Consider the following 83,505-nt stretch of genomic DNA (forward strand, 5'->3'; position numbering starts at 1 on the left):
CGATGGGTCCGGCAGGAGCAGTGGGAGCGACAGGTGCGATGGGTCCACAGGGGCCAACCGGTCCGACAGGTCCCGCAGGGACAGTGACAGCGGCCGCTCCGGTGGCAAATGCCACAGACTCGGAGAACGTGGTGAATCAGTTTAATGAATTACTTGCAAATCTGAGAACGGCTGGACTTCTGGCACCCAATCCCTAACGAAGGATAGATTAAAAGAGGAGACCGCAGATGCGGTCTCCCTCAGGATCGAAAGAGATTTGTAACGGTTCAGCCCGGGAGCGGTATCGTTCCAGAATGTGTATCGGATGTGGACTAAATCGCATCGGGGGGGATCAAATCGCACCGGGGGTCTTGCATGAAAATTTCCGGTATGGTAAAATCCTGTCTGAAAATATACAGTGCTTGTAACAGTTCAGTACCTTTGCAGTTGCGGGCAAAAATCTATTCCGGACCGGCTGTGCGATGGGATTATTGACACTGCCGGAACGCAGAAGGAGGAAAAAGTCATGAAAGAAACATGGAACGTCCTCGACCCGGACGAGTATGTAAAACACAATCCATTTATGGGATATACCAATATGAAGATTGAAAAGATCTCCCCGGAATGCAGTGAGATCAGTATGAAGATCACTCACGGCGTGACAAACCTGATGGGCATGGTCCATGGCGGAATGCTCTATGCTCTGGCAGATGTGGTAACAGGCCTCACGGCCAGAGCCGACGGAAGAAAATATGTGACCCAGAGTGCCCATATAAACTTTATCCGGAACGTATCGGAGGGAACGGTCTATGCAAAAGGCATCTTGATCCGCCGCGGCAGATCCATCACAATCGTCCGCAGTGAAGTGACAGATGAAAAGGGAGATCTTCTCGCTGATGTGACCGTGGACATGTTCTGTCTTGGAGAGTAGTCTCCTGGCAGGAGAAAAACAGGCCAAACCTGTCAAGATCACAAGAGATAAATTTGAGACAACTCATCCAGGCGTGTCATGATCGAAAAACGCCGTATTTTCAAAGAAAATTTAAGGTTTCTCCTTGACATGCAGAAAAACTCTGTATATAATAATGGGGCGTGCATCGGGTACGTCCCGTTTTTTGTGCGCATAAAGGCTGAAAGCAGCAACCAACAGTCAATATCACAGGAGGTGAAAAGAATGCCAACATTTAACCAGTTAGTAAGAAAAGGTAGAGAGACTACTGTAAAGAAATCTACAGCTCCGGCACTCCAGAAAGGATACAATTCCCTTCATAAGAAAGCCACAGATACATCTGCTCCGCAGAAGAGAGGTGTATGCACAGCTGTTAAGACTGCAACTCCTAAGAAGCCGAACTCCGCTCTTAGAAAGATTGCCAGAGTACGTCTTTCCAACGGTATTGAAGTAACAAGCTATATCCCGGGTGAGGGACATAACCTTCAGGAGCACTCCGTTGTTCTGATCCGTGGTGGTCGTGTTAAGGACCTTCCGGGTACCAGATACCACATCATCAGAGGTACTCTTGATACTGCAGGCGTTGCCAACAGAAGACAGGCTCGCTCCAAGTACGGCGCAAAGAGACCGAAAGATAAAAAATAATTGCGAAGCAATTATTGCTACTCAAACGTAGCGAAGCGGAGTTCGAGTTTCCCGTCTTAAGTGGCGGTCGATAGAAACTTGAACAACCGCATAGGGATCACTAACAGGAATAAAGTGAATGCGTACAACGCATATTAGTGCCGGTGGTATTTGACCTGTGGTTGCAGGAGATAGATAGAAAACCGCGCGCGAACACATTTTATGGAAACATGTGAGTACCGATGATATAATTTTTATAATTAAGGAGGGAAGTAACGTGCCACGTAAAGGACATACTCAGAAAAGAGACGTATTAGCAGACCCGCTTTACAGCAACAAAGTTGTAACCAAGCTGATCAACAACATCATGCTTGATGGTAAGAGGGGCGTTGCTCAGAAAATTGTTTACGGCGCTTTCGAAGAGGTCGCTGAGAAGACCGGTAAGGACGCTGTAGAAGTATTCGAAGAGGCTATGAACAACATCATGCCGGTTCTCGAGGTTAAGGCAAAACGTATCGGTGGTGCAACATACCAGGTACCGATCGAGGTTAAGCCGGAGAGAAGACAGGCATTAGGCCTTCGCTGGATCACTCTCTATTCCCGTAAGAGAAGCGAGAAGACCCAGGTAGAGAGACTTGCAAACGAGATTATGGATGCAGCTAACAACACTGGCGCATCTGTAAAGAAGAAAGAGGAAATGCATAAGATGGCTGAGGCTAACAAGGCATTTGCTCACTACAGATTCTAATAGGAGGAAAGATCCTTGGCTGGAAGAGAATATCCGTTAGAGAGAACCAGAAATATCGGAATCATGGCTCATATCGATGCTGGTAAGACAACAACGACAGAGCGTATCCTTTATTATACTGGTATTAACTATAAGATCGGTGATACTCACGAAGGTACAGCTACCATGGACTGGATGGAGCAGGAGCAGGAGAGAGGTATCACGATCACATCCGCAGCTACGACTTGTCACTGGACTCTTCAGGAAAAGACAAAGCCGAAGGCTGGCGCACTTGAGCACCGTATCAACATCATCGATACACCAGGCCACGTAGACTTCACTGTTGAGGTTGAGCGTTCCCTCCGTGTACTTGATGGCGCTGTTGGCGTTTTCTGTGCAAAGGGTGGTGTAGAGCCGCAGTCCGAGAACGTATGGCGTCAGGCTGATACCTACAACGTACCGAGAATGGCATTCATCAACAAGATGGATATCCTTGGGGCAAACTTCTACGGCTGTGTAGATCAGATCCGTACAAGACTTGGCAAGAACGCGATCTGCATCCAGCTCCCGATCGGTAAGGAAGACGAGTTCAAGGGAATCATCGACCTCTTCGAGATGAAGGCTTACATCTACAATGATGATAAGGGCGATGATATCTCCGTAACAGACATTCCGGAAGATATGGCAGATGATGCAGAGCTTTACCACAGCGAACTCGTTGAGAAGATCTGCGAGCTCGATGATGACCTCATGATGCAGTATCTTGAGGGTGAGGAGCCGACCGTTGATGAGATGAAGAAGGTTCTTCGTAAAGCAACCTGCGAGTGTCAGGCAATTCCGGTATGCTGCGGTACAGCATACAGAAACAAAGGCGTACAGAAGCTCCTTGATGCGATCATCGAGTACATGCCGTCTCCGCTTGACATCCCGCCGATCAAGGGCGTTGACCTTGAGGGCAACGAAGTAGTTCGTCATTCTTCCGATGATGAGCCGTTCTCCGCACTTGCATTCAAGATCATGACAGACCCGTTCGTAGGTAAGCTTGCATTCTTCCGTGTTTACTCCGGAACAATGAACTCCGGTTCCTACGTATTAAACGCAACAAAAGATAAAAAAGAGCGTGTTGGCCGTATCCTTCAGATGCATGCAAACAAGAGACACGAGCTTGACAAGGTTTACTCCGGTGATATCGCCGCTGCAGTTGGATTCAAGTCCACAACAACTGGTGATACAATTTGTGACGAGCAGCATCCGGTAATCCTTGAGTCCATGGTATTCCCGGAGCCGGTTATCGATATCGCAATCGAGCCGAAGACAAAAGCCGGACAGGATAAGATGGGCGAGGCTCTTGCAAAGCTTGCTGAAGAGGACCCGACATTCCGTGTTCATACTGATACAGAAACAGGCCAGACCATCATCTCCGGTATGGGTGAGCTGCATCTGGAAATCATCGTTGACCGTCTCCTTCGTGAATTCAAGGTAGAGGCTAACGTTGGTGCTCCGCAGGTTGCTTATAAAGAGACAATGACTAAGGCTGTTGACGTAGACAGCAAGTACGCGAAGCAGTCTGGTGGTCGTGGACAGTACGGTCACTGTAAAGTACACTTCACACCGATGGATCCGAACGGCGAAGAGACATTCAAGTTCACTTCTTCCGTTGTCGGCGGTGCTATTCCGAAGGAATACATTCCGGCTGTCGGCGAAGGTATCGAAGAGGCTACAAAGGCCGGTATCCTTGGCGGATTCCCGGTACTCGGCGTAGCTGCAGATGTATATGATGGATCTTACCATGAGGTCGACTCTTCCGAGATGGCATTCCACATCGCTGGTTCCATGGCATTCAAGGATGCTATGGCGAAAGGTAACCCGGTACTTCTTGAGCCGATCATGAAGGTAGAGGTTACAATGCCTGAGGAGTACATGGGCGACGTTATCGGTGACGTTAACGCACGTCGTGGACGTATCGAGGGTATGGAAGATATCGGCGGCGGCAAGATGGTTAAGGCATATGTTCCGCTTGCTGAGATGTTCGGCTACTCCACAGACCTTCGTTCCAGAACACAGGGTCGTGGTAACTACTCCATGTTCTTCGAGAAGTACGAGCAGGTACCGAAGAGCGTTCAGGAGAAGATCATCGCTGAGAGAAAGGGCGCTGCGAAATAATCCCACGGGATTATTTCCGGTTTCCTCTTGCATATAGCAAGAATAGGCTTGAAAAACTTTTTCGAATGGAATATAATAGTATTCAGCCTAAGTTAAATATGATAGCCCAATGGGCGCAAAATTAAGGAGGACGTTTTAAAATGGCAAAAGCTAAGTTTGAAAGAACCAAACCGCATTGTAACATTGGTACCATTGGACACGTTGACCATGGTAAAACAACATTAACAGCAGCAATCACAAAAGTTCTTGCAGCAAGAGTTGCAGGTAACACAGCTGAGAACTTTGAAGATATCGATAAAGCTCCGGAAGAGAGAGAACGTGGTATCACAATCTCCACAGCTCACGTTGAGTATCAGACAGAGAAGAGACACTATGCACACGTTGACTGCCCAGGCCATGCTGACTATGTAAAGAACATGATCACTGGTGCTGCTCAGATGGATGGTGCTATCCTCGTTGTAGCTGCTACTGATGGTGTTATGGCTCAGACAAGAGAGCACATCCTGCTTTCCCGTCAGGTAGGCGTACCGTACATCGTAGTATTCATGAACAAGTGCGATATGGTTGACGATCCGGAGCTTCTTGAGCTCGTAGAGATGGAGATCAGAGATCTTCTTAACGAGTACGAGTTCCCGGGCGATGACACTCCGATCATCCAGGGTTCCGCTCTTAAGGCTCTTGAGGATCCGAACGGTGAGTGGGGCGACAAGATCATGGAACTTATGGACGCTGTAGATAGCTACATTCCGGATCCGGTTCGTGACACAGATAAGCCGTTCCTTATGCCGATCGAGGATGTATTCACAATCACAGGTCGTGGTACAGTTGCTACAGGCCGTGTAGAGCGTGGTACTCTTAAACTCAACGATGAGGTTGAGATCGTTGGTATTCACGAGGAGACTCGTAAGACAGTTGTAACTGGTATCGAGATGTTCCGTAAGCTCCTTGACCAGGCTCAGGCTGGTGATAACATCGGTGCTCTTCTTCGTGGTGTTCAGAGAACAGAGATCCAGAGAGGTCAGTGTCTTGTTAAACCGGGTTCCGTAACCTGCCACAAGAAATTCACAGCTCAGGTTTACGTTCTTACTAAAGACGAGGGTGGCCGTCATACACCGTTCTTCAACAACTATCGTCCGCAGTTCTACTTCAGAACAACAGACGTTACAGGCGTTTGCGAGCTTCCGGAAGGTACAGAGATGTGCATGCCGGGCGACAACGTTGAGATGACAATCGAGCTTATCCATCCGGTAGCTATGGAGCAGGGTCTTCGTTTCGCTATCCGTGAGGGCGGCAGAACTGTTGGTTCCGGTAGAGTTGCTACAATCATCGAGTAATCAACGAATCTAATACCGAGGTGCTTTGCACCGAAAAAATAAATATAGTATCTCCGTGAGATATTTGTGTCCAAGCGCAAGATGCCCGCAGAACTTTGTTCTGCGGGTTTTTCTGTTACAAAAACAATATATGCTATGTTAGCAGTACCGAATTTGTGATTTTGCCGTAAACGAAAAGATTACATGCACCTAACTGATTTTACGCTTGACTAACCAATAGTTTGAGGAGTATTCTATAAAAAGAAGATACAAAATGAATAAATTCATATAAATTTACAGACAATATCCGATAAAACAATTGTAAAGCATAGGATCAGGGGGCGTTATTATGCAGGCTTTATCAACGGCAAAATCAGGGGAACGTTATACAATTAAGTGGATGCTCGGAAACCAGAAGGTGATGGATTTTCTTCATCGCCACGATTTCTGCGAGGGAAACCCGATCGATGTGATCCTGCGGAACAATGACTGGATGATCATTGGAAATGACATGTGCAGAGTCGCGATCGGATGTGAAGTTGCGGATAGAATCCAGGTTTAAGGTTTTTGAAAGATAAATAAAGAATGGGATCTTCGATAAAAGAAGGTGTGGCGGACAGAGAAAAAAGGTCTGGCGCACCTTTTATATTGCCATGCATCTGGAAAAAGCTGCCGGTGGCAGGTTCTGTAGCCAGGAAAGTCGGGAAAAGTTCTTCCCGCCGGGAAACTGGATGACAATCCCGCCGCCTTATGATATGCTTGAGGAAGAATAAGGATCAGGAGGACGTTTAGATGGTGAATATATACGGAACGCTGGGACCGGCGTGCGCAAGCGAGAAGGTGCTGGCGGAGATGTTTTCACTGGGAATGACAGGAATGCGGCTGAACCTGTCCCATGTTACGCTCGCAGAGTCAGGGGATCTGATTGGAAAGATGAAGCGCGCAGCAGAAAAATGCGGGGTAAAACCGCAGCTTCTCGTGGACCTTCAGGGACCGGAACTGCGAACCGGAACCATCTCTGAGCCTGTTTCGTTGAAGAATGGGGATATTGTAGAGATATGCGGAATCCCAGAAAAAGTGAAGGATTCCTCAGTAAGTGGGGCAGATAGAAAAGAAATCGCACAGAAATCTGAAAATAAAGATATCGAGAAAATACCAGCTGAGAAAAATACATTTGGAAAAGGTTCTGGAAACGCTGATCGGTCCCAAAATAAACGTGACCATGTGAAAGCACCTGGAGAGTATGCGAAGATCATGCTGCCGGAACTCACCTTCCCATACCTGATTCCGGGTCAGGAAGTTCTTCTGGACGATGGGAAGATCCATTTAAAAATTGTGGAAAAAGCGGAAAATGTGACCGAGAATGGTGGAGAAAACACTCAGGAAAAGCGTTATTTCGCAAAGGTCCTCTGGGGCGGTCTCCTAAAGAGCAGAAAGAGCGCGGCTCTTCCGGGCGCGAAGATCTATCCGCCGACGCTGACAAATTCTGACCTTGCAAACATTAAGATCGCAAAAGAGATGGGCGTGACCGGTGTCATGCAGCCATTTGTGAGAGATCACAGTGACTTGGAGTGCGTAAAAGAGGCGCTTCGGGAGGCGGGAGCGGAGGATATCAGGCTCTTCGCGAAGATCGAAAACATGGATGGCGTCCGGAAACTGGAGAAACTTCTTCCGGCGGCGGATGAGATCGTGATCGCCAGGGGTGACCTTGGAAATGCCGTTCATCTCTGGGACCTTCCGGGTGTCCAGCGCCAGATCTCCGAGAAGTGCCGGGCGGCGGGAAAGCCGTTCATGGTAGTGACCCAGATGCTGGCCTCCATGGAGCGCAGCCCTGTCCCGACCCGTGCGGAGGTAAATGATATCTTCCATGCTGTGATGGATGGCGCTGCTTCAATCATGGTGACAGGGGAGACTGCGGTCGGAGATTACCCGGTGGAAGTCATCCGGTATATGGTGAATACGGTGAGAAGCGCGGAGAAGAAAAAAATAGATAAATAATTGCAATTGTTTAACAAATTGATGCACTTGACGTGCGAAAAATCCAGAAAGAAAAAATAAGTAGAACGACTAGAAAGCGAAAAAATACGTTCCATCTACGGCAGGTACGATTCTTTCATCCAGAGCTTAGAAAGAACCGCTGGCACACCGGGATGGAACGTATTTTTAAATGGGTGATGTAAGGGCGGAGCGTGCGGAAGACGAACTGGCTGGTCTCATGGGTGACCGGGATGTGGGAGAGATCTACGAGAAGACCGAAATTGTTGTGGGTCATCCGCATCTCGGCGCCGAATTTTGCCGCGTATGGAGCCGGTTCCATGAGGGAGGCTTTGTCGGGAAAACTCATCCATTGGAGCGCACCGACGCGGAAATATTTGTGGATCGATTCATTCATAATTTTAAATGTAGTTCAGTATCGTAAGGAACGGAACATTTCCTTTCTCCTGGATAGCAAATGACGACAGGAATTTTTGAAATGAAATGTCACAGGAAATTCCAGATAATTTCCTGTGACACAGTGGCGCTAAAAAGCCTGATATGCCCAGTCAAAATTATTTCATGTTCACTACATGAACCGGTTTTCCGTTTAAGAACGCCCGGATATTCTCCACAGTGCAGTCCATGATCCGCCTGCGGCTTTCCTTCGGAGCCCATGAAATATGCGGGGTGATGATGCAGTTTGGAGCTTTTAAGAGCGGGTTGTCAGCCTTGATCGGCTCAGTGGAAACGACATCGAGACCGGCGGCAGCGACTTTGCCGGAAGCAAGCGCTTCTACGAGGTCCACCTCGTTGACAAGCTGCCCGCGGGCATTGTTCAGAAGAATCACGCCGTCCTTCATTTTCGCGATATTTTCCCGGTTGATGAGTCCTGCGTTTTCCGGTGTCAGATTGCAGTGCAGGGAGATCACGTCAGCCTTCGCGAAAAGCTCATCCTGGGTAACGTAATCCGCGATCGCGCGGCCGGATTCATTCGGGTAGAGGTCATAGGCGATGACGTTCATGCCGAGAGCTTTCGCGATGCGTCCCTCAGCCTGACCGATGCGCCCGAAGCCGATGATGCCCATGGTCTTTCCCTCCAGCTCGATCAGCGGATAGTCCCAGTAGCACCAGTCAATGCTTTCAGCCCATTTTCCTTCATGGACAGTCTTGTCATGGTGGCCGATGTGATGGCAGACCTCAAGGAGAAGAGCGATGGAGAACTGACTGACAGAGGCGGTTCCGTATGTCGGAACATTCACAACAGGAATTCCCTTTTCAGCGGCGTAGTTATAGTCGATGACATTGTAGCCGGTGGCGAGAGCCGCGATCAGCTTGATACGCGGACACTTGTCGATGGTCTCACGGGAGATCGGGGTCTTATTTGTGATGATAATCTCGGCATCACCGATACGTTCAGTGATCAGAGGTGATTCTGTGAAGGAAGTTCTGTCATAGACGGTGAGGTCACCGAATTCTTTTAACGCGTCCCAGCTTAAATCGCCCGGGTTTTCTGTATATCCATCTAAAACTACAAGCTTCATATATAATCGTCTCCTTTTTTGAAAAAATTGTGGGCAGATAAAACACAGAAGCAGATAAAACACAGAAGAGTATCCGCCAAAAGGCTCAGAAAGTGAAAATATAAGTTTCATGCACCTGATTTGAGGCTGATAAAAATTTTGAGTCCCCAATTCCCGGTAGTCTTTCTCGGTCATGAAGTGCCTACAGGTTATAAAAACCATCGAAAGAAATCAAAGACCGCTATATTTATCTTAAATTTCCAATTTGAAACAGTCTAAGCACATTCTCAGCAGTATTCAGCAGATTCTCCTCCGCATGACTCATCACATCCTCCAACGACATGACGCCCGGAACCGTGTCGAAGATCGCATCGATCCCGAAATTATAAAGCGTTTCGCATCCGTCGCCTTTCGCCCCGGCGATGGCAACCACCGGCACATTCCGGACTTTTTTGGCGCGTTCAGCGACACCGACAGGAACTTTTCCCAGCGCGGACTGGAAGTCAATCCGTCCTTCGCCCGTAATTACAAGGTCCGCCTGCTTCACATGCTCATCGAAATCCGTGAGATCCAGAACCAGGTCGATTCCCGAGCAGATCGTCACCGGGAAATACGGGAGAATTCCGCAGAGCAGGCCGCCTGCCGCTCCGCTCCCGTCGGTGTCGGCGGCAGCGCAGTGGAGTTTATCCTTCAAAACTGCGGCATAGTGAGCGAGCGCCGCGTCAAGAATCTTCACCTGCTCCTCATCAGCCCCTTTCTGAGGTCCGAACACGGCAGCTGCTCCGAGGGCTCCGCAAAGGTGATTTTTTACATCGCAGGCAACCAAAAACTTGCATCCGGCGGCTTCCCTCAAAAGCCCATCCGTGGAGATCGAGGCAAGTTCCCTTAAGTGGACACCGCCTGGTTCCAGTTCCTTCCCATCCTTATCGAGAAACGAGATTCCAAGGGCGCCTGCCAGCCCGGCGCCGCCGTCGGTGGTGGCGCTTCCGCCGAGACCTAAGATGATCTTTTTAACTCTATGTTCCAGGGCGTGACGGATCAGCTCGCCCGTTCCAAAGGTGGACGCGTGCAGGGCATCCCGCTCCTCAGGTTTTAATAAGGTAAGTCCGGACGCCGCAGCGGTCTCGATCACGGCGCTGCCGTCCGGGAGAAGTCCATACTCGGCGGTTATTGGGCGCCCCAAAGGATCATGGGCAGGAACGCTGACTTTTGTTCCTCTCATGGCAGCAACCAAGGCATCAACGGTTCCCTCTCCGCCGTCAGCGACAGGAATCTTTGTGATGGTCACATCCGGGATTACATTTTTTGCGGCACGTTCAATGGTATCGGTCACTTGTCTGGCAGAGCAGCTTCCCTTAAAGGAATCTGCGGCGATCAGTATGTTCATGTTCCGTTCCTCCCTTGTATACACAGTAGAACCACTGTATTGAGTGGCTGATAAAGCATGGATTTTAAGTCGAGAGCTTATACTTTCCGGTTAGTTCCGTATAGGAACAGGCTATTGAAATATTATCATTATAACAGAAAATCAGAGTACGAACATGTACCCTGATCAACTTACTGAAAAATATCGTTACAGTTCAGCCATTACATCTTCTTGTTTTCATATTCATGAAAACAAGAAGCTTGGTGGTTCCACCATATGCTGATTTGGATGAAAAAGTGCTTATGCAAGCAAGCTTGCAACACACTTTCTCATTCAAACCAGCGCATGGCTGAACTGTAACAAAATATCCGTTTTTTGTATGAAAGACTGAACTCACGCAGACAAGATTTTACAGATAAAGCAGTTTCAAATTGTGAAAGATGGAGTCTGCGGAGAACCGTGAATCGACGGTTTAGTATGTATCTAACGGCGGCTCAACAGAATCCGGCAGCGGGCAGGTATAGTGTCCACCGTTTCTCTTGTGGAGTTCTTTCTTTGCGGCTTCGATCACATCCGGGCGGTCCATGGTGCGGATGCAGGAGAGAGCCAGGACTTTTGCTGCGGTCAGGAGTCCCTTGTGGGCTAACGGGCTGCAGGACTGGGCAACCATCTGCCAGGAGTGTCCGACATTTCCGATACATGCGGTGGCAATATTGATATTTAAGGTAGGGGCGGCGTATCCGACATCACCCACATCTGTAGAGCCGGCGGTCAGCTTGATCTTATCCGGGTTGAACGGGTGGATCTCGGAATCCAGCGGCCTTTCAAGAATCTCCTCTAAGCGGTCTTCCCCGTAAGTCTCAATGATCTGGGATTTGATGTTTTCCAGGGTGGTCGCCGGGTAGGTATTTAAGAATTCCTTTGCCATCCTGTAATCCGCGTCATCCCATTTCGGAGCGCCGACTTCCTGTAAACACTCGTCCGCAACCGCCGCCAGGGCGTTGTTTGGAAGATATTCGGTGAACGCCATGGAAAGCTCGCACTCAAAGGTGGTATCGGTCATGATGGATGCGCCGCGGGCAACATTTTTTACGCGCTCGAAGAGCTCTTTTACCTGGTAGACCCACGGAGAGCGGACCTCATAGCGGATCGTCGCGTGATCCTGTACGACGTTCGGGGCGGTTCCGCCGGCATCGATGTAAGCGTAGTGGATTCTCGCTTCCGGGATCATGTGCTCTCTCAGGTAGTTGCAGCCCACGTTCATGAGTTCAACGGCGTCCAGGGCACTTCTTCCGAGGTATGGGGTTGCGCCTGCGTGGGACGCAACACCCTTAAAATAGAAGTTTGCGCCCATGATGGCGTTGCTGTGATTGCACTCGACGGCGTTCTTTGTTGCCGGGTGCCAGGAGTATACGAAATCGACATCGTCGAACATGCCTGCGCGGGCCATGAACTGCTTGGAACCTGCGCCTTCTTCAGCCGGGCAGCCGAAGTAGATGATGGTTCCGTCCTTCTTGTTGGCGATCAGGTATTCCCTGACAGCCAGGGCAGCGGCGAGAGCGCCGGTACCGAGCGCGCAGTGGCCGCAGCCATGTCCCGGAGCGCCTTCCTTTAAAGGTTCCTTGTGCGGGTCAGCGGCCTTCTGGCTTAAGGAAGACAGGGCATCATACTCGCCGAGGATTCCCATGACAGGTTTTCCTGTTCCGTAGGAAAAGGTTCCGGTAAAGCAGGTCGGGATTCCGGCATCGCCTTCCGTCAAGGCAAAGCCCTCTTCTTTTAAGATTGATTTTAACAGGGCAGCCGATTTTGTCTCATGGAACGCCAGCTCGGCATACTCCCAGATCTTATCGTTGGCATCCAGGATCTTCGCGGATTTTTCGTCGATCACGCGGGTGAGAAATTCCAGGTCTTTATTCATGTGAGATTCCGTCCTTTCTGAAAATGTTGGATGGCGAGTGGGAAAAACATTTCTTTCGCACTGCGCTGTGATATAGAGTTAGTTTACAACAGTTTGCTGAAAAGTACAATGGAAAAAGGAGTTTTGCGGAAAATTTTCTGCGAAGTTTTGTCCTCTGTTCCCGGCTGCAGGAGCAGAAATTGAAAATATTCAGTAACTGTTCAGTAGGTCTGCGCATTTGCTGCGCTGACCGTAATAAAACATAGGCTTAAAGGCAAAAATCCCATCGGCGAAGCCGATTTGGAATGAATTTTTGCCCGTAACTATGAGGCACTGAACAGTTACAATATTCAGATGATCAGAATGAGACGCGGGTCCGGGCGGTCGTGCGGCAATTCTGCGGCAGGTATTTACCATGCAAGGAAAGGCATGGTATAATGGGCGTTAACAAAGAAGCTAAAGCTCGGGAACGCAGACTGCCGAAAGGCGGCGGAATGGGCTGCGCATCCTGGCAGATAATAGAAATACAGGAGGGAAAATTATGCCAAAGCTGATCTATGTGGCGGATGATGAAAAAAACATCTGTTTTCTGATAGAAAATTTCCTGGAAAAAGAGGGATATGAGGTGGAGTGCTTCGGGGATGGCGAGTCCCTTCTTGACGCGTTCCAGAAAAAAGCGCCGGATCTCTGCATCCTCGATATCATGATGCCGGGGATGGATGGCCTCACGGTCTGCACCCAGATCCGGAAGACGAGCCATGTTCCGATCATCATTGTCTCTGCAAAGGATTCCCCATTAGACCGGATCACCGGAATCACTCTCGGAAGTGACGATTACATGGTAAAACCGTTCCTGCCGCTGGAACTTGTGACGAGAGTCAAGGCGTTATTCCGCCGCGTGGACACATTCTCCGGACAGGAGGAAGAGGCGAAGGAGTCCTATGAGATCGGGGATATCAAGCTCTACCCGAAGCGCCGTGCCGCGAAGTTAAAGGACGAAGATTTTGCCCTGACACCGCTGGAATTCGACTTCCTGTGCCATATGCTGGAGCGCCAGGAACATGCGGCGAGCCGTGATGACCTGTTAAAATCTCTCTGGAAGGTGGACAGCAGGGAAGTTGACACCCGAGCTGTGGATGACATGGTGAAGCGTCTCAGAAAGAAGCTGAAGGACCAGAAGAGCACCGTGAAGATCGAGACCGTATGGGGCTACGGATTCCGCCTGACGAGTGGAGGAGAGGCATGAAATTAAGTATCCGGATGAAGATATTCCTTCCGGTGATGTTTCTTCTGATCGCGTTCCCGGTTGCGGCGTGGTTCGTGTTCAGCTATGCGCTGGACGGACATATGAACTACAACGCGAAGCGTGACCTGGGGCAGATGGTGAAGACCGTGGAGGAACTGGCGGACGAATACAGCAACCTGGACGTGCCGGACGAAACTAATGCGCCGGATGCCGGGAAGAGTCTCTTGAGTGCCCTGCGGAACGCGGCTCAGACAGAGTCCGGGGAGTCGAAAATGCTGGTCATTGGAAATAATTACCGGGTGCTGTACCCGAAAAACTATGATGACCAGCCGGAGATGACCCAGATGTACTCGGAATTTCTGACGAGAATGACCGGAAATGATTCGGCGTTCGAGAGCGGGGAGATCACGGAGGAGACCATCGGTGACACAAAATATATGCTCTATTTTCTGGATGTGGGTCAGAACCGGCCCAGTCATGTCCAGAATGTGCTCTTATACTGTCCGATCCACGATACCAGCGTGATCTTAAATGAGGTGTCGAGACTGGTGCTCATGATTATGGGAGCGATGGCGGGCGTGTCCATTGTGCTGTTCTGGTTCGTTGCGGGAAGTATTTCGACTCCGGTGAGCCGTCTCTGCGAAGCAGCCCGGGGAATCGGTGAGAAGAAGTTTAAGAAAGTCGAGACTGGGACCAACGTAAAGGAGCTCTACGAGCTGGAGAACGAGATCAACCAGATGCAGGACAATCTCTTAAAGGCAGACGAGGCGGAGCGTGTGTTTTTCCAGAACGCGTCCCATGAGCTCAGAACGCCGCTTATGTCCATCAGCGGTTATGCCCAGGGAATCCAGAGAGGCGTCTTTGAGGATGTCTCCCAGGCAGCAGGCGTGATCCTGGACGAGAGCAGCCGCCTGACGGAAGTTGTTGACGGGATCCTGACGTTGACGAGAATGGACCAGATGCGGTACCAGGTCGTGCCGGTGGAGTTGGGGATCCGGGAGTACATCGAGGACCAGATCGAGCGCCTTGAGGGACTTGCGTATCGGAAAAAAATAAAATTGGAATTTTTGCCGGGGGATGAGCATAAAATTATCTCGGATGTGATGCTTTTAGGCCGGGCGTTCTCGAATGTGACATCAAACTGTATCCGATACGCAAAGGAGATGGTCTGGATCTCCGTGGAGGAGAACGGGGAGCAGCTAAAGATCACGATCCGGGACGACGGGCCGGGAATCCTGGAAGACGATCTTCCTCATCTGTTCGATCGCTTTTATAAAGGGAAGAACGGAAATCACGGGCTGGGGCTTTCCATCGCAAAACGCTCCATGGAGTACATGGGAGGCGATATTGCGGCAAAAGCCTCGCCGGAAGGTGCCATATTTACGATCATACTGCCGCAGGATTGCCGCAGCTTTGCCGTAGAAGAATGGACAGAAGTGTGATAAGATGATAACAGTTCAGAGAGTGGACTTGTAAGTGTGATAAGCAGACATTTGCAGATATTCTTTGAATGAACGGAACATGGAAAATATCCACCTATTGAATAAAAAGTAAAATCGGGTGGGTTTCAGATGTTTTAGTATCTCGGGAGCACGAAAGTGTCAAGAGATTGATTATCAGCTTGCAATGAGGAGGACACGAAGATGAAGAGGATTTTATTTTTATTCGGTCTTCTGGTATGTCTTGCGGGAATGCCGTTGACAGCTTTTGCGGATAATAAGACTGCGAAGCAGACGTATGAGACGGCGATCTCGGACAACTGGAAAACGATGTTAAAGAACAGTATTGCACTGGATACGATCAACGCGGAGAACAACACCCACCTTTTAAACTGGCAGGATGTAAAGAACCCGTCGGACGAGGCGGTAAAGCTTGTGGAGAAGATCCGGAAGCTCCAGGCAGAGCAGGAAGAGGATCAGGAGAGCATGGACCCGTACACAAAGGCGAAGAAGACCTGTGACGAGAAGTTAAATGCGGACGGCGCGAATGCGGCGCTGGAGAATATTATCCGGATCCAGAAAGACCGTCTGAGCGATCAGAAGGAACTGCAGGCACTGTGGGCGAAGGTCGACAAACTGCTGAAGTAATTCTGGAATGATTTTTACGAAAGAGGAAACGGCTGTGAAGTGAAATAAAACTTCGCAGCCGTTTTTTGTGCTGTCAGACAGCTGAAATATGCTGCCAGCAGTAAAGGCAAGCCCCCTTTTATCAGATGATTCAACCCTGGAAGTCAGCTAAATCCGGAATATATTCCTTCAGGATCTCCGGATGATAGTTTGCGATCAGTTCCTCCGGAAAGTTTAACTCCTTTAAGAGGGCCTCCGCCCGTCCATGTTCCCCGACAGCCGTCGTAAAGTGGGCATCGCTGTTCATGATAACCGGAACCTTGTATTTCGCACAGAGCGGAAGAATGATCCGGTCATTTTCGTATGCGTGGATGCGGGATCCGCCCGGGGTCAGGGATGTGTTGTTGAGCTCGATCATCCGGTGGTGCTCCTTTGCGGTCTTCACTACCGCCTCGTAGTCCAGCGGGAATTTTCCGTCATCCGGGTGTCCGAGGATCGTGACATATGGATTTTTTAATGCTGTGACGACAGCGAAGGTGTTTTCTTCCCTTGTTCCCGGCTTTAAGCAGAGGTCATGGAGACTGGCAACGGTGTAGGATAACCGCTTTAACATCTTTTCCGACAGGTCGATGGTTCCTTTATAATCTACGATATTTAACTCACAGCCGAATAAAAGGCGGACGCCCTCCAAGACCGGCGGGATCACATTGAAGTTACAAAACTGCATCTCCCCACAGCTTCCAGGCATGGACGGGGCGTGCTCGGTGATGCCGAGGATCGGCAGGTCCTTTAAAGCGGCGGCATGGACCATCTCCGTGATGGTTCCATAGGCATGTCCGCTGGCGATGGTATGGGTATGCAGGTCAGCATAATCTTTCATGGTGAGTGCCTCCAAAATATATACTATGCGTTACTGCTCACGCTTTGCGCAAACAGTAACTGATTTTGCCGATGCTTCGCATTCCAGATCGGCAAAATCCACTACCACCACTGTATTGTACGGAATTTTCAGCTCAGAAAACTCCTACCCGTGTACAGTAATTACTATGCACATTTTAGCATGATTTTTTTGTGAAAACTATGGCAAATATTCACAGAATATGGTTAAATAGAGAAAGGAATTACTATTCATAATTACGCCGTCCAACGGCGTAAGGGCAGATGGTGAGAAAAGGAGAGATGACATATGGAATCCATGGACGATTACAAAGAGGAGCTGGAAGCCTCCCTTAAAAAAATTAGAGTTGGCGATGTTGTGACAGGTACCGTGATCGATGTGACAGATGACGCGGTGATCGTGGACTTGAAGGCTTACGCGGACGGCGTGATCCGCAAGGACGACCTGAGCGAAGATCCTGATTTCAATATGGCAGAGATGATCCATCCGGGCGACGAGATCACAGCCACCGTGATGGCGACAAACGACGGCGAGGGAAATATGGTCCTCTCAAAGAAGGAAGCAAATCAGGTCCTCGCGTGGGATAAGCTGAAAAATATGATGGAAGAGCGCACTGTTGTCCCGGTAAAGATCGCTGAGATCGTAAACGCCGGCGCTGTTGCGTACCTGGAAGGGATCCGCGGATTTATTCCGGCTTCCCGTCTGAGCGACGAGTATGTGGAAGACTTAAAGGAATTCGACGGAAAGACCATCGAGGTAACCGTTATCACCGCCGACGAGGAGACACACCGCCTCGTATTATCCGGCCGCGAGGCAGCGAGAGAGAAGAAACAGGAAGAGACAAACAAAAAAATAGCAAAATGCGAAGTCGGCGCTGTCATGAAGGGTACCGTCGAGACCTTAAAGGACTACGGCGCATTTGTAGAGCTTGAGAACGGACTTACCGGTCTCCTTCATATCTCCCAGATCAGCACAAAGAGGATCAAACATCCGGGCGCTGTTCTGAAAGAGGGACAGGAAGTACGTGTAAAAATTATCTCCACCGCAAACAACAAGATCAGTCTGTCTATGAAGGAGCTGATCGAGGAGGAAGAGGAGAGAGAAGCTGAGGACACCTACGGATATAAGGAAGAAGGTCAGGCAAGCACAGGTCTTGCGGATCTCTTAAAGGGTCTGAAGCTGTAGCAGAGAACGCGTGAAGACATGGTCGCATGGACGGAACGTTCCCGGCTGCAAAGAAAGGGGGCGTCAGCATGACGAAAGAGTCTGGAGGCTTTGATCAGATCGATCAGTGGAAATCAACAATGTTTTTATACAGCTCCGCGTTAAAATCCATCAACACGAAGATCGAGATCTTAAACAATGAATTTATCCAGTTATACAATTACAATCCGATCGAACATATCACTTCCCGGTTGAAGACACCGGAGAGCATCGTGAAAAAGCTGAAGAACGATGGATGTGAAGTCACGATTGAAAACATGGTGGAGCACTTAAATGATATCGCGGGAATCAGGATCATCTGTTCCTTTATGTCCGATATTTATCCGATTGCGGATATGATCGCAAGACAGGCGGATATCACGGTCCTGCATGTTAAGGACTACATTAAATATCCGAAGACGAACGGATATAAGAGCTACCATATGGTAGTGACGATCCCGGTCTATCTGTCGGAAGGAAAGCGGGACACGAAGGTCGAGATCCAGATCCGGACTATCGCCATGGACTTCTGGGCATCCCTAGAGCACAAGATCGCTTATAAATTTGAGGGAAAAGCGCCGGATTATCTGGAGCGGGAGTTGAAGTCCTGTGCCGATATGGTGGATATGCTGGACATGAAGATGTTCTCCTTAAACCAGGCGATCATGGCGGTCGAGGAGGAAGAGCGGCGTGTTGAGGAAGAAAAGCGCCGCGAGCGGGAAAAGGCAGAAAAAAGACAGGAAGAACTTGCAGGAAACGGTCCAACGTAGGCCGTTTCCGCTCTTGTTAAGACAGGGAATTCCAGCAGCGAAAATATAAAATTTGTGGGCGGATCTGCCGGTACGGAAAATGGAGTGCAGGCAGAGCGCCGGAGGAAACATGAGAGTCGTATTACAGAGAGTAAAACACGCGTCGGTCCATGTGGACGGACAGGAGACGGGATCCATCGGACAGGGATTCCTGATCCTTCTCGGCGTCTCCGACACGGATGACGAGAGCATTGCGGACAAGATGGCGGACAAGATCTGCAAGCTCCGCATTTTTGAGGATGAGAACGGAAAGACGAACCGCTCGCTCCAGGATGTGGACGGCGAGATCCTTGTTGTGAGCCAGTTTACGCTGTACGCGGACTGCAGAAAGGGCAATCGCCCAAGCTTTACTGACGCTGGAGCGCCGGATCATGCGAACCGCCTCTATGAATATTTTATGGAGCGGTGCAGGATGCATGTGGAGAAGGTGGCACATGGGGAGTTCGGGGCAGATATGAAGGTGGACCTGCTAAATGATGGTCCATTTACACTGATGCTCGACAGTAAAGATCTGCTTACAAAGTAAGAGATAAGACACGACAGCTGCATGCAGGAATTGGAACATGTGTCCAGGTCGAAAATGGTTTCCATAAAACAGACTGATTCGGACCAGGCAGCGTGAGTGAGTTGTTATAATTCATAAAATACACATACGGAGGTTTTTAGCATGAACGGCAAAGATCTGGAAAAAGCACTTCTCTGGGAAGCTCCGCATATCGGAGAAAAAGCGCCGGAACAGATTCCGGAGGCGCAGGATTTCTGCGAGGGATACAAGACATTTTTAAATGAGGGAAAGACCGAGAGAGAATGTGTGAAAAAGGCGGTATCGCTCTTAACGAACGCCGGATACAAGGAATTTGACCCGGAGGTGTCCTACAAGCCGGGCGACAAGATCTACTGGGTAAACCGAAAGAAAGCGATCATCGCTTCCACCATCGGCACAAAGGATCTGAACGAGGGATTGCGCATGAACGGCGCCCATATCGATTCCCCGCGCCTGGACTTAAAGCCGAACCCATTATTTGAAAAGGACGAGATCGCCTACTTAAAGCCGCACTACTACGGCGGAATCCGCAAATATCAGTGGGGCACCGTGCCGTTATCCATGCACGGCGTTGTTATGAAGGCGGACGGAGAGACTGTTGAGGTCTCCATCGGCGAGAAAGAGGGCGATCCGCAGTTCTGCGTGACAGACCTTCTCCCGCACCTTGCGGCAGAGCAGAACGGAAGAAAGCTCGGCGAGGGCTTAAAGGGCGAGGAGCTGAACATCATCATCGGCTCCATCCCGTACCATGACGAGGAGAACGAGAAGATCAAGAATCCGGCGAAGCTCCTTGCGATGAAGTTATTGAATGACCGCTACGGAATCACGGAGAAGGATTTCACCCGTGCGGAGATCGAGATGGTTCCGGCATACAAGGCCGTTGATATCGGACTGGACCGCGGCCTCATCGGTTCCTATGGACAGGATGACCGTGTGTGCGCGTATACAGCGCTGATGGCGGAGATTGCTGCGGAGAACCCGGAACACACCACATTCACGATCCTTACAGATAAGGAAGAGATCGGCTCCGTCGGAAATACGGGACTTCACTCTGACTACGTCCACCATGCGGTTGAGGATCTTGCGGAGAGCTTTGGGGCGGACACAAAGACCGTTCTGCGCCATTCCATCTGCCTCTCCTCCGATGTAAACGCGGCATATGATCCGACATTCGCAAGCGTTTACGAGAACAGAAACTCCAGCTATGTAAACAAAGGCTGTGTGCTCACAAAGTACACAGGCGCGAGAGGAAAATCCGGCAGCAGTGATGCCAGCGCGGAGACCATGGCGAAGGTCATCGGTATCATGGAAGAGAATGGCGTTTACTGGCAGACTGGCGAACTCGGCGCCGTTGACGCGGGTGGCGGCGGAACCATCGCCCAGTTTGTGGCGATGATGGATGTGGATGTCGTGGATCTCGGTGTTCCGATCCTTTCCATGCATGCGCCGTTTGAGCTGGCTTCGAAGCTTGATGTGTACAATACATATAAGGCGTTTTGTGCGTTCTACAAATAAGAGATAGTAAAAAGCATCCTGGCGGGATCATGATGATATGATCCTTACAGGATGCTTTTTGATTTTCTCTTAAAATGATGTTGAGGTCAAAAAGTCTTTTGACCTCTCTGATACCAAGATCCAAAATCCTCCTGCAAGCAAGCTTGCGGCGGACTTCAGACCTTTGGACACTAATATCTTAAAATTCTGTGAACACCCTTTTTTTTCGCGTGGCGGTATGTTAGAATAAATATCACGCGCGGGTGACCCGGAAAATGGGCGGTGCGCGGGGAAATTGAGACAGAATGGAAGGAAACAAGAATATGAAAAAAATTATAAAAGCAGGTATCTGCGTTGCTGTAGCTGCAGTGATTGCAACAGGATGCGGAAATAAGAATCAGAATACTGAGAGCAGCTCCGCGGCTGTAGAGGAGACGGTATCCGCGACAACTGAGACAGAGACAAAATCCGAGGAAGAGCTTCACGACGAGGAGAGCGTCACTCTCGGAGATTACAAGAACCTGACCTTCTCCGCAAAGGAAGAGGAAGTTACTGACGCCAAGATCGAGACAAGATTAAAAGAACTCTGCGCGGAGTACCCGGTAACCATCGAGGGACGCCCGGCCCAGGAAGGTGACACCGCAAATATCGACTATTCCGGCACAAAGGATGGCGAGGCATTTGCAGGCGGAACCGCAGAGGGCTATGACCTGAAGCTTGGCAGCGGCACATTTATCGACGGCTTTGAGGACGGCGTCATCGGCATGAATGTCGGCGATGAGAAAGACTTAAACTTAAAATTCCCGGACAACTACAGCAGCGCTGACCTCGCAGGCCAGGAAGTCGTCTTCCATGTAAAATTAAACCAGTTAAAATCTGAGGCCGACAGCAAGGTGGACGATGATCTCGCAAAACGTTACTACAACGACGATACAGTGACTCTTGACCAGTTAAAAGAGGAAGTACGTGCGGAGCTTCAGGCAGAGGCTGACAGCCAGTTCTTCAACGCGGCAGGAAGTGAGCTCTTAAACGAGGTCATCAACAACTCCGAGGTTACAGCTGACCCGGATGCCGTTGATGATATGTTCAACCAGTTAAAGAACACATATTCCAGCTATGCAAGCAGCTATGGACTTGAGTTCGATCAGTTCCTCAGCATGTTCCTGGGAACGGACGAGGACGGACTCCGCGACACAGCAGAGAACCTTGTAAAACAGCAGATCATTTTAAACGCGATCCAGGCAGAGGAGAACCTTTCTGCGACAGATGAACAGAAAGATAAGCTCGCTGTTATGAACTACTTCAAGAACGCGGCGCAGATGATCACGACCTACGGCGAGGATTCCGCAAAGCAGATTTTCGACATGGGCGCTGTTTACTACTACCTGATCGATAACTCCACATATGTAGAGGCACCGGAGACAGAAGCCGAGACAACAGAGGCTGAGAATATTCTTGAAGAGAAAGAGACTGCTGCCGAGGAGAGCGAGAGCAGTTCCGCAGCAAACTAATACGGAGATCATGAAGAGAAAAGCATTATTTTTTGATATCGATGGGACGCTCCTGGTGGATGCGTCGAAGGAGCTCCCGAAGAGTGCGGCGCTTGCTTTAACAGAGGCGCGCCGCGCCGGACACCTGGTTTTCATCAACTCCGGGAGGACGAGATGTCTGATGAAGGATGTTGAGGGGAAAGTACCGGTGGACGGCTACCTCTGCGGCTGTGGAACCTACATAGAGGCGGAGGGAAAAGCCCTGCTCCACAGAAAAATCTCCGCAAAACGCCGTTGGGAGCTCCAAAAGGCGATCCTCGAGTGTAAACTTGACGGAATCTTAGAGGGACCGAAGGCATGTACGGTGCAGACCGGTGTCTCCCACATGGATGAGATCGAGCATGTGAAAAATGTGGTCTACAAGAACCAGGGCTTGGCCAGCGCGGACTGGAATACGGAGCTGGTGGATTTTGATAAGTTCTGTGTTCTTGCGGACGAGAACAGTGACGAGGAAGGTTTTTTAAAGATCCTGGCACCGGACGTGACCGCCATCGACCGGGGACACGGACTCTACGAGTGCGTGCCGACGGGGTACGATAAGGCGACGGCGATGGAAGTGATCTTAAAGAGATATGGGATCGCGAGGGAAGATTCCTATGCCTTTGGGGACAGCATGAACGATCTGGCGATGATCCGGTATGCCGGAAACAGCATTATTATGGAGAAACATGCGAAGGGGCTTGAGCCCTACGCAACTTTCATCACCAAAGATGTCGAAGACGACGGGATCGCCTGGGCGTTTGAGCAGCTTCATATCATATAAGAGAAAATCTGGCGGCAGTCTTGCTTTTTTTGGTGGGACTGCCGCTTTTTTATGTAACAGGAAATTCCGAGGAATTCCCTGTTACATAAAAAGGCACTAACGTGCCAAAGATGCGCACTCGCGCGAAGATGTAGATTGTCGCAAGCGACCGCGCGAGGCGCGAGAATGTGCCAAGGCACATTCTTTTTTATATTGATTTCGCTGTTGCACGAGGTCTGCCGTTTGTGGGCAGCAGGAGTCTTGCGGCGCAGAACTTTGTCCATGCATATCGTGTGTCCTTCGAACCGTGTCGAAACTTGCGTTCAAAAACCACTTTTCAATTACCGGAAAATGTATTATATATTTAAGTAAAAGGAAGTGGACGCAGGAAAGGGCGGCTGCTGACGAGGCGTAAGGGGGACGAAAACAATGAGCATGGAGAGACATTGCAAAAATGCTCTGGAAGAAGAAAACCAAAGGCTTCGCGAAGAGAACGACAGGCTGATGGACATTGTGGTACAGATGAAATGCACACTGAACCGCCTGGTGAAAGAGTATATTACGGAAAGTAAATAGTGAGGAAAGGCAGCGCAGGCGAGTATCACTGGGAGAAGATCAGCGGAAGATGGCAGTTCATCGATGGAAGGTGGTATTATCTGAATCCTGTCTCCGACGGAACCAGAGGAATTATGTGCGCAAGGAAGAGAACTCCGGACGGCTGGCTTGTAAAAGAGGACGGCAGTTGGGATGAAGAAGCAGGAAGATAAAAGGATAATTACAGTATAGAGATAAAAGGTGCCGGACTCTGAGCGAGAGAGTCCGGCACCTTTGCAATTATGCATTTTGTAAGAGTCCCAGAGGACTCAAACTTTATCTATGGTGTGGATGGTCAGCGTTACTGCACGATTCCGGTCGTATCCACGGTCCAGATTTTGCCGTTCGCGTCTTTGATGTCCTTATATCCGCGCCCTAACGCCGGCTTCTCGGAGGAAGTGGAGGAAGCGGATGCTTTCTGCACGTTTCCGGCGGTCCCTACGAGGTAGGTCACACCGTTTAAGACGGCCGGTGCATATCTCTGGTCGGCGGTGGCGTCCTGTCTTTTTCCGTAGACGTAGAGGATGCCGTCGCGGAGCCCGTGGTAGCCCTGTCCTTTCTTGTCACCGTCGGTGTGGAAGAACCAGTTCTCGGTCTCACCGGTTTCCTCGTTGTAGATCGCCTGTTTTCCGGTCTTTACGATACCGTCCTCACCGAAGTAAAAGTTTGCGATCTCATCGTTCGCCACATTCGCGATCTGTCTGCCTGTCTGCATGATTCCCAGGTCACTGAACGCATACTTTTTCGCGTTGATGGTGAACAGGGAATTTCCCTTTTTATCGGAAACATACGGCTTTCCGGCCTTAAAGTAGAAGGTGTAGACCTCATCTGCAGCGTGGATCCCGGAAATGCCCTCGATGGAGCGGAAACCTTCGGCGCGCTTTCCGTCCCCGGCTGCTCCGTAGTACTGGTAGTCGGTGATCTTCGGGGATGCGGCGTTGCTGTCTGTCACGTCAGACTTGGACGGCATCAGGACCCAGCCCGTCTGCATCTTTCCGTCGATGAAGGTGTAGTAGCTTCCGTCGATCTTCTTATCGTACTGGGTGGTCACCATCTTGCCGTCGGAATTGAAGTAGTACCAGCTCTCGGAAGCGCCCGGTGCGTGGCTGTTTTCCTCTAAACGGATCCAGCCGGTCCGCATGAAACCGTCTTTTTCTGTTCCGAGGTAGTAGGTCGCCCCGTCAATCTCCGTCTTTCCTGTTGCCATATGGCCGGATTCATCGAAATAGTACCATTTGGAGTCGAATTTCACCCACTTGGAGACAGCGGACTTCCCGTCCTTCTCAAAGTAGTACCAGAAGGTATCCGGTGTCTCCGGGGAGTCCGGATCTTCCTCATTCTTTAACTCCACCCATGCGTTTGTGACCATCTTTCCTTCGTCATCCACATAGTACTCGTCGATCTTTGCGCTTTTTACGATCTGTCCATCTTCACCGAGATAGAACCAGTCTTCTCCGCGCTTTCTCCAGGCATCGGTGGTGAGGTACCCGTCCTCATCGTAGTAGACCTTTGCGTCGCCTTCTGTCACCCAGCCGTAGGATGCCGCATAGACCGGCAGGCCGGAGACCATCATCATAAATGCTGCCGCGGACAAGACCGCAGCAATCTTTGTCTGTTTTTTCATAATCGTTTTCTCTCCTTTTTGATATGAAAATTGAAATGTTTTGTCGTGGTGTTTTCGTTTACGGGCTGATTATAACAGGCTGTGGAGGCCGGATTCCAGTGTAGGTTCCTGGCATATCTGGAACGCCGTGGAAAGCATTTCATGGGATGGAAAATGCGGAAAATTAAGGCGGAGAGTGCCGCCGGGGAAGACCTGCGAAAACCGTAACTGTTCAGTACCTTCACAGTTACATGCAAAAATCCATTCCAAATCGGCTACGCCGATGGGATTTTTGCCTTTTAGCCTAGGTTTTCTTACGGTCAGCGCAGCAAGTGCGCAGACCTACTGAACAGTTACTGAAAACCTTACAAAAATATGATCTACTGGACGGTATGCGGTCCGCATGGTATAATCTAGAAAGGTATATTTGGTACAAATTCAGCCATGCACCCAGGTAAATGAAAACGAGAAGAGTTGTAGGGTTGAATTTGTCGATTTGAGAGAGGAGAAGGTTTCACTTATGAGAATGAAGGTTTCTGATTATATTGCCCAGAAGCTGGTAGACGAGGGCATCACCGACGCGTTTATGGTGACGGGTGGAGGCGCGATGCACCTGGATGACGGGCTTGGACACCAGCCGGGACTGCATTGCTATTTTAACCATCACGAGCAGGCCTGTGCCATCGCAGCCGAGGCCTACGCGAGAATCCATAACAAGATCGCGGCTCTCTGCGTGACAACAGGTCCTGGCGGAACAAACGCGATCACCGGAGTAGTCGGCGGATGGCTCGACTCGATCCCGATGCTCGTCTTATCCGGACAGGTCCGCTATGACACGACCGCCCACAGCACAGGACTGGGGATCCGTGCGATGGGGGATCAGGAATTCGAGATTACAAAAGCGATCGACTGCATGACAAAGTACAGCGAGATGGTGCTGGATCCGATGCGGATCCGTTTCTGTCTGGAGAAATCGCTTTATCTGGCGCAGACAGGAAGACCGGGCCCGTGCTGGCTCGATATTCCGTTGAATGTTCAGGGGGCTTACATTGAGACGGAAGCGCTTCTCGGATTTGATAAGGACGATTACGAAGCAGGCGGAACCGGCTGGTCCGGTCACGGAACCGGATGTTCCGGATGTACGATCTGCATGATGAATAAAGTTGAAGGAAAACCGGCAATGATCCCGTCCGATGTGAGCGGACAGGGCGAAAAACGTGTGAAACTGCCGGATCCTGTGACAGTAGAGCAGGCGAGAGAAATCTTAAAGAAGGTCCGCGAGGCGAAGCGCCCGGTGATCAATGCCGGAAACGGAATCCGGATCGGAAAGGCGTTCGATGTATTCGCGAGAGTCGTAAAGAAGCTTGGAATCCCGGTTGTCACTGGCTGGAACAGCATCGACTGCATGTATGACACAGACCCGCTCTATGTGGGACGTGCCGGACATATGGGTGACCGTGCCGGAAACTTTGCAGTACAGAACAGCGATCTCTTATTGTCGTTGGGAAGCCGTCTCTCGATCCGTCAGGTGGGCTATAACTACCCGACCTGGGCGAGAGAGGCCTATGTGATCTACAATGATATCGACGCCGAGGAGTTAAAGAAACCGACGGTCCATGTTGACATGCCGGTCCATGCGGATGTCAGGGACCTTCTCGAGAAGCTGGAGCTCGTCCTCGACGAGGAAGAGTTCGATCCGAACGGCGGAGCAAAGGATAAAGAAGCCGTAGACTGGTGGATCAGACGATGTCAGGAATGGAAAGAAAAATACCCGGTCGTTCTTCCGAAACACTATGAGGCCGGAAATGACGAGCCTGCAAATGTTTACGCGGCGATCAAGGAGATCAGCAGGCGCGGAGAGGAAGATCAGATCACCGTTGTGGGAAATGGCTCCGCGTGCGTAGTAGGCGGACATGCCTACGAGATGAAGAAAGGACAGCGGTTCATCAGCAACTCTGCCATCGCGTCCATGGGCTACGATCTTCCGGCAGCCATCGGTGCCTGGGTCGCAGACCATACAAAGGACATCATCCTTGTGACAGGTGACGGAAGTATCCAGATGAATCTTCAGGAGCTCCAGACCATCGTTCACCATCATATGGGAATCAAGATCTTCCTGATCAACAACGGTGGTTACCACTCCATCCGCCAGACCCAGAAGACCCACTTCCATGAGCCGCTAGTGGGAATCGGCGTGGACAGCCACGACTTAAGCTTCCCGAGCATGGAGAAGCTTGCGTGGGCATACGGTTATCCGTATGTGGCAGCCCACCACAACAGCGAGCTCGGCGAGGCGGTGGAGAAGACACTTGCCATGGACGGTCCGGTGATCTGTGAGATCTTCGTAGATATGAAACAGGGCTTCGAGCCGAAGGCAGCCGCAAAGATGCTGCCGGACGGAACTATGGTATCCGTGCCGCTGGAGGATCTGGCTCCGTTCCTTCCGGAGGAAGAGCTGAAGGAAAATATGATTATTCCGTTAGTAGAGAATAAATAAGAAGGTTCAGTGTGCCTGGGACATGGAACTTAGAAGAAAATGCAAGATGGTTCAGAAAATTCCTACCCGTATACAGTAACATCATGTACAATATACTGGCAATCGGGAATAAGATGGATGATTGATCAGCGTTAAATGAGGAAAGGGGCAGCAGAATATGAATATCATCATGACAGGTTCGACGAGCTTTGTCGGCGCGGCAACGGTGCGGGAACTCTTACGGAGAGGGCACACGGTGACCGCCATTGTGCGCCCCAAATCCTCAAAACTTGATACGATCCTTGAGGGAAATGAGGAGGCACTTTTATCCGGGCGTCTTCTCGTGACGGAAAATGATCTTTCCGAGCCGGAAAAACTTTTAGAAAAAGTGACAAAACCGCAGGACGTGTTCTGCCATTTCGGCTGGGGAGGATCCGGGAGCGTGTCAAGAACGGACAAGGCGCTTCAGGAGAAGAATATGGAGATCTCTCTGGAGACGATTCGGACGGCGAAAGCCCTAGGCTGTAAAAAGTTCCTGTTCTCCGGCTCCCAGGCGGAGTACGGAATGCACCAGGATCTGATCACGGAGGACGCGGTCTGCGAGCCGAAATCCCTGTATGGAGAGGCGAAGCTTGCCATGCGGGAAAAGGGAGAAAAACTCTGTGATGAACTGGGACTGCGGTACATTCACGCCAGGATCTTCAGCGCCTACGGCCCCGGGGACCACCCGTGGACGTTAGTGGAGTCCTGTTTGGACATATTCTTAAGTAATAAGGAAATGTCTCTGGGGGCATGTACCCAGAAGTGGAATTTCCTCTATATCGACGATCTGGCTAGAGGGATGGCGGCACTCTGCGAAGCCCCGGAAAGTGCGTTTGAGGGACTTGAAAATCCTGTATTTAACTTCGGCGGTGCTGAGACAAAGGTATTAAAGGAATTTGTGGAGGAGATCCACGAACTCTGCGGCGGACAGGGCGAGAGCCAATACAACACCCGCGGGGAGAACGCCGAAGGTCTGATCAATCTGATGCCGTCCATCGAAAAGCTGGAGACGGTGACGGGATGGAAGCCAGAGGTCGATTTCAAGACCGGAATTACAAGGATGATCGCGCTCAGAAAGAGAACCATTTAACTGAACGAGAAAGCAATTCTGGGGCGGCAGAGAGGGCAGCAATCAGTTGAAAATGCAGACCGATCACAGATTGGGAAAAAATGCCGCGAAATACGTCGAGTATTGACAAAACAGAAAAAATGGTTACAATGATAAAAGTTAAAGACTAGGCAACAATTTAGAAAAAAAGTTCAGCAGATCGGCGCCCGCCGCACTGCTGAAAGAAACTGACAAAGGTGCCCGAAGGTACCGGTCAGGTAAAATTTAAGGAAGAAGAAAATATAACATGAAAAAAATCAGCGTTTTGATTCCATGCTATAACGAGGAGGAGAATGTCGTTCCGATCAGCGAAGCGGTCATCGGCATTATCACAAAAGAACTGCCTCAGTACGACTATGAGCTGGTCTTCATCGACAACGACTCCACCGATAAGACGAGAGAACTGCTCCGCATGCTCTGCGCGAAGAATCCGAAGATCAAGGCGATCTTCAACGCGAGAAACTTTGGACAGTTCAATTCTCCATATTATGGAATCCTTCAGGTAACCGGTGACTGCGTGATCTCCATGGTGGCGGATTTCCAGGATCCGGTGGAACTGATTCCGAAGTATGTCCACGAGTGGGAGAATGGCTATAAGATCGTCATCGGAATCAAGACGAGCAGCAAAGAGAACCCGGTGATGTACTGGCTCAGAAGCTGCTACTACAAACTGATCCGGAAATTATCCGACGTGGAGCAGATCGAGCACTTTACAGGCTCCGGACTCTACGACAGACAGTTTATCGAGGTCTTAAGAAACTTAAACGATCCGACCCCGTTCCTTCGCGGGATTGTTGCGGAGTTGGGCTTTAAGAGAAAAGAGATCCCGTACGAGCAGCCGAAGCGCCGCGCGGGGAAGACCCACAATAACTTCTATAAATTATATGACGCGGCGATGCTCAGCTTTACGTCCTACACAAAAGCGGGCCTGCGCCTGGCAACCTTTTTCGGCGCCTTCTGCGGTGGCGTGAGCTTTATCGTAGCAGTCATATATCTGATCATGAAACTCTTATATTGGGACCGCTTTATGGCAGGTATGGCGCCGCTTCTCATCGGAATGTGTTTTCTTGGATCTGTCCAGATCTTCTTTATCGGCCTGCTTGGCGAGTATATCATGAGCATCAATACCCGTGTGATGCACCGCCCGCTCGTTGTGGAGGAGGAGCGCATCAATTTTGATACACCGGCCGGTGCACAGGAGGAAGTATGAAGTACAGTGTTGAAGTGATGAGAGTCCGGGAGCAGACGATCCAGTTAAATGGCTGGGCTGTTGAGAGCAACCCGGATTCCGTGATCACCTACCGGGTCGAGGATGAAGCGGGACAGCCGGTGAAGGCAAAGATCGTTCCGACGAGAAGAGATGACGTGAGCCAGATCTATTATAAGAAGATCATCGACCGTGATCTCGGCTTTGATATCCGTTTTCCGTATGAACATGGAAAGAATTATTATCTTGTGATCTGCGGCGAGAAGAAGACGACCCGTGTGAAATACAGCGATATGACGATCCGCAGAAAAACCGGCGCGGCAAACCGCAAGGTACAGAAGCTCATGAACCTTATGAACATGGAGACAGTCCATGTTGCCTGGGACTTCTTAAAGGAAAATGGCCTGAAAGCCCTGATCTTAAAATCCAAGCACAAGATCCAGGGGATTGATGACGATTACGACTACGCAGAGTGGTGGAATCTCACGAAACCGTCAGAGGAAGAGCTGGAAGAGCAGAAGAAAAAGAAGTTCGATTATATGCCGAAATTTTCGATCGTGATCCCGGTCTATAAGACTCCGGAGAAATTCCTGAAGGAAATGCTGGACTCCATCGTGGAGCAGACCTACGCGAACTGGGAACTCTGCATCGCGGACGGCAGCCCGGCGGGTGAGAGTGTCGAGAATGTTTTAAAGAAATATGCGGAGAAAGACGCGAGGATCCGCTATCAGGTACTGGGGGAAAACCGCGGTATCTCCGGAAATACGAACGTCGCCCTTGAGATGGCAGAAGGTGATTTCATTGTTCTTGCGGATCATGATGACCGTCTGACACCGAACGCGCTCTTTGAGTGCGCGAAAAAACTGAATGAGAATGAAAACTGCGATGTCCTCTATTCCGATGAGGACAAGCTTGACATGGATGGGGATGAACTGTTCGACCCGCATTTCAAGCCGGATTTCAATCCGGACCTGTTGACGAGCGTCAACTATATCTGCCATCTGTTTGTGGTGAAAAAAGAACTGCTCGATAAAGTCGGCGGTTTTCGGGCGGAATATGACGGAGCCCAGGATTACGACTTTATTTTCCGCTGTACAGAGAATGCAAAGCAGATCTGCCATATCCCGAAGGTGCTCTATCACTGGCGCTGCCACCCAAATTCCACGGCGAGCAACCCCGAGAGCAAGCTTTATGCCTTCACAGCCGGTTCCCGTGCCATCATGGACCACTATAAGAGAGTGGGCATTGAGGCAGAAAAGGTGGAAAAGGGTGTGGATTACGGGATCTATCACACGACGTTTGAGATCAAGGATGACCCGCTGGTCTCTGTAATTATCCCGAACAAGGACCACACCGTGGATCTCGACAACTGCATCCGCCCGATGCTGACGGAGGGAACCTATAAGAACCTGGAGTTCGTCATCGTGGAGAACAACAGTACGGAACAGGCGACCTGGGATTACTACGAGAAAATCCAGAAGGAGTTCCCGAACGTGCACGTTGTCCGCTGGGAGAGAGAGTTCAACTACTCTGCGATCAACAATTTCGGCGTACAGCACGCAAAGGGCGAGTACCTTCTGTTCATGAACAACGATATCGAGCTGATTGCAAAGAATTTCGTGGAAGAGATGCTTGGCTTTGTCCAGAGAGAGGACGTGGGGATCGCCGGAGCGAGATTGCTCTATGAGGATGACACGATCCAGCATGCCGGTGTTGTTATCGGTTTCGGCGGTATCGCCGGTCATACGTTTATCGGACTTCATAAATCCGAGAACAGCTATTTCAACCGCGCGATGTGTGCCCAGGATTACAGCGCGGTCACAGCGGCCTGCATGATGAGCAAGCGTTCCGTATTTGACGCTGTGGGGGGATTTACAGAAGAGCTCGCGGTGGCTTTCAATGATATTGATTACTGCATGAAGGTGAGAAAGCTCGGAAAACTTGTAGTATACGCGCCTTATGCGGTGCTTCACCACTATGAATCCAAGTCTCGCGGACTTGAGGACACACCGGAGAAGGTGGAGCGATTTAACCGTGAGATCGCCACCTTCGCGAAGCGCTGGCCGGAGATCCTGAGAGACGGAGATCCGTACTACAATCCGAACCTGACACTGAGAAAATCAAATTTTGCGCTGCGTGACCTGAAAAAGGAAAAAATCGGGGAACCATATAAACTGGAGGTACCGTTAGACGAATGAAGACAACGATCATAATTCCGAATTACAACGGACTTTCGTTTATGGAACCGTGCTTTGAGGCTCTTGAAGCGCAGACGATGAAGGATTTCAAGATCCTGGTGGTGGACAACGGATCCACGGACGGAAGTGTTGAATGGCTGAAGGAGCGGGAGATCCCGTCGATCTTTCTTCCGGAAAACACTGGCTTTTCCGGTGCGGTAAACGTGGGGATCAGGGCGGCAGATACGCCGTATGTGATCTTATTAAATAATGATACAAAAGTGGCTCCCCACTACGTCGAAGCGTTGGAGCGGGCCATGGACCGGTCGGAGAAGATCTTTTCCGTCAGCAGCAAGATGATCCAGATGTACCACCCGGATCTTATGGACGATGCCGGAGACATGTACAGCGTCCTCGGCTGGGCGTTCCAGCGGGGCGTCGGGCGTCCGGAAAAGCTTTATAAAAAGAGCTGCCGCGTCTTTACGGCGTGTGCCGGTGCGGCAATCTACCGCCGGGAAGTGTTCGAGACCATCGGATACTTCGATGAGATGCACTTTGCCTACCTCGAGGATATCGATGTGGGATACCGGGCGAAGCTTTACGGATATGACAACGTATTCTGCCCGGAAGCTGTGGTGTACCATGTAGGCAGCGGGACAAGCGGATCGAAGTATAATTCCTTTAAGGTGAAGCTTGCCGCGAGGAATAATGTGTATCTGAATTACAAAAATATGCGCGCATGGCAGTTGCTTTTAAATTCTCCGTGTCTTCTCGCGGGAACATTTGTAAAGTTCCTGTTTTTTAAAAAGATGGGGTTCGGAAAAGACTATGTGTCCGGATTCCTTGAGGGGATCAGAACATTAAAGGACTGTAAACGCGTCCCTTCCTTTAAAGGAAGAATACAGCGGGAGATCGGGATCCAGCTTGAGCTGATCGCCGGAACCGCAGTCTATGTTTATGAGTTTTCCAGGAGACAGGCGGCGAAGCTTGGAGCGAAATCCTGAGATTCTTCGCCGGACGCTGTGCGGCCGGCTCAGTGCGGATAGGCTGAACGGCTGCTTTTATGCAAAATAAACGAATAATTTACGGAAATCTCAGATTTTCTTAAGAAATCGTTTATATGCAAATGGGTAAATTTTATGTATACTATGTATGCATATTTTTTATGATGGCGGTACTATGTCCGGGGGAGTGACTTGAGAAAGGCAGTCTGCCGGGGCATGGTATAGTTGAAAATACCTGCCGTGGGGAATTGGCTGGCGCAGCTGTGCATGCGCTGACCACGGAAAGAATTCTGACCGGCATGTTCCTTGGAAAACAGGGTGAAAATTATATGATCAAAGATAATCAGAAGAGCCTCAACCGTTTTCACGTTGTGCTTGACGCCTTCGTGACCGCATTCTCTTATCTGCTTGCATGGTTTATCGTAATCGGAAGCGGATGGGCGAACCTGCTCGGAAAACGGACACTTGAGGTCGGTTTTTATTTTGGCGCGCTCCTTGTCATTATTCCGGCGTATCTGCTTTTGTACTCCTTTTTTGGACTGTACACGCCGAAGCGTGTACTCGGACGCAGAAATGAATTCGGAAAGATATTCAAGGCAAACACGATCGGACTCCTTATTTTTGGTCTGATCCTGTACTTTGGAAGAAAAGAGCCGCATCTCTACAACTTCTCCCAGAGACTGGTCGTATATTTCTATGTGCTGAACGTGGCGTTTATGACCATTGAGCGGAATGGAATCCGGATCGTGCTTCGTTCCATGCGCTCAAAAGGATACAATCAGAAACATATCCTGTTAGTTGGTTACTCTTCCGCAGCGGAAGGGTTTATCGACCGGGTAAACAAGAATCCGGAATGGGGGTACACGATCCGCGGGATCATTGATGATACGAAGGAACGCGGAAGTGAGTATAAGGGAGTAAAGGTCATCGGCTGCATCGAGGACCTCGACTATATTTTAGAGCAGAACAGTCTCGATGAGATCGCCGTCACACTGAGCCTGAGCGAGTATGAAAAACTCCGCCATATCGTTGCTCTCTGTGAAAAATCCGGCGTGCACACGAAGTTTATCCCGGATTACGGGAACATTATCCCGACGATCCCGTATATGGAAGATCTCCAGGGCCTGCCGGTGATCCATATCCGCCGCGTTCCGTTGAATGATCCGATGAACGCGATGGTAAAGAGAGCCGTCGATATCGTGGGTGCGATCGTGGGGATCGTACTTTTCTCCCCGATCATGCTGATCGTGGCAGTGCTCATAAAGCTGACATCTCCGGGACCGATCATTTTTTGTCAGGAACGAGTCGGCCTTCACAACCGGCCGTTTAAAATGTATAAATTCCGTTCCATGACGGTTCAGGATCCAGGCAAGGAGAAGAGCCGCTGGACAACAAAGGGAGATGCCCGTGTAACTCTCATCGGAAAAATTATCCGCCGTACAAGCATCGACGAGGTGCCGCAGTTCTTTAATATCCTGATTGGTGATATGAGTCTTGTGGGTCCGAGACCGGAACGGCCATTTTTCGTTGAAAAATTTAAGGAAGAAATCCCGCGATATATGATCAAGCATCAGGTCCGTCCGGGCCTTACCGGCTGGGCGCAGGTGAATGGTTACCGTGGAGACACTTCGATCATTAAACGGATCGAGCATGATCTCTATTATATCGAGAACTGGACACTTGGTCTTGATTTCAAGATCATGTTCCTGACGGTTTTCAAGGGATTCATCAATAAAAACGCTTACTAAGACGAGGACAAATGACATGAATTATGAAGACGAATTAGACCGTTCCCGCGCCAGAAAGAGCAGACGGCGTGAGAGCGAGAGTGAGACGTCCGCAAAACGCCGCACTCACAGGACGGAAGATCTGTATTCTATGAGTGCTGACCCGGGAAGCCGTGCAGGCCGTGCCGCAGCAAAGAGCCATGGGGCAGCTTCCCACAATCACAGAAGACGGAAAAACGGAAACAAGAAGAAAAAGATCATCATCGGTGTTCTGATCGCCCTGATCGTTCTGGTCCTGGGTTTTGCCGCAGCGGTATACGGCTATATCCAGCACAACTTCGGAAAGATGAACGGACAGAATAATTTTGATATTGCGGACGTTCGGAATGAGAACATCTCTCTGGAAATGAGAGATAAGATGGAAAAAGGCTACTGGACCATTGCGGTATTTGGCCTGGACTCCCGTGACAATTCCACAGGAAAAGGCAACCAGTCCGATGTTATCATGATCGTGAACTTAAATCGTGAGACCGGAGAGATCAAGCTGGCATCCGTATTCCGCGACACTTACCTGAATGTGAGCGACAAGAACACATACAATAAGATCAACGCGGCATATGCGATGGGTGGTCCGGAACAGGCCGTAAAAGCCCTGAATAAGAATCTGGATCTCAACATCACCCACTATGTAGCGTTCAACTGGAAGGCAGTCGCAACAGCGATCAACATCCTCGGCGGTGTCGACATCGATATCAGTAAGTCCGAGTTCTACTACATCAACGCGTTCATCACAGAGACGGTAAAAGGTACCGGAATTGGTTCTGTACAGTTAAAGAAAGCAGGTGTGAACCATCTGGATGGCGTACAGGCCGTTGCCTATGGACGTCTTCGTCTGATGGACAGTGACTATGCGCGTACAGAGCGCCAGAGACTTGTAATCCAGAAGGCATTCGAGAAGGCGAAAAAGGCAGACTTTGCGACATTAAACAGCCTGATCGGCAATATGTCCGCGATGTGCGCGACAAATATCAATATGAATGATATCCTTCCGATGGCGAAGAATGTCACGAAATACCATCTCGGTGAGACGACCGGATTCCCGGCAGCCCGCGGAGAGCAGAAGATGAAGATCGGCAAGCTGAAATTGTCCTGTGTTATCCCGCAGACACTCGTGAGCAATGTTACAAGCCTTCACAAGTTCCTCTATGGTGAAGAGGACTACAAGCCATCCAGCACGGTCCAGACGATCAGCAATAAGATCGCTGAACTTACTGGACTGAATAAGGCTGGCAAGGAAATCGATCATGTAGCGACGGATCAGGGATATATCCCGAAGGGCGAGACGGAGGCCACGACACTTTCCGCTGAAGAGGAGAGTAAGAAGGAGAGTCAGGAAGAATCCCAGATGGAGTCCATGCTCGAAGAATCCAAGAAGGAATCTGAGAGCACGGGTGAAACTGAGACAGGACCGGACGGCAAGCCGATCGAAACTTCTTCCGGAAGCCATGAGACCAGCGCCGCTTATGAGACGGATGAGCATGGAAATATCTATGTGAAGCCGACAGAGAGTCACGCAGTGAGCCCGACAGATGAGGCGGAGACTTCCACGGAGGAGTTCCGTCCGTCAAATCCGCAGGAGACCACAGCGGAGAATCCGGTGGGACCGGGATATGAAAAGTCCACCGCTGTTCCGGAGGCGACCACAAGCGCCGGCCCGGCAGCCCAGACAGAAGGACCGAGTTCTGTGACTGTTCCAGGCGGAACAGTTGCACCGGAAGGTCCGGCTGCTGGAGTTTAGGAACAAGGGCCAGGCAAAAAGGTTATAAAGGAAATATAGGATCTTAAGGATCAAGACGCATCGTCTGATTGATTTGGAAGAAATATTCCAGACTACCAGATGGTGCGTCTTTTTTTGCGTGCAGCGGGCCATATCCATACCTGTGCGATAACGGTACTACTGTGAAAAATCTCGACAAATGGCTGATTTTTTTGAATTCGCGGTAGTCCGGCACAGTGGAAAGGTTTTACCCGGCTATATTTTCAAACGAAAATCTGAATTTACAATTTACATAGATTATACAAAGTAGTTACCGAACCATGGTTTTTGGTTTCGGGGATTCGTGATAAAAATAATACTGTACAGAGAAAGAAAAAACGTAACTATTCAGTACCTTCATAGTTACGTGCAAAAATCCATTCCAGATCAGCTTCGCTGATGGGATTTTTGCCTTCCAGCCTATGTTTTCTTACGGTCAGCGCAGCAAGTGCGCAGACCTACTGAACAGTTACGAAAAAACAAAAACAAAGATCTTTGAGGAGGAGAAAAGAATTATGAAAACAAGAAAAGTAATGGCACTTGCAGGTGCAGGAGTATTAGCAGTCAGCATGATGACAGGATGCGGAAGCAGCAGTAGTACAGCATCCACGACAGCAGCAGCGACAACAACTGCGGCAGCAGCAGAGACAGCAAAAGAAGCAGCGACAACAGCAGCAGAGAAAAAAGCAGATCTTACAGGATCGATCACAGCGGCAGGTTCTTCCGCATTAAAACCGCTGGTTGACGATGCAGCAGACATGTTTATCGAGAAATACCCGGACGTTTCCATCACGATCGACGCAGGAGGATCCGGAGAGGGCTTAAAGCAGGTTTCCGAGGGAACCGTAAATATCGGTAACTCCGATGTTGAGGCCTCCGCAAAGCTTGACGAGACACAGGCAAAAGAGCTTGTTGATCATCAGGTATGCGTAGTCACAATGGCTCCGATCGTAAACAACGATGTAAAAGAAGGCGGCGTTGAGGATCTTACAAAACAGCAGCTCATCGACATCTTCACAGGAAAGACAACAAACTGGAAAGAGGTTGGCGGACCGGATGAGAGCATTGTCCTTGTAACAAGACCGACATCCTCCGGTACAAGAGCAACCTTCCAGAAATACGCTCTTGACGGAAACGAGGAAGCTTCCAACACTTCCATGGAAACAGATGATTCCGGTGTTCTTCTTCAGAATGTAAAAGATACAAAGGGTGCGATCGGATATGTAGCACTTTCCTATCTGACCGGTGATGCAGGAGTTGCAACCGTAGCAGTCGATGGCGTAGAGCCGACACTTGAAAATACATACGCTGGAAAATATCCGGTATGGACATTTGAGCATATGTATACAAAGGGTGAGCCGGACGAAGTTGTAAGCGCATTCCTTGACTACATCATGTCCGATGAGTACGGCGCAAAGATGGAATCCTTAGGATACGGCGTATCTTCCAAGATGACAAATACTGAGCATTAATTGAGACAAAACTTAAGACCGGGCAGTGAGCCATGATCCGACCGGATGAAAGAAAAAAGAGGACATGGACAAGAGAGCTGCGAAACAGGGGCGGGGCAGACGAATCTGGCCCGCCCCGATATGATTTATGATAGAATTTGCTTCGAATATAGGAAGCAGGAGGACTTATGAAGAATGGTAAAGAAAAAAGCATGTTCGTCAGAGAATATCTGTGGCGGGATCTGATGACCGTCTGTGGACTGTTCGTAATTCTTCTGACGATCGTGATCGGCGCGTTCCTTGTATACAAGGGATCATCCACATTCCTGGTTTACAGACATTCCTTCCTGGAATTCTTAGGATCTGCAGACTGGGCACCGGAAGATAATATGGCAGGCGGCGGCAGCATCGGTGCGCTGATCTTCATCGCTGGGTCGCTCTGCACCTGCGGCCTGGCACTTCTTATCGCGACTCCGTTTTCCCTGGGATCAGCGATCTTCATCACGGAGATCTCCCCGAAGTTCGGAGAGAAATTCTACCGCCCGGTAGTCGAGATCTTTGCCGGAATCCCATCGGTTGTCTACGGATGGGTGGGACTCACAGTGCTTGTACCGGCGATCAAGACCGTGTTTGACCGTCAGGTGGGACATTCTATCCTGGCAGCGGGGCTGGTCCTCGCGGTCATGATCTTCCCGACGATCACAAGTGTTGCGGCGGATGCCCTTCACTCCGTACCGAAGGAATGCAGAATGGCGGCGTACGGACTTGGCTCCACCCGCTGGCAGACCATATACCGGATCGTAGTTCCGGCGGCAGCGCCTGGAATCATTTCCGGCGTGATCTTAGGTCTCGCGAGAGCCTTCGGTGAGGCCCTGGCGGTTGCCATGGTCATCGGTCAGACAACAGCGCTTCCCACAAGCATTTTTTCAACGACAAAGACTCTGACCACCGAGATCGCGGCCCAGATGGGCAACGCCATGGAGGGCGGCGAGATGAAATCCGCACTCTGGACCATGGCACTACTGTTATTCGCAATCTCCCTGTTCTTCATCTTCCTGATCCATCATGTGACAGCGGTGAAGCCGGAGAAAGAAGAAAAAACAAGCACTTCCGTGAAAATAAGCACGACCGCGGTGCCGGTAAAGCAGTTCGCAGCAAAGGGGGAAAATTAGACCATGGAAAGTAAGATCAGACGTTCACGCGATGTGGACCGTGTTATGACAGTCATTTTCTACCTGGTTGCGATCTTCTTCTTCGCTCTTCTGATCGGCTTTGCGGGTAAGGTCATCATCGGCGGTCTCATGGGGGCAAAGCCGGAGATGTTCCGCTTCGCGAGAAAAGGAAGCATCGGAAACCAGTTGTTCAACACGATCTATCTCGTATTTATCTCCCTGCTGGTATCCATCCCCCTCGGTGTCTGCGCCGGAATTTATCTGGCCATGTATGCGAAACAGGGAAAAATGACAAAGTTTCTGAGAATGTGTATCGAGACACTTTCTTCCCTTCCGTCCATCGTTGTGGGCCTGTTCGGATACCTGGTATTCCTCGTATTCTTCGGAATGGGAAAGAGCCTGATGGCGGGTGCCCTCTCCGTATCGATCCTGACACTTCCGCTTATCACGACGACCACCGAGGATGCCATCAAGGGACTCCCGGCGGGATATTTTCAGGCGAGTTTAGGTCTTGGAGCGACAAAATGGCAGTCCATCTTCCATGTACTTCTCCCGGCATGTCTCCCGCGCATCATGACAGGCGTCATCCTGGCGGCGGGACGTGGATTCGGTGAGGCGGCAGCGCTCCTCTACACCACAGGATCCGGAAGCGACCTGCGCTGGGGCAAATGGAACCTGGCAGCCCCGACCTGCCCCTTCAACCCGTTCCGCCCGGCAGAGACATTGTCGATCCAGATCTGGAACCTTCAGGTAAACGGTCAGGATAAGGCACTGGCGAACACCGCCTCCGCGGTTCTTATGATCCTGGTCCTGGCATTCAGCATCGGCGCGAACGTGTGGAGCCATCATCTGAAGAAAAAGAGCTCCGGCGAGGCAGCATAAGAAACATTCGGAAGAGGACCTCGATGACGATTCTTAAGGGAGAAGTAATGAAACCCTGAGGATGGCATATGAGAGTTTTAGAGAGGAAAACATATATGACTGATATGAAACCGAAATTTGATATCGAAAAGCTGAATCTGCATTACGGCGCGTTCCATGCGCTTAAGGACATCAACATGCAGATCAGCGCCCATGAGATCACCGCGTTCATCGGACCGTCCGGCTGCGGAAAATCGACATTTTTAAAGACATTGAACCGGATGAACGATCTTGTGGAGAATGTAAAGATCGACGGAAAAGTGGAGCTTGACGGACAGAACATCTTTAAGGATATGGACGCCATCACGCTGCGCCACAAGGTCGGCATGGTATTCCAGCAGCCAAACCCGTTCCCGAAGAGTATTTACGACAACATCGCCTATGGCCCGAGGATCTTCGGGATCACGAGAAAGGCGGATCTCGACGAGATCGTTGAGAAAAGCCTGCGTCAGGCGGCGATCTGGGATGAGCTTAAGGACCGCTTAAATAAGAGTGCCCTGGGACTTTCCGGCGGACAGCAGCAGAGACTCTGCATCGCGAGAACCCTGGCGGTGGAGCCGGAGGTGATCTTGATGGATGAGCCGACCTCCGCCCTGGACCCGATCTCCACATCGAAGATCGAGGACCTGGCGATGGAATTAAAGGATAAATACACCATCGTGATCGTCACCCACAACATGCAGCAGGCGGCGCGTATCTCTGACAAGACAGCGTTCTTTCTGTTAGGTGAGGTCGTCGAGTACAATAATACAGGTGATCTGTTTGCGAACCCGAGGGACGAACGGACAGAAAGCTACATCACAGGGAGGTTTGGCTGATTATGAGAGACGCGTTTTTAAAGCAATTGGAAGAGCTGCATAAGATGCTGGCGGAGATGGGACTGCTCTGCGAGAAAATGATCGACGGGACTTACGAGGCACTGATGCACATGGACCGGGAGCAGGCGGCGAAGATCCTGCAAGACGATGCGAACGTGGACTTAAAGGAGAGAGATATCGAGAGCAAGTGCTTGAAGCTTCTCTTAGAGCAGCAGCCGGTGGCGAGTGACTTAAGAAAGATCTCATCCGCATTAAAAATGATCACAGACCTGGAGCGTATCGGTGACCAGGCGGGCGATATCGCGGAGATCATCAAGACCACAGACCTCTTAGAGCCGGTAAAGGCGACAAGACTCGGCGAGATGGCAAAAGCCGTTGCGTCCATGGTCCACGAGAGCGTTGAGAGCTTCGCAAACGAGGACCTCAGGAAGACAAAGGAAGTCATCGCCTACGATGACGTGATCGACGATATGTTCTCCCAGGTGAAGAAAGAACTGGCAGACGGTATCTTAAACGGCGAGGCCACCCAGGAACAGATCCTGGACATCCTCATGATCGCCAAATACTACGAGCGCATCGGCGACCACGCCACAAATATCGCGGAGTGGGCAGAGTATGCGATCACTGGGGTGCATAGGAACAGTGAGCTGGAAGAGCATCTGTAAAAAGAGAAAAATTCTGAAACTGGAATTAAAACTGAAAAATCGGTAAAAACGATCCGAAATGGAAATAAAAAAGTGGAGAACCTGATCTGCAGGTTCTCCCTTCTTGTTTTAAGAGCAATAACGTTACTGTACACGGGTAGGAATTTTCTGAACTGAAAATTCCGTACGATACACTTCTGGTAGCAGATTTTGCCGATTTGGAATGCGAAGCATCGGCAAAATCACGTTACTGTACACGCATGCGCGTACAGTAACGCAATAACTGTGGATTTTGCCAGACAGCGAACATCTGCTTGCATAAGTATCCAAAATATGCTAAGATTCTTGCGTACACATGTTTTTCTGGGACGCACATATGGTAACGTGCCAGAGCAATCGATGAAACGTATGATTTCGGTAATAAAAAAGAAATTTTTAGCTTGCGAGGTCTGATATATGGAGAAAAAAAACAAATATTATGTGGTACGTGACAAAGCGCTGCCGGAAGTCCTTCAAAAAGTCGTTGAGGTGAAACGTCTGCTTGAGGCGGACAAGAACATGACGGTGCAGGAGGCGGCGGAGCAGGTGGGATTAAGCCGCAGTTCCTTCTATAAATATAAGGATGATATTCTTCCGTTTTCCGACAACACGAGAGGAAAGACCGTGACTCTTGTGACCCAGATGATGGACGAGCCGGGGCTTCTGTCTGACCTGCTCCACATCGTTGCGGATTACCGCGCGAACATCCTTACGATCCACCAGACGATCCCGGTAAACGGATCCGCGACGGTAACGCTCAGTGTGGAAGTCCTCTCCGACACGGGAAATGTTGCCGGTATGGTTGAGGAGATCGAGCACTTAAAAGGCGTACAGAATGTGAAAATTTTAGGAGTGGAGAAATAGACGGATGAAAGCGGCAATTATGGGATACGGAACCATCGGCTCCGGCGTGTATGAGGTTCTTGATAAGAACTGCAAAAGCGTAGAAAAAAAGGCTGGAGAGCCGATAGAAGTAAAATATATCCTGGATCTCAGGGAGTTTCCGGGAAGTCCTGTGGAGAAGCTTGTGATCCATGATGTGGAACAGATCGTAAATGACCCGGAGATCGGGATCGTTGTGGAGACCATGGGCGGAACAAAACCGGCCTACGAGTTTGTAAGGCGCTGCCTGCTCGCGGGAAAGCATGTGGTGACTTCCAATAAGGCACTGGTTGCGGCCAATGGGACAGAACTGATCCGGATCGCCGCGGAAAAGAACATCAGCTTCTTGTTTGAGGCGAGTGTCGGCGGCGGTATTCCGATCATCCGCCCGCTTGTGGAGTGTCTCGGCGGTGAGGAGATTTTAGAAATCTCCGGTATCTTAAACGGAACCACAAACTACATCCTCACAAAGATGAATGAGGAGGGATGGAGCTTCGAGGAGGCGTTAAAGCGCGCTCAGGAATTGGGCTACGCGGAGCGCAACCCGGAGACGGATATTGAAGGATATGACACCTGCAGAAAGATCGCGATCCTGACTGCGGTCGCAACGGGAAAAGAAGTAAACTACGAGGAGATCCCGACCCAGGGAATCACAAAAATCACTTCCATGGATTCCAGCTACGCGGCACATATGGGTGCGGCGATCAAGCTCTTCGGAACCAGCGTGAATAAAGATGGAAAGATCTATCTGGAGGTCGCGCCGGTCCTCGTGGACGCGAAGGACCCGCTGTATGCGGTGACAGATGTGTTCAACGGAATCCTCGTTGTGGGGAATATGCTGGGCGCGTCCATGTTCTATGGAAGCGGAGCAGGGAAACTGCCGACAGCCAGCGCCGTTGTCGGGGATATGATCTCCGCAGTCCGTTTCGGCGATGAGCCGGAGAAGATCGGCTGGAGCAGCGAGAAGCTTGAGGTACATCCGGCGGCTGAGCTTTCCAGAAAGTACTTTGCACGGTTTGAGGGTTCTGAGAGAGCAAAGAAAGAGGCCGTTGCGGCAGCTTTCGGTGACGTGAAATTTGTGACACTGGAAGGAACAGATGAGTTCGCGGTTCTGACCGGTGAGATGACAGGGGGAGAGTTCGACTCGGCAGCAGCAAAGGTCGGTGGACTGCGCCAGAAGATCGCAGCCAGATTATGATCCCGGCATGGTTCCGGATGCCATGCCTGTTTCAGATGATGACCGGGCTTTACTGTCCGGGATGCGGGGGAACGAGAGCCGTCCGGGCACTCCTTTCAGGGCATCCGGTACTAAGCTTTCTGTACCATCCGGTGGTGCCGTATATGGCATCGGTAGCTGTGTGGGCTGCGGCTTCCTGGATCCTGTATTTTGCCACGGGAAACAGGAGATTCCGACCGGAGTTGGATGACCGGATCGCTTACGCAGCGGCGGGGATCGTGATCTTAAATTTTATCATAAAAAACGGACTTCTGGTGTTCGCCGGGATCGATGTGATCGGGCGGCTGCCGGGGGTGTGAGAATAGGGAGAAGACCTGGAGCGGGTACCGAAAGTGGTATCTGTTCTGGGTCTTTTTTGTTTCATGCCACAATTTTGCCGCAGATATGCCCTGTTTTGTGTGACATCCTTCACAGTTTGAACACAGGTCGAACACAGAGGAATCACAAGTTTCTGATAGAGTTTATTGCAGAAACGTAATAAACAGTAAGAAAAATGCAAGGAACCAGGAGTATATGTACTTTAAAAGTACAAAGATCCCGTGATGACGAGTGTACGCAGCAGTCAATGGAAATCAGGCAATGGATCTGGAAAGAGATGACCTGCAGGGGCTGATGATCTGGCCGTCAAGGCGGATGAAAGGAGAACGGAAATGAGAAGAGGAAAGATAATAGCGGTCAGTCTGACGGTCTGTGCGGTGGGGGCCGGAATGACGGTGAACGCTTACGCGGTCAGCACCACATTTGAAATGAGGAAGAAAGCGGTGAGCCTGCTTGGAATTATAACGACGAGTAATTACCAGGCGAATGTGACGAGAGGTGAATTTGCGGAACTCCTCGTAAAGGCATCGGACTACAAGGAGGCGGCAAACGCGGCGGGAACCGTATCTGTATTCGCGGATGTCTCCTCAAAATCCCAGTATTCTGCGGCGATCCGCACGGCGGCGACGAACTCCTGGATGTCCGGTTATCTCGGCGGAAACTTTAAGCCGGACGAGGGAGTTACGATGCGGGATGCCATCAAGGCAGTCCTGGGAGTCTTAGGATACACAAACGAGGATTTCTCCGGAAGTCTTCAGGAGAGCCGCCTTGCGAAGTTCAAGTCCCTGTCCCTGGATTCTGGGATCTATCGTGATCTTGACGAGGTCCTCACGAGGGAAGACTGCATCAACCTGTTCTATAACCTGATGAAGGCGAAGACAAAAGAAGGAAACCAGTACGGCAGTAAGATATTTGACCTGACCTACAATTCCGACGGCGAGATCAATACATCCTCGATCCTGGATAACAGTTTAAAGGGACCGAAGATCTTAGACAATGACAGCCGGAACTTAAAGAGTCTTGTTCCGTTTTCCCTGAAAGACGCTACCATGTTTTTAAACGGCGAGGTGTCCGATGAGAGCGAGATCAACGATTACGCCACCGTGATCTATTACCACGAGGAGACAAAGATGATCTTCGCCTATTCCAACGGCGGCGAGAACAAAGGCGCCACGGAGGGCCGGATCAAGGCGATCTACTACGATTCCAGCGACCCGTTCACACCGGTGAAGGTGGTCTTAAACACCGATTACCAGGACAACGGCGGTGAGGGCGATGAGTTCCAGATCAGCGGATCGGAGCTCCAGTACCTGTTCTCCGTCTACGGAGAGTTTGAGGTGGATGACAAGGTTGCCATTGTGTGGGAGAAGAGCGGAAGCGACGAAAATGCGACTTATACGGTTGTAGATGTTGTCGGAGATTATTGATTAGTTACGAATATACATATAATACATGAAATAGAAATACCGCAGAAGGAATGCGGGTGAGAAAATTAAGGCAAGGAAATTCAGATCTGGAACATAGTTAAGAGAAGCGGAAGATTTCAATAGACAGGAAAGGAACGAGTATGGAGAACGAAAAGGTGGACGTAGAGAAAAAGCGGAAAAAACGGAAAGGAAAAAGCGGAAGGATCGTGATCGTGCTTATAGTGGTTCTGGCAGCGCTGCTTGGCGGATTTTTCCTCTATAAGAAAAAAACCTCGAGCCAGAAACGTCAGGGTGACCAGTCTGTGTCAACGGCGACAGTGAAGCGGACGGACATCAGTTCAGAGCTCACGGCGTCCAGCTCCCTGTCACCGAAGGACACCTACGAGGTGACGTCCCTGGTGGAAGGAGAGGTCATCGAGGCGAACTTTGAGGAAGGCGATGTTGTAGAAAAAGGTCAGGTCCTCTACCGGATCGACGCATCCTCCATGGACTCTGACCTGAGTTCTGCCCAGACCAGCCTTCAGAGGGCGAAGGAGAGTGCCCAGACGGCACAGTCCGATTACGCCGAGGAGACAGCGCGGATCGCCGGAAATACATACCGCTCCACAGCGTCCGGATATATCAAGACTCTCTATATCAAAGAGGGCGATAAGGTAAATAATGGAACGAAGATCGCGGATCTCTATGATGACTCTGTTATGAAGATCATAGTCCCGTTCCTCTCAGGCGAGGCGGCGGAGATCAACGTAGGTGACGAGGCGGCAGTGACTTTGGAGGACACCGGCGAGCAGATCTCCGGAACCGTCACGGTTGTCAGCAGCATGGAGGAGACACTCTCCGGAGGACGTCTCGTGAAGAACGTGACGGTCGAGGTATCAAACCCAGGCGGACTCACGACAGACACCGCGGCATCCGTGACCGTCGACGGATTTGTGTGCAGTGCCGAGGGAACATTCACGGCGAAGACGGAGACGACCCTGAGCGTGGAGCTCTCCGGAAACAAGAGTCTCGAGATCGAGAACCTTCTGATTCATGAAGGTTCTTATGTGGAGAAAAACTCCGAGCTGTTCCAGGTGACCACAAAGACGGCGGAAGAGTATTTAAAGGAATTCAAGGATGCAGTGGAGAGCGCAGATGACAATCTGGAAAACGCGGAGAACAAGCTGAGCAATACCCAGGACAATGTGGATGACTACACGATCACAGCGCCGATCTCGGGGACAGTGATCACGAAAAACGCGAAGGTTGGGGATAAGATCTCCAAGAGTTCCAGCGGAACGACCACCATGGCGGTGATCTACGACCTGTCCACCATGACACTAGAGATGTCCGTGGATGAACTCGATGTCTCAAGCATCAAGGTCGGCCAGTCTGTGGAGATCACGGCGGATGCGGTGGAAGGTGAGACATTCACAGGAACCGTCACAAATGTGAGTCTGCAGAGCAGCTACTCCAACGGTGTCACAAACTATCCGGTGACAGTGACTCTGGATGATACGGGAAGTCTTCTTCCGGGCATGAACGTGGATGCGAAGATCATTCTCGACAGCTCTGAGAATGCTCTGGTGATCCCGGCCAGCGCGCTGATGCGTGGAAACAGAGTGTATGTGAAGAAGAGTTCCGGCTCCGGAAAATCCGGCAGCAGCAACGTCCCGGACGGCTTTGAGGTGGTCCAGGTGACAACTGGAATCATCAACGACGATTATGTGGAGATCCTTTCCGGCCTCTCTGAGGGGGACGAGGTCTACATTTCCTCCGATTCCGGAAGCTCGACGCAGACCGATCAGATGCAGATGGGCGGCATGGGCGGTCCTGGCGGTGATATGGGCGGAGGCGCACCGGGCGGTCCTGACGGAAACGGAGGTCCTGGCGGCAGCAACGGTGGCAGCGGACGAAGATCCCAGTAGTGTATAGGAGATAAATTGTATGGAAAAGACTGAATTCTCAATACAAATAGATACCGCAGAAGAGCCGATGAAACAGGAAGAGGCAGTTTCAAAAGTTCATGAGAAGTTGGAAAAGCAGGAACCTCTGATAGAGCTGCGCAATATCTACAAGATCTACTACATGGGCGACGAGGAAGTCCACGCCAACGACGGCATCAGCCTTTCCATCAACAAAGGCGAGTTCGTCGCCATCGTCGGCAAATCCGGAAGCGGAAAATCAACCCTGATGAACATCATCGGAGCCCTGGATGTCCCGACGAAGGGCGAATATTTCCTCGGCGGCGAGGACGTGGCGGATATGTCCGACAACGAGCTGGCGGAGATCAGAAACCGCATGATCGGCTTTATCTTCCAGCAGTATAACCTGCTTCCAAAGTTAAATCTCTTAGAGAACGTGGAACTCCCGCTCCTTTACGCCGGTTACGACAAGAAAGAACGGCGGGAGCGGGCCATGAATTCCTTAAAAAAGGTCGGTCTCGACGAAAAATGGAAGAATCTTCCGAACCAGCTCTCCGGCGGCCAGCAGCAGCGAGTCTCCATCGCGCGGGCTCTCGCAGGAGATCCGTCCTTAATCCTGGCGGATGAGCCCACGGGTGCCCTGGACTCCAGGACAGGCCGGGAGGTGCTTGATTTTTTAAAGAAACTCAATGAAGAAGGAAACACGATCGTCATGATCACCCACGACAGCTCCATTGCCCTGGAGGCGAAGCGGGTGGTGCGGATCCATGACGGAAAGATCAATTTCGACGGGGATGTGAAAAAGTATGCTGCAATCATTTAAAATGGCGTTAAAAAGTATCTGGGGCAATAAATTGAGGTCCTTTCTGACGATGCTCGGCATCATCATTGGAGTCGCGTCGGTGATCATCCTGGTCAGCATCGTCAACGGCTATATGTCCTACATGGTGGAGAGCTTTTCTTCCATGGGCGTCAATCAGATCACGGTCCAGTACAAGGCGGTGGCATCCAGAAGTATTGATGTGAACGAATTTTATGAGTTCTACGAGGAACATTCAGACCTCTACGAGAACATGTCCCCGAACGTGTCCGTCAGCGTCACGGTAAAACATGACTCTGACACCATGGATTCCACCAGTGTCGGCGGCTACAGTGAGGATTATCTCGCAATCAAGGACTACGAGATCGAGTATGGCAGAAATCTCCAGTACTCCGACATGGAGGCGAGACGAAAAGTCGCGGTCATCGGCGCCTACGTGGCGGAGGAGCTCTACGGCGGCTCCCAGAACGCCGTGGGCGAGACGGTCAAGTTAAACGGTGACAGCTACACCATCGTAGGCGTTGTGGAACGGCAGACGGAGAGCAGCTCTGAGTTCGATGACGGATGTATGGATGACTTTGTGTGGATCCCGTATTCCAGAGCTGTGAAGATGGCGAGAAATGCTGTGATCAACAACTATATCTTCACATCGCGGGACATCAACGACACGGAAACATGTACGACAGAACTTAAAAATTTTCTCTATGAAAAGATGAAGAGCGAAAACCTCTACACGGTGACAGCAATGAGCTCCCTTCTCGATTCCTTAAATGAGCAGATTGCCATGATGAGCATGATGCTGGGCGGTATCGCGGGTATCTCCTTGTTAGTTGCAGGCGTCGGTGTCATGAACATCATGCTGGTGTCCGTGACAGAGAGAACCAGGGAGATCGGCATCAGGAAGGCCCTCGGCGCAAAGAAGAGCGTGATCATGTTGCAGTTCGTCATCGAGGCGCTGGTCACAAGCTCCATCGGCGGAATCATCGGAATCATGATCGGAGCCTTAGCAAGTACGGGAATCGGTGCCCTCATGGGAATCGACGCGCCGCCGACCATGACAGCAGTTGTGATCTCGTTTAGCGTTTCTGTTGCCATCGGACTGATCTTTGGTTACATGCCGGCGAGCCGGGCGGCGAAGCTGAATCCGATCGACGCACTGAGGACAGACTAAAACTACACAGAAAATGACAGGATCAACGGTAAATATGGAAAATGGAAGAATAATAGGAAAATGCAGATTCTAAGCCTCAAACTGCCACGGATTTGCCGCTAAAAGACAGAATATCGTAAGTTGACGGGAGATATTGTCCAACCTTATAATATAGTTAAAGAAAGATACTTGAGGGGAGGCAATCCTATGGCAGAAAGAAAATGGAAAAAAATAAGTACATGGATGGCCGCATGGGTCATGGCGGTCGTGTTTGCGGTATCCGGGGCGCAGACAGCGTTTGCGGCGACCAGTTATGTGAATAGTGTCAGCATCACGCTGGATGTGACACCGACGGTGGGGGAATCCCTGCCGGATCTTGATGTGGGATACAATTCTGATAACTGCGAGGTATCGATCCCGAACAACGATAAATATGATATCGTATCCGCAAAGTGGTCTTCCACAAAGAACGACGTGAAGATCGGCGGAACCTACACCATGAAAGTTACTTTAAAGACTTTAAATGACTATAGGTTCAGCAGCAGCTCCTACACTTCCTCAAAGGTAAAGGTAAAGAACGGAACTTTTGTCAGCGCTTCGAGAACATCTTCCGACCGTCTGGTGGTTACCGTAAAGACAAAACCGGCAAAGGGCGATCTTGACGCGCCGGGCGAGGCATACTGGCAGACCACAAAGTCCGGAAGCTCCGATCTCGGACTCGCGAAGTGGGAGGCCGTTGAGGACGCGTCCTACGAGGTGTACCTCTACCGCGGCAGCAAGAACGTCTACAAGAGCGGCGAGATCCACACCAGCAGCTGTGATCTCTTTCCGTATATGAGCTCCAAGGGAACCTACACCTTTAAGGTGCGCGCGCTCCCGTCAAACGATGAGGTATCCAAGTACGCGTCAAAGAGCGACTGGACCATATCCGATGAGGTCTATATCGATGAGAATGACGCGGCGAGAGCGGCAAAGAAAAAGCCGTCAAGCGGCAACAACAGCAGCACAAATAATTCCGGAAATTCCCAGCAGGCCCCGTCAAATGTGAATGTGGTCGGCTGGATCCTCGACGGAAACCGCTGGTATTATCGTTACCCGGACGGAACTTATTTAAAGAACGGCTGGGGATTTATCGGAAATATCTGGTACTTATTTGACGCAAACGGAATGATGCTCACCGGCTGGCAGATGAAGAACGGCGTTTATTACTACATGAACGGTGACGGAAAGATGCAGACGGGCTGGCTTCTCTACAACAATACCTGGTATTATCTCTCCGAGAGCGGAGCTATGGTGACCGGCTGGATCACGCTGGGTGATAAGGCTTATTACCTCGGCGGCGACGGCGGAATGCTCACAGGATGGCAGAACATCGACGGACAGATCTACTACCTGTATCCGGATGGACATAAGGCGGTCAATGAAGTGATCGATACCTTCTATGTAGATCATGACGGTATCTGGAGAAAACCGCAGTAAAGATCTGAACCTGCAGGGCATGCGGTTATGCGGTGAAAATCGTCGGAATATTTTCCAGCAGACTGAAAATACAGGAAAGGAGCACCTTATGAGACAGAAAACTTTTGGAAAATGGCTTGCGGCAGCAGGAATTCTGATGGCGATGACGATATGGATGGTTCTTCCTGCACTGGCTGCGCCGACGGTGAATTCTATAAGGATCACCTTTAAAGACAAGTATGAAGATCCCGGCGTGATCGAGGAGCCGGAGATCAGCTGCGGCAGCTACGGGATCGAGATCACATCCGTGGAGTGGAGCAAGGATGTAGAAAAATGGAATCCTGGAACGAAAGTGACGGCAACGCTGATTCTTTCCTCCAGCGGAAGAGAGTTCTCCTCCAGCTACGGTTCAAAGTCCTGCCAGATCTCCGGTGCGACGTTGAGTAAGGCAGTGAAAGTGGATGATGACCTGAAGGTCACAGTCACTTACTACCCGGTAGTCTGGCTGGAAACTCCGGATGAAGCCGGATGGAGCGCTTCGAATCATATGAAAGCGGTCTGGAAGAAAGTCGATTACGCGACGGGATATCAGATCCGCCTGTACCGGGATGACTATTATCTCCGGACCATCGATGCGACGGGAACCAGCAAGGACCTCTCCGAGTATATGGGAAGAGAGGGAAACTACTATTACGAGATCCGCGCGGTGGGAAAGACAACGAACGATGCGAAGTACCGCAAGAGCAGCGAGTATATCGTCTCCTCCGACCGCTACCTGGATGACCTGGGTGACACGGAGGGCAGCTGGAAGAATTACGCGGATGGAAAGAAATATGTGGACGAGAATGGTCAGATCGTGACCTCCCAGTGGTACCGGATCCTCGGAACCTGGTATTATTTCGACGAGAACGGATACATGGTGACGGGATGGAGACTGGTCAATAATAAGTGGTATTACCTCGAAAGTGACGGAAAGATGGTGACCGGCTGGAAGCAGGTTGGCGGTGTCTGGTACTACATGGATGCCGACGGAGCGATGGCAACAGGCTGGCGTCAGACTGCACCGGGACAGTGGTATTACCTGAACGCGAACGGAGCGATGGCAGCGTCCACTGTGATCGACGGATATACGTTGGATGCATCGGGGCTCTGGGTAAGTTAGAAAGGAATGATGGGCGGCATGTCATGGGAGAAATCCTGTGTCATGCCGTTTTCACATATCTGAAAAGGTAAGCTCCTGGAACCATGCGAAAACACTTGACTTACTATGAGATATCAACTAAAATTTAGAAACGTGTAAACATTTGTCGCGGCAGCCTGAAGGTGTATGCGGCGCCGCAGTCACTTGAAGTTTATGAAAAACGAGAAAGGATTTCTATGGGAATCATTAAAGCAGTGAACCTGATCTTTGACTATATCAGGCACGATGAAGAGGAAGACAAGGATGAGGTCAGCCATGCGTTAAAGGGCGTCTCTCTGGACATCAAGGAAGGCGATTTCGTAGCGATTTTAGGACACAACGGATCCGGAAAATCCACATTCGCGAAGCTGATGAACGGAATCCTGCTTCCAACGGATGGAACCGTCTATATTTCTAAAATGAGGACGGACGACGAGGAGCATCTCTGGGATGTACGAAAGACGGCGGGAATGGTATTCCAGAACCCGGATAACCAGATCATCGGAAACGTGGTGGAAGAGGACGTTGGATTCGGCCCGGAGAATATGGGAGTTCCGACGGAGGAAATCTGGGCGCGGGTCGACAAGAGCCTTGAGGCGGTGGGGATGACAGCATACAGACTTCAGTCTCCGAATAAGCTTTCCGGTGGACAGAAACAGCGCGTGGCCATCGCTGGCGTTATGGCGATGAAGCCCCGGTGTATCGTTCTGGACGAGCCGACAGCGATGTTAGACCCGAACGGACGCCGCGAGGTCATTAAAACGGTTCATGAACTGAACCGTCAGGAAGGGATCACGGTAGTTCTGATCACCCACTATATGGAAGAGGTCATTGACGCAGACCGCGTGGTCGTTATCGACGGTGGACATGTCGTGATGGACGGAACCCCGAAAGAGGTCTTTTCCAGAGTCAAGGAACTGAAAAAATACAGCCTCGATGTGCCGCAGGTAACGGAACTGGCAGATGAATTAAAGGAAGCCGGAATGGATCTTCCTTATGGAATTCTTTCCATCGACGAGCTTGTGGATGAACTTGTTCCGCTCTTAAAATAGTGGAGAAATGGTGGAAATATGGCAATCGAAATTAAACACTTGAATCATATATACGGGCAGGGAACGATCTTTGAGCAGTATGCCTTAAAGGATGTAAATCTTACGATCCATGATGGCGAGTTTATCGGCCTCATCGGTCATACCGGATCCGGAAAATCAACCCTGACCCAGCATTTAAACGGACTTTTAAAGGCAACGAGCGGAGATATCCTTTATAACGGAGAAAGTATTTATAAAGAGGGATATTCCATGAAAGAGCTCCGCAGCCATGTGGGGCTGGTTTTCCAGTATCCGGAGCACCAGCTGTTTGAGGTGGACGTATTCTCAGATGTCTGCTTTGGACCGAAGAATCTGGGACTCCCGAAGGAGGAGATCGAGAAGCGCGCGAAAGAGGCGCTGGACATGGTGGGACTCGATGAGAGCTTTTATAAGCAGTCTCCCTTCGACCTTTCCGGAGGTCAGAAACGCCGAGTGGCCATCGCAGGCGTTCTGGCGATGAAACCGGAGGTCCTGATCTTAGATGAGCCGACAGCCGGTCTCGACCCGAAAGGACGCGACGACATTTTAGGACTCGTACAAAAGCTCCATAACGAGCAGGGGTTGACGATCATTCTCGTCTCCCACAGCATGGAGGATGTGGCGCGATATGTGTCCCGTCTTGTGGTCATGAACCACGGTGAGAAGGTCTTCGACGGAACTCCGAAGGAGGTATTCCGCCATTATAAAGAGCTGGAAGCCATCGGCCTTGCGGCGCCGCAGATCACCTATGTGGTGCACAAGCTGATCGACAAGGGGATCCCGCTGGATCCGGATATCACGACGGTGGAAGAGGCGAAGAATGCAATCCTTAAGATCTGGCGCGAAAAGTATGGAAAAAGTTCCGGAAATGCAGCGCAGGTAAGCGCAGCCGGAGCGGATTCCGAGAACGCAGATCATGGGAACGCCACTGGAACAGCCTCTGAGAAGGCAGACAGCACAGAAAAGACAGCCGGGGAGGAAACGACATGTTAAGAGATATCACGCTTGGACAGTACTACCCGGTTGATTCCCTGCTTCACAGGCTGGATCCGAGAACAAAATTATTTGGAACTCTTGTATACATCGTAACCTTATTTATCGCGGACAACCTCTGGGCATACGTTGCGGCGACGATCTTTCTGATCACTGCCATCAAGCTCTCCAATGTCCCGGTAAAATTCATGGTGCGCGGCTTAAAATCCATCGTGTTCCTGCTTCTCATCAGCGTCAGCTTCAACCTGTTCCTGACGCCGGGTACCCCGATCTTTAAGATCGGTTTCCTGCAGATGACCTGGGAAGGTCTCCGGTTTGCGGCATTTATGGCGATCCGTCTTGTTTACCTCGTTATGGGATCCACGATCCTGACGCTCACAACGACGCCGAACCAGCTGACAGACGGTCTGGAAAAGAGCCTTGGCTTTTTAAAGAAGGTCGGCGTTCCGGTCCACGAGGTGTCCATGATGATGTCCATTGCGCTCCGGTTTATCCCGATCCTGATCGAGGAGACAGATAAGATCATGAAAGCGCAGATGGCAAGAGGCGCTGATTTCGAGAGCGGAAACCTGATCCAGAAGGCGAAATCCATGGTACCGCTCCTTGTACCGCTGTTCGTATCCGCGTTCCGCCGTGCCACAGACCTCGCGATGGCCATGGAGGCGAGATGTTACCGCGGCGGCGAGGGCAGAACAAAGATGAAACCGCTTAAGTACGCGAAGAGGGACCGTATGGTTTATGGGGCGTATCTGGTGTATTTTGTGGCGGCGATCGTGCTGAAGGTTTTGCTGTAGAAGATGATTAACTCCGGTTTCGATGAAAAGCAGCGCTAAAGCCCGGATATGACGGGGAACAGCACCGCGTGGAAAATGGTCGAAATCGGGAACTTGATATTCAGAGAAATAGAATTGCCCGGATTTTCCGGACAGCAGAAGGAAAACAATAAAGCTATGAGACGAATCAAACTGACGGTGGCCTACGACGGCACCGCATACAAGGGCTGGCAGCTCCAGCCCAACGGCGTTACCATAGAGAAGATGTTAAATAAGGCTCTTTCGGATCTTCTGAAAGAGCCTGTCTGCGTCATTGGGGCAAGCCGGACTGATTCCGGTGTCCATGCGAGAGGAAACGTGGCGGTCTTCGACACGGAGAGCCGGATCCCGGGAGATAAATTCTGTTACGCGGTAAACCGCGGACTTCCGGAGGATATCCGTGTGGTGGAATCCGAGGAAGTTCCCCTGGACTGGCATCCGAGAAAGCAGAACTGTGTAAAGACCTACGAGTATCAGATCTTAAACTGTAAGATCGAGATCCCGACAAGACGCCTCTACGCCCATTTCTGCTATTACCCGTTAAACGTGGAAAAGATGAATGAGGCGGCAAAATATCTCATCGGGGAACATGATTTCATCAGCTTCTGCGCCGCAAACCACCAGGCGGAGGAGACGGTCCGGACGATCTACGGGGCCGAGGTGAAAAAGAATGATGAGGACATCGTAACGATCCGCCTTTGCGGAAGCGGATTCCTCTACAACATGGTGCGGATCATCGCGGGAACCCTGTTAAAAGTCGGAACCGGCGAGTGGGAGCCGGAACATGTGAAAGAGGTACTGGAGGCAAGAAACCGCAAAGAGGCGGGACAGACTGCTCCGGCGAAGGGCCTGACACTTGTGGGAATCGAGTATGAGAGGGAGATCCCAAAGGAGATCATTGGGAGAAATGAACATTGGGACGCTGTTCTGGACCAGAGTAAACTGGAATCCGACGGAATCTCCTGCGTCCGGATCAGGTTCTCCGAACCGGAGGAACTCCCCCGACTGATCCGCCGTATGGTGCACCAGGCATACCGGAATGGGGCGAAGGAAGTGTTTGTGACGGTACCGGATGGGTATGAGGTGTCTGAGACGGAAAGCTATGGGTATTACCGACTCCGCAGGCTGGATGACGGCAGCTACGGAACGGAGTATACGGGGAGGACGCTATGAACCGGGTACTGATCCAGCTGATCTATTTTGTGATCTATTCCGTTGTGTTCCTGATCATCGGAAAGCTCTCTTTTTCGGAAAGTGATTCTCTCTCCAAGTTTTTCGTCGGTGAGAGAAAGAATGACGAAAAACGCCTGTTTTTCACATTTGTCGGTACCTGGGTCTCCGCGGCGACGATTCTGGGATTTACGGGAAATGTATATCACAGCGGACTCTCCGTCATTGCGTCGTCAGTCATCCCGTGGTTTATCGGCGCAGGTCTCCTGTATCTGATGACGGACCGGCTTTACGAGAATGATGTCCTGTCGATCCCACAGCTGATCGGAAAAAAGCATCATTCAAAATTTCTGCAGACAGTATCGGCTATTTTTATGATCTGCGGCTATATTTTCTATCTGATGATCCAGATCAAGGGATTTGGCATCGCGGTATCCAGCCTGCTGAATATCAATTACAAGGTGGCTGTCTTTCTTGTTTATCTCTTTATCCTCTATTCGAGCTTTGGCGGCTTTAACTCCGTCACGAAGTCGGACTGCCTGAATCTGATCATGCTTTCTGTGAGCATCGGAGTTCTGTATCTGATTATTGTAAAAAACGTTCCGGGACATTGGTTTTTGACAGATCAGACGGTGCATGAACTCATAAAGAGCAAGGGCGTCTTCGAAAAGCAGGCAGCGGAGATTGGAATCTTCGTATATATCTCTATGTTCTTCGGCTGGGGAATGGGACTGGCGTCGAATCCCCAGTATATGGTCAGGATCCTGGCGGCGAAGGATAAAAAAACCGCAAAACATATGATCCTGCATGCACTGATATTCCTGTGCGTGCTGTACTTTGCACTGACCCAGATCGGTCTTGGACTGCGGATCCTCTTTCCGCAGCTGAAAAATTACTGCTCCGCGGATGACGTATTTATCTATGCAGTGGTCAATCTCATGAACACACCGTTCAGCGGTTTCTTCCTGATCAGCGTGATCGGCGCCTGTGTCTCAACGGCGAACTCCCAGCTTCACCTGATCGGCTGCATGCTGTCCTACGATGTGGCTGCCCAGCTCACAAAAAAGAAGATGTCGGAGGAGCAGATTCTCACCCTGGCGCGGGTATGTATCTTCATGGGAGGCACGGCTGCACTGATCTTATCCGTAAATCCGCCGAAGGACATGCTGTCCTTCGGGGCGGATATCTGGGGATTATTCTCGGCGGCGCTTGCCCCTCTGATCTACGGGGGACTGTACTGGAAACGGAGAACGAAAGCCGGGGCGGTGGGAGCGTTCTTTACGGGACTTATCTGCTCTGTCCTGTTCTGGAAAATGGATCTCCGGATATACTGGGCATTTCCGGCAACACTGTGCGCGGCGGCAGTCTATGTTGTGATCCCGATGTTTGAGAAGAAAAGAGGGGCAGAAGAATGAGCGGAAAGAAAAAACAGCTGTTTCGATCATGGTTCTGCAGGATCGAGCATGAGGTCATGCTGCCGTTCATCATGGTAGGGATCCTGGTCATCTGTGCATTCTGCGCTATTTCGGTGTGTAATGGATATACAGAAAAGCTTAAGGACAGAAAAGAGTACGCGAGGACTGCGATCCGCAGCATGGAGGCGGATATCTACTATCTGCATGGAAAACTGAGTGAAGAGGAGATCCGGCAGAAGTATAAGTTCTATCATGATCCGGCGGTGCGGATCCTGGCTGCCGACGGCACGATCATCACGGGGGACGAGGAGATTCCGGACGGAAATATGGAACTCCTGTACGCGGACAGTGGAAATTCCCTGGGTTGGCGTCTGGAATACTGGATGGATAAAAAGTCATTTGAGAGCGCGATCCTGGAAGAACAGAATTACGTCATTGTGGGCGCTGTGGCCAGTCTCCTGATCATCGTACAGGTCAGCGTGTTCCTCGCCTGGAGTATCACAAAACCGATCCGCAGCATGAGCGCGGCGTGTAAAAGGCTCGATGAGAACAAGGACGGGTTCCGGGAGTACCGTTTCCTGGAAACAGCGAGAAAGGACGAGATCGGCCAGCTGGCGAGAACCTTTGAGAATCTTCTGAAAAACCTTGATAACTACACGAAAATGGAGTATACGAGCCGGATGTCATCGGCACTGGCCCATGAGATCAAAAATCCGCTGGCAGGGATCCGGTCCGGGATCCAGGTCCTTGGTGGGCGGGCAGTGAAGGAGAATGAAAAGCTTCTCTGCGACAGCATGCTCCATGAGATCGACCGGGTGACCGGGCTGATCAATGACCTGTTTACGCTGTCGGTGAAGAAGGAAAACCACAGACATGTTTTTCAGGCGGATGTGCTGCTGCGGGAGGTGGCATCCATCTATGCGAAGGAGTGCGAACAGCAGAATGTCGCGTTCAAGACAGACTGCGCGGCGTGTGAAGTGTTTGCCGATGAGAATGAAATGCGCCAGATGCTGTACAATCTTCTGACGAACAGCATGCGGGCGGTCAGCCGGGACGGCACGGGGAAGATCCGTCTCTCAGTGTCTTCCGACGGAGGCATGACTACATTCTGCGTCTCCGATAACGGAAAAGGAATGAATGAAGAGGAACTGAAACGCGCAAAAGAACCGTTCTACACGAAGAGCATTAACGGCGTCGGTCTCGGTCTGGCGATCGTAAACCGGCTGATCGGGCAGAACCACGGCAAAATGGAAATGGAAAGCGCTCCGGGCTGCGGAACGACGGTGCGCCTGATTTTTGAAAGCAGGGATGAACATGAAAAAGATACTGATCGTTGATGACGAATTTCTGATCCGGTTTACGCTGGAGGAAGGACTGAAGGACCGGGGATACGAGACCCAGTCGGCGGAAACGGTGAAGGACGCTCTCGAGAAGATGAAAACGTTCCACCCGCAGGTGATCCTCCTGGATAACCGCCTGCAGGACAGCCTCGGGATCGACGAGATCTCCACGTTCCGTTCCGCCGATGAGGAGGTCCAGGTGATCCTGATGACGGCGTACGGCTCTGTCGCCCAGGCGGTGGAGGCGACGAAGCGCGGCGCTTACGACTATATTTTAAAGCCCTTTGATATTGACGAGATCGACCGGATCGCCAGCCGCTGCATTGGCCAGATGCAGGACCGGGAATCCCTGGAGTTCCTAAAGGGAAAAACGCAGGAATTTATCGGAGTCAGCGACGCCGCGATGCGGATCCGGCGCCACATCGAACTTCTCGGAAAGAATTCCTCAGTGAATGTTCTGATCCGGGGCGAGACCGGAACCGGAAAAGAGGTTGCAGCGTCCCTGATCCATGCCTGCAGCGACCGGCGGGACCACCTGATGGTCCGCATCAACTGCGGCGCAATTCCGGAACATCTGATGGAGAGCGAGCTCTTTGGCTATGAGCGGGGGGCCTTTGCGGGCGCGATGAAGACGAAGAAAGGCCTGATCGAGCTGGCAGCAGGCGGAACCGTGTTCTTGGATGAGATCGGGGAACTTCCGCTGTCCATGCAGACAAAGATCCTAACGTTCCTGGACCATAAGAAGTTCAAGCGTGTGGGTGGTCTGGAGGACATCGAAGCGGATGCCCGGGTGATCGCGGCGACAAACCGGAATCTGGAACATGCCGTAAAGCAGGGGGAATTCCGGGAAGACCTTTTCTACCGGATCAATGTCATGGAACTTGTGATCCCGCCGTTACGGGACCGGAGAGAGGATATTCCGGCACTCTGCGATTATTACCTGAAATATTATAACGGCATGTTTGGAAAGAATATCACCCATGTGGATCCTGATTTTATGCGGGAGCTGCTTTTGTATGACTGGAAAGGGAATGTTCGGGAACTGAAAAATATTTTTGAGCGCTGCTTCTTATTCTGTCAGGGGGACGTGCTTGAAAAACATGTGGAATTAAAACGGGTGGACTGGAAAGATGATACCCGGACAGGAGAGCCGTTTGCGCTAAAGGATCTTCGGAAAGGACCGATCAGTCTCGATCAGGAGGTTTCCATGCTGGAGCAGATCTACATGGACCAGGCACTGAAGCTCTGCGGAAACAACGTGACAAAAGCGGCGGCCCTTTTGGGAATCACGAGATTCTCCATGAAGAGAAGACTTGATAAGGAAGACTGAAATCTTACGGCCCGCACGGTAAGGGGCAGACCTGCTGAACAATTGAAAACGTGCAAAAATTCACATCGTGCGAAATCGCTCGCTAAAACTGAGCGGATTCGCACGATTTTTTTGAAAATTTCAAAAAGATTTTCAAAAACCGAAAAATATAGTTGAATATCACTAAAAAATCAGATAAAATCAAGGCATCAGTTGTAGAAAAGATACGAAAGGGGTACTCATTTATGGGGGAAAAGAAAAAACACAGCAACATGACGACCTTGATGGGAGCTGCGTTCCTGATGGCGACATCCGCGATCGGACCGGGATTCTTGACACAGACTTCCACATTTACGGCTCAGTATAAAAGCGTTTTCGCGCTTGTGATCGTCTGTACGATCCTGTTGGATGTGACGACACAGTTAAATATCTGGTCGGTGATCGGTGTGTCCGGCATGCGCGGACAGGATATTGCAAATAAAGTCCTTCCGGGACTCGGGTATTTTATCGCATTCATGGTTGCGCTTGGCGGTCTGGCATTCAACATCGGAAATGTCGGAGGCGGCGCCCTGGGACTCAACGTATTGTTCGGAATTCCGACGACGGTTGGAACCTTTATCGCGGGAATCATCGGAATCCTGATCTTCCTCTCCAAGGACGCGAAGACCAGCATGGATAAGCTGACAAAATACCTTGGAAGTATCATGATCATCGTAGTTCTCTATGTGGCGATCAAATCCAAACCTCCGGTAGGGGACGCTGTGAGCAGTATTTTCCACCCGGGCGATGTGGGTGCCCTTGTCCTTCCGCTCATCACGCTTCTCGGAGGAAGCTGCGGCGGATATATCACATTCTCCGGTGCGCACCGTCTTCTTGACGCCGGATATTCCGGAAAGAAAGATCTTCCGCATGTACGCCAGTCCGTTTTAATGGGTGTCAGCGTTTCCGGAATCATGAGAATCCTGCTGTTCCTTGCGGTTCTCGGTGTCGTGACAGCAAATCCAGATGTGACACTTGACGCTTCAAACCCGGCAGCAGACGCGTTCCGTCTCGGAGCGGGCGTGATCGGATATAAGATCTTTGGTCTTGTCCTTTTCTTCGCCGCTACAACATCCGTCATCGGCGCGGCTTATACATCGGTTTCATTTTTAAAAACTCTTCATCCGTTTATCATGAAGAACGAAAAGTGGTTCGTGATCGGATTTATCACAGCCTCCACACTGATCATGGCGATCCTCGGAAAACCGGCAGCGCTCCTTGTACTTGCAGGCGCTTTAAATGGACTGATCCTTCCGCTGACCCTCTTAACGATCCTTCTCGCAAGCAGAAACAAGAAGATCGTTGGAGATGATTACAAGCACCCGACGATCCTCATCGTTTTAGGTGTATGCGTGGTACTGCTCACAGGATTCTCCGGAATCAAAGCTCTTCCGGGAATCTTAAAGATGTTCGGTTAATTATATATTGAGATTGTGACGCAAGTCGTTTAAAATAGTAGATAGGAAATTTAGAAAATACCGGCAGGGAAAGCAAGGAGGAAATATTATGTACCGTGTAGATTTAAACAGTGACCTTGGAGAAAGCTTTGGAAATTATACGATCGGAATGGATGAGGAGATCTTAAAGTACGTCTCATCCGCAAACGTGGCATGTGGCTGGCACGCAGGTGACGCGATGGTGATGGAAAAGACCGTTGCTCTGGCGAAAGAGTTCGGAACAGCCGTCGGCGCACACCCGGGATTCCCGGACCTTGTGGGATTCGGACGCCGCAATATGGCAGTGACGCCGGATGAAGCGAAAGCTTATGTCCGCTACCAGCTGGGCGCTCTCATGGCGTTCTGTACCGCCCACGGCGTAAAGATCCAGCATGTAAAACCGCACGGCGCTCTTTACAATATGGCAGCTGTTGACGAGAAGTTAGCCATCGCGATGTGTGAGGCAGTTTATGAGGTAGATAAGGACATCATCTTCATGGGCCTTGCAGGTTCCAAGATGATCACGGCAGCAGAAAAAGTCGGTCTCCGCGCTGCAAGTGAGGTCTTCGCTGACCGCGCTTACAACGATGACGGAACTCTCGTATCAAGAAAGCTTCCGGGTGCAGTGATCAAGGACAAAGACCTCGCGATCAAACGTGTGATCCGTATGGTAAAAGAAGGAAAAGTCGAGTCCATCAACGGAAACGATATCGCGATCAAGGCAGACTCTATCTGCGTTCACGGAGATAACCCAAAGGCATTGGAGTTCGTAAAGAATATCCGTGAGACACTGATCGCGGAAGGCGTCGAGATTAAAAATTTAAGTTTATAGGAAAAAGAGTGCAGCTGTTTGACATCTCATAAATGTCAAACAGCCGCAAATGTATAGAGAGGAGACTCGCTGTGGGAAATGTAAGATATCTGGTTTCCGGTGACTGTGCAGTTACCGTGGAATTTGGAAATGAGATCAGTCCGGAGATCAACCGGAAGATCCGCGCATTCAAGATCGCGTTAGAGAAAGAACAGATTGAGGGAATCGTCGAGACCGTACCGACTTATCGTTCCCTTCTCGTTGTATACAAGCCGGAAGTGATCCGGTTCTCAGCGTTGACAGAAAAGTTTGAGAAGATCCTGTCCTCCATGGGCAGCATCCAGATCCCGCCGCCAACAGTGATCGAGATTCCGGTGCTTTATGGCGGAGAAATGGGACCGGATCTTGCGAATGTGGCAGAGCATAACGGACTTACGGAAGAGGAAGTCGTAAAGATCCACTCCTCCGAAGAGTACCTGATCTACATGCTGGGATTTATCGCGGGATTCCCGTATCTCGGCGGCATGGACAAGCGTATCGCGACTCCGCGTTTGAAGAGTCCGCGCGTAAAGATCGAGGGCGGCTCCGTGGGAATCGCCGGAGAGCAGACTGGAATCTATCCGGTGGCATCCCCGGGAGGCTGGCAGCTCATCGGAAGAACTCCGTTAAAGCTGTATGATTCCGAGCGGGAAAAACCGGTACTCCTGGAGTCCGGACAGTATATCAAATTCCGCCCAGTGACGGAAGAAGAGTACAAAGCCATCGAAAAACAGGTGGAGAACGATACATATCAGTATGTAGTATATGATAAGGAGGCGGAGTGATGGGCATTCAGATCATAAACGGCGGATTCCTGACAACGATTCAGGATATGGGACGTTACGGATATCAGGAGACTGGAATGTCCGTATCTGGTGTCATGGATACCAGGGCAGCGTCACTCGCCAATATCCTTGTTGGAAATGATACGAACGAGGCGGTCATCGAGATCACGATGATGGGCCCGACGATGAAATTTACAGAAGATGAGATCATCGCGGTGACAGGCGGCGACCTCGGGGCAAAGATCGACGGAAAACCGGTGGAGAGATACCGTGCGGTCCTGGTAAAAGCGGGCCAGACGTTGAGCTTCATGGGCATGTACGGCGGAAGCCGTGCGTATATCGCTTTTGCGGGCGGACTTAATATCCCGGTCGTTATGGGAAGCAGATCCACGAACCTGAAATCAAAAGTCGGCGGATACGAGGGAAGAAAATTAGGAACCGGCGATGAGATCGCTTTCCGCGCTCCCGCATCCTGGCTTCCGAATATGTCCGGGCGTGTATATGAACTTCCGTCCTACGGGGCAAAGGAATGGACCCTCAGAGTCGTTATGGGACCGCAGGACGACTGTTTTACAGATAAGGGAATCAACACCTTCTTAAACAGCACCTACACGATCTCCAACGAGTATGACCGCATGGGCTGCCGCATGGAAGGCGATGTGATCGAGCATAAAAACGGCGGCGACATCATCACCGACGGCATCAGCTTCGGCGCTGTCCAGGTTCCGTCCCACGGAAATCCTATCGTCATGATGGCGGACCACCAGACCACAGGCGGCTACACAAAGATCGCCAACGTGATCTCTGTGGACCTTCCGGTGCTTGCCCAGTGCATGCCGGGAATGAAGATCCATTTTGAGAAAGTCACGGTGGATGAGGCGCAGGATCTCTATTGTAAGGAAAAAGAAGAGTTTGACGCGCTTGCGAAGAGACTGAATACCCCGGTGGAACCGGCGGATGATGAGCAGGCGGTGGCGATCGCAGCGGCATCCGAGGCGAACAAGACCGCATGGGTAAAGGCGGGAACCTATAAGATCTCCGTAAATGGAAAAGAGTTTCTTGTGGAGCTTGAAAAAGAGGTTGTGAGATTCCGGTAAGAAGAAATATGGAGATGCAGGCCGGAAAATGAATTGATCGGCGAAGCATTTCAGCAGAATGAGTCATGGGGAACAGGAACCTTAAGATGCCGAAAACGAAAAGAACGGCATAGGAGAAAGGGGTAGTGAAAAATGGGAGATTACAGAACGACAAAACCGGAAGAGATCTGGAAAAAGATCCGTGACGGTGAGATCACAGAACCGACAGCCGGAATGTGCGGGGGATACGCACAGGCAAACCTTGTGATCCTGCCGAAAAAATATGCGGAGGATTTTAAAAAGTTCGCGGAGCGCAACCCGAAACCGTGTCCGATCCTCGAGATCATGGACGGTTCCCCGCTGGTTCATGACATGGGCGAGGGAGCGAATATCGTTACCGATATTCCGCGGTACTTTATCTATAAAAACGGCGTGAAGGTCGATGAAGTGACAGATGCTTCCGAATACTGGCAGGATGATTTCGTTGGTTTTCTTATCGGCTGCAGCTTCTCCTTCGAGGAGGCGCTCTTACAGGCAGGAATTGACGTGCGTCATATCTCGATGGGAAGAAATGTGCCGATGTACAAGACGAATATCGAGTGCGAGAAAGCAGGAGTCTTCGAGGGTCCGCTTGTATGCAGCATGCGCCCGATGACGCCAGAGGACGCGAAAAAGGCGGCGGAGATCACGGAGAAGTTCCCGAATGTTCACGGTGGTCCTGTCCACATGGGAGATCCGGAAAAGATCGGCATCAAGGATATCGACCATCCGGACTATGGAGATCCAGTGGAGATCCGCGAGGGCGAGATCCCGGTATTCTGGGCCTGCGGCGTGACCCCACAGGCAGCCGTCGAGCGGGCGAAGCCGCCGATCGTCATCACCCACGCTCCGGGTCATATGTTTATCACGAATGTGAAGAACGCGGAGTTGAATGACTATCTGGAGAAAAAGAAACAAGATACGAAATCGCTGTGAAACAGAAGGAATCGCGGCATCGCAGATGCGTGATCAGCTGCCAGCATCGGACATGGCAGATTTTGCCGGACAGATGCGGAAGTGAGATGTTCGGGCCCTTGAGAGTGAGAGGTTCGGGTCACCGAGTCTTCGGGCTCCGGATAGTTGACAGAATCCGAAATCTATGTTATTCTACCAGACGTTAAAACTCGTGTGGATTTTTAGAGAAGAACTTTTTTCGCCACACAATCACCTAAAAGCTTTATGGGTGGTTGTGTGGCATTTTTTTTGTTTAACAGAAAATTCCGATAGAACTTCCCGCTAAACAAAAAGGAACTACGTGCCAATGATGTGTATTCGCGCGAAGATGCCGATTGTCGCAAGTGACTGCGCTCGGCGTGAGAATGTGTCGAGGTACATTCTTTTTATTGCTTATATCAACGAAGTTTTACATATGGAACCGTTACTTTAAAAATTATATGGGAGGTTAGAATCATGAATGAAACTTTCATGAAGGAGAAGCCGATCTTTCCTCTTCTCCTCGGAATGGGAATGCCCATGGTCCTGTCCATGCTGGTGAATTCCCTCTATAATATAGTAGACAGTTATTTTGTTGCCCGGATCAGCGAGAATGCCATGGAAGCGCTGTCTCTGGTATTTCCGATCCAGAATTTCATCAATGCCATGGCCATCGGTTTCGGGGTGGGAATCAACGCTCTGATCGCCACAGCGAGAGGTGCCGGAAAAGAGAATGAAGCGCGCCGGGCAGCGACTCAGGGTGTTGTCCTGTCTGTGATCCACGGGATCATTCTCTCTGTGATCTGCATCGTTATCATGCCAAAATTCCTTGGAATGTTCACAGGCGATCAGGAGGTCATCCGGTACGGTGTGCGTTACGCATCCGTTGCATTCTTGTTTTCACCAATCATCATGGCAGGATTAGCCTTCGAGAAGATCTTTCAGGCAGTGGGGCGGATGAAGGTCTCCATGATCGCCCTGCTCGGCGGCTGCATCACAAATATTATCCTGGATCCGATTTTAATCTTTGGACTGGCATTCTTTCCGAAAATGGGAATCTTCGGAGCGGCGATCGCCACAGGTGTGGGGCAGCTTATTTCGCTCATGGTTTACCTTGCCTTCTATTTTAAAGGACCGGTTCCGGTAAAGCTGGAAGCAAGGTATAAGATTCCAGGTGGAAATACGATGAAGAAACTCTACGGGATCGGGATCCCGGCAATCCTTAATCTGGCGCTGCCCTCCGTCATGATCTTTGTGTTAAACGGTCTGCTGGCGCAGTATTCCAGAAGCTATGTGGTCATTCTTGGAATCTACTATAAACTGCAGACTTTCCTCTATTTCCCGGCCAGCGGCATTATCCAGGGGATGCGCCCGGTGATCGGCTATAATTTCGGTGCCGGAGAGCGGGAGAGAGTCGGAACAATCTATAAGACAACGCTTGCCATGACCGGGGTGATCATGGCGGCTGGTACGCTGCTCTGCCTTACAATCGCCAATACGCTGATCGGAGCCTTCACAGACAATGCGGAGACTATCATAGCGGGCGGCACCGCTCTCCGGATCATCAGCGCCGGATTTATCGTCTCAACGGTTTCCGTAACGGCATCCGGAGCCCTTGAGGGAATCGGCATGGGTGTCCAGTCCCTGGTGATCTCATTGCTCCGATACATCGTGGTCATCCTTCCATCCGCTTTTATTTTATGTCATCTGTTTGGCGGCGGAGCAGTCTGGAATGCCTTCTGGATCACGGAGTTTGCGGCAGCGGTTGTGGCTGAGATCGTGTATCGGGGAACGATAAAGAGGACTATGCCAAAACCACGATAAAATATAGGTTTTCCGGCAAAATTTAATCGAAATTTTGAAGAAAAACGGTTGACACACCCGGCCATGTATAATATAATGTATAACTGTGACATCGGTTGAAAATGCTGTAGCCAAAGCCCCGGAAACAGTATTTTACGATAAAGGAACATTGATTGATTTAGTACAAACAGGAGGTCAACCCATGAAGAGCTTTATGGCTAGTCCAGCAACAATTGAGAGAAAATGGTACGTAGTTGACGCTACAGGATATACATTAGGTCGTCTGACATCAGAAGTAGCAAAGATCTTAAGAGGAAAGAACAAACCGATCTACACTCCGCACATCGACTGCGGCGATTACGTGATCGTAACAAACGCTTCCAAGATCAAAGTTACAGGTAAGAAGTTAGACCAGAAGATCTACTACAGCCACTCCGACTATGTAGGCGGAATGAAAGAGACAACTTTAAGAGAAATGCTCGAGAAGAAGCCGGAGAAGGTTATCGAGTTAGCAGTTAAGGGAATGCTCCCGAAGGGACCTTTAGGAAGAAGCATGATCACAAAACTTCACGTTTACGCTGGCCCGGATCACGAGCAGGCAGCACAGAAGCCGGAAGTTTTAGAAATCAAATTTTAATTAGAGGTCTGAAAGGAGGAAATTCATAATGGCTAGCACAAAATATTACGGAACAGGCAGAAGAAAAAAATCTATCGCAAGAGTATATCTTGTACCGGGAACAGGTAAGATCACAATCAATAAGAGAGATATCGATGAGTATCTTGGTCTTGAGACATTAAAGCTCATCGTTCGTCAGCCGTTAGCAGCAACAGAGACAGCTGATAAGTTCGACGTTATCGTTAACGTTCGCGGCGGCGGAGTTTCCGGACAGGCAGGCGCTATCCGTCATGGTATCTCCAGAGCTCTGCTTCACGCAGACATCGAGTACCGTCCGGTATTAAAGAAAGCTGGTTTCTTAACAAGAGATCCGCGTATGAAAGAAAGAAAGAAATACGGCCTCAAAGCAGCTCGTCGCGCTCCGCAGTTCAGCAAGCGATAATCGACTGCTCAGACTATATCAAAATGGTTCAAAAACCCCGGAAAATCAAGGCTTAATAGTGACAAGTAACTATTTTGTCGCAGAGAACGGTGTGACCCGAAGGTCACGCCGTTTTTCTGTGTTCATAGGTTGTTTGCGTGATGATAGGCTCGGAAATAACGGGAATATCTACATCGTCCACGAAGTTGAAGAAAATCTTCACTTTCTGCTTGCGCTTGCCGCTGGATTTGTCCGGGGCATAGACGATGATTTTCTTGATATACTCGTTCACGATGGTCTGTGTCAGCTCCTCCACATCCACATATTTCTGTGTCAGGGCGATAAAGGCATCCAGACCGTCGTTCATTTCTTCCCGCTGTTCCACCCATTCTTCGATAACTTCAATTTCGAGCTTTAACCGTTCCTGCTCCGCTTCATAGTCCGCAGACATCTTTCTGTATCTGTCCTGATTGAGATTTCCAAGAACATAGTCCTCGTACAGCCGGGCGATGATGACATCCAGATCGGCAAGGCGTTTCTTTGCCTGTTCCAGCTTCTTTTTGTCATCCCGGATGCTGCGCTCCTGGTCAGTCCTGCGGCATTGCAGCCATTCCTCCTGAAAACCGTCCACATCGCTTCGGATATACTCATTGACTGCCCGGATGCGTTCCAGAACGATTTCACGAAGCACATCTTCCCGGATATAGTGGGCAGTACAAGTACCACGGTTGCTCTTGTAGTTGTTGCAGACGTAGTGATCCTGCTTGCCCTCAAAGTTTTTGCTTGTGGCAAAGTGGAGCTTGCCGCCGCAATCGGCACAAAACAGAAGCCCGGAGAACAATCCCTGCCGTTCCGCTTTTGCAGGGCGGCGTTTGTTTTTCCTCAGTTCCTGCACCCTGTCAAACTGTGCCTGAGATACAATCGCTTCCTGTGTGTCCGGCAGATAAAACATATTCTCCGGCTCATTGGGAATCCGCTTTTTCAGCTTGTAGGACTTGGAATAAGTCTTGAAGTTGCAGGTACAGCCTGTGTACTCCTGCCGTTCCAAAATCCCTATAATGGACTGGTTGCCCCAGTGGTACGGTCTTTCCGGCATCGGCTTTTTCTTTCGCTTGGCATAGAGTGCCTTTGCAGTCAGAATCTGCTTTTCTTCCAGAATCCTTGCAATCTGCTCCGGGCCTTTGCCGTCAATGCAAAGGTCGAAGATGAGCTTGACTACCGGAGCCGCTTCTTCATCCAGAATCCAGTGATCCTTGTCCTCCGGGTCACAGCGGTATCCGTAGGGCGGTTTGCCCATGTGCTTCCCACTGGTTCCTCTCTGCCGCAAACTGACACGGACTTTCTTGCTGGTATCACGGGGATACCACTCGTTGAACAGATTACGGATTGCGGCGAAGCCCTCGCTGTCTCCCCGGTTGCTGTCTACGCCATCATTTATAGCGATAAAGCGGACATCATAACTCGGAAAGATAATATCCGTATATTGTCCAACAGTCAGATAGTCACGACCAAAGCGGCTGAGGTCTTTGACCAGCCAGCAGCCCACAAGCCCCTGCTTGACAAGCTCAAAGCCTTCCTGCACACCGGGACGATTGAAGTTCGTCCCCGTATAACCGTCATCCACCAGAATTTTCAGGTTTGTATACCCGTGGTCACGGGCATATCGGGTTAAATACTCTCTCTGATTTGCGATACTGTTACTCTCGCCTTCCTGGGCATCCTCGTTGCTCAGACGGCAATAGAGAATGGTAATTTTCTGCTGATCCAACATAATATCCTCCTTCGGTGGTTGGTCAGCCGACAGTACCGTTGTGCATATTGGAATTATATCATGCTTTTGTGTCGCAGTCATTAACAAATCACCCCCTTGTCAGAAAAAATGAGCCGTTTTACCTTGTCGGTAAGTGGCTCATTTCCGTCACACTCCGTTTCAATCACATACCATGTGTTTCCGATCTTGCACTCAATGGTTTTGCAGAAAGAGGACTGTGCCGCTTCCCAACGCTTGCGGCATTCTTCCAGAAAATCAATAGGCGGCTCAAAAATCGGATCGAAGCAGGAGCAAATATCAATATAGCCGATGGCATCGTTGATTTCTTCCATCGGGGCATCTTCCATAATCATCTTGTTAATTTCCTCTACGGTTTTCTTCATAGGCAAATAGTTCCTTTCTTAAATTTCCATGTCCTGTCCACGATTGCGGGCAGGGTGTTTGTGTTCATACAGTTCCTTTCCCCTGGCGAGGATGGCATTGATAAAAGCCCAGACCTTTTCAGATGCAATCTCAATCGCATCCAGGAAAGGCTGGGCTTTCTGTTTCAGCTCCTCATAGTCTTTGTTCAGTTTTTCAAAACGGTCTTTCCATATCTTTGCGTTTTTATCTGCCTGCTCGAATTTCTGCTTGTATTTCAGCTTCTCAGACTTTTCCGCAAAGCTGCTGACCGCATAATCCTTTAGCGTGCGGCACTCATCCGCCGTCATGGTAACATTTCCCGTAATGGGATTTTTCTTGCCCATCGACTCAATCTCATGTGCAGTCATAGCAACAGACTTAGCAGCCTGAGTTTCCTTTTTCAGAGCTTCCAGTTTCTTTTTCTGCTTTTCCGTAGCAGCTTTAGCATCCTCCAAACTCTGTTCTGCCTGTGCCACCTGTCCTGTCACAGCTTCCAAACGCTGCTGTTCCGCCTGCACCTTAAACTGTGTCACCGTCAGATGTTCCTCGGTGCTGCCACGCTCTCCACGCTCCACATCGGTATATCCGGCAGCACGCATGAAATTAAAAAAGTCATCCTGCAACACGCTGTAGGATGACCTTAAAATCTTTTTTCCTTTTTCATTGAGCTTGGGATTTCCGTCCTCGTCAAGCACCGGTTTGGAGTCCCATTTCTTACTTCGGCTGACTTGTGTGATCGTTTCCTTTACCGTTCCCCGGAGAGCTTCATCCTTACATCGCTTCGACCAAAGGATCTGCTTTTCCACTACCGGAATATAAACCACATGGAGGTGATAGTGGTACACATCCTCGCCAAGAGCTTCGGACATTGCCCGGTTGTGCTCATCGGCGTGCATCACAGCAGAGAGGATATACTGCTCACCGCCTACGATCTCCACGGCGGCTTTATAGGCATCAGCATAAAACTGTTTTGCAAATTCATAGCCGCCGTGGTTGTAGAAATAAGCGGAGTTCACATCAAAAACCAACTCGCCGTATTTGATGGCATCCGGTTTCAGACCTCTGGTGGAGATCACGCCATCCTGTTCCATTTGCTCAAACATTTTCACATAATCATCGGTGGGAGTCTTGAAGTGAACATTCAGCGGAGTGCGTTCCGGCACAATGTCTTGATTGCTGTAACTGTCCTTTTCTCGCTCATTGTGTTCCTGTATTTTTGCCACATCGTCCGGTGTCGGTAAGTCCTGATTCCGGGCTACGGTGCGGTCTATTCCATCATTTCTTGCCATAGATTTTTTGTCCTTTCCTTAAAATTTGCAGACAGCGGGGAGCTGCGGAGAGGCACTTTTTCAAAGTGTAATAACCCACTATAACACTTTCATCCATACTGGCTGCAAAGTGCCGTGGGCTCTCCGAGGGCTCTCCCGAGGGGGAGTGCGGTTGCTGCGGCAACCTCTGCTGACCAATGCGAAAATGTCTGCAACTTTTCCCATGGTCAGCCCGTCTGCATGAAGCTGTTCCGGTGAACTTCTCTTTGCAGACGGCGGCAGCGAAAAGCGTATCTTTCACTGCCATCCATAGACAGCACTGCGGTGTGCCTATGGGGACGGGAACTACGAGGGGATGTTGCCGGGGCATCACTTCTCCCGTCTTTGCTGCCATACGATGTCGTATCCCAGCACAGCGGCAAGCTCCAATACTTCCTTGTATCGGATGCTTTCCCGCTGTAATTTTGCGGACAGGTTGGAAACGCTGTCGCTCCAACCGTACTCGTCCGAGAGCAGGTCAACTACTTCCTGCATAGTCATTCCGGCACGGATGATCTGTGCCTTGATTTCGTTGCGTACATTCATATTGTAAATTCCTCCATATTTTTGATTTACAATTCGGTGCAAAGGCTACTCCCCAAAGCGGAGCAGATGCACCGAACAGTGAAAAATCTGCTTTCTCCAAAATCGCTTTCATTTTGTGAGTGCGATACTCTGTCCATACAGGCATATATCCCACTTTGCTGTTCCGTGGGATTTTGTCTGAAACAGTGAAAACACCCATTGTTTCGTAAACTGGGTGCATGGTTTGGAGAAGCACGATTTGGTGAAATGGTTTCGTCCTGCGGTCAAGAACTTTGCTGTTTCCATTACCATTGATTTTCAATGCCCGAAAACAGGTCAGTTCTGACAGCTGATTATTCCTATAAAAAAGGAAAACAGGTAAAACGCTGTGTACATACATACAGAAAACGAAAGACAGGAATCAGTCCTGCCATTCCTCCGGTACGTACGTACATGGCGAAACGTCGTAAAACCCGTTTATATTAGGTCGTGCCACAGCTTCCACACCCATAAATCCCCATACCCGCCGTCCGGCTGAGTTGGTGATGTTGTTGCAATGTTCCAGATTGAATCTCCCGGCATTGGCAATCATGGCGTCGCTGAAGCTGCGGGCTTTCAGCGGTGCAAGGGAATTTTCTTCGCACCACATCCGGTAGATTTCATAGAAATCCTTGGAGCTGATGGACGCATCCGCTTTGCACCGGATGTATCCCTCCGATTCCATGAAATCAAAGATATTATTATTGTCACGCTTGACCGCTTCCCGATTTTCACGGATGCGGTCACTCTCCGAAAACTTAAAGTTGTTGGCAACGAGCCGCTGCAATCCTTCGAACGCCCACAGGGAGATGCCCTCAGCTTCGGCTTTCATCTTCTCAGCAAGGTCGGGATCGTCGGCTCTGCCCACGGGCTTTTCCTTGGTAGTCAGTACAAGCTGTCTGCGGTAAAAGCCGTCGCTGCGGTCATACAGGGCTTGCAGATCACCATTGCTGAATGCCAGCAACCGGGCAAACATCCAGCCCTGATAACTCTGCTTGCCCTTGCGTTCCAAGTCCATTTTGCCCTGTGCAGTCACGATGGATTTTACATAGTTGGTCTGACGCAGAGCTTCCATCCGCATATCATCATCCACGCACAGCAGGATGTGTTCCAGATCGGCACGGGCAAAACGGTTTTCAGAAATCTTCCCGATGCTGCCGTCTTTCATATTCGTGCCGAAGATGGTGGACAGCACCGCACCGATTTGGGATTTGCCCTCACCGCCGTTGCCCTTAATCACCATCATGCGCTGACCTTTGTTGGATGGAATCAGGCAGTAGCCAATGAACTCCTGCAAGGTGGGGATGTCCTCTGCATAGAGTAGTCCATCCAGAAAGTTCAGCCAGATCACCGGTGCAGGAGCATCGGGATTATAGCCGACAGGCAGACGGCTTCGCACGATAGCCGGTCTGCCTTCGGTGAAAGTGCCGTTCAAGAGCAGCGTACCGTTGGCAACATGGATGCGATCCTGCTCCGGAGGGAAGTCAGACACCTGCGCTTCCAGTTTCAGCACTTCCAGAATGTTGGTGATCTTCCGTGGGATGTTGTTCACGGCACAAAATTTCAGCTTGTCGTAAATCTCCCCACGCAGAGGAAGGTCATCTGTCACTCGACCATCGGGCGTGAAAAAAGCTCCGTTTGCGAAGATGATTCTGCGCTCATGCAGAAATTCTTCACAAAACAGAGCTTCGTTGATGTTCTGCCCGTCAAACCAGACAGGCAAATTCATATTAGGCGTTTTCCGGTTCTTCGCCACGGTGCGCCACCTCCTTTTTCTTTCGTGCGGTATACTCTTGCAGAAAAGCAATTTTGTCGTCCTGCATCAGCTTGTCCACCAATGCCACCCGTTCTTCCAGATCACCCACCGTCAGCACATCTGCCATATATTCGATATAGCAGTGCATCTGGCAGGCTTCCACAAAACGGTCATCCAGAGCATCTTCCGGTGTCTTGGGTGCGTATCGTACTTTCCAATCTTCCAGCAGATGCAGATAATCCGTCAGCACCCGGAAACACAGCATTTCATCCTCCCGGAACTGACGGATATAGGGACGCTTTGGCTTGGCCATAGCTGCGGCAGTGGGCGGTTTCGGGTCAAGTCCGAAGTCCGAAGCCAGCTTTTGCGCTGCTTCATAGCTGCTCAGATCGAACGACCTTGCTACGAAGTCGATCACATCCCCCTTGACTCCGCAGCCAAAGCAGAAGAAATAATCCTCATTCAGCTTCATGCTCGGATGCCTGTCATTGTGGAACGGGCAGCAAGCCATGCCGTTTCGGTTGACTTTCAGCCCGTAGTGTTCGGCGGCTTGCTTTACGCTGATTGCCACCTTGATGGTTTCATAGATTGTCATAGAAAACCTCCGTTCATAGTATTCAGAAAGCACGAAACACCCGCCGTGATTGGCAGGTGCTTCGCTCCGTCTACTATTGTTATGCCGGATTTTTCAAAAAACAGGCTAATCGGAGGACAACCCCGTTTCAAAAAACAGGACAACTTATGGATAGATGTAGATTTCTTTACATTAGCATGATAGAATTAAGAAAATGAAAAAACAGGACAGGAGGGGCAAGCATGAACCAAGAACTGATGACATTGGATTTTTGGCAGGATACGGTCATATATGAGGGAAAAACACTTCCTGTCGGCGCTCTTGCCTGTGATGCGCTGAATGTCCCTGCGGATACCATCGCAAAGATGAACGAGCAATGCGAGAAAATCAATCTGCTGCTTGGAATATTAAACGCCGGACAGGATGCTTCTGCACTCTGTCCTATTGCAACGGAAGCTGCTCTGACGATGCTTGATATTCTCAGTCAAACACCGCCGTTCTCCTATATGAATATCTCAAAGCACAGAGAACGGATTGAAAAAGTCTTTACTGTGGACAATGCGCTGAAATATGTGGAGTTTGCCATAAAAGCCGCAACCAATTCTTTGCAATTTGAAGAAATCCAGAACTTTACCGATGCGATGATGCTCCAACGCTATACCGCAGTTTTCGGGCATCTGGCATACTCCCTTGGGGAATACCAAACGACCATGCTTGATTTTGCAGAAAAATCAGACGGCAACGAAGCTGACCGCACCGCAGAGGGCTTTGCCAGAATGTTCGGCAATTATTTCCCGCCGGAGTTTTCCATCACGGAGGGCAATGCCTGGATGTCTACCCTGAACAATTCCGTTCAGTATGTATCCGTCATCCGTCCCGGCGAAAAAGTTGCGAAGCTGGTCAAGCGGATGCACTATGTATCCTTTGTGGGGATGTTCCGGTCTGATCTCTTTGAGGGCCTGTGTGTTGGCCATGCACCGAAAAAATGCAAAATCTGCGGCAAATGGTTTCTGACCACCAATGCAAGGCACACCAAATACTGCGGCGGCTACGCTCCGGGGGACAAGCTGCACCGCACCTGCCGGCAGATCGGTAACCTGAAAGGCAGAGAACAGCGGGAACTTGCGGACGATCATCCGCTGAAACAGATTTATGAGAAGCGACTGAATACCATAAACCGCTATGTGAAGCGTGGCGCTCTGGACGCTGATCTTGCAGAGGTTATGAAAAAACTGGCGAAAGATAAGATGCTTCGGGCGCTGAGCAATGTCGCTTACGCCAAGGGTGATTATGAAAAAGAAATGGGACAGGCTGCGTTGAAGAAAGAAGCAATAAAAAGAATTTGAATTTAGCTAAGAGGTGAGCAACGTTATGTTAGAAGTAGTATTTAGCGACAGTGCCGCAGGGACTATGGCGGTTGCGATTGGACATAAGGGTTTTTTAGGCGGAGCAACCAGTGTAATTATCTCTGATGGGACAGTTTCAAAAGAAGAAATAGAAAAGTTCCAGCATCAAGCAGAAGAACGGGAGCGTTCTGGTTGGGAGAATGCTATACCGTTGGAAGGAAATCGTAAGGACATAGTTAATCTTCCGCTGGCATTGTCTGTGGGCAACATCTCCGAAGCAGGAATTTGTTTGGAGCGTGAGTCGGCATTATCTTTGCTACTAAGCATACTGCCCGATATGGCATCTGAAATCGTAACTGAACTTCTCAATACATCCCGAAAGAACTATGCTACACTACTGGAAAAAGCACAAAACGGAGAGCCGATTCGTGTTTGGGTCGGACGAGACCCAGATGATGTGTGCGGATTGTATTGGCTTCTGGAACAACTACGACCAATCGGCTTTGAAAAATTGGATATTACCATTGTGGAGCTTCCAATGTGGGAAACAAGACCAGATGGATGCATTGTCCAGTATAACGGTTGGGGAGAAGTTGAACCTTATCACTTGGGACGGATGGCATCTCTTGGGAAGAAGTTGCCAACAAATTACCTTCGTAGTTTGGCTAACCGCTGGAGAGAACTCCAACAGGAAAATTCTCCTCTTCGTGCTGTTATAAACGGCAAACTGGTCAGCGTATCAGAAACTCTGTATGATACATTTATTCTTCGAGAATTGGATACACTGGACGACGAGTTTAGGGAAAGCGTGCTTGTTGGACAGGTTCTTGGAAAGAATCAATTAGGGATCGGTGATGGGTGGATTGCTTTGCGTGTGGAACAATTTATCAAAGAGGGACTTCTGCTCCCAATCACAACTCCTGCACCAAATGCACCTATTTATCACCGTATGTTAAAGAAAATAAAGTAATAAATAACCCATTAGTTGATCACGGGATATTTATGAGTATTACTAAACTGGAAGGAGGTGCGCTATGCTGAATGATTTTTCATGGAATATGACCGGATACATACCGAAACACGCTGTCAATCCATCCGATGATGGCATCCCACCCTATGTTGCAGAGCGCATCTTCCAGCTGGAACCGGAACCGCCTACAGTAGACAATCCGAACGAATATATCCTGTCTGCCCTACGGGAAAAAGACTTGAAATATTTCTCATTCTTTCTCCACCACTACGAGCTGCAACTTAACAAGCGCATCAAAACCTTTCTCGGTGTGGATGGCGGCAATCGATACGACACAGACCGTTTTCTGGATATAAAACTGTCCTGCCGGGAGCAAATGCTCCAAAAGCTGATGGACTATGCTCCTGCCAAAGGTGCGGAGTATGCAACATACATTTTTCCGTTCATTCGGGATGCTATGCTCCGTTTCCGCATGGGCGAAGAAAAATGGTCGGTATCCTCTCTGACCAATTACAAAATGGTGCGGTCAATGGCGTGGCTGTACCATAACACCAAGGATGCGGTCAGTGAATTTGCAAAGAAATACAACTGCGACCTTGCCCTTGCGGAAGGATACCTGAAAGTAGTCCGTGGCATCCGCAATCAGCAGCCATTCTATGTAACGGACGAGGATGGCGAGGAAACAGGTGAAGATGTTGCCCTTGATGATACATGGAACTATACCGACATCCTCTGGAACGGCATACAGGCTGAAAAGGTGCAGCGGGCATTTGAGAAACTGAATTACCGGGAGCAAACCTTGCTTGAAAAGCGGCTGGCGATCTGTATGACCTGTGGGCGTGTCGGCTCATGGAAGAACCGCCCCACCTTTGAAGAACTGGCGGTTATGTTTGAGGGCAGCACAGCCAGCGGTGCAGAGCGAGCCTACCGGAAAGCAGTGGACAAGCTGACGGAGTTTTTGGTTGCCGAGGGTGCTATCCATGCAGTCCGGCTGAAACAGAAATCCAAAACCAAGCGCAAAAAGAAAATCACCGCCGCAATCTACGAATACCAGGCAGACTGCGACGGCGAATGGGGCGAAATGTCAGTTGATTTTGAGAACGGCACAGCAGAAATCATTCGGCTTGCTGATTGGGATACAATTAAAACGAACTGGTTTGCCAATGAGGCGATCCGGTATATTTTATCATTGTCGCCTGATGCTCTTAAAAAATATATGCTCGTCCCCCTTGAGCCGCCACTTATATCCTGAATCCTTACAACAACTGTAAGTGGTATTTGCTGTGTTCCCATGCTATCATTTTATTACAAATGATAGGAGGTATTCACATGAAACCCATTTTGAATATTGAAAATTTAACAAAAATCTATGGCAATGTGCCAAGTCAAACAAATGCACTGAATGGGATCACCCTCCAGGTGATGCCGGGAGAGTTTCTCGGCATTATGGGAAGCAGTGGTTCCGGTAAATCCACGCTTCTCAACTGTATTGCAACTGTGATTCAGCCCACCGGTGGAAGCATTCAGGTGGAGGGCGATACTCTGCAATCCCTCAGGGGAAAGGCTCTTGCAGAGTACCGTGGCAAAAAAGTTGGTTATCTATTCCAGAACTTTGAATTGCTGGACAACCTGACTGGCAGGGAAAACATCCTGCTCCCGACTTCCTTGCATGGGGTATCCGAAGCAGAAAGCAGCCAGCGGCTGAAGCAGTTGGCTGACTATCTGGAAATCACTGATGTTCTGGATAAGTTTCCGTCCAAGATGTCCGGCGGCCAGCGTCAGCGTGTTGCGGCAGCAAGGGCTCTGATCTTACATCCCCAAATGATCCTTGCCGATGAACCGACGGGTGCGCTGGATTCTAAGAACGCAAGAAGTCTTATGGAGAAGCTGTCCGGCCTGAATCGTGACGAACAAGCTACGATCCTGATGGTAACCCATGATTCCAATGCCGCCAGCTTCTGTAAGCGCATCCTGTTCATCCAGGATGGCGTGATCTTTCATGAGCTTCGGCGTGGAGACGAAAGCCAGCAGGAGTTCTACGGGCGCATCCTGAAGGTGATGGCGCAACTGGGAGGGGGCAGCGCAAATGTTCTCTAATCTCATTCTTCGGAACAGCCGCCGCAGCCGAAAGGAAAACGGTCTGTTTTTCAGCTCCCTGGTGATTTCTATTGTTGCCTTTTACATGATTCTTTCCATCTCCACTCAAGATGTGATGCTCTTTTTGCAGAAAATGGAGAGTGACGCAGTTGACAAACTCCTGCTTCTGATTCCTGCGTTTTATGGAATGACCCTCGGTATTCTGTTCTTTTTGATCTATTTTGCCTGCAAGTATCAGTTCGAGCGCAGACGGCATGAGCTTGGTGTTTATCTAATGTTGGGGATGCGTAGAAGTAAACTGTTTGGTATGCTTCTGGCGGAAGATTGCCTGACCAGTATTCTTGCCATGCTCATAGGCTTACCTGTGGCTGTGGTGCTTTCAGAAATTGTCAGTCTTGTCACCGCCAAGCTGGTAGGCATGGGGATCATCGGTCATCAGTTTTCTTTATCCTGGTCTGCGATTGAATGGACGCTGGCAGGATTTCTGGCAATTAAGCTGACGGCACTTCTGATTTTGAGTGGACGAATCAGCCGCCAGGAGATCGGTACTTTGCTATCCCAGCCAACGAACCGCCCCAAAAAGCAAATGCCATCTGTTATCTATGGACTGGCTGCTATATGCGGAAGTGTGATGTTGGCAGTGGCTTACTACATGGCGATTCAGGGAATTGCATGGACAAAGGTAAGTATGATGGGACTGACTTTGCTGTTGGGCATAGTTGGTACGATGCTGCTTTTCTATGGGATGCGTGCGCTGATTGCTTTGATTGTTAAGAAAGGAAAAGGAAATAAGCAGCTTCATGTATTTACCTTCCGGCAGATTCAGGAGAATGTCATTCATCAGTCAAACTCCATGGCCATCAGCTCCCTGCTGATTCTGGCGGCGCTGTGTTGTTTTGGTGCGGGCGTAGGAATTGCAGGAACGAATAGCCTGTCTTCTGGCCATGTAATCGACTATACTTTTGAAGATCATACTGCAGAAGATTCATCGCAGGTTCTTCCGAATATAAAGGCAGTCCTGAAAGAAAACAGTTTGGAAAATCAATTTTCAGAGCTTTTTGAAATGAGGGTTGGGCGTATTCGCACCACAGAAGATTATGATAATGCCTACAGCATGGACGCTGTTATGGACTCTCTTCGGAGCCTGCCCCAGTCGGAAGACCGGGATGTCCTTCTGAACAATCTTGGTTATGCCACATACCCATATTTGATTTGTTTATCGGACTATAATCGTTTGTTGGAATTGTCCGGCAATCCGGCTCTCCAATTAGGCGAAAAGGAGGCCACTGTCTATATTGATACAGAGTTTACTACGGCAAGCCGTACCGCAATGCTGAACCAAGTATTGGCCGGGCAGCCCAAGGTGGAACTGGATGGTAGTCCGATTCATCTTACAGGAGAGGTTCAGTCTGTGAATTTGGTCACGGACCGTTCTATAACCTTGTCCTTTGCATTGATTCTTCCGGATGAAGCATTCCTATATTATAGTCAGGGAATGTATGATACCTATGTCAATGCGGTGCTCAGTGAGCAAGCTCTGAATGGAAATAGCCTTATGACTGCCTATTCCGATCTGAACGAGAAGCTGGACAAAATAGGTATCGAATATGAAAGCTATCTTCAGAATATGGGCCGCCAGCTTTTCTACACCGTAGCATCCATCTATATTACCCTCTATCTGGCGATTGTGTTCCTGGTGGTTGCCAACACCATTGTGGGTGTTCAGTTCCTGATGAGCCAGCAGAAAACCGGGCGTAGATACCAGACCCTGATCCGCCTGGGAGCCACTTACGAAAGCCTTTGCCAGTCTGCCGGAAAGCAGATTGCGTGGTTTATGGGACTTCCTGTATTGGTTGCAGCTGTCAGCAGTCTGTTTGGAGTCAGAGCGTTGTTTACAGGGATACTCTCGTCCCGAACCCGTGGGACAGTGCCTGAAATGCTGCTTGTATCTGCTACTATGATTTTGCTGCTTTGCGTGATAGAATATATTTATATGAGAGTGGTCAAGCACTCCAGTGATCGGTATTTGCTGACACTGATGCAGCCGCAGAGAGAAGAATAATTTGGAAGGAGGTGCTGTCGTGAAAAGAATTGCTGTTGTGGAAGATGAAGTCTATATGCGGGAAGAACTCTGCAATATGCTCCAAAAGGACGGGTATCTTGCGGAGGCAATCACCGAGTTTGAAGATGCCGCTCGGCTCCTGGCAGCCCTCCGTCCTGACCTTGTGATCTTAGACCTGAATTTGCCGGAGATCAGTGGCTTTCAAATCTGCCAGGAACTAAAGAATAAAACCGCTATCCCCGTCCTGGTACTAACTTCCAGAGATCAGGTAAAGGATGAACTGCAAGCGTTCCACTTGGGTGCCGATGAATATTTGACGAAGCCGTGCAGAAAAGACCGGCTTCTTGCCAGGGTATCCAATATTCTCAAAAGGTATGAAGGCCGTACCAATCTCATAGAGGGACCAGATTTCCTGTTAGACCAGCAGACCTACACGCTTTATATTCATAATACCTCTGTCGTGCTTCCAAAAAATCAGGGAAAACTGTTGGTTGCTCTTTTGTCCGGCGGCGATGCTCTGGTCACGACGGAGCAACTTTGCATAGCACTATGGGGAACCACGGAATACATAGACGAAAATGCCTTGCAGGTTAATCTGACCAGGCTGAAAAAGACGATGTCCGGTCTTGAGATGAAGCAGCGAATCGTTGCGGTTCGTGGGATGGGCTATCGTCTGGAAACGGGGGTGGCTCCATGAAGCAGCTTTGGCGCATAACAGAGCGATACTACCCCTGGCTATTGTTGCTGTTGGGCGTGGATTGCTTTTGTGCTATCATTCTTTGGATTTCTGACATTCAGGCATTTCAACCCTTGATTGGGTTAGTAGTTCTGACAAGCCTCCTTTTGTTTTCAGCGATTCTGTTTGTACTAAACAAGCGGGAGACTACCCGCCGAGAACTGTTCCGGGATTTCCTCAGTGATCCTACCATCTGCAACGAGGAACGGCTGCTCAGTGCCATCAGCCGGGAAGAAGGAGAATCTATCCGGCTTCTGGCATCAGTTTTACAGGAACACAAAACTGAGAGTAACAGTATGGCAGATGCCCTACAGGACTATGAAGAATATGTGGAGGGCTGGGCACATGAAGCGAAAACGCCCCTATCGTTGCTGACCATGCTCTTGGATAACCGGAACGATGAAATCTCTCCTTCCCTGCAAGCAAAGCTGGATTATGTCCGCAGTCAGCTTCAGGAGGATGTCACGCAGATGCTGTACTATGCCCGGTTGAAGAGCAGTACAAAGGATTACCGATTTGAGGATGTCAATTTGAATGACTGCTTGGGTGAAGTTCTGGAGGACTATGCCCCACTTCTTGAAGAGAAGCAGTTTGTCATTCTCAACAAACTGCAATCTGAAACAGTCTATACAGACCGTAGAGGACTTCAGTTTATGTTGGGACAAATCGTTAGCAATGCCATCAAATATAGCAGCGATAGTCCCATGCTTACAATTTCCGTGATACATTCGGAGACCGCAGATATCCTTTCTGTTGAAGATAACGGCATTGGCGTAAAAAAATATAATCTGCCGTACATTTTTCAAAAGGGCTTTACCGGGGATTCTACTGACAGCAGAAAGAAGGCTACCGGTATGGGACTTTACCTGGTTAAGAAGATGGCCGACGATCTAAATCTTCATCTGGAAGCAGCTTCCCAGTGGGGAAAGGGCTTCAAGATTGTCATCTTCTTTCCTAAATTGAGATCCAACGGAGGGAAATAATATAAACAGAAAAACGCCCGCAGGATTTTCTCCTGCGGGCAGCGTGTTGTCAGCTATCCCAAGGCTTGTATTCTGTTACAGTTTTCAAATAGGTTTCGGGATCGCCGTTCAAGATAAGGTCTGCATACTCCAAAGGAGCGTTGTAGATCAAATAATCCAGCTCTGACCGCTGATACATATTGTCAGCAATCTCGTTCTCAACGGCGATAGTGTCAATCGCAATCATACTGCCGTCGCTGAATTTCACTTCCACACAGCAATTATCCATATTGTAGGCATAAGATATTAAGGTTTTCATGGTATGTCCTCCATAATTCGTAATATAAAGCGAAAATCCCGTCTGACTTCCTGTTAGAAATCAGACGGGATTTGTCCGTATGCACCCCGGAAACCGTCAGCTAACAGTTGATAAGTAAATTAGTTCCTTATCACTGTTAAGCCAAGGTTTTCCGGGCTTTTGCTATATCTAAACGGGCTGATATGGTTTGACCAAATTTGGCAAAACGAGAGCCGATTTCATCCAATTTTTAGTGGTCCGCAAGTGGTTAACTGGCCAAAAAGAGGGCGAAAAGAGGGGGAAGTGGTTCC

The 83,505-nt window shown here is 50.1% G+C and carries 73 protein-coding genes and 2 pseudogenes; 62 read left to right on the plus strand and 13 right to left on the minus strand.

Annotated features, from left to right (window positions below):
• From DXA87_RS18375 to DXA87_RS09850, 8 genes and pseudogenes are all read left to right on the plus strand, one after another.
• Positions 1-197: pseudogene (locus DXA87_RS18375) on the plus strand (collagen-like protein); the annotation flags it as partial.
• A 308-nt stretch (positions 198-505) separates the two neighbouring features.
• Positions 506-910 carry a PaaI family thioesterase gene (locus tag DXA87_RS09820; protein WP_015553334.1) on the plus strand — a complete coding sequence of 135 codons (405 nt, stop codon included), beginning with the start codon at positions 506-508 and terminating at the stop codon, positions 908-910.
• A 243-nt stretch (positions 911-1,153) separates the two neighbouring features.
• On the plus strand, positions 1,154-1,573 hold the full coding sequence (gene rpsL / locus DXA87_RS09825; RefSeq protein ID WP_117483763.1) for a 30S ribosomal protein S12: 420 nt from the start codon (positions 1,154-1,156) through the stop codon (positions 1,571-1,573).
• Between the two features lie 256 nt (positions 1,574-1,829).
• Positions 1,830-2,300 (plus strand): 30S ribosomal protein S7, encoded by a 471-nt coding sequence (rpsG, locus tag DXA87_RS09830; protein WP_021905592.1) that lies wholly within the window; start codon positions 1,830-1,832, stop codon positions 2,298-2,300.
• 15 nt (positions 2,301-2,315) lie between these two features.
• Positions 2,316-4,442, plus strand: coding sequence for an elongation factor G (gene fusA / locus DXA87_RS09835; RefSeq protein ID WP_117469197.1), 2,127 nt, complete (start codon positions 2,316-2,318; stop codon positions 4,440-4,442).
• A 140-nt stretch (positions 4,443-4,582) separates the two neighbouring features.
• A complete protein-coding gene (gene tuf / locus DXA87_RS09840) occupies positions 4,583-5,776 on the plus strand; it encodes an elongation factor Tu (protein ID WP_015553337.1) in 1,194 nt (397 codons plus the stop codon).
• A gap of 328 nt (positions 5,777-6,104) precedes the next feature.
• The gene (locus tag DXA87_RS09845) at positions 6,105-6,317 is read left to right on the plus strand and encodes a FeoA family protein (protein ID WP_015553338.1); all 213 of its coding nucleotides are present in this window, start codon (positions 6,105-6,107) and stop codon (positions 6,315-6,317) included.
• A gap of 230 nt (positions 6,318-6,547) precedes the next feature.
• A complete protein-coding gene (locus DXA87_RS09850; RefSeq protein ID WP_117504162.1) occupies positions 6,548-7,753 on the plus strand; it encodes a pyruvate kinase in 1,206 nt (401 codons plus the stop codon).
• Between the two features lie 169 nt (positions 7,754-7,922).
• On the opposite strand, the pseudogene DXA87_RS09855 reads toward DXA87_RS09850, so the two are convergent.
• The 4 genes and pseudogenes from DXA87_RS09855 to DXA87_RS09870 all read right to left on the minus strand — a co-directional run.
• Positions 7,923-8,087 (minus strand): annotated as a pseudogene (locus DXA87_RS09855) (sugar phosphate isomerase/epimerase); the annotation flags it as partial.
• Positions 8,088-8,304: 217 nt separating this feature from the next.
• Positions 8,305-9,273, minus strand: coding sequence for a D-2-hydroxyacid dehydrogenase (locus DXA87_RS09860; RefSeq protein WP_117504164.1), 969 nt, complete (start codon positions 9,271-9,273; stop codon positions 8,305-8,307).
• Positions 9,274-9,499: 226 nt separating this feature from the next.
• On the minus strand, positions 9,500-10,639 hold the full coding sequence (locus DXA87_RS09865; RefSeq protein WP_117504166.1) for a glycerate kinase: 1,140 nt from the start codon (positions 10,637-10,639) through the stop codon (positions 9,500-9,502).
• A gap of 451 nt (positions 10,640-11,090) precedes the next feature.
• Positions 11,091-12,536: an amidohydrolase gene (locus DXA87_RS09870; protein ID WP_117504167.1), complete on the minus strand. Its 1,446-nt coding sequence runs from the start codon at positions 12,534-12,536 to the stop codon at positions 11,091-11,093.
• 520 nt (positions 12,537-13,056) lie between these two features.
• Between DXA87_RS09870 and DXA87_RS09875 the strand changes: the two genes are divergently transcribed.
• The 3 genes from DXA87_RS09875 (at position 13,057) to DXA87_RS09885 (ending at position 15,848) form a co-directional block, all read left to right on the plus strand.
• On the plus strand, positions 13,057-13,761 hold the full coding sequence (locus DXA87_RS09875; protein ID WP_117504169.1) for a response regulator transcription factor: 705 nt from the start codon (positions 13,057-13,059) through the stop codon (positions 13,759-13,761).
• Positions 13,758-15,203, plus strand: coding sequence for a HAMP domain-containing sensor histidine kinase (locus tag DXA87_RS09880; protein ID WP_158553066.1), 1,446 nt, complete (start codon positions 13,758-13,760; stop codon positions 15,201-15,203). The genes DXA87_RS09875 and DXA87_RS09880 overlap by 4 nt, the downstream gene beginning before the upstream one ends.
• A 201-nt stretch (positions 15,204-15,404) precedes the next feature.
• The gene (locus DXA87_RS09885) at positions 15,405-15,848 is read left to right on the plus strand and encodes a hypothetical protein (RefSeq protein ID WP_015553347.1); all 444 of its coding nucleotides are present in this window, start codon (positions 15,405-15,407) and stop codon (positions 15,846-15,848) included.
• A 130-nt stretch (positions 15,849-15,978) separates the two neighbouring features.
• Here DXA87_RS09885 and DXA87_RS09890 read toward each other — a convergent pair whose 3' ends face one another.
• Positions 15,979-16,707 (minus strand): phosphatase, encoded by a 729-nt coding sequence (locus DXA87_RS09890; RefSeq protein ID WP_117504173.1) that lies wholly within the window; start codon positions 16,705-16,707, stop codon positions 15,979-15,981.
• A 306-nt stretch (positions 16,708-17,013) separates the two neighbouring features.
• On the opposite strand from DXA87_RS09890, the gene DXA87_RS09895 reads away from it, so the two are divergent.
• From DXA87_RS09895 to DXA87_RS09925, 8 genes are all read left to right on the plus strand, one after another.
• On the plus strand, positions 17,014-17,910 hold the full coding sequence (locus DXA87_RS09895; protein ID WP_015553349.1) for a S1 RNA-binding domain-containing protein: 897 nt from the start codon (positions 17,014-17,016) through the stop codon (positions 17,908-17,910).
• Between the two features lie 68 nt (positions 17,911-17,978).
• Positions 17,979-18,698 carry a GTP pyrophosphokinase family protein gene (locus DXA87_RS09900; RefSeq protein ID WP_117483783.1) on the plus strand — a complete coding sequence of 240 codons (720 nt, stop codon included), beginning with the start codon at positions 17,979-17,981 and terminating at the stop codon, positions 18,696-18,698.
• Positions 18,699-18,807: 109 nt separating this feature from the next.
• Positions 18,808-19,263, plus strand: coding sequence for a D-aminoacyl-tRNA deacylase (gene dtd / locus DXA87_RS09905; RefSeq protein WP_015553351.1), 456 nt, complete (start codon positions 18,808-18,810; stop codon positions 19,261-19,263).
• 141 nt (positions 19,264-19,404) lie between these two features.
• Positions 19,405-20,796: an aminopeptidase gene (locus tag DXA87_RS09910; protein ID WP_117504175.1), complete on the plus strand. Its 1,392-nt coding sequence runs from the start codon at positions 19,405-19,407 to the stop codon at positions 20,794-20,796.
• A 302-nt stretch (positions 20,797-21,098) separates the two neighbouring features.
• Positions 21,099-22,286 carry a trigger factor gene (gene tig / locus DXA87_RS09915; protein WP_158553067.1) on the plus strand — a complete coding sequence of 396 codons (1,188 nt, stop codon included), beginning with the start codon at positions 21,099-21,101 and terminating at the stop codon, positions 22,284-22,286.
• Between the two features lie 10 nt (positions 22,287-22,296).
• A complete protein-coding gene (locus tag DXA87_RS09920; RefSeq protein WP_015553354.1) occupies positions 22,297-23,088 on the plus strand; it encodes an HAD family hydrolase in 792 nt (263 codons plus the stop codon).
• A gap of 408 nt (positions 23,089-23,496) precedes the next feature.
• Positions 23,497-23,643, plus strand: coding sequence for a hypothetical protein (locus DXA87_RS17970; protein WP_015553355.1), 147 nt, complete (start codon positions 23,497-23,499; stop codon positions 23,641-23,643).
• Positions 23,643-23,834, plus strand: a complete 192-nt coding sequence (locus DXA87_RS09925) for a hypothetical protein (RefSeq protein WP_117469206.1) — start codon at positions 23,643-23,645, stop codon at positions 23,832-23,834. Before DXA87_RS17970 ends, DXA87_RS09925 begins: the two co-directional genes overlap by 1 nt.
• A 128-nt stretch (positions 23,835-23,962) precedes the next feature.
• Here the strand turns inward: DXA87_RS09925 and DXA87_RS09930 are convergent, their stop codons facing one another.
• The gene (locus tag DXA87_RS09930) at positions 23,963-25,285 is read right to left on the minus strand and encodes a cell wall-binding protein (RefSeq protein WP_117504179.1); all 1,323 of its coding nucleotides are present in this window, start codon (positions 25,283-25,285) and stop codon (positions 23,963-23,965) included.
• Positions 25,286-25,784: 499 nt separating this feature from the next.
• Here DXA87_RS09930 and DXA87_RS09935 point away from each other — a divergent pair, with 499 nt between their 5' ends.
• From DXA87_RS09935 to rpsI, 36 genes are all read left to right on the plus strand, one after another.
• Entirely contained in the window at positions 25,785-27,761 is a 1,977-nt protein-coding gene (locus DXA87_RS09935) for a thiamine pyrophosphate-binding protein (protein WP_117483775.1), read from the plus strand.
• A 157-nt stretch (positions 27,762-27,918) separates the two neighbouring features.
• Positions 27,919-28,872: an NAD(P)-dependent oxidoreductase gene (locus tag DXA87_RS09940; RefSeq protein ID WP_117504181.1), complete on the plus strand. Its 954-nt coding sequence runs from the start codon at positions 27,919-27,921 to the stop codon at positions 28,870-28,872.
• Positions 28,873-29,137: 265 nt separating this feature from the next.
• The gene (locus DXA87_RS09945; RefSeq protein ID WP_015553360.1) at positions 29,138-30,100 is read left to right on the plus strand and encodes a glycosyltransferase family 2 protein; all 963 of its coding nucleotides are present in this window, start codon (positions 29,138-29,140) and stop codon (positions 30,098-30,100) included.
• Entirely contained in the window at positions 30,097-32,295 is a 2,199-nt protein-coding gene (locus DXA87_RS09950; protein WP_117504183.1) for a glycosyltransferase family 2 protein, read from the plus strand. The genes DXA87_RS09945 and DXA87_RS09950 overlap by 4 nt, the downstream gene beginning before the upstream one ends.
• Positions 32,292-33,278: a glycosyltransferase family 2 protein gene (locus DXA87_RS09955; protein ID WP_117504185.1), complete on the plus strand. Its 987-nt coding sequence runs from the start codon at positions 32,292-32,294 to the stop codon at positions 33,276-33,278. Before DXA87_RS09950 ends, DXA87_RS09955 begins: the two co-directional genes overlap by 4 nt.
• Before the next feature lie 329 nt (positions 33,279-33,607).
• Positions 33,608-35,026 (plus strand): undecaprenyl-phosphate glucose phosphotransferase, encoded by a 1,419-nt coding sequence (locus DXA87_RS09960; RefSeq protein ID WP_117469303.1) that lies wholly within the window; start codon positions 33,608-33,610, stop codon positions 35,024-35,026.
• A gap of 16 nt (positions 35,027-35,042) precedes the next feature.
• Positions 35,043-36,803, plus strand: a complete 1,761-nt coding sequence (locus DXA87_RS09965; RefSeq protein WP_242992111.1) for an LCP family protein — start codon at positions 35,043-35,045, stop codon at positions 36,801-36,803.
• Between the two features lie 533 nt (positions 36,804-37,336).
• The gene (locus tag DXA87_RS09970) at positions 37,337-38,293 is read left to right on the plus strand and encodes a phosphate ABC transporter substrate-binding protein (protein WP_242998033.1); all 957 of its coding nucleotides are present in this window, start codon (positions 37,337-37,339) and stop codon (positions 38,291-38,293) included.
• A gap of 167 nt (positions 38,294-38,460) precedes the next feature.
• The gene (gene pstC / locus DXA87_RS09975; protein WP_117485479.1) at positions 38,461-39,444 is read left to right on the plus strand and encodes a phosphate ABC transporter permease subunit PstC; all 984 of its coding nucleotides are present in this window, start codon (positions 38,461-38,463) and stop codon (positions 39,442-39,444) included.
• Between the two features lie 3 nt (positions 39,445-39,447).
• The gene (gene pstA / locus DXA87_RS09980) at positions 39,448-40,326 is read left to right on the plus strand and encodes a phosphate ABC transporter permease PstA (RefSeq protein WP_117504187.1); all 879 of its coding nucleotides are present in this window, start codon (positions 39,448-39,450) and stop codon (positions 40,324-40,326) included.
• 95 nt (positions 40,327-40,421) lie between these two features.
• Positions 40,422-41,183 carry a phosphate ABC transporter ATP-binding protein PstB gene (pstB, locus tag DXA87_RS09985; protein WP_117504189.1) on the plus strand — a complete coding sequence of 254 codons (762 nt, stop codon included), beginning with the start codon at positions 40,422-40,424 and terminating at the stop codon, positions 41,181-41,183.
• Positions 41,184-41,185: 2 nt separating this feature from the next.
• Positions 41,186-41,848 (plus strand): phosphate signaling complex protein PhoU, encoded by a 663-nt coding sequence (gene phoU, locus DXA87_RS09990; protein WP_117504191.1) that lies wholly within the window; start codon positions 41,186-41,188, stop codon positions 41,846-41,848.
• Between the two features lie 435 nt (positions 41,849-42,283).
• Entirely contained in the window at positions 42,284-42,730 is a 447-nt protein-coding gene (locus DXA87_RS09995) for an ACT domain-containing protein (protein WP_021905563.1), read from the plus strand.
• Positions 42,731-42,734: 4 nt separating this feature from the next.
• Positions 42,735-43,946: a homoserine dehydrogenase gene (locus DXA87_RS10000; RefSeq protein ID WP_117504193.1), complete on the plus strand. Its 1,212-nt coding sequence runs from the start codon at positions 42,735-42,737 to the stop codon at positions 43,944-43,946.
• A complete protein-coding gene (locus DXA87_RS10005) occupies positions 43,943-44,284 on the plus strand; it encodes a DUF2752 domain-containing protein (RefSeq protein ID WP_117504195.1) in 342 nt (113 codons plus the stop codon). Before DXA87_RS10000 ends, DXA87_RS10005 begins: the two co-directional genes overlap by 4 nt.
• A 351-nt stretch (positions 44,285-44,635) precedes the next feature.
• Positions 44,636-45,730: an S-layer homology domain-containing protein gene (locus DXA87_RS10010; RefSeq protein WP_117504197.1), complete on the plus strand. Its 1,095-nt coding sequence runs from the start codon at positions 44,636-44,638 to the stop codon at positions 45,728-45,730.
• A 140-nt stretch (positions 45,731-45,870) separates the two neighbouring features.
• Positions 45,871-47,637 carry an efflux RND transporter periplasmic adaptor subunit gene (locus DXA87_RS10015; RefSeq protein WP_117504199.1) on the plus strand — a complete coding sequence of 589 codons (1,767 nt, stop codon included), beginning with the start codon at positions 45,871-45,873 and terminating at the stop codon, positions 47,635-47,637.
• A gap of 67 nt (positions 47,638-47,704) precedes the next feature.
• Entirely contained in the window at positions 47,705-48,457 is a 753-nt protein-coding gene (locus DXA87_RS10020; RefSeq protein WP_117504245.1) for an ABC transporter ATP-binding protein, read from the plus strand.
• Positions 48,441-49,625 (plus strand): ABC transporter permease, encoded by a 1,185-nt coding sequence (locus DXA87_RS10025; protein WP_117504201.1) that lies wholly within the window; start codon positions 48,441-48,443, stop codon positions 49,623-49,625. The genes DXA87_RS10020 and DXA87_RS10025 overlap by 17 nt, the downstream gene beginning before the upstream one ends.
• Positions 49,626-49,811: 186 nt before the next feature.
• On the plus strand, positions 49,812-51,083 hold the full coding sequence (locus DXA87_RS10030; RefSeq protein ID WP_117504203.1) for an N-acetylmuramoyl-L-alanine amidase family protein: 1,272 nt from the start codon (positions 49,812-49,814) through the stop codon (positions 51,081-51,083).
• Between the two features lie 88 nt (positions 51,084-51,171).
• Positions 51,172-52,224 (plus strand): N-acetylmuramoyl-L-alanine amidase family protein, encoded by a 1,053-nt coding sequence (locus DXA87_RS10035; RefSeq protein WP_158553068.1) that lies wholly within the window; start codon positions 51,172-51,174, stop codon positions 52,222-52,224.
• A gap of 215 nt (positions 52,225-52,439) precedes the next feature.
• Positions 52,440-53,294, plus strand: coding sequence for an energy-coupling factor transporter ATPase (locus DXA87_RS10040; RefSeq protein WP_015553378.1), 855 nt, complete (start codon positions 52,440-52,442; stop codon positions 53,292-53,294).
• A gap of 18 nt (positions 53,295-53,312) precedes the next feature.
• The gene (locus tag DXA87_RS10045; protein WP_117504207.1) at positions 53,313-54,305 is read left to right on the plus strand and encodes an energy-coupling factor transporter ATPase; all 993 of its coding nucleotides are present in this window, start codon (positions 53,313-53,315) and stop codon (positions 54,303-54,305) included.
• Complete coding sequence (locus DXA87_RS10050; protein ID WP_117504209.1) at positions 54,299-55,099, plus strand: energy-coupling factor transporter transmembrane component T; 801 nt, start codon at positions 54,299-54,301, stop codon at positions 55,097-55,099. Before DXA87_RS10045 ends, DXA87_RS10050 begins: the two co-directional genes overlap by 7 nt.
• 156 nt (positions 55,100-55,255) lie before the next feature.
• Entirely contained in the window at positions 55,256-56,290 is a 1,035-nt protein-coding gene (truA, locus tag DXA87_RS10055; RefSeq protein ID WP_117504247.1) for a tRNA pseudouridine(38-40) synthase TruA, read from the plus strand.
• Entirely contained in the window at positions 56,287-57,702 is a 1,416-nt protein-coding gene (locus DXA87_RS10060) for a sodium:solute symporter family protein (protein ID WP_117504211.1), read from the plus strand. Before truA ends, DXA87_RS10060 begins: the two co-directional genes overlap by 4 nt.
• Entirely contained in the window at positions 57,699-59,039 is a 1,341-nt protein-coding gene (locus DXA87_RS10065) for a HAMP domain-containing sensor histidine kinase (RefSeq protein ID WP_117485506.1), read from the plus strand. The genes DXA87_RS10060 and DXA87_RS10065 overlap by 4 nt, the downstream gene beginning before the upstream one ends.
• The gene (locus DXA87_RS10070; RefSeq protein WP_117504213.1) at positions 59,017-60,372 is read left to right on the plus strand and encodes a sigma-54 dependent transcriptional regulator; all 1,356 of its coding nucleotides are present in this window, start codon (positions 59,017-59,019) and stop codon (positions 60,370-60,372) included. Before DXA87_RS10065 ends, DXA87_RS10070 begins: the two co-directional genes overlap by 23 nt.
• 224 nt (positions 60,373-60,596) lie before the next feature.
• Entirely contained in the window at positions 60,597-61,808 is a 1,212-nt protein-coding gene (locus DXA87_RS10075; RefSeq protein WP_117504215.1) for an NRAMP family divalent metal transporter, read from the plus strand.
• An 88-nt stretch (positions 61,809-61,896) separates the two neighbouring features.
• Complete coding sequence (locus tag DXA87_RS10080) at positions 61,897-62,658, plus strand: 5-oxoprolinase subunit PxpA (protein ID WP_015553386.1); 762 nt, start codon at positions 61,897-61,899, stop codon at positions 62,656-62,658.
• A 71-nt stretch (positions 62,659-62,729) separates the two neighbouring features.
• Positions 62,730-63,461: a 5-oxoprolinase subunit PxpB gene (gene pxpB, locus DXA87_RS10085; RefSeq protein WP_117485512.1), complete on the plus strand. Its 732-nt coding sequence runs from the start codon at positions 62,730-62,732 to the stop codon at positions 63,459-63,461.
• Positions 63,461-64,558 (plus strand): biotin-dependent carboxyltransferase family protein, encoded by a 1,098-nt coding sequence (locus DXA87_RS10090; RefSeq protein ID WP_117504217.1) that lies wholly within the window; start codon positions 63,461-63,463, stop codon positions 64,556-64,558. Before pxpB ends, DXA87_RS10090 begins: the two co-directional genes overlap by 1 nt.
• Positions 64,559-64,690: 132 nt before the next feature.
• Positions 64,691-65,512: a putative hydro-lyase gene (locus tag DXA87_RS10095; protein WP_117504219.1), complete on the plus strand. Its 822-nt coding sequence runs from the start codon at positions 64,691-64,693 to the stop codon at positions 65,510-65,512.
• 474 nt (positions 65,513-65,986) lie between these two features.
• Complete coding sequence (locus DXA87_RS10100; RefSeq protein ID WP_117504221.1) at positions 65,987-67,333, plus strand: MATE family efflux transporter; 1,347 nt, start codon at positions 65,987-65,989, stop codon at positions 67,331-67,333.
• 181 nt (positions 67,334-67,514) lie between these two features.
• Complete coding sequence (rplM, locus tag DXA87_RS10105) at positions 67,515-67,949, plus strand: 50S ribosomal protein L13 (RefSeq protein WP_015553390.1); 435 nt, start codon at positions 67,515-67,517, stop codon at positions 67,947-67,949.
• A gap of 28 nt (positions 67,950-67,977) precedes the next feature.
• Positions 67,978-68,370, plus strand: a complete 393-nt coding sequence (rpsI, locus tag DXA87_RS10110; RefSeq protein WP_021905542.1) for a 30S ribosomal protein S9 — start codon at positions 67,978-67,980, stop codon at positions 68,368-68,370.
• Between the two features lie 103 nt (positions 68,371-68,473).
• Here rpsI and DXA87_RS10115 read toward each other — a convergent pair whose 3' ends face one another.
• From DXA87_RS10115 to DXA87_RS10145, 6 genes are all read right to left on the minus strand, one after another.
• Complete coding sequence (locus DXA87_RS10115) at positions 68,474-70,201, minus strand: recombinase family protein (protein ID WP_117504222.1); 1,728 nt, start codon at positions 70,199-70,201, stop codon at positions 68,474-68,476.
• On the minus strand, positions 70,201-70,503 hold the full coding sequence (locus tag DXA87_RS10120) for a hypothetical protein (protein ID WP_117504225.1): 303 nt from the start codon (positions 70,501-70,503) through the stop codon (positions 70,201-70,203). Before DXA87_RS10120 ends, DXA87_RS10115 begins: the two co-directional genes overlap by 1 nt.
• An 18-nt stretch (positions 70,504-70,521) precedes the next feature.
• Positions 70,522-71,811: a plasmid recombination protein gene (locus DXA87_RS10125; protein WP_117504227.1), complete on the minus strand. Its 1,290-nt coding sequence runs from the start codon at positions 71,809-71,811 to the stop codon at positions 70,522-70,524.
• A gap of 348 nt (positions 71,812-72,159) precedes the next feature.
• Positions 72,160-72,375, minus strand: a complete 216-nt coding sequence (locus tag DXA87_RS10135) for an LLM class flavin-dependent oxidoreductase (RefSeq protein WP_117504229.1) — start codon at positions 72,373-72,375, stop codon at positions 72,160-72,162.
• A 400-nt stretch (positions 72,376-72,775) separates the two neighbouring features.
• On the minus strand, positions 72,776-74,122 hold the full coding sequence (locus DXA87_RS10140) for a phage/plasmid primase, P4 family (RefSeq protein ID WP_117504231.1): 1,347 nt from the start codon (positions 74,120-74,122) through the stop codon (positions 72,776-72,778).
• A gap of 1 nt (position 74,123) precedes the next feature.
• The gene (locus tag DXA87_RS10145) at positions 74,124-74,744 is read right to left on the minus strand and encodes a CHC2 zinc finger domain-containing protein (RefSeq protein WP_117504233.1); all 621 of its coding nucleotides are present in this window, start codon (positions 74,742-74,744) and stop codon (positions 74,124-74,126) included.
• Between the two features lie 221 nt (positions 74,745-74,965).
• Between DXA87_RS10145 and DXA87_RS10150 the strand changes: the two genes are divergently transcribed.
• From DXA87_RS10150 to DXA87_RS10180, 7 genes are all read left to right on the plus strand, one after another.
• A complete protein-coding gene (locus DXA87_RS10150) occupies positions 74,966-76,069 on the plus strand; it encodes a DUF6076 domain-containing protein (protein ID WP_117504235.1) in 1,104 nt (367 codons plus the stop codon).
• Positions 76,070-76,094: 25 nt separating this feature from the next.
• Positions 76,095-77,039, plus strand: coding sequence for a DUF3658 domain-containing protein (locus DXA87_RS10155; RefSeq protein ID WP_110442444.1), 945 nt, complete (start codon positions 76,095-76,097; stop codon positions 77,037-77,039).
• 64 nt (positions 77,040-77,103) lie between these two features.
• A complete protein-coding gene (locus DXA87_RS10160; protein WP_117504237.1) occupies positions 77,104-78,291 on the plus strand; it encodes a hypothetical protein in 1,188 nt (395 codons plus the stop codon).
• A gap of 77 nt (positions 78,292-78,368) precedes the next feature.
• Positions 78,369-79,136 carry an ABC transporter ATP-binding protein gene (locus DXA87_RS10165; protein ID WP_110442442.1) on the plus strand — a complete coding sequence of 256 codons (768 nt, stop codon included), beginning with the start codon at positions 78,369-78,371 and terminating at the stop codon, positions 79,134-79,136.
• Positions 79,126-81,198, plus strand: coding sequence for an ABC transporter permease (locus DXA87_RS10170; protein WP_110442441.1), 2,073 nt, complete (start codon positions 79,126-79,128; stop codon positions 81,196-81,198). The genes DXA87_RS10165 and DXA87_RS10170 overlap by 11 nt, the downstream gene beginning before the upstream one ends.
• Before the next feature lie 19 nt (positions 81,199-81,217).
• Positions 81,218-81,895 carry a response regulator transcription factor gene (locus DXA87_RS10175; protein ID WP_033121503.1) on the plus strand — a complete coding sequence of 226 codons (678 nt, stop codon included), beginning with the start codon at positions 81,218-81,220 and terminating at the stop codon, positions 81,893-81,895.
• Entirely contained in the window at positions 81,892-82,917 is a 1,026-nt protein-coding gene (locus tag DXA87_RS10180) for a sensor histidine kinase (protein WP_033121502.1), read from the plus strand. Before DXA87_RS10175 ends, DXA87_RS10180 begins: the two co-directional genes overlap by 4 nt.
• A gap of 49 nt (positions 82,918-82,966) precedes the next feature.
• Here DXA87_RS10180 and DXA87_RS10185 read toward each other — a convergent pair whose 3' ends face one another.
• Positions 82,967-83,215 (minus strand): DUF6061 family protein, encoded by a 249-nt coding sequence (locus tag DXA87_RS10185; RefSeq protein ID WP_117504239.1) that lies wholly within the window; start codon positions 83,213-83,215, stop codon positions 82,967-82,969.
• Between the last annotated feature and the right edge of the window lie 290 nt (positions 83,216-83,505).

This window comes from Desulfotomaculum sp. OF05-3 (assembly GCF_003435535.1).
Lineage (GTDB): Bacteria > Bacillota > Clostridia > Lachnospirales > Lachnospiraceae > Pilosibacter > Pilosibacter fragilis.

Excerpts from the sequence above, each read along its gene's own strand:
- DXA87_RS09820 (WP_015553334.1), top strand. The coding sequence starts at position 506 with ATGAAAGAAACATGGAACGTCCTCGACCCGGACGAGTATGTAAAACAC.
- rpsL (WP_117483763.1), top strand. The coding sequence starts at position 1,154 with ATGCCAACATTTAACCAGTTAGTAAGAAAAGGTAGAGAGACTACTGTA.
- tuf (WP_015553337.1), top strand. The coding sequence starts at position 4,583 with ATGGCAAAAGCTAAGTTTGAAAGAACCAAACCGCATTGTAACATTGGT.
- DXA87_RS09845 (WP_015553338.1), top strand. The coding sequence starts at position 6,105 with ATGCAGGCTTTATCAACGGCAAAATCAGGGGAACGTTATACAATTAAG.
- DXA87_RS09850 (WP_117504162.1), top strand. The coding sequence starts at position 6,548 with ATGGTGAATATATACGGAACGCTGGGACCGGCGTGCGCAAGCGAGAAG.
- DXA87_RS09860 (WP_117504164.1), bottom strand. The coding sequence starts at position 9,273 with ATGAAGCTTGTAGTTTTAGATGGATATACAGAAAACCCGGGCGATTTA.
- DXA87_RS09865 (WP_117504166.1), bottom strand. The coding sequence starts at position 10,639 with ATGAACATACTGATCGCCGCAGATTCCTTTAAGGGAAGCTGCTCTGCC.
- DXA87_RS09870 (WP_117504167.1), bottom strand. The coding sequence starts at position 12,536 with ATGAATAAAGACCTGGAATTTCTCACCCGCGTGATCGACGAAAAATCC.
- DXA87_RS09875 (WP_117504169.1), top strand. The coding sequence starts at position 13,057 with ATGCCAAAGCTGATCTATGTGGCGGATGATGAAAAAAACATCTGTTTT.
- DXA87_RS09880 (WP_158553066.1), top strand. The coding sequence starts at position 13,758 with ATGAAATTAAGTATCCGGATGAAGATATTCCTTCCGGTGATGTTTCTT.
- DXA87_RS09885 (WP_015553347.1), top strand. The coding sequence starts at position 15,405 with ATGAAGAGGATTTTATTTTTATTCGGTCTTCTGGTATGTCTTGCGGGA.
- DXA87_RS09890 (WP_117504173.1), bottom strand. The coding sequence starts at position 16,707 with ATGAAAGATTATGCTGACCTGCATACCCATACCATCGCCAGCGGACAT.
- DXA87_RS09895 (WP_015553349.1), top strand. The coding sequence starts at position 17,014 with ATGGAATCCATGGACGATTACAAAGAGGAGCTGGAAGCCTCCCTTAAA.
- DXA87_RS09900 (WP_117483783.1), top strand. The coding sequence starts at position 17,979 with ATGACGAAAGAGTCTGGAGGCTTTGATCAGATCGATCAGTGGAAATCA.
- dtd (WP_015553351.1), top strand. The coding sequence starts at position 18,808 with ATGAGAGTCGTATTACAGAGAGTAAAACACGCGTCGGTCCATGTGGAC.
- DXA87_RS09910 (WP_117504175.1), top strand. The coding sequence starts at position 19,405 with ATGAACGGCAAAGATCTGGAAAAAGCACTTCTCTGGGAAGCTCCGCAT.
- tig (WP_158553067.1), top strand. The coding sequence starts at position 21,099 with ATGAAAAAAATTATAAAAGCAGGTATCTGCGTTGCTGTAGCTGCAGTG.
- DXA87_RS09920 (WP_015553354.1), top strand. The coding sequence starts at position 22,297 with ATGAAGAGAAAAGCATTATTTTTTGATATCGATGGGACGCTCCTGGTG.
- DXA87_RS17970 (WP_015553355.1), top strand. The coding sequence starts at position 23,497 with ATGAGCATGGAGAGACATTGCAAAAATGCTCTGGAAGAAGAAAACCAA.
- DXA87_RS09930 (WP_117504179.1), bottom strand. The coding sequence starts at position 25,285 with ATGAAAAAACAGACAAAGATTGCTGCGGTCTTGTCCGCGGCAGCATTT.
- DXA87_RS09935 (WP_117483775.1), top strand. The coding sequence starts at position 25,785 with ATGAGAATGAAGGTTTCTGATTATATTGCCCAGAAGCTGGTAGACGAG.
- DXA87_RS09940 (WP_117504181.1), top strand. The coding sequence starts at position 27,919 with ATGAATATCATCATGACAGGTTCGACGAGCTTTGTCGGCGCGGCAACG.
- DXA87_RS09945 (WP_015553360.1), top strand. The coding sequence starts at position 29,138 with ATGAAAAAAATCAGCGTTTTGATTCCATGCTATAACGAGGAGGAGAAT.
- DXA87_RS09950 (WP_117504183.1), top strand. The coding sequence starts at position 30,097 with ATGAAGTACAGTGTTGAAGTGATGAGAGTCCGGGAGCAGACGATCCAG.
- DXA87_RS09955 (WP_117504185.1), top strand. The coding sequence starts at position 32,292 with ATGAAGACAACGATCATAATTCCGAATTACAACGGACTTTCGTTTATG.
- DXA87_RS09960 (WP_117469303.1), top strand. The coding sequence starts at position 33,608 with ATGATCAAAGATAATCAGAAGAGCCTCAACCGTTTTCACGTTGTGCTT.
- DXA87_RS09965 (WP_242992111.1), top strand. The coding sequence starts at position 35,043 with ATGAATTATGAAGACGAATTAGACCGTTCCCGCGCCAGAAAGAGCAGA.
- DXA87_RS09970 (WP_242998033.1), top strand. The coding sequence starts at position 37,337 with ATGAAAACAAGAAAAGTAATGGCACTTGCAGGTGCAGGAGTATTAGCA.
- pstC (WP_117485479.1), top strand. The coding sequence starts at position 38,461 with ATGAAGAATGGTAAAGAAAAAAGCATGTTCGTCAGAGAATATCTGTGG.
- pstA (WP_117504187.1), top strand. The coding sequence starts at position 39,448 with ATGGAAAGTAAGATCAGACGTTCACGCGATGTGGACCGTGTTATGACA.
- pstB (WP_117504189.1), top strand. The coding sequence starts at position 40,422 with ATGACTGATATGAAACCGAAATTTGATATCGAAAAGCTGAATCTGCAT.
- phoU (WP_117504191.1), top strand. The coding sequence starts at position 41,186 with ATGAGAGACGCGTTTTTAAAGCAATTGGAAGAGCTGCATAAGATGCTG.
- DXA87_RS09995 (WP_021905563.1), top strand. The coding sequence starts at position 42,284 with ATGGAGAAAAAAAACAAATATTATGTGGTACGTGACAAAGCGCTGCCG.
- DXA87_RS10000 (WP_117504193.1), top strand. The coding sequence starts at position 42,735 with ATGAAAGCGGCAATTATGGGATACGGAACCATCGGCTCCGGCGTGTAT.
- DXA87_RS10005 (WP_117504195.1), top strand. The coding sequence starts at position 43,943 with ATGATCCCGGCATGGTTCCGGATGCCATGCCTGTTTCAGATGATGACC.
- DXA87_RS10010 (WP_117504197.1), top strand. The coding sequence starts at position 44,636 with ATGAGAAGAGGAAAGATAATAGCGGTCAGTCTGACGGTCTGTGCGGTG.
- DXA87_RS10015 (WP_117504199.1), top strand. The coding sequence starts at position 45,871 with ATGGAGAACGAAAAGGTGGACGTAGAGAAAAAGCGGAAAAAACGGAAA.
- DXA87_RS10020 (WP_117504245.1), top strand. The coding sequence starts at position 47,705 with ATGAAACAGGAAGAGGCAGTTTCAAAAGTTCATGAGAAGTTGGAAAAG.
- DXA87_RS10025 (WP_117504201.1), top strand. The coding sequence starts at position 48,441 with ATGCTGCAATCATTTAAAATGGCGTTAAAAAGTATCTGGGGCAATAAA.
- DXA87_RS10030 (WP_117504203.1), top strand. The coding sequence starts at position 49,812 with ATGGCAGAAAGAAAATGGAAAAAAATAAGTACATGGATGGCCGCATGG.
- DXA87_RS10035 (WP_158553068.1), top strand. The coding sequence starts at position 51,172 with ATGAGACAGAAAACTTTTGGAAAATGGCTTGCGGCAGCAGGAATTCTG.
- DXA87_RS10040 (WP_015553378.1), top strand. The coding sequence starts at position 52,440 with ATGGGAATCATTAAAGCAGTGAACCTGATCTTTGACTATATCAGGCAC.
- DXA87_RS10045 (WP_117504207.1), top strand. The coding sequence starts at position 53,313 with ATGGCAATCGAAATTAAACACTTGAATCATATATACGGGCAGGGAACG.
- DXA87_RS10050 (WP_117504209.1), top strand. The coding sequence starts at position 54,299 with ATGTTAAGAGATATCACGCTTGGACAGTACTACCCGGTTGATTCCCTG.
- truA (WP_117504247.1), top strand. The coding sequence starts at position 55,256 with ATGAGACGAATCAAACTGACGGTGGCCTACGACGGCACCGCATACAAG.
- DXA87_RS10060 (WP_117504211.1), top strand. The coding sequence starts at position 56,287 with ATGAACCGGGTACTGATCCAGCTGATCTATTTTGTGATCTATTCCGTT.
- DXA87_RS10065 (WP_117485506.1), top strand. The coding sequence starts at position 57,699 with ATGAGCGGAAAGAAAAAACAGCTGTTTCGATCATGGTTCTGCAGGATC.
- DXA87_RS10070 (WP_117504213.1), top strand. The coding sequence starts at position 59,017 with ATGAAAAAGATACTGATCGTTGATGACGAATTTCTGATCCGGTTTACG.
- DXA87_RS10075 (WP_117504215.1), top strand. The coding sequence starts at position 60,597 with ATGGGGGAAAAGAAAAAACACAGCAACATGACGACCTTGATGGGAGCT.
- DXA87_RS10080 (WP_015553386.1), top strand. The coding sequence starts at position 61,897 with ATGTACCGTGTAGATTTAAACAGTGACCTTGGAGAAAGCTTTGGAAAT.
- DXA87_RS10090 (WP_117504217.1), top strand. The coding sequence starts at position 63,461 with ATGGGCATTCAGATCATAAACGGCGGATTCCTGACAACGATTCAGGAT.
- DXA87_RS10095 (WP_117504219.1), top strand. The coding sequence starts at position 64,691 with ATGGGAGATTACAGAACGACAAAACCGGAAGAGATCTGGAAAAAGATC.
- DXA87_RS10100 (WP_117504221.1), top strand. The coding sequence starts at position 65,987 with ATGAATGAAACTTTCATGAAGGAGAAGCCGATCTTTCCTCTTCTCCTC.
- rplM (WP_015553390.1), top strand. The coding sequence starts at position 67,515 with ATGAAGAGCTTTATGGCTAGTCCAGCAACAATTGAGAGAAAATGGTAC.
- rpsI (WP_021905542.1), top strand. The coding sequence starts at position 67,978 with ATGGCTAGCACAAAATATTACGGAACAGGCAGAAGAAAAAAATCTATC.
- DXA87_RS10115 (WP_117504222.1), bottom strand. The coding sequence starts at position 70,201 with ATGACTGCGACACAAAAGCATGATATAATTCCAATATGCACAACGGTA.
- DXA87_RS10120 (WP_117504225.1), bottom strand. The coding sequence starts at position 70,503 with ATGAAGAAAACCGTAGAGGAAATTAACAAGATGATTATGGAAGATGCC.
- DXA87_RS10125 (WP_117504227.1), bottom strand. The coding sequence starts at position 71,811 with ATGGCAAGAAATGATGGAATAGACCGCACCGTAGCCCGGAATCAGGAC.
- DXA87_RS10135 (WP_117504229.1), bottom strand. The coding sequence starts at position 72,375 with ATGAATGTACGCAACGAAATCAAGGCACAGATCATCCGTGCCGGAATG.
- DXA87_RS10140 (WP_117504231.1), bottom strand. The coding sequence starts at position 74,122 with ATGAATTTGCCTGTCTGGTTTGACGGGCAGAACATCAACGAAGCTCTG.
- DXA87_RS10145 (WP_117504233.1), bottom strand. The coding sequence starts at position 74,744 with ATGACAATCTATGAAACCATCAAGGTGGCAATCAGCGTAAAGCAAGCC.
- DXA87_RS10150 (WP_117504235.1), top strand. The coding sequence starts at position 74,966 with ATGAACCAAGAACTGATGACATTGGATTTTTGGCAGGATACGGTCATA.
- DXA87_RS10155 (WP_110442444.1), top strand. The coding sequence starts at position 76,095 with ATGTTAGAAGTAGTATTTAGCGACAGTGCCGCAGGGACTATGGCGGTT.
- DXA87_RS10160 (WP_117504237.1), top strand. The coding sequence starts at position 77,104 with ATGCTGAATGATTTTTCATGGAATATGACCGGATACATACCGAAACAC.
- DXA87_RS10165 (WP_110442442.1), top strand. The coding sequence starts at position 78,369 with ATGAAACCCATTTTGAATATTGAAAATTTAACAAAAATCTATGGCAAT.
- DXA87_RS10170 (WP_110442441.1), top strand. The coding sequence starts at position 79,126 with ATGTTCTCTAATCTCATTCTTCGGAACAGCCGCCGCAGCCGAAAGGAA.
- DXA87_RS10180 (WP_033121502.1), top strand. The coding sequence starts at position 81,892 with ATGAAGCAGCTTTGGCGCATAACAGAGCGATACTACCCCTGGCTATTG.
- DXA87_RS10185 (WP_117504239.1), bottom strand. The coding sequence starts at position 83,215 with ATGAAAACCTTAATATCTTATGCCTACAATATGGATAATTGCTGTGTG.